Annotated in this window: 109 protein-coding genes and 1 pseudogene (2 of these 110 running past the window's edge); 40 read left to right on the top strand and 70 right to left on the bottom strand. The window is 60.5% G+C overall.

Going from position 1 to position 114,730, the window contains the following annotated elements:
* From ABH944_RS13295 to ABH944_RS13285, 3 genes are all read left to right on the top strand, one after another.
* A protein-coding gene (locus ABH944_RS13295; protein WP_404606433.1) for a DUF2957 domain-containing protein crosses the window boundary here: on the top strand, positions 1-501 show its final stretch. 951 nt of this gene lie to the left of the window's left edge; 501 of the gene's 1,452 nt are visible here — the last part of the coding sequence; its start codon lies beyond the left edge, outside the window; its stop codon occupies positions 499-501.
* 89 nt (positions 502-590) lie between these two features.
* Positions 591-1,838, top strand: coding sequence for a DUF2957 domain-containing protein (locus tag ABH944_RS13290; RefSeq protein WP_404606431.1), 1,248 nt, complete (start codon positions 591-593; stop codon positions 1,836-1,838).
* Positions 1,839-1,942: 104 nt separating this feature from the next.
* A complete protein-coding gene (locus tag ABH944_RS13285; protein WP_097259905.1) occupies positions 1,943-2,779 on the top strand; it encodes an OmpW/AlkL family protein in 837 nt (278 codons plus the stop codon).
* 167 nt (positions 2,780-2,946) lie between these two features.
* Here ABH944_RS13285 and ABH944_RS13280 read toward each other — a convergent pair whose 3' ends face one another.
* From ABH944_RS13280 to ABH944_RS13270, 3 genes are all read right to left on the bottom strand, one after another.
* Positions 2,947-3,312 carry a response regulator gene (locus tag ABH944_RS13280; protein ID WP_062088307.1) on the bottom strand — a complete coding sequence of 122 codons (366 nt, stop codon included), beginning with the start codon at positions 3,310-3,312 and terminating at the stop codon, positions 2,947-2,949.
* 10 nt (positions 3,313-3,322) lie between these two features.
* The gene (locus tag ABH944_RS13275; RefSeq protein WP_404606429.1) at positions 3,323-3,784 is read right to left on the bottom strand and encodes a hypothetical protein; all 462 of its coding nucleotides are present in this window, start codon (positions 3,782-3,784) and stop codon (positions 3,323-3,325) included.
* 334 nt (positions 3,785-4,118) lie between these two features.
* Positions 4,119-4,997, bottom strand: coding sequence for an NAD(P)-dependent oxidoreductase (locus ABH944_RS13270; protein ID WP_404606428.1), 879 nt, complete (start codon positions 4,995-4,997; stop codon positions 4,119-4,121).
* A 97-nt stretch (positions 4,998-5,094) separates the two neighbouring features.
* On the opposite strand from ABH944_RS13270, the gene ABH944_RS13265 reads away from it, so the two are divergent.
* Together ABH944_RS13265 and ABH944_RS13260 are read left to right on the top strand one after the other, a co-directional pair.
* Entirely contained in the window at positions 5,095-5,874 is a 780-nt protein-coding gene (locus ABH944_RS13265; RefSeq protein WP_404606426.1) for a Mut7-C RNAse domain-containing protein, read from the top strand.
* A 104-nt stretch (positions 5,875-5,978) separates the two neighbouring features.
* A complete protein-coding gene (locus tag ABH944_RS13260) occupies positions 5,979-6,263 on the top strand; it encodes a hypothetical protein (protein WP_062088315.1) in 285 nt (94 codons plus the stop codon).
* 169 nt (positions 6,264-6,432) lie between these two features.
* On the opposite strand, the gene ABH944_RS13255 is transcribed toward ABH944_RS13260, so the two are convergent.
* From ABH944_RS13255 to ABH944_RS13235, 5 genes are all read right to left on the bottom strand, one after another.
* Complete coding sequence (locus tag ABH944_RS13255) at positions 6,433-6,744, bottom strand: cupin domain-containing protein (protein ID WP_031360480.1); 312 nt, start codon at positions 6,742-6,744, stop codon at positions 6,433-6,435.
* A 26-nt stretch (positions 6,745-6,770) separates the two neighbouring features.
* Entirely contained in the window at positions 6,771-8,102 is a 1,332-nt protein-coding gene (locus ABH944_RS13250; RefSeq protein ID WP_404606424.1) for an MFS transporter, read from the bottom strand.
* Between the two features lie 209 nt (positions 8,103-8,311).
* Positions 8,312-8,626 carry a high-potential iron-sulfur protein gene (locus tag ABH944_RS13245; protein WP_062088319.1) on the bottom strand — a complete coding sequence of 105 codons (315 nt, stop codon included), beginning with the start codon at positions 8,624-8,626 and terminating at the stop codon, positions 8,312-8,314.
* Positions 8,627-8,795: 169 nt separating this feature from the next.
* Positions 8,796-9,896 (bottom strand): NAD(P)/FAD-dependent oxidoreductase, encoded by a 1,101-nt coding sequence (locus tag ABH944_RS13240; protein WP_404606422.1) that lies wholly within the window; start codon positions 9,894-9,896, stop codon positions 8,796-8,798.
* Positions 9,897-10,106: 210 nt separating this feature from the next.
* Entirely contained in the window at positions 10,107-11,084 is a 978-nt protein-coding gene (locus ABH944_RS13235; RefSeq protein ID WP_404606421.1) for an AAA family ATPase, read from the bottom strand.
* A 386-nt stretch (positions 11,085-11,470) separates the two neighbouring features.
* Here ABH944_RS13235 and ABH944_RS13230 point away from each other — a divergent pair, with 386 nt between their 5' ends.
* A complete protein-coding gene (locus ABH944_RS13230) occupies positions 11,471-11,974 on the top strand; it encodes a hypothetical protein (protein ID WP_121946602.1) in 504 nt (167 codons plus the stop codon).
* A gap of 90 nt (positions 11,975-12,064) precedes the next feature.
* Positions 12,065-12,871, top strand: a complete 807-nt coding sequence (locus ABH944_RS13225) for an endonuclease/exonuclease/phosphatase family protein (protein ID WP_404606419.1) — start codon at positions 12,065-12,067, stop codon at positions 12,869-12,871.
* A 21-nt stretch (positions 12,872-12,892) separates the two neighbouring features.
* Here the strand turns inward: ABH944_RS13225 and ABH944_RS13220 are convergent, their stop codons facing one another.
* The 3 genes from ABH944_RS13220 to ABH944_RS13210 all read right to left on the bottom strand — a co-directional run bounded on the left by ABH944_RS13220 (position 12,893) and on the right by ABH944_RS13210 (position 15,241).
* Positions 12,893-13,306, bottom strand: a complete 414-nt coding sequence (locus ABH944_RS13220; RefSeq protein ID WP_404606418.1) for a response regulator — start codon at positions 13,304-13,306, stop codon at positions 12,893-12,895.
* A gap of 70 nt (positions 13,307-13,376) precedes the next feature.
* Complete coding sequence (locus ABH944_RS13215) at positions 13,377-14,420, bottom strand: aldose 1-epimerase (RefSeq protein WP_404606416.1); 1,044 nt, start codon at positions 14,418-14,420, stop codon at positions 13,377-13,379.
* A gap of 20 nt (positions 14,421-14,440) precedes the next feature.
* Positions 14,441-15,241 carry a phytanoyl-CoA dioxygenase family protein gene (locus ABH944_RS13210; protein ID WP_404606414.1) on the bottom strand — a complete coding sequence of 267 codons (801 nt, stop codon included), beginning with the start codon at positions 15,239-15,241 and terminating at the stop codon, positions 14,441-14,443.
* A gap of 313 nt (positions 15,242-15,554) precedes the next feature.
* Here ABH944_RS13210 and ABH944_RS13205 point away from each other — a divergent pair, with 313 nt between their 5' ends.
* From ABH944_RS13205 to ABH944_RS13180, 6 genes are all read left to right on the top strand, one after another.
* Positions 15,555-16,613: a LacI family DNA-binding transcriptional regulator gene (locus ABH944_RS13205; RefSeq protein WP_404606487.1), complete on the top strand. Its 1,059-nt coding sequence runs from the start codon at positions 15,555-15,557 to the stop codon at positions 16,611-16,613.
* A gap of 124 nt (positions 16,614-16,737) precedes the next feature.
* Positions 16,738-17,751, top strand: coding sequence for an ABC transporter substrate-binding protein (locus tag ABH944_RS13200; RefSeq protein ID WP_062088335.1), 1,014 nt, complete (start codon positions 16,738-16,740; stop codon positions 17,749-17,751).
* 147 nt (positions 17,752-17,898) lie between these two features.
* A complete protein-coding gene (locus ABH944_RS13195; protein ID WP_404606413.1) occupies positions 17,899-19,473 on the top strand; it encodes a sugar ABC transporter ATP-binding protein in 1,575 nt (524 codons plus the stop codon).
* Entirely contained in the window at positions 19,470-20,456 is a 987-nt protein-coding gene (locus ABH944_RS13190) for an ABC transporter permease (RefSeq protein WP_404606411.1), read from the top strand. Before ABH944_RS13195 ends, ABH944_RS13190 begins: the two co-directional genes overlap by 4 nt.
* A 12-nt stretch (positions 20,457-20,468) precedes the next feature.
* Positions 20,469-21,425 (top strand): ABC transporter permease, encoded by a 957-nt coding sequence (locus ABH944_RS13185; protein WP_404606409.1) that lies wholly within the window; start codon positions 20,469-20,471, stop codon positions 21,423-21,425.
* 106 nt (positions 21,426-21,531) lie between these two features.
* Positions 21,532-22,137, top strand: coding sequence for an alpha-ketoglutarate-dependent dioxygenase AlkB family protein (locus ABH944_RS13180; protein WP_404606407.1), 606 nt, complete (start codon positions 21,532-21,534; stop codon positions 22,135-22,137).
* Positions 22,138-22,143: 6 nt separating this feature from the next.
* Here ABH944_RS13180 and ABH944_RS13175 read toward each other — a convergent pair whose 3' ends face one another.
* Entirely contained in the window at positions 22,144-22,536 is a 393-nt protein-coding gene (locus ABH944_RS13175) for a RidA family protein (protein ID WP_404606406.1), read from the bottom strand.
* Positions 22,537-22,721: 185 nt separating this feature from the next.
* Here ABH944_RS13175 and ABH944_RS13170 point away from each other — a divergent pair, with 185 nt between their 5' ends.
* Positions 22,722-23,954 (top strand): DUF2252 domain-containing protein, encoded by a 1,233-nt coding sequence (locus tag ABH944_RS13170; RefSeq protein ID WP_404606405.1) that lies wholly within the window; start codon positions 22,722-22,724, stop codon positions 23,952-23,954.
* A gap of 104 nt (positions 23,955-24,058) precedes the next feature.
* Here the strand turns inward: ABH944_RS13170 and ABH944_RS13165 are convergent, their stop codons facing one another.
* From ABH944_RS13165 to ABH944_RS13135, 7 genes are all read right to left on the bottom strand, one after another.
* Positions 24,059-24,349, bottom strand: a complete 291-nt coding sequence (locus ABH944_RS13165) for a hypothetical protein (RefSeq protein ID WP_404606404.1) — start codon at positions 24,347-24,349, stop codon at positions 24,059-24,061.
* Positions 24,350-24,465: 116 nt separating this feature from the next.
* The gene (gene ggt, locus ABH944_RS13160) at positions 24,466-26,103 is read right to left on the bottom strand and encodes a gamma-glutamyltransferase (RefSeq protein WP_404606402.1); all 1,638 of its coding nucleotides are present in this window, start codon (positions 26,101-26,103) and stop codon (positions 24,466-24,468) included.
* Positions 26,104-26,140: 37 nt separating this feature from the next.
* The gene (locus ABH944_RS13155; RefSeq protein WP_404606401.1) at positions 26,141-27,013 is read right to left on the bottom strand and encodes an ABC transporter permease; all 873 of its coding nucleotides are present in this window, start codon (positions 27,011-27,013) and stop codon (positions 26,141-26,143) included.
* Positions 27,013-27,957, bottom strand: coding sequence for an ABC transporter permease (locus tag ABH944_RS13150; RefSeq protein WP_404606400.1), 945 nt, complete (start codon positions 27,955-27,957; stop codon positions 27,013-27,015). The genes ABH944_RS13155 and ABH944_RS13150 overlap by 1 nt, the downstream gene beginning before the upstream one ends.
* A 7-nt stretch (positions 27,958-27,964) precedes the next feature.
* Complete coding sequence (locus ABH944_RS13145) at positions 27,965-29,473, bottom strand: ABC transporter substrate-binding protein (RefSeq protein WP_404606399.1); 1,509 nt, start codon at positions 29,471-29,473, stop codon at positions 27,965-27,967.
* 14 nt (positions 29,474-29,487) lie between these two features.
* On the bottom strand, positions 29,488-30,591 hold the full coding sequence (locus ABH944_RS13140) for an ABC transporter ATP-binding protein (RefSeq protein ID WP_404606397.1): 1,104 nt from the start codon (positions 30,589-30,591) through the stop codon (positions 29,488-29,490).
* A complete protein-coding gene (locus ABH944_RS13135) occupies positions 30,588-31,652 on the bottom strand; it encodes an ABC transporter ATP-binding protein (RefSeq protein WP_404606485.1) in 1,065 nt (354 codons plus the stop codon). The genes ABH944_RS13140 and ABH944_RS13135 overlap by 4 nt, the downstream gene beginning before the upstream one ends.
* 208 nt (positions 31,653-31,860) lie before the next feature.
* Here ABH944_RS13135 and ABH944_RS13130 point away from each other — a divergent pair, with 208 nt between their 5' ends.
* From ABH944_RS13130 to ABH944_RS13120, 3 genes are all read left to right on the top strand, one after another.
* Entirely contained in the window at positions 31,861-32,724 is an 864-nt protein-coding gene (locus ABH944_RS13130; RefSeq protein ID WP_404606395.1) for a LysR substrate-binding domain-containing protein, read from the top strand.
* A gap of 182 nt (positions 32,725-32,906) precedes the next feature.
* A complete protein-coding gene (locus ABH944_RS13125; protein WP_404606394.1) occupies positions 32,907-33,182 on the top strand; it encodes a hypothetical protein in 276 nt (91 codons plus the stop codon).
* 260 nt (positions 33,183-33,442) lie between these two features.
* The gene (locus ABH944_RS13120) at positions 33,443-34,417 is read left to right on the top strand and encodes a PDR/VanB family oxidoreductase (RefSeq protein WP_404606392.1); all 975 of its coding nucleotides are present in this window, start codon (positions 33,443-33,445) and stop codon (positions 34,415-34,417) included.
* A gap of 20 nt (positions 34,418-34,437) precedes the next feature.
* On the opposite strand, the gene ABH944_RS13115 is transcribed toward ABH944_RS13120, so the two are convergent.
* On the bottom strand, positions 34,438-35,373 hold the full coding sequence (locus ABH944_RS13115) for a LysR family transcriptional regulator (RefSeq protein ID WP_062088372.1): 936 nt from the start codon (positions 35,371-35,373) through the stop codon (positions 34,438-34,440).
* A 117-nt stretch (positions 35,374-35,490) separates the two neighbouring features.
* Here ABH944_RS13115 and ABH944_RS13110 point away from each other — a divergent pair, with 117 nt between their 5' ends.
* The 6 genes from ABH944_RS13110 to ABH944_RS13085 are packed head-to-tail and all read left to right on the top strand — an operon-like array spanning position 35,491 to position 40,101.
* Positions 35,491-36,783 (top strand): aromatic ring-hydroxylating oxygenase subunit alpha, encoded by a 1,293-nt coding sequence (locus ABH944_RS13110; RefSeq protein ID WP_404606390.1) that lies wholly within the window; start codon positions 35,491-35,493, stop codon positions 36,781-36,783.
* Position 36,784: 1 nt separating this feature from the next.
* Entirely contained in the window at positions 36,785-37,282 is a 498-nt protein-coding gene (locus ABH944_RS13105) for an aromatic-ring-hydroxylating dioxygenase subunit beta (RefSeq protein ID WP_404606389.1), read from the top strand.
* Positions 37,283-37,305: 23 nt separating this feature from the next.
* Complete coding sequence (locus tag ABH944_RS13100) at positions 37,306-37,671, top strand: hypothetical protein (RefSeq protein WP_404606388.1); 366 nt, start codon at positions 37,306-37,308, stop codon at positions 37,669-37,671.
* Positions 37,668-38,210 carry a nuclear transport factor 2 family protein gene (locus tag ABH944_RS13095; RefSeq protein WP_404606387.1) on the top strand — a complete coding sequence of 181 codons (543 nt, stop codon included), beginning with the start codon at positions 37,668-37,670 and terminating at the stop codon, positions 38,208-38,210. The genes ABH944_RS13100 and ABH944_RS13095 overlap by 4 nt, the downstream gene beginning before the upstream one ends.
* Complete coding sequence (locus ABH944_RS13090) at positions 38,207-39,361, top strand: amidase (RefSeq protein WP_404606386.1); 1,155 nt, start codon at positions 38,207-38,209, stop codon at positions 39,359-39,361. The genes ABH944_RS13095 and ABH944_RS13090 overlap by 4 nt, the downstream gene beginning before the upstream one ends.
* Complete coding sequence (locus ABH944_RS13085; protein WP_404606384.1) at positions 39,358-40,101, top strand: SDR family NAD(P)-dependent oxidoreductase; 744 nt, start codon at positions 39,358-39,360, stop codon at positions 40,099-40,101. Before ABH944_RS13090 ends, ABH944_RS13085 begins: the two co-directional genes overlap by 4 nt.
* An 80-nt stretch (positions 40,102-40,181) precedes the next feature.
* On the opposite strand, the gene ABH944_RS13080 is transcribed toward ABH944_RS13085, so the two are convergent.
* From ABH944_RS13080 to ABH944_RS13065, 4 genes are all read right to left on the bottom strand, one after another.
* Positions 40,182-41,420, bottom strand: coding sequence for a dienelactone hydrolase family protein (locus ABH944_RS13080; protein ID WP_404606383.1), 1,239 nt, complete (start codon positions 41,418-41,420; stop codon positions 40,182-40,184).
* A gap of 20 nt (positions 41,421-41,440) precedes the next feature.
* Positions 41,441-42,157 carry an SDR family oxidoreductase gene (locus tag ABH944_RS13075; protein WP_404606382.1) on the bottom strand — a complete coding sequence of 239 codons (717 nt, stop codon included), beginning with the start codon at positions 42,155-42,157 and terminating at the stop codon, positions 41,441-41,443.
* Between the two features lie 30 nt (positions 42,158-42,187).
* Positions 42,188-43,741 (bottom strand): ABC transporter substrate-binding protein, encoded by a 1,554-nt coding sequence (locus tag ABH944_RS13070; protein ID WP_404606380.1) that lies wholly within the window; start codon positions 43,739-43,741, stop codon positions 42,188-42,190.
* 95 nt (positions 43,742-43,836) lie between these two features.
* Complete coding sequence (locus tag ABH944_RS13065) at positions 43,837-44,958, bottom strand: porin (RefSeq protein WP_404606379.1); 1,122 nt, start codon at positions 44,956-44,958, stop codon at positions 43,837-43,839.
* A gap of 650 nt (positions 44,959-45,608) precedes the next feature.
* On the opposite strand from ABH944_RS13065, the gene ABH944_RS13060 reads away from it, so the two are divergent.
* Both ABH944_RS13060 and ABH944_RS13055 read left to right on the top strand, forming a co-directional pair.
* A complete protein-coding gene (locus ABH944_RS13060) occupies positions 45,609-46,715 on the top strand; it encodes an LLM class flavin-dependent oxidoreductase (protein ID WP_404606377.1) in 1,107 nt (368 codons plus the stop codon).
* Between the two features lie 115 nt (positions 46,716-46,830).
* Positions 46,831-48,450, top strand: coding sequence for an AMP-binding protein (locus tag ABH944_RS13055; RefSeq protein ID WP_404606376.1), 1,620 nt, complete (start codon positions 46,831-46,833; stop codon positions 48,448-48,450).
* On the opposite strand, the gene ABH944_RS13050 is transcribed toward ABH944_RS13055, so the two are convergent.
* From ABH944_RS13050 to ABH944_RS13005, 10 genes are all read right to left on the bottom strand, one after another.
* Positions 48,447-48,743 carry a Zn-ribbon domain-containing OB-fold protein gene (locus ABH944_RS13050; RefSeq protein ID WP_404606374.1) on the bottom strand — a complete coding sequence of 99 codons (297 nt, stop codon included), beginning with the start codon at positions 48,741-48,743 and terminating at the stop codon, positions 48,447-48,449. The two genes, ABH944_RS13055 and ABH944_RS13050, sit on opposite strands and share 4 nt — an antisense overlap.
* The gene (locus tag ABH944_RS13045) at positions 48,740-49,906 is read right to left on the bottom strand and encodes a thiolase family protein (protein WP_404606372.1); all 1,167 of its coding nucleotides are present in this window, start codon (positions 49,904-49,906) and stop codon (positions 48,740-48,742) included. Before ABH944_RS13045 ends, ABH944_RS13050 begins: the two co-directional genes overlap by 4 nt.
* A 12-nt stretch (positions 49,907-49,918) precedes the next feature.
* Positions 49,919-50,611: a GntR family transcriptional regulator gene (locus ABH944_RS13040; protein WP_404606371.1), complete on the bottom strand. Its 693-nt coding sequence runs from the start codon at positions 50,609-50,611 to the stop codon at positions 49,919-49,921.
* Positions 50,612-50,753: 142 nt separating this feature from the next.
* Positions 50,754-52,628 (bottom strand): ABC transporter ATP-binding protein, encoded by a 1,875-nt coding sequence (locus ABH944_RS13035; protein ID WP_404606369.1) that lies wholly within the window; start codon positions 52,626-52,628, stop codon positions 50,754-50,756.
* 2 nt (positions 52,629-52,630) lie between these two features.
* Positions 52,631-53,599, bottom strand: a complete 969-nt coding sequence (locus ABH944_RS13030; RefSeq protein ID WP_404606367.1) for an ABC transporter permease — start codon at positions 53,597-53,599, stop codon at positions 52,631-52,633.
* Between the two features lie 11 nt (positions 53,600-53,610).
* Positions 53,611-54,630, bottom strand: a complete 1,020-nt coding sequence (locus tag ABH944_RS13025; RefSeq protein ID WP_404606365.1) for an ABC transporter permease — start codon at positions 54,628-54,630, stop codon at positions 53,611-53,613.
* Complete coding sequence (locus tag ABH944_RS13020; RefSeq protein WP_404606363.1) at positions 54,630-56,066, bottom strand: FAD-binding oxidoreductase; 1,437 nt, start codon at positions 56,064-56,066, stop codon at positions 54,630-54,632. The genes ABH944_RS13025 and ABH944_RS13020 overlap by 1 nt, the downstream gene beginning before the upstream one ends.
* A 7-nt stretch (positions 56,067-56,073) precedes the next feature.
* Positions 56,074-56,796 (bottom strand): HpcH/HpaI aldolase family protein, encoded by a 723-nt coding sequence (locus tag ABH944_RS13015; protein WP_404606362.1) that lies wholly within the window; start codon positions 56,794-56,796, stop codon positions 56,074-56,076.
* Between the two features lie 183 nt (positions 56,797-56,979).
* Positions 56,980-57,918: an NADP-dependent oxidoreductase gene (locus ABH944_RS13010; protein ID WP_404606361.1), complete on the bottom strand. Its 939-nt coding sequence runs from the start codon at positions 57,916-57,918 to the stop codon at positions 56,980-56,982.
* Positions 57,915-58,367 carry a hypothetical protein gene (locus ABH944_RS13005; protein ID WP_404606360.1) on the bottom strand — a complete coding sequence of 151 codons (453 nt, stop codon included), beginning with the start codon at positions 58,365-58,367 and terminating at the stop codon, positions 57,915-57,917. Before ABH944_RS13005 ends, ABH944_RS13010 begins: the two co-directional genes overlap by 4 nt.
* 157 nt (positions 58,368-58,524) lie before the next feature.
* Between ABH944_RS13005 and ABH944_RS13000 the strand changes: the two genes are divergently transcribed.
* Positions 58,525-59,229: an EthD family reductase gene (locus tag ABH944_RS13000; protein WP_404606359.1), complete on the top strand. Its 705-nt coding sequence runs from the start codon at positions 58,525-58,527 to the stop codon at positions 59,227-59,229.
* Between the two features lie 21 nt (positions 59,230-59,250).
* Here the strand turns inward: ABH944_RS13000 and hpaC are convergent, their stop codons facing one another.
* Complete coding sequence (gene hpaC / locus ABH944_RS12995) at positions 59,251-59,760, bottom strand: 4-hydroxyphenylacetate 3-monooxygenase, reductase component (RefSeq protein ID WP_404606358.1); 510 nt, start codon at positions 59,758-59,760, stop codon at positions 59,251-59,253.
* 13 nt (positions 59,761-59,773) lie between these two features.
* Entirely contained in the window at positions 59,774-60,967 is a 1,194-nt protein-coding gene (locus ABH944_RS12990) for an acyl-CoA dehydrogenase family protein (RefSeq protein ID WP_404606356.1), read from the bottom strand.
* Positions 60,968-61,062: 95 nt separating this feature from the next.
* On the opposite strand from ABH944_RS12990, the gene ABH944_RS12985 reads away from it, so the two are divergent.
* Positions 61,063-61,980, top strand: a complete 918-nt coding sequence (locus ABH944_RS12985; protein WP_404606354.1) for a LysR family transcriptional regulator — start codon at positions 61,063-61,065, stop codon at positions 61,978-61,980.
* Positions 61,981-61,996: 16 nt separating this feature from the next.
* On the opposite strand, the gene ABH944_RS12980 is transcribed toward ABH944_RS12985, so the two are convergent.
* The 7 genes from ABH944_RS12980 to ABH944_RS12950 form a co-directional block, all read right to left on the bottom strand.
* Entirely contained in the window at positions 61,997-62,770 is a 774-nt protein-coding gene (locus tag ABH944_RS12980) for a class II aldolase/adducin family protein (RefSeq protein ID WP_404606353.1), read from the bottom strand.
* A gap of 413 nt (positions 62,771-63,183) precedes the next feature.
* Entirely contained in the window at positions 63,184-63,543 is a 360-nt protein-coding gene (locus ABH944_RS12975) for an L-rhamnose mutarotase (RefSeq protein ID WP_404606351.1), read from the bottom strand.
* A 3-nt stretch (positions 63,544-63,546) separates the two neighbouring features.
* On the bottom strand, positions 63,547-64,665 hold the full coding sequence (locus tag ABH944_RS12970; protein ID WP_404606349.1) for a mandelate racemase/muconate lactonizing enzyme family protein: 1,119 nt from the start codon (positions 64,663-64,665) through the stop codon (positions 63,547-63,549).
* Between the two features lie 24 nt (positions 64,666-64,689).
* On the bottom strand, positions 64,690-65,541 hold the full coding sequence (locus ABH944_RS12965) for a carbohydrate ABC transporter permease (RefSeq protein WP_404606484.1): 852 nt from the start codon (positions 65,539-65,541) through the stop codon (positions 64,690-64,692).
* A 13-nt stretch (positions 65,542-65,554) separates the two neighbouring features.
* Positions 65,555-66,409, bottom strand: coding sequence for a carbohydrate ABC transporter permease (locus tag ABH944_RS12960; RefSeq protein WP_404606483.1), 855 nt, complete (start codon positions 66,407-66,409; stop codon positions 65,555-65,557).
* A 99-nt stretch (positions 66,410-66,508) separates the two neighbouring features.
* On the bottom strand, positions 66,509-67,843 hold the full coding sequence (locus ABH944_RS12955) for an ABC transporter substrate-binding protein (protein WP_404606348.1): 1,335 nt from the start codon (positions 67,841-67,843) through the stop codon (positions 66,509-66,511).
* Positions 67,844-67,903: 60 nt separating this feature from the next.
* A complete protein-coding gene (locus tag ABH944_RS12950; protein ID WP_404606346.1) occupies positions 67,904-68,968 on the bottom strand; it encodes an ABC transporter ATP-binding protein in 1,065 nt (354 codons plus the stop codon).
* Between the two features lie 351 nt (positions 68,969-69,319).
* On the opposite strand from ABH944_RS12950, the gene ABH944_RS12945 reads away from it, so the two are divergent.
* Both ABH944_RS12945 and ABH944_RS12940 read left to right on the top strand, forming a co-directional pair.
* The gene (locus tag ABH944_RS12945; RefSeq protein ID WP_404606345.1) at positions 69,320-70,111 is read left to right on the top strand and encodes an IclR family transcriptional regulator; all 792 of its coding nucleotides are present in this window, start codon (positions 69,320-69,322) and stop codon (positions 70,109-70,111) included.
* Between the two features lie 61 nt (positions 70,112-70,172).
* Positions 70,173-70,556, top strand: coding sequence for a cupin domain-containing protein (locus tag ABH944_RS12940; protein WP_404606343.1), 384 nt, complete (start codon positions 70,173-70,175; stop codon positions 70,554-70,556).
* A gap of 452 nt (positions 70,557-71,008) precedes the next feature.
* Here the strand turns inward: ABH944_RS12940 and ABH944_RS12935 are convergent, their stop codons facing one another.
* The 3 genes from ABH944_RS12935 to ABH944_RS12925 form a co-directional block, all read right to left on the bottom strand.
* Positions 71,009-71,983: a VTT domain-containing protein gene (locus tag ABH944_RS12935; RefSeq protein WP_404606341.1), complete on the bottom strand. Its 975-nt coding sequence runs from the start codon at positions 71,981-71,983 to the stop codon at positions 71,009-71,011.
* 154 nt (positions 71,984-72,137) lie between these two features.
* A complete protein-coding gene (locus tag ABH944_RS12930) occupies positions 72,138-74,147 on the bottom strand; it encodes a bifunctional DedA family/phosphatase PAP2 family protein (RefSeq protein ID WP_404606340.1) in 2,010 nt (669 codons plus the stop codon).
* 334 nt (positions 74,148-74,481) lie between these two features.
* On the bottom strand, positions 74,482-75,075 hold the full coding sequence (locus tag ABH944_RS12925; RefSeq protein ID WP_404606339.1) for a J domain-containing protein: 594 nt from the start codon (positions 75,073-75,075) through the stop codon (positions 74,482-74,484).
* A gap of 84 nt (positions 75,076-75,159) precedes the next feature.
* Here ABH944_RS12925 and ABH944_RS12920 point away from each other — a divergent pair, with 84 nt between their 5' ends.
* The gene (locus tag ABH944_RS12920) at positions 75,160-75,726 is read left to right on the top strand and encodes a DUF2934 domain-containing protein (RefSeq protein WP_404606337.1); all 567 of its coding nucleotides are present in this window, start codon (positions 75,160-75,162) and stop codon (positions 75,724-75,726) included.
* Positions 75,727-76,575: 849 nt separating this feature from the next.
* The gene (locus tag ABH944_RS12915) at positions 76,576-77,226 is read left to right on the top strand and encodes an H-NS histone family protein (protein ID WP_404606335.1); all 651 of its coding nucleotides are present in this window, start codon (positions 76,576-76,578) and stop codon (positions 77,224-77,226) included.
* A 328-nt stretch (positions 77,227-77,554) separates the two neighbouring features.
* Here ABH944_RS12915 and ABH944_RS12910 read toward each other — a convergent pair whose 3' ends face one another.
* The 8 genes from ABH944_RS12910 to ABH944_RS12875 form a co-directional block, all read right to left on the bottom strand.
* Positions 77,555-77,902 carry a hypothetical protein gene (locus ABH944_RS12910; protein ID WP_404606334.1) on the bottom strand — a complete coding sequence of 116 codons (348 nt, stop codon included), beginning with the start codon at positions 77,900-77,902 and terminating at the stop codon, positions 77,555-77,557.
* A 230-nt stretch (positions 77,903-78,132) separates the two neighbouring features.
* On the bottom strand, positions 78,133-78,417 hold the full coding sequence (locus ABH944_RS12905; protein ID WP_404606332.1) for a hypothetical protein: 285 nt from the start codon (positions 78,415-78,417) through the stop codon (positions 78,133-78,135).
* A gap of 114 nt (positions 78,418-78,531) precedes the next feature.
* A complete protein-coding gene (locus tag ABH944_RS12900; RefSeq protein ID WP_404606330.1) occupies positions 78,532-79,593 on the bottom strand; it encodes a DMT family transporter in 1,062 nt (353 codons plus the stop codon).
* Positions 79,594-79,852: 259 nt separating this feature from the next.
* On the bottom strand, positions 79,853-80,185 hold the full coding sequence (locus tag ABH944_RS12895; RefSeq protein ID WP_404606481.1) for a copper-binding protein: 333 nt from the start codon (positions 80,183-80,185) through the stop codon (positions 79,853-79,855).
* Between the two features lie 26 nt (positions 80,186-80,211).
* Positions 80,212-83,418, bottom strand: a complete 3,207-nt coding sequence (locus ABH944_RS12890) for an efflux RND transporter permease subunit (RefSeq protein ID WP_404606329.1) — start codon at positions 83,416-83,418, stop codon at positions 80,212-80,214.
* Positions 83,415-84,902 carry an efflux RND transporter periplasmic adaptor subunit gene (locus tag ABH944_RS12885; RefSeq protein ID WP_404606327.1) on the bottom strand — a complete coding sequence of 496 codons (1,488 nt, stop codon included), beginning with the start codon at positions 84,900-84,902 and terminating at the stop codon, positions 83,415-83,417. Before ABH944_RS12885 ends, ABH944_RS12890 begins: the two co-directional genes overlap by 4 nt.
* Positions 84,903-84,915: 13 nt before the next feature.
* Entirely contained in the window at positions 84,916-86,211 is a 1,296-nt protein-coding gene (locus tag ABH944_RS12880; RefSeq protein WP_404606326.1) for a TolC family protein, read from the bottom strand.
* Positions 86,212-86,303: 92 nt separating this feature from the next.
* Positions 86,304-86,567 carry a hypothetical protein gene (locus ABH944_RS12875; protein ID WP_404606325.1) on the bottom strand — a complete coding sequence of 88 codons (264 nt, stop codon included), beginning with the start codon at positions 86,565-86,567 and terminating at the stop codon, positions 86,304-86,306.
* A gap of 559 nt (positions 86,568-87,126) precedes the next feature.
* Between ABH944_RS12875 and ABH944_RS12870 the strand changes: the two are divergent.
* Positions 87,127-88,179: pseudogene (locus tag ABH944_RS12870) on the top strand (DUF2252 domain-containing protein); the annotation flags it as partial.
* A gap of 504 nt (positions 88,180-88,683) precedes the next feature.
* Positions 88,684-89,424: an aquaporin Z gene (gene aqpZ, locus ABH944_RS12865; protein ID WP_404606323.1), complete on the top strand. Its 741-nt coding sequence runs from the start codon at positions 88,684-88,686 to the stop codon at positions 89,422-89,424.
* A 155-nt stretch (positions 89,425-89,579) separates the two neighbouring features.
* On the opposite strand, the gene ABH944_RS12860 is transcribed toward aqpZ, so the two are convergent.
* The 3 genes from ABH944_RS12860 to ABH944_RS12850 all read right to left on the bottom strand — a co-directional run bounded on the left by ABH944_RS12860 (position 89,580) and on the right by ABH944_RS12850 (position 92,203).
* The gene (locus ABH944_RS12860; protein WP_031362205.1) at positions 89,580-89,783 is read right to left on the bottom strand and encodes a cold-shock protein; all 204 of its coding nucleotides are present in this window, start codon (positions 89,781-89,783) and stop codon (positions 89,580-89,582) included.
* Positions 89,784-90,612: 829 nt separating this feature from the next.
* A complete protein-coding gene (locus ABH944_RS12855) occupies positions 90,613-90,864 on the bottom strand; it encodes a DUF6440 family protein (protein ID WP_404606320.1) in 252 nt (83 codons plus the stop codon).
* 220 nt (positions 90,865-91,084) lie between these two features.
* Positions 91,085-92,203: an aminotransferase class I/II-fold pyridoxal phosphate-dependent enzyme gene (locus ABH944_RS12850; RefSeq protein ID WP_404606319.1), complete on the bottom strand. Its 1,119-nt coding sequence runs from the start codon at positions 92,201-92,203 to the stop codon at positions 91,085-91,087.
* Between the two features lie 187 nt (positions 92,204-92,390).
* Between ABH944_RS12850 and ABH944_RS12845 the strand changes: the two genes are divergently transcribed.
* The 3 genes from ABH944_RS12845 (at position 92,391) to ABH944_RS12835 (ending at position 95,940) form a co-directional block, all read left to right on the top strand.
* Positions 92,391-93,284 carry a LysR family transcriptional regulator ArgP gene (locus tag ABH944_RS12845; protein ID WP_404606318.1) on the top strand — a complete coding sequence of 298 codons (894 nt, stop codon included), beginning with the start codon at positions 92,391-92,393 and terminating at the stop codon, positions 93,282-93,284.
* 124 nt (positions 93,285-93,408) lie between these two features.
* Entirely contained in the window at positions 93,409-95,124 is a 1,716-nt protein-coding gene (gene dhaK, locus ABH944_RS12840; RefSeq protein ID WP_404606317.1) for a dihydroxyacetone kinase subunit DhaK, read from the top strand.
* A 24-nt stretch (positions 95,125-95,148) separates the two neighbouring features.
* Entirely contained in the window at positions 95,149-95,940 is a 792-nt protein-coding gene (locus tag ABH944_RS12835) for an SDR family NAD(P)-dependent oxidoreductase (RefSeq protein ID WP_404606316.1), read from the top strand.
* 15 nt (positions 95,941-95,955) lie between these two features.
* Here ABH944_RS12835 and ABH944_RS12830 read toward each other — a convergent pair whose 3' ends face one another.
* Positions 95,956-96,855 (bottom strand): NAD(P)-dependent oxidoreductase, encoded by a 900-nt coding sequence (locus tag ABH944_RS12830; RefSeq protein WP_404606315.1) that lies wholly within the window; start codon positions 96,853-96,855, stop codon positions 95,956-95,958.
* 631 nt (positions 96,856-97,486) lie between these two features.
* Between ABH944_RS12830 and ABH944_RS12825 the strand changes: the two genes are divergently transcribed.
* Complete coding sequence (locus ABH944_RS12825) at positions 97,487-98,380, top strand: glutamate/aspartate ABC transporter substrate-binding protein (RefSeq protein WP_404606314.1); 894 nt, start codon at positions 97,487-97,489, stop codon at positions 98,378-98,380.
* Positions 98,381-98,443: 63 nt separating this feature from the next.
* On the opposite strand, the gene ABH944_RS12820 is transcribed toward ABH944_RS12825, so the two are convergent.
* The 3 genes from ABH944_RS12820 to ABH944_RS12810 all read right to left on the bottom strand — a co-directional run bounded on the left by ABH944_RS12820 (position 98,444) and on the right by ABH944_RS12810 (position 101,407).
* Positions 98,444-98,998 (bottom strand): carboxymuconolactone decarboxylase family protein, encoded by a 555-nt coding sequence (locus ABH944_RS12820; protein ID WP_404606313.1) that lies wholly within the window; start codon positions 98,996-98,998, stop codon positions 98,444-98,446.
* Between the two features lie 25 nt (positions 98,999-99,023).
* Positions 99,024-100,370, bottom strand: a complete 1,347-nt coding sequence (locus ABH944_RS12815; RefSeq protein ID WP_404606311.1) for an aspartate aminotransferase family protein — start codon at positions 100,368-100,370, stop codon at positions 99,024-99,026.
* Positions 100,371-100,546: 176 nt separating this feature from the next.
* Positions 100,547-101,407, bottom strand: a complete 861-nt coding sequence (locus tag ABH944_RS12810; RefSeq protein WP_404606310.1) for a MurR/RpiR family transcriptional regulator — start codon at positions 101,405-101,407, stop codon at positions 100,547-100,549.
* Positions 101,408-101,775: 368 nt separating this feature from the next.
* Here ABH944_RS12810 and ABH944_RS12805 point away from each other — a divergent pair, with 368 nt between their 5' ends.
* Complete coding sequence (locus ABH944_RS12805; RefSeq protein ID WP_404606309.1) at positions 101,776-102,075, top strand: hypothetical protein; 300 nt, start codon at positions 101,776-101,778, stop codon at positions 102,073-102,075.
* Positions 102,076-102,168: 93 nt separating this feature from the next.
* On the opposite strand, the gene ABH944_RS12800 is transcribed toward ABH944_RS12805, so the two are convergent.
* From ABH944_RS12800 to ABH944_RS12765, 8 genes are all read right to left on the bottom strand, one after another.
* On the bottom strand, positions 102,169-102,615 hold the full coding sequence (locus tag ABH944_RS12800) for a hypothetical protein (RefSeq protein ID WP_404606308.1): 447 nt from the start codon (positions 102,613-102,615) through the stop codon (positions 102,169-102,171).
* 410 nt (positions 102,616-103,025) lie between these two features.
* Positions 103,026-104,252, bottom strand: coding sequence for a Fic family protein (locus ABH944_RS12795; RefSeq protein WP_404606306.1), 1,227 nt, complete (start codon positions 104,250-104,252; stop codon positions 103,026-103,028).
* Positions 104,253-104,453: 201 nt separating this feature from the next.
* Positions 104,454-106,232, bottom strand: a complete 1,779-nt coding sequence (locus ABH944_RS12790) for a PQQ-binding-like beta-propeller repeat protein (protein ID WP_404606304.1) — start codon at positions 106,230-106,232, stop codon at positions 104,454-104,456.
* A gap of 968 nt (positions 106,233-107,200) precedes the next feature.
* A complete protein-coding gene (glmS, locus tag ABH944_RS12785; protein WP_404606303.1) occupies positions 107,201-109,018 on the bottom strand; it encodes a glutamine--fructose-6-phosphate transaminase (isomerizing) in 1,818 nt (605 codons plus the stop codon).
* Between the two features lie 93 nt (positions 109,019-109,111).
* Positions 109,112-110,473 (bottom strand): bifunctional UDP-N-acetylglucosamine diphosphorylase/glucosamine-1-phosphate N-acetyltransferase GlmU, encoded by a 1,362-nt coding sequence (gene glmU, locus ABH944_RS12780; RefSeq protein WP_404606302.1) that lies wholly within the window; start codon positions 110,471-110,473, stop codon positions 109,112-109,114.
* A gap of 131 nt (positions 110,474-110,604) precedes the next feature.
* The gene (gene ttcA / locus ABH944_RS12775) at positions 110,605-111,513 is read right to left on the bottom strand and encodes a tRNA 2-thiocytidine(32) synthetase TtcA (RefSeq protein WP_404606479.1); all 909 of its coding nucleotides are present in this window, start codon (positions 111,511-111,513) and stop codon (positions 110,605-110,607) included.
* Positions 111,514-111,569: 56 nt separating this feature from the next.
* Positions 111,570-111,971, bottom strand: a complete 402-nt coding sequence (locus ABH944_RS12770) for a dihydroneopterin aldolase (protein ID WP_062084835.1) — start codon at positions 111,969-111,971, stop codon at positions 111,570-111,572.
* A 44-nt stretch (positions 111,972-112,015) separates the two neighbouring features.
* Entirely contained in the window at positions 112,016-112,855 is an 840-nt protein-coding gene (locus ABH944_RS12765) for an SDR family oxidoreductase (RefSeq protein ID WP_404606301.1), read from the bottom strand.
* Positions 112,856-112,868: 13 nt separating this feature from the next.
* On the opposite strand from ABH944_RS12765, the gene ABH944_RS12760 reads away from it, so the two are divergent.
* Positions 112,869-114,083 carry a class I SAM-dependent methyltransferase gene (locus ABH944_RS12760; RefSeq protein WP_404606300.1) on the top strand — a complete coding sequence of 405 codons (1,215 nt, stop codon included), beginning with the start codon at positions 112,869-112,871 and terminating at the stop codon, positions 114,081-114,083.
* A 4-nt stretch (positions 114,084-114,087) separates the two neighbouring features.
* Positions 114,088-114,282 (top strand): DUF2905 domain-containing protein, encoded by a 195-nt coding sequence (locus ABH944_RS12755; RefSeq protein WP_404606299.1) that lies wholly within the window; start codon positions 114,088-114,090, stop codon positions 114,280-114,282.
* 7 nt (positions 114,283-114,289) lie between these two features.
* On the opposite strand, the gene ABH944_RS12750 is transcribed toward ABH944_RS12755, so the two are convergent.
* Positions 114,290-114,730, bottom strand: partial view of a multifunctional CCA addition/repair protein gene (locus ABH944_RS12750; RefSeq protein WP_404606298.1) — the 3' end only. 795 nt of this gene lie beyond the right edge of the window; only the last 441 of its 1,236 coding nucleotides appear in the window; its start codon lies off the right edge, out of view; its stop codon occupies positions 114,290-114,292.

The raw sequence follows: 114,730 nt of genomic DNA, 5'->3' as shown, positions 1-114,730 counted from the left end.
GCTGTTGCGAACGCGAACATGGTGATCGGCAAGATCAACGGCGCAATCGTGCCGATTGTCGCGCGTACCGGTCAGGTCTCCGTGCCGTCGCCGCTCACGCCATTGAACGCCACCGCGTCACAAGTCGACGATGAATCCGGCATCGCCATGCTCGCTCCGAATACGGCGCTCACGTCAGGCGCATTCGACGGTGGTTACGTTGGCGCGGATTCGAACTTCAAGTACACGGCGACGCTGCTGCAAGGCCCGGTCGGCTCGTTCATCAATCCATCGACGCAAGCTTCCGAGACCGGTTTCGGCATGAGTTACGCGCAGCAGTTGCCCGGCTTGATCGGTGTGCAGGACCAGAACGGCGGCCAGGGCGCGCTGATCTCGGCGGGTGGTCTCTACGGGATTTTCATTGCCGGCAGCACGGTGAACGGCGGGCTGACATCCACGTCCGCTAACGCCGATACGCCCGCGAGCCCGTACTTCGGCGTCGGCGCGCTACTCAGCAAATAAGCACTGCCGAACACTCTCAAGCCCAGGGCAACCGGCACGCGCCGGTTGCAACGAAAGACGAACGAACAAATGTGGATGGAGACAGCAGCATGAAATGGAGAACTTTTGCGTTGGGTGCGATGGGTGCGGCCGTCACCGGCGTCACGCCGCTTCTCGGCGGCTGCGGCGGCGGCAGCGATGCGCCTCAGGCGCCGGTCGTCCGGCTGTGCCCGGCATCGCTCGACTACACGACCACCTTCACAGGCGGTGGCGGTAGCGGTGAACTGATCAAGCTGCAACTCGACACGACAAAACTCACGTGGCAGGTGACCTATGTGGAATCTCCGATTCCCGCCGTCATCGGCACGGTCTCCCCCACTCGCGCCGGCACATCGCAGAACGGCACGTTGACGATGGAAACCGGCCTGCCCACGCAAAAGCTCAATCAGTGCGCGTACCAGTTGAACGGTGCAACGCTCGATCCGACGCGTCCCGCACGTATCTTCGTGGGCGAAGGGGTGGCAGGCGGCTCCATTCCGGGCAAGGAACTGCAATTCGGCGGGATTCTTGGCCAGGGCGTCGTACCTGACCGGACCTTCCCGTATTACCCGTTCATCGGTTTCTCGACGCTCGAGACGAATCTCGCCAATGTCGCGGGGACCTATAACCAACTGGGCTATCACGAGATTCCGTCGCAGAACTATGCACGACTCTCCGTCGATTCGAAGATCACGATCAATGCCGACGGCACCTGGCAGGAGTGCGACAACACCGGTGTGAGCGCCGGCAAGTGCCAGCAGGCGGGATCGAACTTCACGCAATCGCCGGATGGCAGCGGCGCGTTCGTCACCAACAACTTCCTCGGTCAAGGCAACCCGACGCTCGCAGCCGGTCCGCTGGGCAAGGGCTACATGATCGTGGGCAAGTTGCGTGGCCAGAACGTGCCAATCCTGGTGCGTACCGGCACTGCGAACGCCACGATCACCACGGGCATTCCGCCGTTCGCCGACGACGAATCCGGCATTTCGATGATGTCGCCGCAAATCGGCGTGGTGTCGGGGTCGGTGGATGGGGAATACGTCGGCGTGGATAACGCCTTCGACTACCGCACGACCGCGCTCAGCGGCACGCAGGCCACCTTGATCGATCCGTTCCAGCCGTCGCAGGTCGCTTTGTCGCGCGCGCTGAATCTGAGTTACACGGAAACCGTTCCGGGCGTGGTGACATCGACGGTCGTAGGGGCGTCAACCGGTACTACGCCAACCGGCAAGTTCATCTTCTCCGGCGGCGTGTTCGGCTATCTCGACCAGAGCGACCCGACGACGCCGTATTACACCATCGGCTCATTTGTGCAGTAACCCCGTGACCGTCTGGCAGCCCATCAAGAACGGCTGCATGCGAACAACGCGCGGGTGTCCACGTGCGGCGTTCGCATGACGGCCTGTAACCGAAGAGAGACGAAATGAAAAAGCTTTTGGCTGCGGGAAAACCGTTGGCGTTTGCGATAGCTGCGTGTGCATCGCTGTCGGCCCACGCTCAAAGTGCCGGCGACAACGTCGTGGGACTCGGTTGGTTCCACGTCATGCCGCAGGATTCGAGCGATGCGCTGACCACGCATGTAGCGCCCACGCCGATCAATACGCCGCTGCGTTTGCCGTCGCAATTCACGTCGGCAGGAACGAGTTTGTCGACGAAGAGCGCCGATACGTTCGGCCTCGTCTTCACGCACTTTTTCACCGATCACATTGCGACCACGTTCGTGGGCGGCGTGCCACCCGAGTTCGAACTCGATGGTCACGGCACGATCCAGCCGCCGGGGCCGGCGGGCACGCTTGGCAACCAGAATCTCGATCAGACCAATCCGATCGTGAAGAGCGTGCGGCAGTGGAGCCCGGCGCTGATTTTCCAGTATTACTTCAATGCACCGACTGCCGCGTTCCGGCCGTTTGCGGGCATTGGCGTGTCGTATAACTTCTTTACGAACATCAAACTCACTAACGGTTTCGTGACATCGACGCAGAATAATCTTGGCGCTGTGCTGGCGGCGGGCGCGGGCAAACCGGGGTTGACGTCGGTGGAGGCGAAGGCTTCATCGTCGTGGCAGCCGGTGTTCAATCTTGGTGCCACTTATAACTTCGACAAGCACTGGGGTTTGATTGCTTCGCTGACCTACATTCCGCTGAAGACGACGTCGTCGTTGATTATCAAGGCGGCCGACGGGACCGAGCTGGCGACGACGAAGTCAAAACTCAGTGCCAATCCGCTGATTACGTTCCTGGCGGTTTCGTACAGGTTCTGAGGGAGCGTAGGGACCCCAAGCGCGGATAAAAAAAAGCCCGCCTAAGATGGGCGGGCTGAATCCATATCAGTGGAGACATGGAGGAGACAACTCCACTGTACCAAAACCATTGGTGCAGCGCAACATCTTCCTGTCGATCCACGTGAATTCGTTGCACTCGTACAACATCAAGGCTGCGTCATCGAGAGAATAAAGCCCAACTGGTCGATGGAAACAGGCTTCACCAGATGGATATCGAAACCGGCTTCCTGCGTCATCGCGTGATGCTGGGGCTGTCCCCAGCCAGTAAGCGCCACCAGCAGCATGGCCGGACCCTCAGGCAAGGCACGCAAAGCACGCGCGGCGGAAAGACCGTCCATGGGGGACATGCCCAGATCGAGAATCACCACATCAGGCGCGAATTGCCGCGCCACGTCGAGCGCCTGAGCCCCGCACGCCGCCTGCGCCACCTGATGCCCCAGCCCCGTCAACAGGTTGGCGAGGCCGCTCAACGCGTCGTCGTCGTCATCGGCTATGAGTACACGCTTGGTCACGACTGCCCCCTCATTTGCCCGACACCGCGAGCGTCAACTTTCCAGCACCGTTGGTCATCGCGGTGATCTGCGTGCGCTGCCCGCGCGCGCCGATATAAAAATGCTGCCGCCCCGGCGAGTTCTGATCGTGGGTAGCGTCCGGCAAGCACGCGGCAATATCCGCTGCCACACCCTGCAAGGCGTCAGCCGCCGATCCCGCATTCGCGCCTTCATTCGTCCCGTTCGTCCATGTACAGCTATAAGCGCCGGCTTTCACCGCGCAGTGCGCATCGTGGCCATAAGGCCGTGCGACGGCGTTGCCATCGTCGGGTCGCAAGGAGGTGAAACCATCGGGCGCGGCCGCCACAATGCGCTTGAGTGCATCGCAGGAATTGGGGGTGTCGTCGGCGAGAGCGACCGCTGGCGTACTCAGGCAAGCCGCGAGGCTCGCCGATGCCGCCACGAACATGAGACCCCGAAGAGTGCTTTTCATAGTGGGCGCTGTCCTGTCTCCGCTTCGTCTTCTTATAAACCGGCTCGAAAGCTCACCTGGATGCTTACGCAAAAGCTGGCTGCCAGGTCATTGCCAAACCAGCTTCCAAGCCGGTTTCGTCACCGGCGAGACTTTATAAAAAGCCTGCGCCAGCGACGCGTGTCCGTATGTGCGCCACCGAATGCTGTCCGATTCGAAACAATCTCGAACCTGAGGCAAATGGCGCGACAAGTATAGGGAACGTTCCTATCCATTGCCGCTATTTATTGTCGATACAACGCCGTCGTGCGCTGGGCTTTACTTTTGTCGGCGTGCAAGAATCAGACCTCATTGATCACACTTTCTTCCCCGCACGCCGTGCCGCAACCTTGCCCAGCACGGCCAGATCCTTGTCGCCGTCGCCCTGGGCGAGGACGTCGATCAGGTTGTCGCGCACCAGGCTTGCCACGGGCAGCGCCACATTCACGGCGTCGCCGGCAGCAAGCGCTAGCCTTACGTCCTTCAGGCCAAGCCGCGCCTTGAACAACGCGGGTTCATAGCGGTTGTCGGCGATCATCCGGCCATAACCCTGGTAGACCGGCCCCGGAAACAGCGTGTTCGTGATCACGTCGAGGAATGCGTGTGGATCGATACCGTGCCCCGTCATCAGCGACGCTGCCTCTGCAGTTGTTTCGATCGCCGATGCCAGCATGAAGTTCGCTGCCAGCTTGAACACATTCGCATGCTGCGGCGCAGTACCGACGCGCCAGGTCTTCTGGCCGATGACGTCGAAGATGGGCTGAACGCGGGCGATGGCGTCATCGGCGCCTGCCGCCACAATATTCAGCTTGCCCGCCGCGGCCACGTCTGGCCGCCCGAGCACGGGAGCCGCGACGTACGCCACGCCGTGCCGCTCATGCAAGCTGACCAGTTCCTCGCAGAGCGCCACCGAGATCGTGGCCATGTTCACGTGCACCAGGCCTTTCGGTGCACGTTCGAGCAAGCCGCTATCGAGCAGGACGGCGCGTAACGCTGCGTCGTCGGCGAGCATGGAGAACACTGCGTCGCCCGCGAACGCTTCATCCGCCGATGCAACCACGCGCGCGCCCTGCCCGGCGAGCGCTTTCGCGGCGTCGGGCGAGCGGTTCCAGACGCGCACCGTGTGGCCTGCCTTCAATGCATTCAGCGCCATCGCGCCGCCCATGCTGCCGAGTCCGATAAATCCGATGTCCATGCTGTTCTCCATTTAGACGAATACAAGCAAGCCCGTGAAACGCCCGTCTCGACGCGACTCAAAGCAGTCGCGTCGAAGCGATGCGATACTCGAATCCATGACGACTGCCACGTTCCGTTTTCATCGGGAGTTGAATGAGTTCCTGGCGCGGCCGCAGCGCGAACAGGCGTTTGCGTGCGTGTGTCCGGTGGCGTCGACGACCAAGCATATGATCGAAGCACTCGGCGTGCCGCACACGGAGGTGGGGCTGATTCTACGCAACGGCCTGCCCGACGGCTTCGATACGCCCATCGAAGAGTCTGATTTTATCGATGTCTATCCGCCTGGCGTCATGCCTCGCGCGCTTGAAATCTCGCATCCGCTGCGCGCCCCGTTGCGGCTGGAGACGTTGCGTTTTATCGCCGATGCACATCTTGGCGCCCTGGCTCAACTGCTTCGGCTAGCCGGTTTCGATACCCGCTACGACAACCATTTCGCCGACGATGAAATCGAGCAGCTTGCGCTCGCCGAACATCGCGTGGTGCTCACGCGCGATCGCGAATTACTGAAGCGCCGGTCGCTGGTCCACGGCTGCTACGTGCGCACGCTGCAACCTGATGCCCAATGGCGCGAAGTCGCCACGCGGCTCGGGCTTGCGCAGCATGTCCGCCCGTTCCGTCTGTGCCTGATGTGCAACGCGCCGCTGCGTCGCGCGAGCGCGGACGAGGTGAGTGACCGCGTGCCGGAAGGCGTGCTGGAACGGCACGCGCGCTTTGTCACGTGCGATGTGTGCAGGCGGGTCTTTTGGGAAGGGTCGCACTGGAAGCGAATGCGTGCGCGAATCGAAGATTTGATGGACGGCGCGCCCGGTAATCCACCGGTTCCTGCGTCCGGCTGATGGCTCATCGATGGCTCAGTAGCGGGTCTCGATACTGGCTCAAGCGCGGAGGTGCGTACAATACGCGCCTCGGCCCTGTGCCTCTATAGCTTTTGGAGCTTCGCGTGAAAAAATTCGACCTGGAAAAAAACAAGGCGCTCAAGCTTACCAACGGCCTGAAGCAAAACAGCTCGTCGAGCTTCGGCCCGCAAACGGCGCAGCCGAAACTCGACAAGCGCGAACAGCGCCGTCTGGACCAGGAAAAGGGCCTCGTGCCGTTCGCCTGCAAGCTGGACAGCGATCTCGTCAGACAATTGCAGGAACTTGCCGCCAAGCATGAAGGCGGAATGTCGGAAGCGCTGGCGGACTTGCTGGTGAAAGCCGGCCTGGAACGCAAGGCTGCGGTTTAAGCCGGCCAACGTGGCGGGTGCTCGCGGTTAGCTCTGCACGCTTTCAGCACTAACGAGAGAATATTGTCTGCAGAATGGAAGGCCGTTCCGGCACGTTGCGGAACGGCTTTTTATCGCGCGTCTGAACCGCTCGTTTGCCGGATGCGAAGCCCGCACGACACCGGCTTTCTCAAACACTCCCTTCCTTCTCGATCACCAGGATTCGCGCGATACCCACCGGCTCGGCAACATGTTCATCGCCGGGTTGGGCGTGGAAGATATCGCCGGCGTCGAGCAATACTTCTTCCTCAACACCCTCCCGCCGCACGCGCATTCGCACCTGGCCTTGCATGACGGCGAAGACTTCTTCGCCGTCGTTCACGTGCCATTTATACGGCGCGTCAGTCCAGTGCAGGCGGCATGAGACGCCGTTCATCGTGGTGATATCGAGTGCGCCCCACGCGCGCTCCGCAGTAAATTCGCGGCTTTTAACAACTTTCATTAGTAATCCGGTAAGAAATCAGAACGTCAGGACAAGACCCGCGCTTCGTCGACATCGGCATGACGCGCAGAAGGAATGAAGGCCACGGCGATGATCGACAGCGCAATACCCGCCATCACGTAGAACGTCGGTGCGAGCGGCGAACCGGTCGTCTTGATCAGCCACGTCACCACGAACTGACCGAAGCCGCCGAACACCATGACCGCGAAGTTGTACGCAATCGATAACCCCGTCGAACGGACATGCGCAGGGAACAACTCTGCCAGCAGCGCGCCGAACGGCCCGTAATAACCCGCGAGCGTCACCGACAAACTACCCTGCACAATGATCAATCGCGTCACGCTGGGTTCGGCGGAGAGCCACGCGAACAGCGGATAAATGATCACGAGCGTGATGATCAGTGACCACAGCGACAACCCCTTCCGGCCAATCCTGTCGGACCATGCACCCGCCACCGGCGACAGCACCGTCAACAGCAAATTGCCCACGATCAACGCAGTGAACGACTGGCCAAACGGCAGTTTCAGTTGCTTGACGGCGAACGTCGGCAGATAACCGATCAGCACATAGACCGTCACTGTTAGCGCGATGACCGCGCCAAGTCCGTACATCACTTCGCGGCCATGTTCGCGCAATACCTCGCCAAGCGTTGCGCGCCGTGCCCGCTTTTGCGCGTGGATAAACGCCTCGGTTTCGAGCATGTTGCGCCGCAAATAGAAACCCACCGGTCCGATGATCAGCCCAAAGATAAATGGTGCACGCCAGCCCCACGACATCAGCGCGTCGTGCGACAGGTTGCGCGTAATGAGCGACCCGACAATAGCCCCCAGCAGCAGCGACGCCGCCTGGCTCGCCATCTGGAAGCTGCCGTAGAAACCGCGGCGGGAGAACGGCGCCGCTTCTATCAGCAATGCCGTCGCGCTGCCGAACTCGCCGCCGGCCGAGAAGCCTTGCAACAACCGCGCGAACACGATGATCAGCGGCGCGCCGAGTCCGATGGCCGCGTAAGGCGGCGCGGCCGCCAGCAGGAAAATGCCGAACGTCATCAACGCGATCACTAGCGACAACGCCGCTTTACGCCCGGCGCGATCGGCATAGAGCCCCAGCACGATGCCGCCTATCGGCCGCATCACAAATGCCACGCCGAAGGTCGCGGTGGTCAGGAGAATCGAGGAATAGTCACTGCTGGCGGGGAAGAATAGCGTCGAGATCACGACGGTCATGAAGCTGAAGACCACGAAGTCATACCACTCAAGCGCATTGCCGATCACGGCCGCCGCGACCGCGCGTACGTTCGGGGTCCTGCGGATAACACCAGAACGGCTGGAACCTTTGGAGCGTGATCTCACCGTTGCCATGTCGTCTCCGCCCGCGAAGGCGTTTCGGTTGCGCTGGGTTCTGTCGTGTGCGTCGGAGGTGCGACATTTCGACGCGCCGGCCCGGATGCCTTGGCGAGTGTAAAGAGCGCTGAGATCGTTTTCAAGCGGCAATGAAAAACGCGCCCGGCTTGCGTGGCGGGGCGCGTTTCGAGGATCACCGGCTACGTTGCCGATCTGTCCTGGGCGGTTCAGGCTTTCTTGTTATAAGCGTTGCACCAGCCCTTCGATGCAACCTGCTTGCCGGCGAACATCGGGCAGCCTGCGTACGCGTCCGTGGCTTTGCCTTGATAGAACGAGCAATTGCCGCAATCCTCGCCGGCGACATAGCGCGGGAATTTGGCTTTATCAACGGTTGTGGCGTCGAGCTTGTAGCCAAGGCTTTGTGCCATGGGGTCCGACTCCGCCAGTTTGACGGGATCGGCGGCGAATGCGGTGCGCGATACCGCCAGCGCCGATGCCACGCCAATGCTGGAAATGAGGAATGTGCGTCGTGAGGACTTCATGAGAATGTGCTCCGTTGTATTGGGGGTGTGCGCCGTTCTTATCGACGACGATCTCCAAAGCATATCAACGCGAAGCACGACAATCTAAGCCAAATCTTATAGATAACCGATGACGAAAGGTCGCAGCGGGTTTGCCCTGTCTTACGTCACTTCGCGTCACCTCATGCCCTCAACCCAGCATTTTCGCGACCTTCTCGGCAATCGCCAGCGAAGCCGTCAATCCGGGCGATTCAATCCCGAACAAATTCACCAGCCCCGCCCTGCCGTGCGCGGCACGACCCTGAATGACGAAGTCCGCCGCCGGCTGCCCCGGCCCGGAAAGTTTCGGCCGAATGCCTGCGTAAGCGGGTTGAAGCGCGTCGTCGGGAAGATTCGGCCAATACGCGCGAATGGCGGCATAAAAGCTGGCGGCGCGCTGCGGATCGACGGTGTAATCGATCTTCTGGATCCACTCCACGTCCGGACCAAACTTGGCCTGCCCGCCCATGTCGATGGTCAGGTGCACGCCAAGTCCCGCCTCATTCGGCATGGGGTAGATCAGGCGGTCGAACGGCGTACGCCCGCTCACGGTGAAGTAATTGCCCTTCGCGAAATACAACGGCGGTACATGACGTGCGTCGAGTCCGCGGATCGTGCGCGCGATCTGGTTCGCCCACAGCCCCGCGCTGTTGATTACGCAGCCGGCCTGGACGCGCATGGGCGACTCGCCCCCGGTTTCCACAATAAACGAGCCGTCGCGCGCATCAATATCCGTCACCGGCGTGTGAAACGCCACGGTCGCGCCGTCGCGTTCCGCATCGCCTTGCAACGCGAGCATGAATTGATGGCTATCGATAATGCCGGTCTGCGGCGACAACACCGCTTCCACGCACTGGAGTTGCGGCTCCATCTGCGCGGCTTCGGCACCGCTCACGCGCACCAGATCCGTGACACCGTTTTCAACCGCCTTTTGCTGGATTGCCGCCAGTTGCGGCAATTGATTGCGCGCCGTGGCAACGAGTAACTTGCCGCAGCGGCTGTACGGAACACCGTGGGCGTCGCAATACTCGTAGAGCATCGCCCGGCCGCGCACGCAGAGGTCGGCCTTCAGCGAGCCGCGCGGGTAATAGAGGCCCGCGTGGATCACCTCGCTATTGCGCGAACTCGTGCCCGTCCCGACCGCTTCGCCTGCCTCGAGCACGATCACCTCGCGGCCGCGCGCGGCCATCGCCCGCGCGACGGCGAGTCCGACCACACCAGCACCAATCACCACACATTCGATTCTGTCCATCTCACTATTCTAGGCCAGCCTGCATGACCGTCCCGCGCGCTTTATTGTGCTTTATTGCGCTTTTTGTGAGGTTGGCCATACCGACGCCTACAAGCCATCATTTTCCGAAATAATCCGGGCCAAATCCAGAAATATGGCCTTTTTGCCCGAAAAAAGTCAGTTTCGGGCCATATTTCGACAGGTTTTTGCAGATTTCTCTAAAACGCCCGATCAGAACCCAATCGGCTTCTTCCGGCTGTCACTGCCAAATTCGATGTCCCGGGCCTGCACCTCGTGCCGATTATCAATACGCGCATTGCCAAAAGCATTGAGCATGGCGCGCCGCATGGCTCGCGGGGAAGCCTTGGTCAAAGCGTCGAGCGGCGCGTCACCCAAGGTTTCCGGAAAGCGCGCGCCCCACGCATGTGCGCTGCGGATCTCGTCATAAATCGACTGCGCGATACGGCGCGCACCATCGCGATCCGGCGGCGCAATCTCGTACACGTTCATCCGGTTCAGCAACGGCTCGGGAATCGTGTTTGCCTGATTCGCCGTCGCAACCCAGACCACATTGCCCGCGTTGATCGGTATTTCAGCGAATTCATCGATGAAACTTTGCGCCGTATCGTGTTCCAGCAACGCGTAAAGCGCGCCGAGCGGGTCGTATTGGGCGTCGCCGGTGGCTTTGTCGATTTCGTCGACAGTCATCACCGGATTGGCGTAACTGCCGTTCACGAGCGCATCGAACACTTTCCCCGGCTTCGCGTTGCGCCATTGCGACGACGCGCCCGACAGGATCCAGCCCGCCGTCAGCGAACTCATGGCGAGGTAATGGCTCGACGTGCCGAGCAAGCGCGCAAGCTGTTTCGCGAAATGGGTCTTGCCGATGCCCGGATCGCCCAGCAGCAGCATCGGCATCAATTCGAGCCGGTCCTCGGTTTCAAGGCAAAGCGCGATCTGCTTGCGGATGTCGTTCAGCGGTTCCTGGAAATTGGGCAGGTCCGCCACCAGATCGTCTATGGAAGGCATGCGGTTCGGCTTGACGCAAAAACGCAGATTGCCCGCTTTGAGCATCTTTTCGTACGTCGCGCGCAGCGCTTCGCTGCCCCCTTCGCTCAGTTCGTTCAATGCGGTTTCGACCTCGTCGAGGTCGTAGACCTTGCTGAACGACGCCACGGCGAGTTCTTGTTTGACTACAGCGGTGCTCATGGCTTTCCCCGGTTGTCTTGATCGATAAATTCAGTTTATCGGCCACAAAATTGCGCGCAAGCGAGCAGTCCCGGGCGTCTGCTGCTAATCGCATAAAAATACGATGGCTTCGGCAGACGGGCCGAAGCGCTTGTATTATCGATAGGTTGCGCTGCGGAAAAAGCGGCTGCGAGCGGGTTCGAAAAGTGCGTTAAACGTGCATGAGCGGATTGGGCGGAACACAAGGGATTGCTGCCGTTTTTGCATTCGCACGGTAGCTTTTGGAAACACTTCGCGCCGAACGCCTGCACCGGATGAGTGTCAGTTCCAGTGTCACCAAGCGAGCTACCCCGATCGAACGGGCCATGCATGGCCCAGACGCAACAGGGATCAGGAGAAAAGCACACATGTTGAAACACCACACGGCGGCGTTGCTCTTTTGCGCCGCGATCGCCGCTCCTTTCAGCGCCCTTGCGCAGGGAACGCCGCCTCAGCCGGTCAAATGGGAACTGCAGGTTTTGCAGGACGGTCAGCAGATCGACAGCTTCACCGGCACGACCAGCGTCGGACAGGCCCGCACGGACACCCATCACCACGTGGTAAAAAACAACGTAGGCTGCGCGGACAAACCCGCCGGCGACATCGACCTGCAGCGCACCCTCACCATTTCCCCGATCCACGCCAACAGCGACGACATCACGTTGCAGATCGACGCGCAGGAAACCTTGCAGGGCAACACCGCGCCCGTGACCGCGGAGGGTTGCAAGCTGCCGCCCCAGCCGCGTCAGGTCAGCGCCACGCACCCCGGGCTGGTGCTGAAGCCGGGCGAATGGTCGACGTGGCAGATCGTCGATAAAAACCCGTCGCTCACCTACAAGGTTCGTGCGACGCTGGCAACGGCTGCGCAGTAGCACGCCGCGCGTCGATCACACTCGACGCCGCCGCGTCCCACACCGCGCCGTTCAACTTCGCGTTCAACTCGCGGGCAACTTATTCATCGCATGCGAAATCCAGAACATTTCACCTCCGGCATTCCCTCCGCTCACGACACCCCCGACTTCGTGGCCGTGAGCTGGAACCTGCACAAGGGGCGCTCACCGCTTGGACTCCAGGCGTGGAGTGCGATGCAGCGCTGGGTCCAGTCGACCAAGGCGGACGCTTATTTCCTGCAGGAAGCCATGGCGCGCCGGATGCCGCAGCCGGTGCTGGCCGCGAGCTTCGGCAATCCGCTCGACGCCCCGGTCGATGACATCTGGCATTGCCAGGCGACAGAGATCGCGACCTCGCTCGATTTGCAGATCGCGCTCGGGCAGAACGTGTTCAAACCATCGTGGCGGCATGGCAACGCGATTCTTTCACCGCATCCGCTCGACCTGGGAGGACGGTGGGACATCTCGGCGCATCGGTTTGAGCGGCGTGGCTTGCTGGTCGCACGCGCCACGTTTGCCGGGCGCTCGATCACGCTGCTGTGCGCGCATCTTGCGCTGACGCGGGCGGCGCGACTACGGCAGATGAACTGGATCGCGTTGTGGATTTCGAAGGAGGCGCCCGAAGGGCCGCTCGTTTTGGCGGGCGATTTCAACGATTGGCGCAATGATTCGGTGGGGGTCTTTGGCGAACTGGGCATGACCGAAGTGGCGACCATGCTTGGCGAGTCCGGTCGCACCTATCCGGCGTTTTCACCCGCGCTCGCGCTCGACAAGATGTTCGTGCGCGGGATGAAACCGGTTGAATGGATCACGCCGACACAGGACACCGCATGGCTGTCCGATCACCTGCCGTATATGGCGAAGCTGCGGGTGGAATAAGCGCGGTTTTTACTTCGCGTTTTACTTCGAACCGCCTGCAAATGACGCAGCGATCACGGTTTCTATCGCGGTGAAAGAGACGGGTTTGACCAGGTGATGGTCGAAGCCCGCGTCCCGTGCCTTCTGCTTGTCGCTTTCCGCGCCGTAACCCGTCAACGCAATCAGCAACGCCGTTTTAGTGACCGCGCGCGTGCGCATCTCCCGCGCAACCTCGAAGCCGTCCATGCCCGGCAAGCCGATATCCAGGATCACCACTTCCGGCGCGAAGTCATCGACCATGGCGAGCGCGCTCGGCCCGTCATGCATCACCCGAACTTCGTGACCCAGCGTTTCGAGCAGCATCGACATGGCTTCAGCTGCATCGACGCTGTCGTCGACGAGCAAGACCCGGCGCGGTTGTGTGGATTCGCCCGGCGCGCCGTCGATTGTGGTCATGATGCTTTCCTGGATTTTTGAGAATGCTGAAAGTGCTCGCCCGCTTGGGGAGTCAGGCGTACGGAGAATTTCAGGATGATACCGGGAAAGTGGATTCATTCAATCCGGCAGCAGATTGAGAGAGATCGCGCGGCATCCAGCCAAAACGCGCCTGAATGGTTTCCCCCGGCATCAACACCCCGCCGCCCACGTCCACTCGCGGCGCATCAAGGTTCAGGAAATCCACCGTGTTCGTTACAGGCTCCACGCAGAGCAGGTCCGGGTGCGCCGCGGGCGCGTATAGAACCATATGATCGAAAGGCGCATCGGCGTGCAGGATGACGCTGCGGCGCTCATCAGGCCAGTCGATGGTCGACGACCTCGACCAGCCCGCGAAGTTGTTGTCCAGATCGAAAGCATCGGCGGGCAAGCCTTCCGGCGACGCCAACGCATCAATGCATGGATGCGCGCCAAGCAAGGTCGGCAGAAGATCCTGCGTGGCGTGCCACATGGCGCGGACGTTGGTGTGAATGCGTGTAGCAGGCGTCCGGGGGTAATAAGGATGATGACCCATGCCGAAAGGCATAGGCTGATCAGCGAGATTGCGTATCGACATCGTGACGGACAAGCCTGAATCATCGAGCTCGAAACGCTGTGTCGCTTCATATCGATACGGCCAGTGGCGCGCCGGTTCGTTGCCAGGTTCATGGTTCAGATGCAATTCCACCATGGTCGGCGACACCGAACCCACGCGCCACGGACGCCGCCATGCGTGCCCATGCAGCGCGTGATCGAACGCGTTGCCATCGGCGGACAGATCGACTTCGCGGCCGTCGAAAACGAAACGCGCATCGCGCAGCCGGTTGCAGTACGGCAGCAACGGAAAGCTCGCCATGCCAAGCGGGTTGCACGCGGCAAGCGCCTCGGCCGATGCGGGACGCAGCCAATGCCGCGCGCCGCCACCGCCACCGTCATCCGGCAGATCGTAGAACGCCGCGATCGCGCCACCAACCTGCGGCGCCAGCAACACTCGCCGATCCTCGAAGCGCAGTTCGATCAGCGCAGCATCATTCAACGCGGCGCGGACCGCGTCGTCGGAAGCGGGCGTTGACTGAGCGGCGGCGCTTTGATTCACGCCTTCTTGTCGATCGGCGTTCAATATGCGAACCGCTGATAACTTTCGTCGAAGGTCCGCGGCGTCTTCTCGACTTGCGGGCTATAGCGCAGCAGCCGTTTAGCGCGCGCGGGCAGCGCGGCGAACAGATCGCGCGGCACTTGCACCCGCACTTCCGGCCTGAAATACCACGAACGGCTATAACCGATCACCACCATCGGACGCGGGGTATCGGTGAGATTGGGTGTTCCGCGATGCAAGCCCCGCACATCTCGGATCATCACGTCGCCTAGTTGCATGGGAACGCGCTCGGCCGGAAAACGGCCCGCAGCTAAACCAGCGAGCGCTTCCTCACGCGATATCCGATGCGTCCCACGCGTCGTTTCCAGCGACCCGTTCTCGTCATTTACATCGACAAGCGGAAAATTCACCGCTAACTGAAACGACGGAGTCTCCGGTACGCCGTCGAACAAAGGCGGCGTGTCGCGATGCCAGTCCTGAAAGTCGGAACCGCGCACGGGGGTATCGGTGGCGAGCTGGCACATCACGGGATCGGGGCCGACGATTCGCTCGACGATCCCGAGCACATCGTCATTGCAAAAAATGGCGGGGTCGGCGAACTCGCCTTCAAACGGCAACGTGACGTAATAGCGCCCCGGGCCGCGATTGCCGCTGCCGCCCTGTTCGCGCGCCGCAGTTTCATGCGGCTTGAAAAGCGGCGCGAAAGCCGCGCGCCAGGCGTCGAGCGCTGCGCGCTGGAAATGGCTGGGCAGCAGGACAAAACCGTCACGTTCGAAATCCTCCGCAAGCGCATCACGAGCGCGCTCGTCGTAGCGGGCCATCGTCTTCTCCTTGGGTTGCGCCGCCTGAGCCGGGCGCAGTCGGCACGCCTGGCTTTCATTGATCCGACAGCCCCGCATATGCCCGAGAATCGCATGATCGCCACAAAATAGTCAATATTATTAGTAATAACACTTAGGCTGCGAGTATTGCCGATAGAGGCAATACGGGCAATGGTTTGTGAGCGTTGTCGGTAGAAAATATTAGTGGTACCGTCGGCGGCATCCGCAGAACGTTTCAGCGCAACGCAACGACAACGCCGCCGCCTTTTCGCGGCCACAGACAATGAAAAAATCCACGCAACGCCGCCCGACGATGACCGACATCGCGAAGCTGACGGGCGTCTCGCAATCCACCGTGTCGCTGGTGCTGAACAACGCGACCAGCGCGAAATTCTCCGACGCTACGCGCAACAAGGTACTGAAGGCAGCACAGGATCTGGGCTACCGGATGACAGCCCGCGAGCCGCTGGACGCAGTGATCGCAGCGAATGAGAAGAACCTGATCGTGTATCTGGCGGATGAGATATCGACGAGTCCGCATCCGGTGGTGAACATCGACGGAGCACGCGATACCGCGTTTGCAAACGGCCGGATGCTGGCGGTTTACTCGACCCACGGCAATGCGGAAATCGAACAGCAAGTGCTCGACGCCACGCTGACGAACCCCAACGTGCTCGGCGTGATTTACGCGACGGTTTATACGCGCAAGGTTACTTTGCCCGCAGCGCTTTCCAAGGTCCCAACGGTCCTCCTGAACTGCTACACGGGCGATTCCGAGCTTTCATCGGTGGTGCCGGCTGAAGTCACGGGAGGCCATAGCGCGACGGAATATTTGCTGAACGCGGGGCATCGGAGAATTGGGTATGTGAACGGTGAACCCTGGCAGGACGCGTCGCGTGACCGGCTGAAAGGGTATCGGATGGCGCTCTCGACTGCTGACTTGCCGTTCGCCGCCGAGCTGGTGCGTGAAGGCGACTGGAGCTCCGGTTCGGGCTTCGAACAAACGCTTTCGTTGATGCGCCAACCCAACCCGCCAACCGCCATTTTCTGCGCGAACGACTTGATGGCACTAGGCGCGATCGAGGCGCTGAAGCAGCTCGGGCTACGCGTACCCGAAGACGTATCCGTACTTGGCTACGACGATCAGGAAATCGCCCGGCATACGCATCCGCCGCTGTCCACCGTCGTTCTACCCAACTATGAACTCGGCCGATGGGCCGTCGAAACGCTGCTGCAGGAGGAGCACAACCGCGCCGCCGGCGCACCGGTACGCCGGCGCACGGTGAAGCTCGACGGTCCGCTGGTGGAACGCTCGTCGGTAAGGGTAATTACCGTGGCAAAACAACCCGTAATTAATAATATTAGCGATTGACCAATAATAAAACACGGTGGAATAATCATCGCACCCCGACTTATTGAGATAGAGCGGAAAAGACGGAAAACCCAGTTGGACCGAAGCACTTAAAAAAGCAGGACCATCCATACCGGAGGAAGACATGCTGTCGCTTGAAAACTTCAACAAACGCAAATTCCCGTTGCGCGTGCTGGCAACCTCGGTGCTCGCGCTTTCGATGGCGGCGGGCGTAAGCATTGCCCACGCCGACGACTCCGGCCTGCCCAAGCTCGCGAACAAGAAACCCTTGCGCGTCGGCTTCGCCCAGACCGAAAGCAACAATCCGTGGCGTCTTGCCGAAACCAAGAGCTTCAAGGACGTGGCGGCCAAGTGCGGCTGGCAGATGGTGATGACGGACGCGAACAGCTCGGCATCAAAACAAGTCGCCGATATCCAGAGCATGATCGCGCAGCACGTCGACCTGATCGTGTTCCCGCCGCGTGAAGAAAAGCCGCTCGCGCCAATCGTGCTGCAAGCGAAGAAAGCGGGCATTCCGGTGATCCTGGTGGACCGTAACGTGGATCAATCAGTGGCGAAAGCGGGCCAGGACTACATCACGTTTATCGGCTCGGACTTCATCAACCAGGGGCAGCGTGCGGCCGACTGGCTGGTCAAGGCGACTGGCGGCAAGGCCAAGATCATCGAACTGGAAGGATCGACGGGCGCGTCCGCTGCGAACGATCGCAAGAAAGGTTTCGACGACGTGATCGCGAAGAATCCGGGCATGCAGATCGTTGCGTCGCAAAGCGGCGACTTTGCGCGTGACACGGGTCGCAAGGTCATGGAAACGCTGCTTCAGGCGCATCCAGACGTAACCGCCGTCTACGCGCACAACGACGAAATGGCGCTCGGCGCGATTGCCGCGATCAAGGCGGCTGGCAAGCAGCCGGGCAAGGACATCACCATTGTGACTATCGACGGAACGAAGGGCGGCCTGGACGCCATTGCCGCCGGTGAGCTCGGCGCGAGCGTGCAGTCGAGCCCATTCTTCGGACCGCTTGCGTGCGACGTGGCGCAAAAGTTCGCGAAGGGTGAAACGGTCCCGCCGTGGGTGAAAGTCTCCGACCGCTTCTACGACAAGAGCAACGTTAAAGAGAGCATGCAGTACGGCTATTGAACGGACGCGTTCAGCCTGACGCTTGAGTACTGAGCAACGAAGGTGTTCGAAGCGGCGCGCCCGGCCTTTTGCGGGCCGTCGCTTCTTTTGTATCCGGCGGACTGAAACGCTTGTAGCGTGAACCCGGCCGCCAGGGAGACGCACTAGATGAACACACCGAATTCCGGTTCCCCCCTGCTCGAGATGCAGGACATCGACATCAGCTTTGGCGGTGTGGCCGCATTGCGGCACGCGCGGCTGTCGGTGTCCGCGGGAGAAGTGCATGCGCTGATCGGGCAGAACGGCGCGGGTAAATCGACGCTGATCAAGATCCTGACGGGCGCTTACCGGCGCACCGCGGGCACGATTCGTTTCGATGGCCGCGAAGCCGATTTCCGTAGCCCGAAAGAAGCGCGCGAAGCCGGTATCAGCACCATCTACCAGGAGATCAATCTCGTCCCGTTCCGCTCGATTGCCGAGAACATTTTTCTCGGCCGCGAGCCGCGCCGGTTCGGCTTGATCGACTGGAAGACGATTCACCGGCGCGCGCAGGAACTGCTGGATTCCTTCGGCTTGCAGATCGATGTCAGCAAGCCCGTGCGTGAGTTTTCAACCGCTATCCAGCAGATGGTGGCGTTGGCGCGGGCGGTGTCGTCGGACGCGAAGATGGTCATCATGGACGAGTCCACCTCTTCACTCGATGAACGCGAAGTGGAGTTGCTGTTCAGCGTGGTGCGACGTTTAAGGGACGACGGCCGCGCGGTGATCTTCGTGTCGCATCGGCTGGATGAGTTGTATGCGCTATGCGATCGCGTAACGGTCATGCGCGACGGGCAAACCGTTGCGGAAAGCCCGATGGCCGCGCTCGACAAGCTGCAACTCGTCACCACCATGCTTGGCCGAACGCTGGCCGCCGTTGTGCACGAGGACAGCGCGGTCAAGGAAGCGAACCTCGCCAAACGCGGCGCGACGGCGATCAGCGCGACGAACATTGGCGCGGGCGCGAAGGTGTCGGACGTATCGCTCGATGTCCACGCGGGCGAGGCCGTGGGTCTGGCCGGCTTGCTCGGCTCGGGCCGCACGGAAACCATGCGGCTGATGTTCGGCGCGGATTCGACCGAGCACGGGTCGCTTTCCATCGATGGAAAACCGGTCACGCTCAAGTCGCCGCAAGATGCCATTGCCCGAGGGATTGCGTATCTCACCGAGGACCGCAAGGGTGAAGGGATCGTTCCGGAGCTATCGGTACGCGATAACCTCACGCTCGTCTGCCTGCGCGCGCTCACCAAACGCGGCGTAGTCGATGTCGCGAAGCAGCGCGAGATTGTGGATCGGTTTATCGAATCGCTGGGGATCAAACTGCGTTCGCCGGATCAGCCGATACGCGAGCTATCGGGCGGCAATCAGCAGAAAGTCTTACTCGCGCGCTGGCTTGCGACAAACCCCAGTTTGCTGCTGCTCGATGAACCCACGCGAGGAATCGATGTCGGTGCTAAAGCCGATGTTGCGAAGATCATCCGCGAACTGCGCGACTCGGGGCTGGCGGTGTTGCTGTCGGCATCGGAGCTGGAAGAGCTGACCGCCGTGGCCGATCGCGCTGTCGTTATCCGCGATGGCAAGACCGTCGCCGAACTCGACGGTGCGCGCATGAGCGAGGCGTCGATCATGGATGCGATCGCGTATGGATCGGGAGAAGAATCAGCGCTGGCAGAAGCGGTCGATGCCAAAGAAGGGCAACCATGAATCAGGAAACGCAACCGGCAACCGCCGCACCGCTCGTGCAGGCCACGCCGAAGAAAAAACATCGGATAACGGTTCAGCGCGAGATCGCCGTGCTGCTCGCGATGATCCTGTTCAACCTGCTCTTCACGCAGCACTTCTGGTCGCTGCAGACCTTCAACGTCAACCTCACGCAAGTGGTGACGATCGTGATCGTCGGCATCGGGATGACGCTGGTCGTGGCGACGGGCGGTATCGATTTATCGGTGGGCGCTTCAATGGCGATCGCCGGTTCGCTCGCGCCGATGATCTTCATGAACGTGGCCGGGCCGTTCGGCATTGCATTGGCGTTTGTCTTGCCCGTGCTGGCCGCCGCCCTCTGCGGCGTGTTCAACGGTTTCCTCGTCACAAGGCTCTCTGTGCAGCCCATTGTCGCGACGCTGGTGCTGTTCATCGCCGGGCGCGGCATTGCGCAGGTGTTCACCGACGGCAGCCTGCAAGCGTTCGATAACCCCGCGTTCCAGTGGATAGCGCTGGGCCGCGTAGCGGGCGTGCCGGCGCAAGTGTTCCTGATGCTTGCGCTCGTGGCATTGTTCGCGTGGATCGTGCGCAAGACCTTGTTCGGCCAGTACCTGCTGGTCACCGGCGGCAACGAACAGGCCGCGTACCTGAGCGGCATTCCAACGGCGCGCGTGAAGATGATCGCGTACACCTTGTGCGCGGCGTTGGCCGGGTTGGCGGGGTTGATATCGATATCGGTCAACTCCTCGTCGGACGCCAACGTGATCGGGCTGGGCTCCGAGCTCGATGCCATTGCCGCGGTGGCGGTGGGCGGCACGGCCTTGACGGGCGGTAGAGCGTACATAGTGGGCACGCTGATTGGTGCGCTGATCATCCAGTTGCTGCGATACACGCTGCTCGCCCACGGCATTCCCGACGCAGCCGCGCTTGTGGTGAAGGCGGGCATCATCATCGCCGCGGTGTATGTCCAGCGGCGTCAGCGATAGGGAGACATCGACATGAAAAAGAACCTTCCCATCCTGCTGGCGCTGGTGGCGTTGCTCGTACTCGGCGTGCTTCGATACGACCACTTTGCATCGGCCTACAACATCAACTCGTTCTGGCGATATAACTCGATGTTCGCGTTGATATCGGTGGGCATGGCGTTTGTGATCATCACGGGCGGCATAGACCTGTCCGTGGGGACGGTGGCGGCGCTGGCGAGCGTGGTCGCTGCGCTGATGAGCCCGCATGGTGGTCTGGTGGCGGTGCTCGCAGGCGCGGGTGCGGGGCTCGCGATCGGCGTGTTGAACGGCCTGGTCATCACGCATATGCGCATCCTGCCGTTTATCGTCACGTTGGCGACGAGCCTGGGGGCGCATGGTCTCGCGTTGCTGCTGGGACATAACGATGCTGTATCGATTGCACCCAGTTCCAGCTTCGGCAACTTTGGACAGGGGGATGTATGGGGTTTGCCGATTCCGGGAATCGTGGCGGCGGTGGCGGCTGTTTTGGGCTGGCTGGCGTTGAGAAGCACCCGCTTCGGACGACACGCGCTGGCCATAGGCGGCAGTGAGGAAGCGTCGCGTTTGATGGGCTTGAATGTAGACCGGACGCTGGTGATGGTCTATGCGTTGAGCGGCTTGCTGGCCGGCATAGCGGGCGCGATCCTGGCAGCACAATTCGGCGCAGGGCAACCGAATGAAGGCGTGGGCTGGGAGTTGTTCGCGATATCGGCAGTGGTGCTCGGCGGGACGCTGTTGACGGGCGGACAGGGATCCATTGCAATGACGATAGCCGGCGTCGCGCTGCTGGGTTTGGTGTTCAACCTCTTGAACTTCGAGAACGGGCTGGGCTTTATAAGTTTGTCGGCGTACTGGCAGTCGGTGATACGCGGCGTGTTCTTGTTGCTGGTGATCGTGCTGCAGGCGCGCGTGCTGAAGAAGCGGGTGACGGTGACGAAGCTGGCTCGTTGAGAGGGTGAGCCGCCACGCAACGTGGCGGCTCATAAAAACGTGTGAGCAAGTTTCAGGAAAGAGAATCTGCTAAGTTATTGACACCTACGCAGCAGAAAATCCCGCCATGTTCGACCTCTTCGACGACATCCCCAAGCCTGACATCGTATGGCTGCCTGACTGGCTCGACCCGCCGACGGCGTCGGACACGCTGGCGGCCTTGATCGATGAAATAACCTGGCAGCAGGACTCGATGACTACGCCCGCCGGCAAGATCCCGTTTCCGCGCCTGACCGCGTGGCAGGGAGACCCCGGCGCGGTGTACGTGTACTCAGGCATTCGCAACGTTCCCAAGCCATGGACGCCAACGGTTTTACTGTTGAAAACAAAAGCCGAAGACGCCGCTCGAACTTCGTTCAACAGCGTGCTGATCAACCGCTACCGCACGGGCATGGACAGCATGGGCTGGCACGCCGACAAGGAGCGTGAACTCGGGCCAGAACCGGTTATTGCCTCGGTGAGTCTCGGCACGACACGGACCTTTGACTTCCGGCATACGAAGACACGGCAGACGCATACGCTTCAACTCACCCACGGCAGCTTGCTCATCATGCAAGGACGCACTCAGCTCGACTGGGCGCACAGAGTGCCGAAGGAACCGGAAGCCCGCGGCGAACGGATCAACCTGACCTTCCGATACGTGGACTCATCGGCAGCGCCAAAACGCCCGTAGATCAATTCAACGCTTGGCGACGAAATCAATCTCGACCAGCGCATCGCGAGCCAAACCCGTCACGCCAATACACGTCCTCGCCGGCAACGGCTTGGGCAAAAAGTAGCTTTTATAAACCTCGTTCATCGAGGCGTAATCGCGTTTGAATTCGGTCAGGAAAATCCGCACGCTGACCACGTTATCCAGCGATAACCCTATCCCCTCCAACACAAGAATCAGGTTATCCATGACCCGGCGCGTTTGCGCTTGCACGCCTTCGGGCAAGGGCTTGGTGTCATCGGCGGGATCGGTCGGCATCTGGCCGGTGAGGAACACCCAGCCATCCGCTTCGGCCGCGTGAGAAAAAGGACCGACCGGCGTGGGCGCGGCATCGACCATGGAAAAGGTGGGCAACGTCATTGTGTCTCCTTGAAAAGATCAGGCCGATACCGTAACGGATCAAAAATCCGGCCGCCGGCCCAGACGATCACACTACGCGACAGCTTTGCCGCACTATCAAAACATCCGGCCGCAATAACCCTTCATTTTCATTACGTGACGGCGGCATGCGCTTTGCTTCAATCGAGCACCACAGGACGATCCCCATGCCCAAGAAAAAGAAATTCAAGCTCCCCAGTCGCAATGATCGTCAGGCACTTCTCTATGAGCGCCGCAACGTGAAGATGGCCGAATCCGCGCACGCCTACGTACGTGGCAGCACGACCAAATTCTATGAATGGCTCGATGGTATTGAAGGCCACACGCTGCCCGAAGGACCGGCGATCTGGATCTGCGGAGACTGCCACACAGGCAATCTCGGTCCCATTGCCAACGCAGACGGCCGCGTGCAAATCCAGATCCGCGACCTCGATCAGACCGTGATCGGCAATCCGGCGCACGACATCATCCGGTTGGGGTTATCGCTGGCAACGGCCGCGCGCGGCTCCGACCTGCCGGGTGTCACGACGGCACGCATGATGGAAGCCGTCGCGCAAGGTTACGAACATGCCTTCGACCGTTCCAGCCGTCGCTCCGTCAAGGACACGAAACCCGAAGAGGTACGGGTGATGATGAAGGAAGCGGTGCGCCGCACGTGGCAGCAACTGGCGATCGAACGCATTGAGGACATTGAACCGAGCATTCCTCTCGGCAAGCGTTTCTGGCCACTCGACAAGACAGAGCGCGCCGAGATAGAGGCGTTGTTCAAGCAGCGCGAGATTGCGAATATCGCAACCGCTTTGCGCAAGAACGCCGACGAAGAGAATGTCACTGTGATCGATGCCGCCTATTGGGTGAAGGGCTGCAGCTCGCTCGGCCGGCTGCGATATGCGGTGTTGCTGGACATCGACGGCGGCGCGATAGACGGAGATGATCTCTGCCTGATCGATATCAAGGAAGGTCTGAAGGCAGCAGCCCCGCGTTATACGACTCCGGACGTGACCAAACGCATGCCGCGCGATAACGCCGAACGGATTGTGGAAGGCGCTCGGCATCTGACGCCGTGGCTGGGTGAACGGATGCGCTCGGCGCGGATGAACGACCGGTCAGTGGTCATTCGCGAGTTGTTGCCGCAAGACATGAAGCTCACGGTAGAGCAATTGACGCAGGATGAAGCAGTGAAGGCAGCGCGTTACCTCGCGATGGTGGTTGGCAGAGCGCACGCACGGCAGATGGATGCGGCACAGCGGCGTGCGTGGTTATCCGAGTTGCGGCGGGCGAAGACGAAGTCGCTGGATGCGCCTTCGTGGTTATGGAAAAGTATCGTCGAATTGGTCAGTAGTCACGAAGCGGGCTATCTCGAACATTGCCGGCGGTATGCGTTGGCAGGGGCTTTATAACGCACACGTCCGTGCGCCAATGAAAAGGGCCGTTCACCAACACCGGTTGGATGAACGGCCCTTCTTCCTACAGACTGCTTTGACCCGTGGTTACCGGTCAACACTCAATCACGGTCACCGCGATGGTCGCCGTGCCAGCGATGATCCCGTCCTTCGTCATGGCGCCATTCACGGTGCCGCCATTCGCGTTCGCGCCAGCCCTCGTCGCGATAACCGCCATAACCGCCGTATCCATAACCCACGACAACAGGCGGAGGCGGTGCAACGTACACCGGCGCTGGCGCGTAGTAACCCGGTACGCCGATCCCCACGGCGACATCCACATGCGCGGACGCCGCCGCTGACACCAATAGAGCACTCAAGCCCAGTACCGCACCCAGGATCTTCTTGTTCATTGCGTCTCTCCGTGCACATGGTGTGCAAACGTGTTGTTTACGTGACCAAGTGTAGGGAGAGCGGTCGGATACAGGTGCTACCGGAATGCGATAAAGGTAACCAGGCGTATCTGTTTTTAAAACCCCGCCGCCAACCCATCCCGACGGCTATCGCTCGCCGCCACATACCCGCGCTCAGGATCATTACGATCCAGCTTCCAGATGTACTGCCCCGATCCAAAATCCATATAAGGATCGTCGACGGATTTGATCGTATGTCCCATCGCCTGCAACGCCTTCACCGTTTCGCGATCGAGCGTCGATTCCACATCGACGGTGAAATCGCGATTCACCTTCCAGCGCGGTGCATCGCACGCGGCTTGCGGTTGCTGTCCGTAATCAAGCATCCGCACGATGGATTGCAGATGGCCTTGCGGCTGCATGTCGCCGCCCATCACGCCAAAACTCATCACCGCTTCTTGCGTGCCATTCACGTCCTGCGTGAGGAACGCCGGGATGATGGTGTGGAACGGACGCTTGCCGCCCTCCACCACGTTCGCCGACTTCGGATCCATCGAAAAACCAAAACCGCGGTTCTGCATCGCGATACCCGAATCCGGCACGACCACGCCTGAGCCAAAGCCCATGTAGTTCGACTGGATGAAACTCACCATCATGCCGCGCTCGTCCGCCACCGACATATAGATGGTCCCGCCCGCCGGCGGCATGCCGAAGTCGAACTGTTTCGCCCTGCTAGGATCGATCAGCTTGGCGCGCTCGGTGAGATAAGCGTCGTCCAGCATCTGCTCGGGCGTGACGTCCATGGAACGCGGATCGGCGACGTACTGATAGACATCGGCGAAAGCGAGCTTCATGGCTTCGATCTGCAAATGCTGCGACTCGATCCTGTCGACGGTCAGCGACTTCACATCGAATTTATCAAGAATGCCGAGTGCAATCAACGCAGCAATGCCCTGCCCGTTCGGCGGAATCTCATGGACCGTATGTCCACGATAATCCTTCGAAATCGGCTCGACCCAGTCGGCCTTGTAGTTACGCAGATCGGCAGCAGTCATCGCGCCGCCGCCCTGCTTCGCGAACGCCGCGATCTTCTCGGCAATCTCGCCTTCGTAGTACGCGCGCGGTCCGTGTTCAGCAAGCGCGCGCAAGGTCTTTGCATGACCGGGATAACGCATCAACTCGCTGATCTCCGGCGCGCGGCCGCGCGGCATGAAGGTATCGGCGAAACCGGGCTGGTCTTTCAGCTCTGGAATGGCCGCCGCCCATTTGTACGCCACGATGCTCGCCACCGCATGACCACGCTCGGCAATTTCAATGGCCGGTTCCATCAGGTCGCCGAACGGCAGCGAGCCGAACTTCGCATGCAACGCTTCCCACCCCGCGATCACGCCGGGCACCGTGACCGCGTCCCAGCCGCGTTTCGGTTGGTTCGCCAAGCCGTTCTGCTCGCCGTATTTGTTCTTGAAGTAATCGACGTTCCACGCAGCCGGAGATACCCCCGATGCATTCAATCCATGCAGCTTGGCGCCGTCCCAGACGAGCGCGAACGCGTCGCCGCCAAGGCCGCACGACACGGGCTCGACCAGCGTGATGGCTGCTGCTGCCGCGATAGCCGCATCGACGGCGTTGCCGCCTTTCCATAACATCCGTAGGCCGGCTTGCGCGGCGAGCGGATGCGACGTCGAGACAATATTGCGCGCAAACACGGGCAAGCGCGGCGTGGGATAGGGGTTCTGCCAGTTGAAGCGGGTCATGGGAAACTCGTCTCTTGTGTGATGAAGGTTGTTGGGGTCAAAGCTCGCGCGGATCGAGCGCGTCGCGCAGTCCGTCCCCGAGCAGGTTGAAGCCGAGCACCGCCAGGAAGATGGCAATGCCCGGGAAGATCGACATCCACGGCGCCTGGCTCACGAAGTCCTTCGCGGTATTCAGCATCGATCCCCACGATGGCGCGGGCGGCAATTGCCCCAGGCCGAGGAACGACAGGCTGGCTTCCGCGATGATCGCCATGGCAACCGTGAGGCTGGCCTGCACGATGATGGGCGGCAGCACGTTCGGGAAAATATAGCGGACGATAATGCGAAAGTGCCCAAGGCCAATAGCGCGCGCACCTTCCACATAATCCTCGGCCTTGACGCTGATTGCCTGGCCGCGCGTGAGGCGCACGAAACGCGGCATGGCCGAGACGCCGATAGCAATCATCGCGTTGGTGAGGCTGGGCCCGAGGAACGCGGCCAGCGCAATGGCGAGGATCAGGAAGGGGATGGACAGCAAGGCGTCGGTGAAGCGTGAGATCACGCCATCGACGAGCTTGCCGAAGTAGCCTGCCAATAGCCCCAGCGGCACGCCAATCACCACGGCAATCCCCACCGACACCACGCCCGCCAGCAACGAAGCACGTGCGCCCCAAAGCAAACGCGTGAACACGTCGCGGCCGAGTTCATCGGTTCCAAACCAGTGACTGGCCGACGGCGCTTGCCGCACCGTCATGAAGCTCGCCTGAATGGGGTCGTAGGGCGAAAGCCACGGGGCAAAGATGGCCACGAGAATGACCAACAGCACGATCACAGCACCCGCCACAGCGGCACGATTGCGCATGAAGCGACCCAACGCGCGATTGCGTTTGCGCGGCAGAGCAGCTGTTTCCACTTCCACAATAGTCGCCATCAGCTTTTCCTCAGCCGCGGATTGAGCAGGACGTATAAGACATCGGCGAATAGATTCACCACGATAAACCCCACCGCCGTCACCAGCACGACGCCTTGAACAACGGCGTAATCGCGATTGAAAACGGCATCGACGACCAGCTTGCCGAAGCCCGGAATGGTGAACACCTGCTCCGTCAGCACCGCGCCCGCAAGCAGTTCGCCGAACAGCAGCGCGAGCACCGTGACGATAGGAATCAACGCATTGCGAAAGCCATGCTTGACCACCACCGTCCCGCGTAACAGCCCTTTGGCGCGCGCCGTCCGGATGTAGTCGCTGCGCAGGACGCTCAGCATCGCGCTGCGGGTATGCCGCATCAACTGCGCGCCGAGCGCTGCACCCAACACGAACGCAGGCATCAACATGGTCTTGATGCTCAACCAGAAGTCCTCGGTCGGCGACACATATCCGGACGAAGGCAACAACTGCCATTTCACCGATACTAAAAAGATCAGGATGATCCCGAGCCAGAAGTTCGGTATGGACATGCCGGTCAGCGCGAGAACATTAGCGCCGTAATCAAGCGCTTTTCCCTTGTTCGCAGCCGATAAAACCCCCAGCGGCATGCCAATGCCGATCGCGAAGATCATCGCCATCACAGCCAGTTGCAACGTTACCGGCAACTTCTGCGCGATGAGTTTGGTCACCGGCACATCGGTCCTCAGCGATGCACCCAGATCGCCATGAAGTATGTCCTTCACCCACAACGCGTACTGCACGGGCACGGGTTCGTCGAGGTGATACTTCAGCCGCAACGTGGCGATGACCTGAGGGTTCTGGTCTTCGCCGGCCATCGCCATGACCGGATCGCCGGGTAGCATTTTCTGCAGGCCGAAGATCATCATCGACACCAGGATCAGTGTCGGGATTGCGACAAGCGCGCGGTTGGCGATGATTCGCAGCATGGACGAATTACCCCTTGATGCTCACGCCGCGCAGACGGATCAACCCGTCAGGATAGGGCGTGAAACCCTGTACTTTCTTCGACAACGCATACGGCCACGGCTGCGCGTAGAGATAGATGATCGGGTCTTCGTCGGCGAGGATCTTTTGCGCGGCCTCGTAGACCGGCTTGCGCTCGGCGACCGTCGCTTTCACACGCGCGTCGTCGAGCAGCTTGTCGACATCCGCATTGCAATAGCGCCCGTAGTTGAGGTTGCCCTTGCAGGTCACGAACTGATGCAGGTTGCCGTCCGGGTCCGTGCGGCCCGACCAGCCGAGATACAGCAATTCGAAGTCGCCTTTCGTCGATGCATTCAGCGCAGCCGCGTAGTCGGTCGGACGCAGCTTCAGATTGATGCCGGCTTCTGAAAGCATGGCTTGCAGCATCTGCGCCATCTGGTTCGATACCGTGTTGTTACCGAAGGTCAGCTCCACATTGAGTTGCTCGAAGCCCGCCGCTTTCAGCAAGGCCTTCGCCTTCGGAATATCGCGTTTGGTCGTCTTGATCGATGCATCGAAGTACGGGCTGTTCGCCGGGATCGCCTGACCGATGGGCGAGAAAATCCCGCCGCCAATCACCTGGTTGATCGCGTCACGATCAATGGCAAGTTCGAACGCCTGCCGCACGCGTTTGTCCTTGAACGCCTTCGGCGCACGCGGTCCGTTCGAGACGTTGAAGGTCAGGTCGTAGAAGCCCAGTCCGCTCATCGAAATGAAGCTGAGGTTCTTGTCGCTTTTCACCGACGCCACGTCGGAAGGCGCAAGACGTTCCAGCATATCGAGCGAACCCGAGCGCAGGTTCGCGAGACGCACGGTGCTGTCGGGAATCGGCTGGAAGATGACTTTCTGGATCGGGTATTTATCGGCATCCCAGTAGCCCGCGAATTTCTCCAGCACCACGCGGTCGTTCTGCACACGCTCAACAAATTTGTATGGGCCCGAGCACACCGGATGCGTGGAAACGCCCGCGTCATCGGTGAGGGTTTTCGGCGCGAGCATCATGCCGGCACGGTCGGTGAGCGTGGCGAGCAGCGCGGCATCCGGCGCTTTCAACACGATCGCGACGGTGAATTCATCGACCACGTCCACATGATCGATGGACGCCAGTTCGCTCTTGCGATTGCTCGCGGGCATGGAGCGCGCGCGGTCCAGGTTCGCCTTGACGGCAGCCGCGTTGAACGGCTCGTCGTCGTGAAATTTCACACCGTGGCGCAGCTTGAACGTGAGCGTCTTGTTGTCGGCGCTCATGCTCCAGGAGGTCGCGAGCATGGGCACGATCTTCAGGTCCGGACCAATATCCACCAGCGAATTGCATAACGAACTGAACACGATCCGGTCGACCACCTGACTGCTGCGCGCCGGATCGAGCGTGCCGATATCGTCCTGCAAACCAATCCGGATAGTCGAGTTCGACTGAGCCATCACGGTGCTGCTACCGAGACTTGCGGCGAGCGCCGCGGCCAACATAATCTTTCGCATCTGGACTTCCCCGTTTACTGTGTGTTCGATTGTTCTTTGAGCGCACCGTCGACCAGCGCCTGACGTTGCCGGTACACCGCCAGCCGCTCGGTAAGCTTCGGGCTGACGATGGAAACAAGAGGCGCACCACCGCCCGCGTTCTGGATATCGCGCCAGAAATGACACGCGACCCGGTGGCCGTTTTCCAGCGTTTCGCTGACCGGTTGTTCGTCGGCGCAACGCACCTTTGCATGCGGGCATCGTGGATGAAAATGGCATCCTGAAGGCGGCGCGGTCGGACTCGGCAAGTCGCCGGTCAACGCGGGTTTGCTTCTGCGCTGACGCGGACTGCTTGCAGGAATCGCCTGCAATAAAGCTTGCGTATAAGGATGCAGCGGTTGATCGAAAAGATCATTCACGTCCGCCATTTCCACGATTTCGCCGAGATACATCACCGCCACGCGATCGCTCATATGGCGGATCACCGCAAGGTCATGCGCGATCATGATCAGCGTCAGCCCAAGCCCCTGCTTCAGCGACTCGAGCAGGTTGATCACCTGGGCCTGCACGGAGACATCGAGCGCGGACACGGGTTCATCGCCGACTATCAGCTTGGGCTCGCCCGCCAGCGCCCGCGCAATACCGATGCGCTGCCGCTGCCCGCCCGAAAACTCATGCGGATAACGTTCGGCGTAACCCGGCTGCAGCCCGACCGTACGGAGCAAGTCCGCCACACGGTCGTTAAGCGCCGCACCCTTCGCGAGGCCATGCAGCGAGATCGGTTCACCAATGATCTGGCCCACCGTCATACCCGGGTTCAGCGACGCGAACGGGTCCTGGAAGATGATCTGCATCTCACGGCGCAGACGGCGCATAGGCTCGGTGCCCAAGTGCGTGATGTCTTTGCCGTCGTAAATCACACGGCCTTCGGTGCTATCGATAAGACGCAGCAACAGGCGTCCAAGCGTCGACTTGCCGCAACCCGACTCTCCAACTATGGCAAACGTCTCGCCCTTCTGCACGGAGAACGAGACACCGTTCACCGCGTAGACCGTCGGCGTACGCGTGAACATGTTGCGTGTACCGCCAAAGTGCTTGGTCAGGTCCTTCGCTTCAATGATGGGAGCGTTGGGGTTCATACGGCCGCCCCGCCAAGAGCCGACGCGTTGAAATTCGCTTCAACCGGCGCGACCCAGCACGCCACCCGATGCGTTCCGCCCAGCCGTTTGTCTGGTGGCACCGCGTCGAGGCACCGCTGCTCCACGAACGGACAGCGCGGCGCAAACCTGCAGCCTTTGGGCATCTGTTCGGGTGACGGCACGGAACCGCGAATGGTCGCGAGCGCGCCTTCACGTTTTCCCACCGATGGAATCGCGCCCATCAAACCAATGGTGTACGGATGCTGCGGGTCATCGAAGATTTCATCCACCGAGCCATATTCCACGATCCGTCCCGCATACATCACCGCGACGTAATCGGCCACTTCGGCCACCACGCCCAGATCGTGCGTGATCAACACCATCGCCGTACCGGTTTCGGCTTGCAGGCTGCGCACCAGCAATAAAACCTGCGCCTGGATGGTGACATCGAGCGCGGTCGTGGGTTCGTCGGCAATCACCAACTGCGGGCGATTGGCCAGCGCCATCGCGATCATCACGCGCTGGCGCATGCCGCCCGACAACTCGTGCGGATATGCGTCGAGCCGGGTCTCCGGCGCCGGAATGCGCACGAGGCGCAGCATGTCCAGCGCTTCCTTGCGCGCAGCCGCGCCGCTCAAGCCGCGATGCCGCTGCACGCATTCCGCAATCTGATGCCCGACGGTGAACGCGGGATTGAGCGAGGTCATCGGCTCCTGGAAGATCATCGACATCCGGTTGCCGCGGATATCGGCGAGTTCGCGTTCGCTCAGCGTGAAGAGATCGCGACCGTCGAAGATCGCCTTCCCCGCGACAATATTGGCCGGCGGGCTGGGCAACAAACCCATCAACGCCAGCGACGTCACGCTTTTGCCGCACCCCGACTCCCCGACGATGCACAGCGTTTCGCCCGCGCTCACGGAAAACGAGACGTCCTCGACGAGATTTGGAACATGCGCGGCGCGCGAGAATTTCAGCGAGAAACCGCTGACTTCGAGTACGGGATGCCTGGCAGGCGGATTGACCTGATCGTGGCGATCAGGCTGGCGATCGGGCTGATTCAGGGGCAGCTTGCTTAACGTCGACAAATTCAATACTCCGCTGCGGGGGAATACAGGCGGCTAAGGGGCCTTTTAGTCTGTATCGGCGTGGGTATCAGCAACCCGGCGGCCGCCCGTCGCCAAAACTTTCAATGAAGTAATTATGTCGGCCTAAATCCATCAGGAAATATTAAACTTTCTTTTTGATACTTAATTTTTTCTTGAATAAGCCATGCCGACTATTCGAATGCTGAAGACGTTCCGGGCGGTTGCGCGGACGGGCTCGTTCGCGGCCGCGGCCGATAAGGTCGCGCTCACCCAGGCTGCGGTCAGCTTGCAGATGCGCGGGCTGGAGCAAGCGCTGGGGCGGCAGCTTTTTGACCGTAGCGCGCGGCAGATCACGCTGAGCCGGCAGGGGCACGAGATTCGGCCGAAGGTCGAGCAGATTCTGGATCTGCTCGATGAGCTGGAGGCTACGCCGGCCGGGTCTATGCAGGGGCCTGTGGCAATTGGCGCGGTGGTATCGGTGATTGGGGCGCTTTCGTTAGGCGTTGCGCAACTGAAGACGGCACATCCGGGGCTGGATGTGAGGTTGCTGTCGGCCCGTTCGGACGAGCTGACGGTCATGGTGGAGCAGGGAGAGGTGGATATTGCGGCGGTGGTTGCACGTCCCGACAAGGCCTTGCCTGAGACGCTCAAGTGGACGCCGCTGTACACGGAACCGTTGATGCTGATCGTGAGCCGCGAGATCACCGATACGGACCCGCGTCGGATTTTGGCATCGCATGGATTCTTGCGCTTCGACCGGCGTGTTCGAACCGGCGTGGTCGTCGATCAGGCGCTGACCACGCTCGGACTGGAAGTGACCGAGTATCTGGAGCTGAATTCCATCGAGACGATCGTGGCGCTGGTGCGGAAGAACGTGGGTGTGACGGTGCTGCCGCAACTGCATAGAGCGGGATGGCAGACGGACCCGTCGCTGCGGCTGATTTCGATTGCAACGCCTCCTATCCTTCGGACGGTCGGCGTGGTCGAGAGGGCTTCGTACGGACGCAGCGCCATCACGGCGGCGATTATCGAGACGCTTCACGATTAGCTTGCTCTGGTGCCCGGGGGCGTTTGGATCTCCATCTCATTATTGGCGAATTCCGAAAAGTCAATTGCATGCTATCGATACAATAAATCGATAGTAGGGGTATACACTGCATTTCATCGACGCAGCGAGCAGAAAAAACAAGCCACTGCGCCCCTTAAAACTCATGCAAATCGGAGCACATCATGAACAAGAATCTTATCGCCGCATTGTTGGTCGCCGCTTCCGCAGCTTTGGCTGCCCCCGCTTTCGCCAGCAGCGGCTACGGCCCGGCACCGTCGTATAACCCGACCGTTGGTGCACCGGCTTCGCAACGCGGTCAAAGCGTTCAAACCGTTGCAGCGGAAAACGCTCAAGCCAACGCGAATGCAACGTCGTACGGTGGTGTACAAGACACGCAATCGCAATCGGGCAGCCGCGTTAGCGTGAGCAACGAAAAGTCGCTCTACTCGCATAACTGATTTCAAGGCTGTACGAATCGGAGCGATCAGTCTGCGATTCGTCACAACGCCTAAGAGTGCAAAAAGCCGAAGCCCGGGAGAGCGCAAGTTCTCCCGGGCTTCGGTTTTTTGTACCTCCTCATAAACCCGGCTGATATCACTATCGATTTATTATCGATTTGGCCTATCTGGAATCTCGCTGTATTTTCCAGTACAGCGCGCTCCGGCCAAATCCTTTGATGCCTTTGCGCGCATCAATCGTAAAACAGCCCCCACACGCCATGAGTTCTTCCGTCATCACCGTCTGCGTCGATGCTGTGCGCGACGAAGCCCCCGGTATTCGCTCCTTCGCCATCTCGCGTGTCGACGGCGCGCTGCTCGACGCGTACGAGCCCGGCGCTCATATCGACGTAACCAGTCCGTCCGGCGTCACCCGGCAATATTCACTGTGCGGCGACCCGGATCGCAGAGAGCAGCATCTTTTCGCGGTCAAGCGCGAAGACGCTTCGCGAGGAGGATCGAGCTCGTTGCATGACCACGTGGAGCCGGGCGCGCATCTGCACATCGGGCCGCCGCGCAACTTGTTTCGCCTCGACCCGACAGCCAGCGAACATATCCTGATCGCAGCCGGGATCGGCATTACGCCGCTACTCAGCATGGCCTACCGCCTGGTTCGGAAGAATGCATCGTTCAAGCTGCACTATTTCGTTCGCGACCAAGCCAGCGCCGCCTTCCTCGCGTTGCTTTCGCAGCCCCCATTCGCCGACCACGTGGCGCTTCATTGCGGCATCGAACCGGATCGAGTCGATGCCGAAGTCGAAGGATGTCTCGTGGGCGTTGCTCCCGGCGCCCACGTCTACACATGCGGCCCGGGTGCGTTCATGGATCGTGTGGTCAGCGTGGCGGAACGGCACGTTTCCGCTGAATCAATCCATCTCGAACGGTTCGCCGCCGATCCCGCCACGACCGCCGCCACAGCGCCCATGCTCGATTCCTTCGAGGTGGAGATCGCCAGCACGGGGGCGAGAGTGCGAGTGAGCGAGGACATGTCGATAGTGGAAGCGCTCGCGTCCATTGACATCATCGTCGATACATCCTGTGGTGAAGGCGTCTGCGGCACCTGCATGGTCGATGTCGTCAGCGGCGAGCCTGAACACCGCGATCACTGCCTGAGCAAATCGGAACGCGCGAGCGGCGCGGTCATTTGCTGCTGCGTCTCGCGCTCGCGATCTCCCGTGCTGATTCTTGACCTCTAGTCGATCTCTAAAACCGACCTCTACGCGTCCGCCTGCGGAAACTGATCGAAGGTTTGCACCCTCTCGGTCAGCAGTTCACGCAGCCAGACGTTGCCTTCGTCGTTATCGAAGTTCTCGTGCCAATGCATCGTGACGGTCGCGCCGGGTAACTGCACCGGCAGTTCGTAGACCTTGAAGCGGCCATCGCGATTAAAGATCTGGGCCAGCCGGCGCGGCAGCGTCGCGTAGTAGTCCGTGACGCCGAGCACGCTGGGCAACGCAACGAAGTGCGGCAATTCCAGCAGCGTATTGCGCCCCACGCCCTGCGAGCGGAACGCGTCTTCCAGTGCATGATGACTGTGCTCAACCGAAAGAACCTGCACGTGCGGCGCTTCGGTGAACGCGGCCAGATCGATCTGCGCGCCGCGCGGCAAGCCGGGGCGCTTGCGCGTCATGCAGACATAAGTCTCATCGAATAAAAGCCGATGACGCGTTCGCGCCGTAAGCTCCGGCAAATTGCCGATCGCGAAATCGAGCCGGCTTACCCTCAACGCTTCTTCAATCTCCTCCACGGGCGTCGGCTCTATCCGCAGCTTCACGCGCGGCGCAAGCCGCTGCAACGCCGCGCAGATCGGCGGCAAATATGCCAGCTCCCCCGCATCCGATAACGACAGCCTGAAGGTCCGCGTACTGATGGCCGGGTCGAACCGTTCCGCATAACGCAGCGCTTCGCGCACCGTGTCCAGCGCCCGCGCCACGATTGCCGCCAGTTCGAGCGCAATGGGCGTCGGCTGCATGCCAACGCGCGTGCGAATAAAAAGCGGGTCGTCAAAAAGCGTGCGCAGGCGGCCGAGCGAATAGCTGACCGCCGGCTGCGACAACGCCAGCCGCTGCCCCGCTCGCGTAAGGCTGCGCTCTTCAATGATCGCGTTGAAGACGCGCAGCAGGTTCAGGTCAACGTGATCGATGGAGGTCATGATATTTGCCGCATTGATGAACCTACCGATTTTAGATGAATTTGACCTATGAGCACCGGCAGCCGACACTTCAATCCATAACTAGCGTCACGGCCCCCCACTTTACTCAGGTGATCGATGAGCGATTTCCAACCAACGGCCTGTCAGACCATCGACACGAGCGCGCTTTACAAACGCGCGCAAGCCGACCGCGTTTCCCCCTCGCTTTATAACGATCCGGCGATTTTCGAAGCGGAACTCGAACGCATCTTCTACAAGACGTGGATCTGGGTTGCGCATGAAAGCGAACTGCCGAACCCGGGCGACTTCCGCACCACGACAATCGGACGTCAGCCGGTGATCGTGGTGCGCGACAAGACCGGTGAGATCAATGTGCTCGAGAACCGTTGCCGCCATCGTGGCGCGACCGTGTGCGAGCAGCACAAAGGCAACGCGCGCGGCTTTACCTGCCCGTATCACAGCTGGACCTACGGGCTTGACGGCGCACTGCGCGCGCTACCGTATGGCGATGGCTACGAGGGGATTGTCGACAAGACGGAACTGCCGCTGAAGAGCCTGCGCGTCGGCGTTTATCACGGACTCATTTTCGCGAGCTTCGATCAGTCGATCGAACCGCTGGAGGATTTTCTCGGCGGAGCGAAACCGTGGATCGACCTGTTCATGAAACAGGGCGCGGGATTTCCGGTCAAGGCGAACGGCGAACACAAGTTCAAGTTCAAGGGCAACTGGAAGATCCAGCTCGAAAACACGACTGACCTGTATCACTTCCCCGTGGTCCACAAGTCGTGGATGAAGACGATCGACGACGAAACCGCCGCCGCCATCACCAGCTTCATGACAAGCGACAAAGCGTTTTGCCGCTCGCTTGGCAACGGCCATAGTCTTGCCGTCCTGGTCCCGGAGATAGTCGACCTGGACGAAGACAACGGTGCGCCAATTCCGACGCGCTACGAGGCCCTGGCGGAGTCTTTGGCGGCGGATTATCCGCCCGATCAGGTGAGGCGAATCGTTCGCTCGCTGATGGGCGTGGGCTTCAATTTGAACCTGTTCCCCAACCTCGCGCTGTCGATGGCATTTTTCCGCGTGCTGCGGCCCATTTCCGTCGAAGAGACCGAGATCCGTCATGTGGCGCTCGGCATGGACGGCGGTCCCGAGGAAGCCAACCGCGCACGCTTGCGCGTGCATGAACATTTCCAGGGCCCGTTCGGTTTTGGCAGCCCCGACGACGCCGAAGCGTGGGAGCGCGTGCAACGCGGCTCCCACGCGGGGCCCGACGTACCGATTCTCGTCAACCGCGGATTGAACCGCGAAACCACGGCGGCGAACGGCGAGAAGACAGCCCACGCCACCGACGAAACCGGCATGCGCGCCGCCTACGCGAAATGGCGCGAAATGATGGAGCAGCAATAACATGGACGCTACCAACGCCCTCCTCATGCAGCCCGTGTTTGCAGAAGCCGTGCAGTTCATCTGGCGTGAAGCCGAGATTCTGGATCGGAAGGACTATCGGGCGTGGCTTGAACTGTGGTCGCCCAAAGGGTTCTACGTGGTGCCTATCGACCCGCTTGCGACCGACTTCGCGGCCACACTGAACTACGCCTATGACGATCACGCCATGCGTGCGCTGCGCGTGCAGCGGCTGAGCTCTGGCTACTCGCCGTCGGTCACGGACGCCGCGCGAACGGTACGCACCGTATCGCGCTTCACCATGTCGAGTGATTCGGCGGACATAGTTGATGTACGCAGCGCGCAGGTCATCGTCGCGTACAAGCGCGGCGTCAGCACGCTGTTCGCGGCGGACGTGGAGCATCGCCTCGATCTGTCCGACGGTGAGCCGCGCATTGTGCAGAAGGTCGTGAGGCTGATCGATTCCACCGACGCGCTCAACGCGATCGGGTTCCTGCTCTAGCTCGCTCCCGGGAGAGATCCACCATGGTGGACAACGTATCGTTGCCTCTGCGCGTACTGTTTTGCTGCGGCGTGACGCAGAATTTCTTCGACCTTCCGCGCGAGCAGATCGGCACGGTCTGGCAGGCATACGGCGTCATGCTGAAGAGCATCGAAGCCATGGAGGGGGTCAAGGTCCTCGGCATCATGGACGACGACCGCGTGGTTGTAGGTCAGGCCGCCGGCGCACCGTGGACCTTCTACATCATGGCGGACGTCGACACCTTCGACACAGCAGCCGCCGTCTGCAACCTGTACCGGACCACTCCCGTGGGTGAATACAACCTGTGGCGCTACGGCAAGATCGAAGCCCGCATAGGCCGGGCGCTGACCGTGCCCAACCCGTCATGAACGAGATGACAGAGGCAGCGCTGGCCGACATCACAGCCCGGCTCGCCATGCTCGAAGCCGAGCGTGCGGTGCGCCAGACCATGATGCGATACATGGCGCTCTGCGACGTTCCATCGGGTGGCCAGCCTGCCGAGACGCTCGCAGAGTTGTTCAGCGTTGACGCTGTATGGCAAGGCATCGGCCCCGAGTACGCGGAGAAGTTCGGCGCATTGACCGGCCGGGAAGCGATCGTCGCCATGCTTGCGCGCTATCTGCCGCCCACGCCGCATTTCAGCGTGAACACGCACTTCATGGCGTCGGAGACTATCGATGTCGACGCCGCCGCGACGCACGCCACGGGGCGCTGGATCATGTTGCAGGCATCGGGCTATGTGACGGGCGGGGCCGAGCTGGTATCGGCGAGACTTGAAGTGGATTTCGTGCCGGCCGCCGGCAGCAAGCACTGGCTCATTAGGCATTTCCGCACCCAGCGCCTGTTCGATGCACCCTGGCAGGTCCATCCCTCTCCCACCGGCAGCTCCGGCGCCCTCAGGCAATGAACGAATTCATCAGCGAATTTACGCTTGGCGACGCCGACGGCCCGAGCATTGCGCTCAAGGACACCATCGATATCGCCGGCTATCCGACCACGGCGGCAAGCCGCGCGCTGCTGGGCGCGCCGCCGGCGCCACGTCACGCGGAAGTGGTGGACCGCCTGCTCGCGCAGGGCTGGCGTGTGGTCGGCAAGACCAACATGCACGAGCTGGCGTTCGGCATGACCGGCATCAACGACTACACCGGCACGCCTGAAAATCCGCAGGACGAGACGCGCATTCCGGGCGGTTCGTCGAGCGGGTCTGCGGCGGCGGTCGGGCTGCATCTGTCGAGCGCGGCGCTTGGCACCGACACCGGCGGCTCGGTACGCGGCCCTGCCGCGTGCTGCGGCGTAATCGGCATGAAACCTACGTTCGGACGCGTGTCGCGACGCGGCGTTGCGCCGGCACGGAGCACCCTCGATTGCGTCGGCCCGTTTGCCCGCGAGATGCTGACGCTGATCGATGTAATGGCCGCTATCACACCGGGCTTCGATGAACGCGTGGCGAACACGATGCCGTCATCGGTCAGGATTGGCGTAGTGTCCGCCGATGCAACCCGTGAGATCAGCGACGCTGTGACCAACGCGCCGTCGCTTGCGGGCTTCGCGTCGCAGGGCATCGAGTTGCTCAACCTGCGCGCCGCTTTCGATGCGGGACTGACCGTGATCAACGCCGAAACGTGGGCGGCATTCGGGCATCTGCTCGAGACGGGAAAGCTCGGTGCGGATCTGGTTGCACGCCTGCGCACGGCGTCGAAGACGACGGCGGCTGATCTTGCCGTCGCTGAGTCGGTGCGCACGCGCTTTACCGACGAGGTCGATCATGCGTTGCAGAGCGTGGATGCAATTGTGCTGCCGACCCTGCCCGCGTTGCCGATCACGCTGGAAGCGGCGCGCAACGGGACGTCGGTCATTGCCATGTCGTCATTGATCCGGCCATTTAATCTCAGCGGTCATCCGGCGCTCAGCCTGCCCCTGCCGATCGCCGGCTCGCCTCTGCGAGCAGGTTTGCAGATTGTCGGGCGCAAGGGCGTGGACGAACTCGTGTGCGCTATCGCCGCCTGTTTTGAAGCTTGTTTTGAAGACTCGTTTGCTCAATGGACGGAAACAGCATGACGGACAGGGTAGTCCTGGTGACGGGTGCCGCCCGAGGTCTCGGCGCGGTCATTGCGCGGCGCTTTCACGCGTCGGGTTATCGCGTGGCGATTGGCGACATAACGTTCAATGCCGCACAGGAACTGGCGAGCGAACTCAGCGCCGATCATTCGAGCGCATTTGCGTTGAATCTCGACGTGACATCGAAAGAAGATTTCAGCGCTGCGCGCGATGCGATCCTGGACAAGTGGCAACGCATTGATGTTCTGGTCAACAACGCGGGCGCGTCGAAGGTCGTGCCGGTGATGGACATCACAGCGGAGCAATTCGATCATGTCATCCAGGTGAATCTGCGCAGCGTGTTGTTCGGATGCCAGGTTTTCGGCCAGCATTTCGCCGATGCAGGCGCCGGGCGCATCGTCAACATCGCATCGCTCGCCGGGCAGAATGGCGGCTCGGCAACCGGTGCGCACTACGCGGCATCGAAGGGCGGCGTCATTACGCTCACCAAGGTTTTCGCGCGTGACTTAGCCTCGCGAGGCGTGACGGTCAACGCCATTTCACCCGGCCCGATGGACTTGCCCATCGTTCATGAAAGCGTGCCCGCCGACAAGTTGAGCGCGGTTGTCGCGAGCATTCCAGGCGGACGTCTTGGCTCGGCCGATTACGTCGCCGATGTGGCCGTCATGCTCGCCGCCGAGAATGCTTACTTCGCGAACGGAGCATGCTGGGATGTGAACGGCGGCTTGTTCATGCGATAAGGCGGGTGCTTTTCTTTTCAGGCGACGGAACCGCTTGGCGCCGTCGCCCTTTACGTCATCTTTACGTCGCGTTTTCCAGATTAAACCGGCTTGCCCTCACTCGATGCCCAGTTCGGCATCAACGTGTTGGTCGGCAGGGTTTCATCGACCATTTTCTTCGCGGTCTGAATGCCCGCGACCGGCAAGCCTGTCGGATCGAGCGCGCCGATCTGCACCAGCACCGACGCCTGGTCCCAATAGATATGCTCGTTGTACAGCTTGTCGCCGCGAAAACAGATGACTGCGAGCATGGGCACTTCAAAGTATTTTCCGGTCGGCTTGAGTCCCGGCAACAGCCAGTCGATTTCCCGATCGTGTGTCGCGCAGAACACGAACTCGTCGACCACCCGATCCGCGCCGATAGTGCGCGACACCGGAATCAAACGCGTGTCGGCCGGATTTGAATCGACGAAATGGTATTTGTAGAAACGCTTCAACTGGTCATGGCCCACACCGCCGGTCATCGTCGGAACGTGGTTGACGTAGGGCTGCGCCACCATGGTCGGCATGACGGCGTTGACGTCGCGCGTGCCGAATTCGTAGTAGCAATGCATCTCCCAAAGCTGGTTCAGGTCGTACACGGGACCGAGCACCTTACGCAGCAGCGCCATGGTCCGCGAGTACGCCATCATGGCCGCGGGCTTGTCAAAATGCTCGCGCTCGGGCGTCGCGAATGCATGATCGCAACCGGGATACACGTAGGTTTCAATCGACGGTTTTTGCTTCAGCGCCGCGATGATCTTTTCACGCGACTCAGTCGGCGTCATCGCGTCGTTCTCCGCGAAGTGGAAGATCATCGGACAGTGGATCGCCGGGATCTTGCTCGTGTATGCGTCAAGTCCCACGCCGTAGTAGCTCACGGCGCAATCCACGTCGGTGCGCGCGGCGGCGAGCATCGCAAGACGGCCGCCCAGGCAATAACCAATCGTGCCGACCTTGCCTGCCTGCTCAGGCAGAGCGCGAATCGCGGCAATGGTCGCGGCAATGTCGTTGACCGCGTTCTCTTCGTCGAGCTTTTCGTTGTAACCGAGCGCTTCCTTGAAATCCGCTTCGCCGTAGCCGAGTTCGACACCCGGTTTCATGCGCCAGAATAAATCCGGAACGAGCACCACGTAGCCTTCCTCGGCATAACGGTCGGCCATCGACTTCATATAGCCGTTGATGCCGAAAATCTCCTGAAGCAGCACGAGGCCGGGACCGGATCCTTGTGCCGGCTTCGCGAGATACGCCGCGAACTTGCCGCCGTCGTGCGCCGTCACCTGTATTGTCTGACCGCTCATCATCTCTCCTCCGTCGATGTTCAAAGATAACCCGCGAACTGCTTCTGGACCGCATCGCGATCGGCCGCGAGACCCGCACGGACGCCTTGCGCCATCGCGCCAACATACACCTCGTCGGGACCCTCCGCGAGCGCGGCGAACACGGCGTCGACCACTTCGGTTACCGACAGCTTCGGTGGTGGAAAGTCGCGGCTCATGTCGGTATCGATCGCGCCGGGCAGCACGCCGAGCACCCGCACATGATGTTCCGCGAGTTCGGCACGCAGGCATTCGGTCATGCGCAACGCCGCCGCCTTCGACGCGCACAAGGAGCCCATCATCGGCAAGCCGACACGCGCGAGAATGGACAGCATGTTCACGACCGCGCCGCGATTGGCGATCAGCGCGGGTGTGAACGCGCGGCACATGCCGAGCGTGCCGAAGTAGTTCACCTCCATTTCAACGCGGGCAGCGGCAGCGTCGCGGGGAAGAATGGCTCGCTCGAGCCGGTTGATGCCGGCGTTGTTGATCAGCAGCGTGATATCGCCGGCTGTTGCCGCAGCTTGCGCCACCTGTGCCGGGTCCGTGATGTCGAGCGTGATCGGGATAATTCGCGAGTCGCCTGTAGCAACGGCGCTGGAATCGCGGGCCGCGGCATACACCTTGCGCGCGCCGCCTTCGAGCAGGCTCGTGACAAAGCGTGCACCTACACCGCGATTGGCGCCGGACACGAAGGCGACGGAATCTTCAATCTGCATCGCATGCTCCTGGTTGAAAAGGACCGGACATCACTTGCGCTTATATTCGACAGGCAGGATATAGCCGCTGTCGAAGGTCTTCACATCAATATTCGATCGGTACGCAATCGTGGTCACGGCCTGCAGCAAAGGCACGACCCACGATTTCTCCGATGCCTCCTGACTCAGCGCGCGATACCCCGCCATACGCTTGTCTTCATCGACCTCGGTCATCAGGGCCTCGACACGCGGCGCCAGCGAGTCGTCTTTCCACGCGGAAAAACGCAGGCGCGGATCGAGAATGCGGCCCGTGTAGTTCTCGGGGTCGCCGGTCGAGTTGGCCCAGCTATAGAGCAGCACACCGCTCATCTTGGTCGCCTGGATCTCGCCGATCACCTTGGCCATGGTGGTCTGCGTAAGGTCCGCCTGAATGCCCACGCGCTGCCACATGCCGGCTATCGCCCGCGCCATGTCGTAGTCGCTCGGGAACGTGCCGTTGGTCGTCAGGAACGGCACCTTCACCGGTTTGTTCGGACCATACCCCGACTTCGCGAGCGCCGCGATCGCGCGTTGCGGGTCAAAGCCAATTTTGAAACCCGGCACGTCCGCGGGCGATCCGGGCGTGGCCGTGACGGACAAAGGCACGGCTTCGCCGCCGTAGAACGCCTTGGACAGCGCGGCGGTATCAATGGAGTAATGCATGGCTGCGCGCACGTTTTCGTCGTCGAACGGCTTGACGTAGTTCGGCATGCGCAGCATGTAGATCTCGCTGTACGGATAGATCTTCGTCGTGATGCCCGGCGTCTTCGCCAGGCGCTGCGCCTCGCGCAACGGAATCTGCACGGCCACGCCCGCCCGGCCGGATTCGACCGCGGCCACCCGCGCCGACGGTTCCGTCGTGATCTGGAACGTGACGTTCTTGATGGCCGGAACGCCGCCCCAGTATTTATCGAAGGCTTCAAGCACGATGCGCGAACCGCGTTGGTAGTCAACCAGCTTGTAGGGCCCGGCGCCAATTGGCTTCGCCAGGAAACCGTCGATACCGACCTTCTCCATGTACGCCTTCGGCACAATGTAGCCAGCCAGGAACGCGAGATAGATCGGCGCGGCCGGCGTTGGCTTCGCATACACCAGCACGGCGCGTGTGGGCGAAATGATCTCGACATCCTTCAGCGTCTGGAACATCCCGCCAACAGCCAGCTTCTTGTCGGCGGACGGACGATCGTGAAGACTGTATTTCAGATCGGCGGTCGTGAGCTTCGAGCCGTCGTGGAACAGGATGTCGTCGCGCAAGGTCACTTCAAGCCGCTGGTCGGTCTTGTCCTGCCACTTCCATGCCGTGATCTGGCGCGCTTCCAGCTTCAGCGTTGGCGAGTAGCGCAGCGGGGAATCGAAGACGGTCTCGTAGATGGATTGCGCCTGCGGCACCGTGATCGCCGTCGGGTCCCAGGTCGGCACGTCGGACATGTACGCAATGTTCAATACATCGTCGCTTGCCGAACCCTGTGCACGCGCGAAGTCCCACGGCAGTATCAGCCCAGCCCCTGCGGCCAGCGAGCCCAACAACCATTGCCTGCGCTTCGCGTCGATCTCGAAACTGTCCATCGATACTCCTGTGTCCCGGCATCGCGCCGGATGAAGATGCACGAAAGCGTGCCGCGACTTGACTCGTGGCACGCGCGAAGATGAATTATTGACGGTCAGAAACGATGGCGCAGCCCCAATCGCACTTCGATCTGGTTGGGCGTGCTCGAGCGCTGCAAGACGGGCGCGAGATCGGCGTACTGAGCGTCACCTGCTGCGTGCATGTAAGTGGCCTGCAAGTAGGTATCGGTGCGTTTCGACAGGAAGTAGTCCACGATCGCATCGAAGTTGTGATACTTCGGCTTCTGCGACGTCGCCGAGACCTGACCTTGCGTATAGCTGTACCCGGTGCCAAGTTGCACGGACGGTGTCACGAAGTAGCTCGCCACGACTTCAAAAATATTAAACGACACATGGCCGCTGATGTTGGCGCCGACCGTCGGGTCCAGTCCGAGGAACTTTGTGTTCGTATAGTCGGCGCTGATCTTTGCGGCGCCGAACGAGTACTGCCCGCTGATACCGAACGACTGGTACTTCGACGCGGCAAGGCCATAGTTGCCATCGACCGTGTTGGTCGCCGTCCACACGCCTTCGGGCACGGCTTCGGACGGGTGATCGATCGATGTGTACGCCGCGGCCAGTGCGACCGGACCGCCCGCGTATTTCACGCCGACCGACTTGACCGCATCGCGGTTGGTCGCGCCGGCCACGTTCCCGAATCCGTACAACGCCGACGCCTGGATGCCGGAGAAGACCGGCGAGGTGTATCGGACAGCATTGTTGATACGAAAGTCGATGCCGGTGTTGTCGAGATCGCCCGGATGCGGGAACAGGATGCCCCAGTTGCCGTTCGCGGTGTACAGGCCCACATAGTCGCCCATCATTTCGTTTTGACGACCGAGCGTGACCGTTCCCAACGTGGTGCTCGACAAACCCACGTAAGCGCCGCGGCCAAATTCGCGGCCTTGTTGCCCGAGCTTGCCCGAATTGATGTCGAAACCGTTCTCGAGCCGGAAGATCGCCGACAACCCGCCCCCCAGATCCTCAGCACCCTGAAGCCCCCAACGGCTGCCCTGCGAAATGCCGCTTTGCATCTGATAAGCCTTCGCGCCAAGCTGATTGTTCGAGAAGGTCAGGCCTTCGTCGATGATCCCGTACAGCGTCACGCTGCTTTGAGCGTACACGGAGCCGCTCGCGCACAACGCGGCGAGCGATGCAGCAATAAGAGGAGTTTTCACTTGGGTTCCGTTAAAGATCGTGGGTGGATGACGAGACTTCTTGATGTCGTGATTTCGTTTGTTCGTGACGTCGGACTTCGGACTTCCGGGTAGAACTCGCCGCGCCACGCAAGTCCCTGGGACGGCAGCGTCATTTCGTGAGAATGGTTTGTGTCTCCATCAACATTCTGAATTCAGATTATTTCAGTAAAAATTGGACGTCAAGAACTTGCCAAAATTGTTTTTGGGGCGAAGGGGCGCGACGGGGTGGGATGCTCAGCCGATGGAACGGGGTTGTTCACTCCTCGCAACGCGATTCGCATGAAACCGAACATGAGCAGCGCGGCAATCACTAGCCGCCGGAGCGGTGTGATCGCGGCACAAATTTCATGGAACTGCTGCCTTCAAGGCATTTTTGCACCTGCATCGCGCTTGTTGAGATCAAGCGGGCTTGTTACTCTGAATGGCACGACCGGTTTTGATGCATCGAAGTATGGCGGCAAACATCGCTGCACCGCGGCGAACTTTTCCTGCGGCACGCATGCCCCAACCCGGTCCGTTTTCGCACAAGCGCAACGCATTGCACGTGATCCTTGACATGCGATTTTTCTGAATTCAGTATTCTTCAATAATCATCATCGATGACTGCCGCCGATCTCAAGGAGCCTGTCTTGACCGAACTCACCGCGAATCCGATGCAACTCGCTCACGCGTTCAAGCTCGGCGTCTTTGCAGCCAATGCGGATCGCGGCCTCTCGTTCACGACGGTGCCCGAGCAATGGCGTGCAACATGGGACGACGTGCAGCGCGCCGCCGTCGCGGCCGACGCGGGCGGCATGGACTTTTTCCTGCCCATTGCGCGATGGCGCGGCTTCAGCGGCACCACGCATGTTCGGGAATGGTCTTTCGAGACCTTCACGTTCGCCGCGGCGCTGGCCGCGGTGACGCGGCGCATTGCATTGTTTTCGACGATTCACGTGCCGCTCGTGCATCCGCTGTATGCGGCGAAGGCGCTGGCGACCATCGATCACATCAGTCACGGGCGCGTGGGGTTGAACATCGTGTGTGGCTGGAACCCGGACGAGTTCGACATGTTCGGCGTGAAGCTGATCCCGGAGGCCTATAAACAGGCGGCTGAATGGTCCGAGATCCTGATGAGGCTCTACACGTCGGCCGAGCCCTTTGATTTCGAGGGTGAGTTCTATCATTTGAAAGGCGCCATTTCACGGCCGGTGCCCTTGCAGGCGCCTCGTCCGGTCACCATGAACGCCGCGTTTGGCGCACCGGGCCGCGACTTCGCCGCGAAGTATTGCGACTATCTGTTCACTACGTTTTCGGAACTCGACGCCGGCCGCGAACATGTCATCGATATCCGGGGCCGGGGACAAGCGGCGGGACGCGACATTGGCGTGTACACGGTGGCGCATGTGGTGTGTCGCGAGACCGGCCAGGAGGCGCAGGATTACTACCACCGCTATTCCGTGGAACACACCGACGAAGCCGCGCTCGACTATCACATGAAGCAGAAGAAGGGCTTTAGCAACAGCCACGACGACCGGGCGTTCACCGAGTATCGGCAGCGTTTTGCAGCCGGGACCGGGAGCTTTCCGCTGGTCGGCACCCCGGTTCATATAGTGGATCAACTCATCAAGATTCACGAAAGCGGGTTCGCAGGCGCCGCGCTGACCTTTGTGAATTACGCCGATGAACTGCCCTTTTTCTGCGAGAAAGTCATGCCCCTGATGCGCGAAGCGGGTTTGCGCAACGACACTGACTGACCCGGCTGATCCTTTCCTTATTCGCAGTTATTTGACTACAGCGCTTCTATCCGAACGGGCGTTACGCGCTCGTTCCGGAAACGCTCGTCCGAACGCGTTACATCACTCTTGCCTTATGACACTGACGACACTGACCTCGCCTTATCTCGCGTTCAAGCAAACCGCATTGCAGTATCCAGGCAACGACTTTCTGCATATTCCCGCCTCCGCTCGCAAGTATTACGCAACGCCCGAACCGCTGACGTTGAAATACGGCGAAACGCTGGAGCGGATCGATGAACAGGCCGAACGCTATCGCGATGCGGGTTATCGCGCGGGCATGCGCGTGGCGCTATTGCTCGAGAACCGGCCCGAGTTCTTCGTTCATTTCTTCGCGCTCAACGCACTTGGCATCAGCGTGGTTCCGCTCAACGCCGACTCGCGTCCGCATGAAATAGCGTATGTGGCTGAACACAGCGAGATCGTGCTGGCGGTCGGGATCGATACGACGAGGCCGCTCCTGCATGCCGCGCTCCAGGACAAAGTCCCCGTTGCCGATGCGAACACCTCCGCACTGCCCACGATTGAAAGCGCTGGCCGCACGGTCCCGACACCCTCCATGGACGATGAATGCGCGATTCTCTACACGTCCGGGACCACGGGAAAACCCAAAGGCTGCATTCTCGACAACCGCTATTTCCTGTCCATTGGCGAGATCTACATCACGGAAGGCGGCTTGTGCGAAGTCCGTCCGGACGTCGAACGCCTGATCACCCCGCTGCCGCTATTCCACATGAATGCGCTCGCCTGCTCCACCATGGCCATGGTGTTGTCCGCAGGCTGCGTGATCCAGCTCGACCGGTTTCATCCGCGAAGCTGGTGGGCGGATGTGGCGGACAGCGGTGCAACGATCGTCCATTATCTCGGCGTCATGCCCGCGATCTTGCTGGGCATGGAAGCCGATGCACCCGTCACGCATTCGGTGCGATTCGGCTATGGCGCGAACGTGGATCCGAAACATCAGCGGGTGTTCGAACAGCGCTTCGGCTTTCCGCTCATTGAAGGGTGGGCCATGACCGAGACCGGCGGCGCCGTGGTGATCGCATCGAGCCGCGAACCGCGTCACGCAGGCACGCGATGTTTCGGCCAGCCGCGCTCAGGCATGGAAGTAAAGCTCGTCGATGCCGAATACAACGAGGTCGCGAGCGGTATGCCGGGTCACATGCTGGTGCGCCGTGAGGGACCTCATCCGCGTCGCGGCTTTTTTCGCGGCTATCTGAAAGACGATGCCGCAACAGAAGCCGCATGGCAGCACGACTGGTTCCATACCGGCGATATCGTGCGTCGCGGGGACGACGGCAGTCTTCATTTCGTCGACAGGCAGAAAAATATCATCCGTCGATCGGGGGAAAATATTGCGGCACTGGAAGTCGAGGCGTGCCTGCTCGATCATCCCGATGTGCGTCAGACCGCAGTGATTGCCGCGCCCGATTCCCTTCGCGATGAGGAAGTGATGGCCTGCGTGATCGTGTCGCCGGGAACCGTGCGCGATGAAACAACCGCACGTGCGTTGCAGGCGTGGTGCCTGGAGCGGCTGGCCTATTACAAGGCACCGGGTTATGTTGCGTTCGTGGACGCGTTGCCGGTGACATCGACGAACAAGGTGCAGAAAACGCAGCTCGCCGCGTTCGGTTCAGACCCGTTGAACGCGCCGGAATGTCACGACTTGCGAGCGTTCAAGAAGCGTGTGAGTTAGTCGCTGAAACCAACAATGGCGCCGTCGCTTTCGAGACGCAGCGAAACGACGGCACCCGATGCGAGCAAGCGCTCAAGCCGCACAATGAGACGCGGTCCGGCGTGAGTCAGCACCGTCGCAAGGTACGCAATATCCCCGCCCGCCTTCCCCGCCCGATGATGCAAGATCGTGACTTCTTCAACGCTGCCGGTTGAAGCAGCCACCTCGGCGAAGTCATCGTGTCCGCAAGACGGGCACAACAAGCGCCGGGGAAAATCAACGTGACCGCACGCGACGCAAGCGAATACATTCATTGCGCGGCTCCCCGTTCGAGCACCACGGCATTCGCACACATGCCGTATCGATACTGCACCATGCCGTAACCGCTCACCGCCGCGAAGCGCGCGTTGTCCACCTGGCGCATACCGGCCTCGTGACGCAACTGGGTGATCGCTTCGACCAGTCCATGCATGCCCGCCGCCGCACCCGCCTGCCCCGCCGATAATTGGCCGCCCGACGTATTCACAGGCAAGCGGCGTGATGCAATGCGCTCGTGAATCAGCGCGTGCAAGTCGGGCTGCTCGCCGGCGAAACCGAGGTCGTTGAGTTGCGCGAGGATCATCGACGGATAATCGTCATAGACCGAGACAAGGTTCATATCGGCTGGCTGGAGGTTCGCGTCATGCCAGAGGGCGTCGCGAATGCTCGCAAGGCCCGTGACAAGTCCGTCGCCATGCTGATGGTCGACGTTATAAGCCGCACGCAGCGCGCGAATACGAACCGGTGAACGCTCAGCACAACGATGGGTCGACGAGCTCAGCACGATCGCATTGGCACCCGACACTACCGGCACGCAATCGTAGCGGCATAAGGGTTCGGCCACCGGCGCCGCAGCGAGATAGGTTTCGAGCGTCAACGGCTCACGGTAGACGGCCAGCGGATTCATCGACGCCCACTCGCGTTGCGCAATGCACAGCGCCGCATAATCCTCGCGCCTCAATTGCGAGGTGTGCATCTGCCGTTGCGTGAGCATGGCGAACAGAGGGTTCGGTCCGCCCGTGTTCAACGGCCGGAGATGCGTTCGCGTGGTTACGTTGTAATTCTCGACGAGCGACGTGAAATCCGCCGCCTCGAAATGGTCCCCGCTGACCAGGACGATCACGCTTGCATCGCCGGCCTGAATTGCACGCGCGGCATGCTGCAACAGATTGATTCCGCTCGCGCCGCCGTGACAGTCGTCCATGCACCAGCCCACGCGCAAACCGGCACGCCACGCAAAGTCAATCGCGTGATCGGGCGGCAAAGTGAACGATGCAACGCCAAGACCGTCGACTTCATTCGCCGATAATTCCGCCCGCAAAAGCGCGGCCTTCAGGGCCTGAGCGAGCAAACCCGCAGTACTCGTGCCGGCCGGCGCGTGACGCGTATACGGCACTTCGAGCGCGGCCACGATCGACACGCCTGTGAAGTCGTTCATTGCGTGGAAACGTCAGACCGCATCGTCGCTGCCGAGAAAATACTGCTGCTCGGCGTCATCGATAAAACCTTGCGTCGCCGAGCGCACCTTCATTGCGTCGCGATCCACGAAGCCTTTCAGCAGCACCTGCATGCCGTCGACAATCAGCTTCATCGTGCCAGGTTTCGTCATGGTTCCGTGACGCACCTGGCGCGTGTGATCGGCGAAACGCAGGATCGTGCCTTTCAGCCGCGTGTTCAGCACGCCTTCCAGCCAGATGGCGCGGAACTCGACATTGGCCTCGGTCATCAACCCGATGTCCTTGCGCTCGAATGCACGGCGGCATTTGCGATAAGCCGCGCCCATGCCGGCGAGTTGTTCATCGGTGAGCACGGCGGCGGCCGCTGCGGCCGCGCCCGGTTCGAGCATGCGGCGCACTTCGAAGATCTCGCGCACATCTTCGGCAGTCAGCACGGGCGTGATGAAACCGCGCGTGGTGCCGACCAGATAACCCTCGTTCACGAGGCGCAGCAGCGCCTGGCGAACCGGCATGCGCGTGCACTCGAATTCCTCCGCGATCTCGTAGTCGAGCACGCGGTCATCGGGGCCAATCTGCCCACGCTGAAGGCGGCCCAGCACTTCCTGATACACCGACTCCATCAGCGTGGCCGGGCGCAGCGCAGTTCGTCGTGGCTGCTTGATAACCGTCGGGTCGGCGGTTGCCATGGTGTTCTCCATTGTCTTGTCTCGCGATTTCGTCACGATTCGCACGATTTGCACGCCGCCGCGATGGCGGCAGTGTCACTGCAATCAATAATTGTACTGGTTGGTTTCCCGCCAGCCTCTCAAAGCGTGCCACGCATGATGCTCAAGCCGCTTCCTCCAACCCGGCGGGCGGCCACGGCGTTCCCGCATGGTCGCTCGGCACCGCGTCGATCAGCGCACGCGTGTACGGATGGCGCGGCGCGGCGAACACTTCCTCGGTCAGCCCCTGCTCCACCACTTCACCACGACGCATCACGAGCACGCGGCTGCACAAGTAGCGGACCACGGACAAATCGTGCGAAATGAGCAACAGCGCAATCTGCCGCTCGCGACGCAACTCCAGCAGCAGATTCAATATCTGCGCCTGGACGGACACATCGAGCCCCGACACGATTTCATCGGCGACAATCAATTGCGGCGATGCACACAGCGCCCGGCCAATATTCACGCGCTGCTTCTGACCGCCGGACAACTGCGAGGGAAAGCGCGTGAGGGTATCGGCGGGAAGACCCACATCGCGTTGCACCGACTGCGCGCGAGCAAGGCGCTGTTTCGCATCGAGCGACGCCACGCCGGCCGCTTCCAGCGCCTGCGTCAGGAGCCGCTCGACCGAGCGGCGCGGGTTCAGCGCCGACTGCGGGTCCTGGAAGATTATCTGAACCTGCTCGCGGGCACGCCGCACGCGCTCCGCGCTGCCGTGCGTCAGATCTTCGCCACCGATCATCACCCGGCCATCGGTCGGCTGTTCGATGCCCATCAACAGCCGCGCCACCGATGTCTTGCCACTACCGCTTTCTCCCACGATCCCCACGAATTCCCCGGGGAAAATCTGCAGCGACAGCGGCTTCACCGCATGGAAAGAGGTCTTGTGCTGCCCGAACACGCCGCTGCGGCTCGTGTATGTCAGCGCTGCCTCGCGCAGTTCCGCCACCGGTTGCGCGCCCATGACGGGCGCGGGCGGCAACAGCGGCGCCTGCGAATTGTCGATCAGCGGGGCATGCTCGCACGCCTCGCTGCAGGCGACCCGGTGCCCGTTGGGCGCCACGCGAGACTGCAGCACAGCGGCGCACGCGGCGCCGGCGCTGGGGCAACGCGGCGCGAAACGACACCCCGCGATTCCCGCCAGCACGGACAAGCCCGGCATTTGCTGAGCGAGCACCGGCAAGCGGCGCCGGGGACCGGTGAGATCGGGCGTCGCGTATTTCAGCGCACGCGTGTACGGGTGGCGCGGTTCATCGAGGACATCGCGGGCCGGACCGTACTCGACCAGATCGCCGGCATACATCACGGCGACGTCGTCGCAAACATGGGCCGCCAGCCGCAGGTCGTGCGTGATCAGCAGCACGGCGGTCGAATGCACGCGCTGCTGTTCCGCGAGCATGCGCATCACACGGGTTTGCGTGACGACATCGAGCGCGGTCGTGGGTTCGTCGGCAATCAGCAGCGCCGGGTTGCTCGCGAAGGCCATTGCGATCAGCACGCGCTGGCATTGCCCGCCTGAAAGCTGATGCGGATAGCGCTTGAGCATGTCGGCGGGCACCGGCAGTTGTACTGATTCCAGCGCCTTGCGTGCGGTTTCCCAGCGTTCGTTCGACGGTACGCCGACACGCGCGAGATGTTCATTGAAGGTATCGGCGATAGTCCACAGCGGGTTCAACGCGGTCAGCGGTTCCTGCGGAATGAACGCGATTTTCCGGCCGAGAAGGGCGCGGCGTTTGGCTGGCGGCATGGCAAGCATGTCCTGTCCGGCGAAGTGCATGCTGCCGCTCGTCACCGTGAATCCGCCTGGCAACAAACCTGAAATCAGCCGCGCCAGCATGCTCTTGCCCGCACCGGATTCACCGACCACACCCAGTACGCGGCCCCGCCCTATCGATAAGGTCAAATCCCGCAGCGCCGCGACCGGTGTGCCAGCCAGCTTCGCGGTCAGCGTCACGCCATCCAGCTGCAGCACTGCTTCCGTGGTTGGTGTTGCCATCGTCATTCTCCCTTGCTGCGCATGCGGGGATCGAGCGCGACACGCAGGCCGTCGCCAAGAAGGTTGCATCCAAGCACCGTGACCACGATCGCAAGCACCGGGAACAGGAGCCCGGACAACGACTCATGCATGGACACGCGTGCGTCCGCGATCATCACGCCCCATGCGGTCACATTGGCCGGCACGCTCAAGCCGATGAAACTCAGCAGCGCCTCGACCGTAATCGCAACGCCCATTTCGAGCGAGAACAGCGTGATCATCAACGGCAGCGCAGCAGGCAATATTTCGCGCAGCATGATCCGCAAATGCGTGAAATTGAGCAGCTGCGCCGCGAGCACATAGTCACGCTGACGCACGACCATCACCTCGGAGCGGACAACGCGGCAAAAGCGCGTCCAGTCCACCAGTACGATCGACAGGATCACGTTCTCTATACCCACGCCGAGACTCACCATCAGCACGAGCGACAACACGACCGGCGGAAACGACATCCACAGGTCCACCAGATAGCTGATGCTGCGATCGACCCACCCACCGAAATAGCCGGCAAGAATCGCCAGCACGCTACCCACAATACCCGCGCCGAACGCGGCGATCACAGCGACCGTCAGCGCAATGCGGCTGCCGTATAACAAGCGCGATAACACGTCACGGCCGAGGCTGTCCGTGCCGAGCGGAAACGCGGGGTCACCACCGGCCATCCACGCGGGCGGCGACAACATGTGCAGCAGATCCTGATCGAGCGGGTTATGCGGCGCGAGCCACGGCGCGAACACGGCGCAGAACAATACGCCCAGCACTATCGCGCCGCCGAGCCACAGGTTGACAGCGGGTTTGCGGCGCGCGCGAGCCGTTTTGCCGACGACCTGCACAAGCGGCGCAGCGGCTTCCGGCGATGGATCGACTGAAGTGGATTCGTGCAGCATGTCAGCCTTCATATCGTGCTTCGAACTCAACGGGGTCGTGGACATGTCGTGTGTGCTCAAGCTGTTTTGCGAAGGCGCGGATTCATGATCACGTACAGCGTGTCGACGATCGCGTTGATCACCAGCATCAGCGCGCAGAACACGATCGCGATGCCCTGGATCAGTACCAGGTCGTTGTTGCGCACCGCCTGCACCATCAGATTGCCCACGCCCGGAAACGAGAAGATCATCTCGACGAGCAACGCGCCGCCGAACAGGAAACCGAACTGCACGCCGATCATGGTCAGGGCGGGCAATGCCGCGTTCTTCAACATGTGACGCCACAGGATTCGGCTCTCCGACACCCCGCGCAGCCGCGCCACGCCCACATACGATTCATTGCGCTGATCGAGCAGGCTTGATCGCAGCACGCGGATCACGAGCGGCGCAAAACCAAAAGCAAGGGCCAGCGACGGCAACACCAGGTGACTCGCCGCGCTCAGCCAGTCGCTGAATTCGCCCTTCACCAGGAAGTCGATCAGCAGGAAACCGGTGAGATGCGGCATCGGAATGCCGTCGCCTACCCGGCCGGAAAACGGCAGCACCGGGAGGTACACACCAAGCAACGCGATCAGCAGCAAGGCCCACAGGAACGACGGCACGGACTGCATCAGCACGACGCCGAAGCTGACCGGCAACTCGCCGCGGCGCTCGGTGACGGCGTAAGCAAACACGCCGCCCGGCACGCTGATGATCAGCGAGATGACGAGCGCCGTGAGACAGAGTTCAAGGGTCGCGGGCAAGGTCGAGCCGATCAGCGTGGCGACCGGTTGCTGGAACGAAATCGATGCTCCCAGGTTGCCGTGCAGCGCATTCACGAGCCAGATCAGGAACTGGCTGGGAATGGGTTTATCGAGACCGAGCTGATGGCGCAACAGAGCGGCATCGGCGGGCGTGGCGTTGGGCGGCAGCATCATCGCGAGCGGGTCGGCCGGGATGAGGCGCAGCACGACGAACACGATCAGCGAGAGCATCAACAGCGTGGGGATCGCGGCAATGAGCCGGCGCGAGAGAACGGTAGAGATCAGCCGCAGCATCACAGCGCTCCTATGGGGCTCGACCTGCCGGCCGCAGCGTCAACGAACACCTTGCCGGGATTGAGCAGGTTTAAGGGATCGAGGGCGCGCTTGATCGCGCGCATTGCGCCGATCGCACCGGCGTCGCGGGTGTGGCCCAGATACGCGCGTTTCTTGCCGCCTATTCCATGTTCCGCGGACACCGCTCCATGCCATTCGCGCGTGAGTTCATAGACTGCGGCATCGACATGTTCGTGAAGATCGGGCGGCCCATTCTCCAGATGCGCGATGACATGCAGGTTGCCGTCGCCGAGATGGCCGTACACCAGCGTGCGCATAGTGGGCCAGCGCGCATGCAGCATGGCTTCGCATTGCCCGGCAACCTGGCCGATATCGGCAATCGCAAAGCTGATGTCGAAGCCGATAAGACCCGGCAGAAGAATCGGGAATTCAGCGGGAGCGTCGCGAACGGCCCAGAAGCGGGTGGCATCGGCGGCGGAGCTGGCAAGCGATGCATTCTCGATCACGCCGGCATCGAGCATCTCGGCAAGCATGGCCTCGAACTCTTCGGCTTGTCTTTCGGCGTTGGAACCCATGCTTTCCAGCAGCACGTAGAACGCATGCGTGGAGTCGAGCGGCGCACGTACGGTCTTCACGTTCGCGAGCACGTAGTCGTAATAACTCGGCCACATCACTTCGAATGCCGAGACCCCGCCTGACATCCGCGCGCGGGCATGCTGCAGCAAACGCGTGACGGCGGCGAAGTCAGGCAGCCCGCACCACGCCGTCGATACCTCCAATGGCTTTGGCGCAAGCCGCATGACCGCGCGCGTGATAACCCCCAGCGTGCCTTCGCTGCCGATCAGCAGGTTCTTCAGGTCATAACCGCTGTTGTTCTTGATCATCTTGTGGAGATCGCTGACCACGGTGCCGTCGGCGAGAACCGCTTCCAGACCCAGCACATGCTCACGCGCCATGCCGTACTTGATGACGCGATTTCCGCCGGCGTTGGTCGCGAGGTTGCCGCCGATCGTGCAACTGCCGCGCGCGCCGAGATCGAGGGGAAACATCATGCCGGCGGCATCCGCTGCTTCCTGCACGCGTTGCAGCACCGTGCCCGCCTGCACGGTAATCGTGCCCGACACGGTATCGACTTCTTCAATCGCGCTCATCCGCTCCAGGCTCAGCGCCACTTCGCCGCCGGACAGGTTGGCGCCGCCCGCGAGGCCGGTCAAACCGCCCTGCGTGACGACCGCTTGCTGGTTGGCATGGCAAAACGCGAGCGCCCGCGACACCTCCGGCGTTGAGCGCGGCCTGATCAACGCAATGGGTTCGGCGCCCGGCGTTCCGCTCCAGTCGCGCACCCGCCGGGTGCCCAGGCCGGAGCCAGGCGTCACCACGTCGGCGCCCAACTCGGCCACCAATCGTTCAACGAAGCTGCTCGAAGATGACGTCATGATCGACTCAGTCTTTAAGCGCGGAAACGGCTTGCTCGAAGCCGGCGCGCACCACTTCAATGTCGCTTGCGGCCACGACGAAGTCGAAGCCCTGCGCGCGAGCGGCAAGCGCGTCCTGCGACGACCCGGTGTAGATGCCGCACGGAAGCTTGTTCGCGTGCGCGGCCTTCAAAATGCGCGCGCAGTCCTGTTCGATCGTGCCCGGCGCCGCATCGCCTCGGGACAACGACAGGTCGCCAGTGCCTATGAACAGATAACCCAGCCCTTCCACGGCAGCAATGGCTTCGACCTGCTCCACGCCCGCAACCGTCTCGATCATCACGCCAATCGAGATCCGCTCGCCATCGTTTTTCATGGCTGCCATACCGGCAATCAGCGGCCTGATGCCACCCGCCGAGCGCTGTCCAAAGGGCGGATAGCGGCCGAAGGAGACGGCGCGGCGGGCTTCATCGGCGGATTCGATCAACGGCACCAGGGCCGACGCCGCGCCGGCGTCCAGCGCTTCGGCAATCGCCTGAGCCGAGTTCTCGCCCACCCTCACGATCACCGGAACCTGATGCCGCGCCTGCCCGATCACCGCTTCGAGGGCGGTGCGCTCCCATAACCCATGCTGCCGGTCAATCACGATCAAATCCGGCGCGGCCGTCAGGGCGATCTCCACGAGCGGCGTGCTGCCCATTGCGAACCAGACGCACGACAAAGCGCGTTTTTCCGCGAATGCTGCTTGCATCGATTGGGGCACCGGACGGGCATCGGAGACAGCGGGAATTTTTTGCATCGTATAGTGGCAAGAACTTCTTCTGGCAGCAGTTGGAACGCGCGGGTCGACACTCGATCAATCACCTGACCTGAAACGGCGTTTACGAAATTCTGAATTCAGATTATTGAGTTCAAAATTGGGCGTCAAGCGTTTTCAGCCTCCGTCCCCCATGTTCAGCACGATCCGGCCACGCGTAACCTGACCCGCTTCAAAGCGGCGGTGTGCATCGGCTGCTGCGGCGAGCGGGAGCGTGGCCATCACCCCGGGTGTGAGCACGCCTTCGGCGGCGAGTCGGGAGACGGCATGGAGCGCTTCCGGCGCGTCCGAGATCATCGCGCGCGTGACGGTGACGCCGTATTTTTCGGCCTGGTTTTCAAACGGCATGGCGGTCAGGTAGACGAGCTGACCGCCGGCTTTCAGTACCTGATATGACCGCGCATGCGTCTCACCGCCGATCAGGTCGAAGACGACATCGATATGACGCAGCAAGCCGAAATCCTCGCGATCGTAGGCCACTGCCCGATGCGCGCCGAGCCCCAGCACATAGTCGATATTCTGCGCGCGGCAAGTCGTTGTCACGTTGAGGCCGAGATGACGCGCGAGCTGGATCATCTGGCTGCCGACCGCGCCCGCGCCGCCATGAATCAGCACGCTCATGCCTGCCGATAGCGTCGCGGTCCGGTACATCGAAATCCATGCGCTGACGCCGGGCTGAAGCAACGCAGCCGCTTGCGAAATCGAGAGGTTGGCTGGCTTCTTCACCACGCGCGACGATGCACAGACGATCGCTTCGGCGTAGGTCCCGCTACCTGCCGGATCCGCCGCGACGCACACTTCATCGCCTATGGAAAACCCTGTTACCCCCTCGCCGATCTGATCGATGACACCCGCGCCGTCACGCCCCGGAATCTTCGGAAATGCCAGCGAGAAGTGCGCTTGCAAGGCGCCCGAACGCAGCTTCGCGTCGATCGGCGATACCCCTGCGGCCTTCAGGCGAACACGCACTTCATCGGGTCCCGCGAAGGGCTCGTCGAGCGTGACAAGCTCAAGGACATCGGGTGCGCCGTACCGCCAATACCGGATCGCTTTCATGCCGGTGCAGCGTCGCAATCACGACCCGATTCGAGCAGCGCGCGGATCAGGAACATCTCGGTTTCGTGCGTCGAGCAGATTTGCGCCCATGCGTCATCCGATTGCGTGGCGAGCCGCCACGTGAAAAGCGTGATGACGGACGTGCCTTCGGGATGCCCCAGCACCGGGCCATCGAATACGCGTGCGGCATTGCGAAATCGCAGGCCGCCTTCATTGCCGCCGACTTCGTAATCGATCGTCAATGCGACCGGATCGGCATGAATCCGCACCCAGGTTTCAGCGCCCGTGAACACCGATTCTCCAACGAACGTCTGCTTCCCGACCGTTCTGCGTTTCCAGCTTCCCAGCGCCCATCGGCCCTGACGCTCCCCGTCGGCCATCAGTAAAAAAGCTCGCCGGGCGTCGGCCTGAACGCGAATGCTGCTGCTATGACAATGTGCGTCGATCACCTTGAGTTTCCGGGTAGGTTTTCAAAAAGGGCGTGAGCGCAAAAAATCACGTCCAAAGCTTTTTGCAACATTCTGAATTCAGATTATTATCGGAAACATTGTTCGTCAAGCGACGTTTCCAGATCGTTTTCAGCCTGCCCAACCGGAAGCAAAACTCATGGATGTCTGCCTCTTTCTGATTGCGACCGAGCGCGCAACGACCGATGTGACCCAACCGCTTAATGCCCAAGGGATTCTCGATGCGGCGGCTGCCTTCCCCGGTATCAGGCGCGCGGTGGTCCACGTGCCTGTGAAAGGCGGCGCGAACGACCCGTACCTGCATGCCGAGGCGCCGCCGCGTTGCACGCTGCAGGCTTACTTCAGCAGTATCGATGCGCTGGAAAGCGTCTTGCGCGAAGGCGGCAACGCGCATGCGCTATTGAACCTGACAGGGTTGAAAGAGTGCGACCTGACGCAGCAGGTCATGGCCGTGCGGCGCTTTCCCGTGCCCGACCCGGGCACGCAACGGGCCGATGAGCCTCGCTGCACCTATCTGGTGAGCTACGAAGGTCCGGCGGAGGATTTGAACGCGTGGCTGGGTCATTACATCGACAGTCACCCGCCAATCATGGCTCGCTTTCCCGGGATCCGGGAGATCGAGATCTATACGCGGATGGATTATCGCGGTGCGCTACCGGTGGCGCGATCGAACGCCATGCAGCGCAACAAGGTGGTCTTCGATTCGCCGGACGCGCTGAACGCCGCGCTGGCGTCGCCGGTGCGTCACGAGATGCGTGCCGACTTCAAGAACTTCCCGCCGTTCAGCGGCGCAAACCTGCATTTCCCCGTGATCAGCAGTGCACGCGACTTTACGGCTGCCTGACGCCGATCGTGCCCTACGCTTTCAGCAAGCAACCGGCGCCCTCGCCACCCGATGAAAATCGCGATCGAAGTAAATCAGGCCGTCGCCGTCGTGGCGCACCACCATGTCCGCGACTTCCACGAACATTACCGAGTGCGACCCGACGGTCTTCCGCTCGACAATCCGCCCTTCCAGGCTCGCCAGTGCATCGGTCAGAACAGGCGTGCCGAGCAGCCCCGCAGTCCAGGTCTGCTGCTCGAAGCGGGCGTTCATCGGCAGCTTGGTCATGCCGGCGAAATGCCGCGCAAGCTCCTGCTGATTACCGGGCAGCACATTGATGCAGACCATGCCATTCCCCGCGAACACCGCATGCGCGGCGCTCGACTGGTTCACGCAGACGAGCATGGTGGGCGGGCTATCCGTGACCGAACAGACCGCGCTTGCCGTGATGCCGCAGCGGCCGTGCGGGCCATCGGTCGTAATGATGTTCACAGCCGCCGACAGATGCGCCATGGCTTCGCGGAACAACTTGCGGTTATCGACTTCATTCATGCGGCCTCCAGGCTTACGGATACGGCGTGATCGTGGGCGCGATGCCCGCGAAAATGGCGCCGGCGCCGTCGTAGGTCGCTTCCCCCAAAAAGGCGTGCTGCGTCACGACCATGGAATCGCGAACGAGGCGCTGCATCCGGTTGTTCCGGTAGATTGCCGCGACACCGGCCAGCCGGTAAGCCTGCTGGACCACATCCGCGCACACATGGGCCGCGTGCGTGGCGCTCAGGCGCAACAAGCTCGCTTGTTCGGGCGTAACCGGGCGGCCGGCCATGATCGAGTCCCAGGCATCTTCGGACGCTTGATAGAAGAACGCGCGGGCGCTGCGCCACTGCGCTTCGGCGCGACCCAATTCGATGCGGAAGTACGCACGATCGGCCAGACGTGGCGCGCCGGTCGTCGTTTTCGTGCCGCCCGACATCTCCGCAGCCAGGTCGAGCGCCGCGCGCGCCAGTCCGACGTTGACCGCCGCATGGACTTCGGCCTGGTACGAAACGGCGGGATATTTGTACAAGGGCTCATCGATCACCGCGCCGCTGCCGCGCATGAAGGTCCACGGATCGGCGACGAATTTGTCTTTCAGGCGCAGATCGTGGCTGCCCGTGCCCTGCATGCCGACCACGTTCCAGTTATCGACGATCTCGACTTCTTCCGCGCGAAACACCGCCGTCAACGGCTTGCCGGCGTTCGGACTGTCGCTGCCGGCGGGCGCCCCGCCAATGCCCACGCCGATCCAGTCCGCTCCCTTGCAGCCGCTCGCAAAGTGCCATTGACCGCTCACGGTCCAGCCACCCGCGGCGGCGGCGGCCGGTTGTACCGGGTAAAGGCCGCCGGCGAATACCTGATCCGGGCCGCTTGCGTAGATTTCACGCTGGGTTTCAACGGGCAAAGCCGCGAGATAGACATTGGCCGAGCCGAACGCGGCCACCCACGCCGTGGACCCGTCCGCCACCGCGATGCGTTCCAGCACGCGCAGGAAATCAGCCGGCGCAAGCGCGTCGCCGCCGAAACATCTGGGCGTGCTTGCGCGGAAAATGCGAGCGCGCTTCATGGTCGCGATCATGTCGCGGGGAACATGCGAGAGTTCATCGAATTCATCGCGGCGCGCGGCAATTTCCGCGATGACATCGTCCAGCGCGAGCGGATTGGCGATTGCGCTCGATGCGTGGGTAAGGGGCGCCAGCTTGGGGTCGTCTGCGAGATTCATCGGGGCTCCGGCGTGGATTTGTGTCGGTGGGATGGCTTGCCCTCAAGATAGAATTGGTCCACCCATGCGTCAAATTCGCACCAATAATGGATGCCATGAACCAGACGAATAGCGGTCTCGCCGACCTCAACCTGTTGCGTGTATTCCTCGCGATCTGGGACCTGCGCAGCCTCACCGCGGCGGGCGAGCGGCTGGGTCTGACACAACCCGCCGTGAGTCATTCGTTGCGGCGTCTGCGCACCCTGTTCGACGATCCGCTGTTCGTGCGCACGCCGCAAACCATGGTGCCTACCGAGGCCGCGATCCGCCTTCACGGTCCGCTCGATGAAGCGTTCAGCATCATTAGCCTCGCGATGCAGGCGCATGGTCACTTCGATCCCGCGACCGCATCACGCGTGTTCAAGATATCGATGTCGGATATGTCAGAGTTCTACTTCCTGCCGCCCTTGCTTGCCGCGTTGGAAAGCACGGCGCCGAAGGTTCGCTTCGAGATCGTGCAGCTTGCGTCCGAATCGGCGGGCGCGGCCATGCGCGCCGGCGAGATCGATCTCGCGCTCGGCTACATGCCGGGGCTTGCTGAAGACTGTATAGGCGACACGCTGTTTTCAGACGAACACGTGTGCCTGGTTCGCGCGGGACATCCGCTGAAGGGGAAGAAGGCGTCGAAGCAGGATCTGGCTGGTTTGCGATACGTCTATGCAAGCACGAACGCCACCGGGCACCGGATGATCGAGCAATGGCTCGCGGAACTCGGCATGGAGCGCGATATCGTGCTGCGGCTGCCGCATTTCATCGTGGCGCCGGAGATTGTCCGGACCACGGATCTCGCGGTGATCTTTCCACGCAGCATTGCCGAGCGCTTCAATCGCGGTCACGCGTTCCGGTTGCTCTCCTTACCGTTCGATTTGCCGGCTATCGAGGTGAAAATCCACACGCATGTGCGCTTCTCAAGCGATGCCGGTATTCAATGGCTGCGCGATGTCCTGATGGACATGTTCGCCGCGCAGCCTTGAGGCGCTACTGCCCGCGTTACTGCCTGTAGCTCGTGTCGGTGCGCTCAAGGCGGCGGATCAACGCGTCCAGGACCTGATCTCCGCCGCCAAAGCGCGGATCGTATTGAAGCGCGTCGCGAGTCGAGCGCTCGCTGATTTTTGGATCGACAAGCAGGGTCTTGCCTCGCATGGAATGCGTCGCGAGTTGAATTTCGCATGCGCGGTTCAGGGTCCAGATCAGCACGAACGCATGGCCGAGCGTGGCGCCATGCGCGAGCAAACCGTGATTGCGCAGGATCATCAGCCGCTTGTTATTCAACGACGCCACCATGCGCGACTTTTCTTCATCATGGACGGTCGTGCCTTCGAACGTGTGATACGCGACCATGTCGTGCAGTTGCGACGAATAGATGTTGTTGTCCTCCAGCCCCTCCTCCATGCACGCGACCGCGACGCTTGCCGTGGTGTGGATATGCATGACGCAATGGGCATCCGGAACGTTGGCGTGCACGGCGCTGTGGATGGTCAGCCCTGCCGGATTGACGGGGTACTGACTGTCGCTGAGGACTTTGCCGGTCAAGTCGATCTTCACCAGGTTCGATGCGGTGACTTCATCGTAAGCAAGTCCGAACGGGTTGATGAGGAGTTGATCGTCGGTACCCGGCACGCGCAACGTGATGTGGTTGAAGATCAGTTCATGCCAGCCCAGCATGAAAAACACGCGATAGGTCGCGGCCAGTTTGAGGCGCGCAGCCCATTCGGCATCGGTGCAAATAATCGGACGGGCTGCAGCGGTTTCCACAACGGTCATATTCAGCTCCAAGTCAGCTTCATTGAGTTTCAAGCAGATAAGGAATTCTGAATTCACTTTATCAGAACGAAATTTTCGAGTCTATTATTCGTTGTGGTGGCTGGGTGAGCGGTGAATATGCTGCCCGGACAAGCTGGGGTCAGTTCACTTGCAGGGATAAGCGTGATGCGCAGGGACCAAGCGCGGCTTAATGTTCTCTTAAGTCTTGCGTTTTACGATGCGTCTCATTGATCCCCCTGTAGTACCCCCTCTTCAGGCCGCTTTTGCGGCCTTCTTTTTTTAGGTACGACCGATGAAGACCCTTTGGCGTTTGTGCGCAGTAGCCGTATGCCTGGTCGGTGGCGTCGGTATTGCGGTATGGCTGTTTTCCGTGATCGTCCGTATTGTCTGATCAAGCAGGCTTGGGTCCGCTGTCACGCTCGCTTCGTCTGCGCCTGCATATTGAACGCGAGTTTCATCGGCTGCCATTCAGCGCTCGTTGCACCCGGCAGCGGACGCTGAAAACTCGCCATCAATGCGTTCCACTCAGTCACGCGCGGGTGAACGTCAGGGCCCGCCACGAGCTGGTCGAAGCTGAAGTCGGGCGTAGTCTCAATCAACATCACCAGCCGCGTATCGCGCCGCCAGATCGTCATGTCGAGAATGCCTGACGCCCGCAGCGCATCAAGCACCTCGGGCCAGACCGCCTCGTGATAGTGATCGTATTGCGCGATGACCTCAGGGTCATCGCGTAGATCGAGCGACAGGCAATGGCGCATCACATTCTTGTTCATGGCTTACGCCGCCGCACGGGCATCGACGCAAACATGCGTGCGCTGCGTCGCGTTAATCGCGTCCCAATCCCAGTCAATGCCAATCCCCGGCTCCATCGGCGCGACGGCATAACCCTGCTCGATCTGAACCTGCTTGCCGGTCAACGCGTCGAGTTGCGGAATATATTCAAGCCACGTTGCGTTCGGCACGGCCGCGCACAAACTCACATGCAGCTCCATCAGGAAGTGCGGGCAGATGGACACGTTCATGGTCTCCGCCAGATGCGCCACTTTCAGCCACGGAGTGATCCCGCCCACGCGCGCGACATCGGCCTGAACGATCGAGCATGCATCGGCCTTCAGATACTCGGCGAATTGCGCCGGGTGATACATCGATTCCCCTACCGCAATGGGCACGGGACTCGCGGCGCAAAGCCGCTGGTGCGCGGCGATATTTTCAGCGGGCATGGGCTCTTCGAACCATGCAAGCCGCAACGGTTCGAACGCATGCGCGCGGCGGATGGCTTCAGACAACGTGAAGCCCTGGTTTGCGTCGACCATGATCTCGAAGTCATCGCCCATGGCGTTGCGTACAGCCGTGAGACGCCGCGTGTCTTCAGCCAGATGCGGGCGGCCAACCTTGATCTTCGCGCCATGAAAACCGGCATCGCGCGCCTGCAGGGTTTGATCGACGAGTTCCGCCTCGGACAAATGCAACCACCCGCCTTCGGTGGAATACGTGCGCGTGCGCGGCTTCGATCCGCCGGCCGCGACCCACAACGGCAGGTTCACCACGCGCGTGTTGCGGTCCCATAGAGCGGTATCGATTGCTGCCAGCGCCAGGCTCGTGATCGCACCGACCGCCGTTGCGTGCGTATGGAAAAAGAGGTCGCGCCAGATGGCTTCATACTCGGCCGGGTCGCGCCCGACCAGCAACGGCGCCAGGTGATCATGCAGCAACGCGACGATAGACGAACCGCCCGTGCCGATGGTGTAGGTGTATCCGGTGCCCACGCTGCCGTCGCTGCAATGGAGGGTCACCAGCACGGTCTCCTGGACCACGAACGACTGGATCGCGTCCGTACGTTTGACCTTGGGTTGAAGGTCGACCTGGCGGATGTCGACGGTATCGATAGTTGTCATTTTTGGGTTTCCTTTAAAGCGCGTTCAACCTTTCACGCCGCCGAGCGTCAAGCCCGCGATCAGGTGTTTTTGCACGATGAACGTCAGCACGATCGCCGGAATGATGATGATCACGGCCATCGCGCACATGCCGGCCCAGTCGACCGAAAACTGCGCGGTGAAGTCCATCAGCCCGACGGGCAGCGTCTTTGTATCGGGGCTCCGGCACAACTGCGTGGCGAGGGCGAATTCGTTCCAGCTAGTGAGAAACGCAAAGATCCCCGCCGATGCAATCCCGCTTTTTGCCAGCGGCAACTCGATGCGCCAGAACGCTTGCCAGCGGTTGCATCCATCGATCTGCGCCGCTTGCGACAACTCGATCGGCACCTCGCGAAAGAAGCCGTCGATAAGCCATACGGTGAACGGTACATTCATCGCAAGATAAACAAGGATCACGCCAATGCGCGTATCGAGCAGGCCGGTCCATGCCCACAGCATGAAGATAGGCAGCGACAACGCAATGCCCGGAATGGCGCGCGTGAGCATCAGCGCCACGAACATGACTTGCTTGTGCCTGAACTCGAAGCGCGCGAATGCATACCCGCCAAGTACGCCGACTGCGAGCGCGGCGACCGTGCTCACACAAGAGATGATCAGTGAATTCACGAAGTACTGGCTGATAGGCAGCGACGCCATTTGCCCGTAGCCGAACATGCTCCTGAAGTTATCGAGCGTGTAGCTCGAACCGACCAGCGGGGATTGATTCGACAAGATCGCCACGTTCGAACGGAACGCGTTGAGCACGACCCACAGCCCCGGCAAGCAGATGATCGCCATCACGATAAACACGCCGAACCACAACGCCGACTTGCGCAGGAACGCGCCCTTGATTGCCATGTCGCTCATGATGTCAGGCAGGCCCCATGTGTTTGCGCGCGCCGCTCAACTTGCGGAAGAAGTACAGCGTGAAGAGGATGGACACCAGCACCGAGACGTACGCAATCGCGTTGGCGTAACCCATGTGCGAATCGTCATACGCAATCCGGCCGACCATGGTCCAGAGCAGTTCCGTGCGTCCGCCCGGACCGCCATTCGTCATGATGCGCACGATGTCGTAAGCACGGCCTACGTCGAGCGAACGGATCGTCATGGAGATATAGATAAACGGCATCAGGTACGGCAGCGTGACGTAGCGGAAGGTCTGCCATGACGTGCAGCCATCGACCTTCGAGGCTTCTATCGGATCTTTCGGCAACGCCATCAAACCCGCCAGCAGGATCACCGCGAAGATGGGTGTCGAGTTCCATACCTCGGCTGCAATAAGCGATGCAAGCGCGGAGTTGGCGTTAACAAGAAACGGGAACGCAGACTTCGCGCCGAACAGCGTCTGCATCAGGTTGTTCACAATGCCCGTGCTGTCGTTGAGCATGAACTTGAACTGGAAGCCGACAAGCACGGGCGAGAACATCATGGGGAACATCATGACCGTGCGTAACGCGCGCTGGCCTTTCGTCACCTGATTGAGCAGCAGCGCCACGCCAAGACCCAGCAACAGCTCAAGATTCAGCGCAATGGTCAAAAACAGGATCGTGCGGCCGAACGCCGCCCAGAAGTCTCCATTCGCAAACGCGCGTTCGTAGTTGCGCCAGCCGATCCAGTGCGAAAGCGTATCGGGGTCGGTCAGGCGATACGCCGTGAAGCTCGTATAAAACGAGAACAACAGCGGCAGGATCACCACGATCCCGACCGCCAGGAACGCGGGCATGAGCAGCTTGATCGGCAGCGGTATGCGCCGGCGCGGTGTAGCCAGGGCAGGCTTGCCGCCGATCGAGTAAGGCGTGTTGGATTGCATGTTGATCGTCGGTTACTGGTTGTCCGCCGCGTCCTGCATGATGTCCGCGACCTTCTTCGCCGCATTGTCCAAAGCTTGCTGCGAGGTTTCGTCGCCGATGATCGCCTTCTGCAATTCCGGCCACAGCGCATTGGATATCTCGTTCCATTGCGCAACGCGCGGCGGGGTGAACGAGTCCTCTTTCGCGGCTTGACTGAAGGTCGCGACCGCGTCCGCCATGAAGTGGTCGTCCTTCGTCTTGAACTCCTGCACGATGGCCTGCTGCGCATCAATACGCGAAGGAATCGAACCGAGGCGCGCTTCGACCATTTGTGAATCCTTGCTCGTCAGGAACTGGATGAAACTGGCCGCCACTTCCGGCCGCGCACAGACTTTCGTGATCGAGAAGCTATGTGAACCCGACCAGCCCGGCCGCTTGTTGGCCGCACCGAGCGGCGCACGAACCACGCCCACGTTGCCGGCGAGCTTCGACGTCTTCGGGTCGTTATAGAACGATGCGAAACCCGGCCAGTCGAGATCGAGCGCGACCTTGCCTGACGCGAAGTTGTTGCCAAGATCGTCCCAGACGTAGCTCGGCACGCCCTTCGGCACTACGCCCGCTTTGTACAGATTCACGAACCAGTCGAGCGTCTTCACGCCCACCGGCGAATTGAACCTGGGTTGCATCTTGGCATCGAGCAACTGGCCCCCGTTCGCCACCAGCAGCGAATAAAAAGTGCCCGTCAGCGCTTCGTCCTTGCCCGGGAATTGCGTGCCGTAGAAGTTCGGCGCCTTGGTGAAGAACGTCGCCTGCTGTGTGTATTCGGCGAAGGTCTTCGGAGGCGCGAGATCCACGCCGAATTGCTTCTTGTACGCATCGCGATTCGCCGGATCGGCATAAGCGGTCTTGTTGTAATAGAGCGCTTCTATATCCGTTGACCTGGGGATCTGGACAAGCTGCCCCTTCACCTCGGACTGCTTCAACAAAGCAGGCGCGAACGCAGCAAGATAGCTCGCGGGGAACAAACCCTTGAGGTCGCGGAAGATGGGATATTGCGCGGAGAAATTCGTATGATTCGACGACACGCAATAGTCGATATGTTGCGAAGCAATGTCCTGCTTCAACTCACGATCCAGTTCGAAGTGACTCTTGCGCGAGACAATCTCGACCTTCGCGCCGGTCTCTTTTTCCCATAGCGGAATGCGCGTGTAGAGCGCTTCATATTGCACTCCGCCGATCAGCTTGACGCGCAGCGTATAGCCTTTGTATTCGTTGTCGGCGCGGGCGGCGGTGGTTGCGACCAGACCCGCTAAAGCCAGTACCGACACAGTGATCTTGAGGCCGGTTTTTATCGAATCCCTAACCATGATTCATCTCCTTTGTTATGTGCCGTGACGTCGAGCGGCACGGCTTGCGTGTGGTCGTTTCTAGCGCAACCGGCGGCTGGTGGCGGTGTCGAACACGAGCGTGTTCTCAAGCTCCGCGTCAAGGCGGATGCCCTGCTCCGGGCTCAGCAACAAACGTCCGTTCACGATCACGCAGCAGCGCTGCCCCGCGACCGTCCCGAACAACTCAGTGGAGGCACCCGTCGGTTCGACTACATCGACGTTGAATGGAATGCCGCCCGCCTGCGCCACCGCAAGGTGCTCGGGCCGCACGCCGACCGTCACCTCCTGGCCGTCCTTGGCGTTGACCACCGGCACTCGTATCGAGAAATCGCTGATACGAACCCGCGCGCCATCGTCTTGCAACTCATAGCGGCCGTTAAAAAGGTTCATGGAAGGCGAGCCGATAAAACTCGCGACAAACAGGTTGTCGGGGTCATCGTAGAGTTCCAGCGGCGCACCAATCTGCTCGATCACGCCGCCGTTCAGCACGACAATGCGGTCGGCCATCGTCATTGCTTCAATCTGATCGTGCGTGACGTAGACCGTTGTTGCGCGCAAGCGCTGATGCAGCGCCTTGATCTCTGCCCGCATTTGCACACGCAGCTTTGCGTCGAGGTTCGACAACGGTTCGTCGAACAGGAACACCTTCGGGTCACGCACGATCGCGCGCCCCATCGCCACGCGTTGACGCTGACCACCTGACAGGTGGCGCGGATATCGGCCGAGCAGATCCTGAAGTCCCAGGATGGCCGCGGCCTGATTTGCACGCGCCGCGATTTCATCGGGCTTCAGGTCGCGCAATTTCAGCGCGAACGTAAGGTTCTCCAACACGCTCATGTGCGGATACAGCGCGTAGTTCTGGAACACCATCGCGATGTCCCGGTCCTTCGGCGGCAGGTCATTGACCACCCGGCCGTCTATCAGGATCCGTCCATGCGTCACGCCTTCCAGCCCCGCCAGCGCGCGCAGCAAGGTCGACTTGCCGCAACCGCTTGGTCCCACGAGCACGAGGAACTCGCCGTCCTTTACCGTCAGGTCGATCTGCTTCAACACCTGTACGGCGCCGAACGACTTCTGCACCTGTTTGAATGCCACTTCAGCCATTAGCGTCGCCTTCTCTGTCGACCGGAGTTGGGGCTTTAGCGCCTTACATCCGGTCCCATGCCGATGTTGGTACGCGAATCACTCCGCGCCGCGGACTTGTGTCCCGCTCGTCTTGCGGACCACTTTTCCATCGATGCAAATCATTTTAAAGATAAAACGCTCTTTCATATATGAATTTATGTCGGTGTTTTCCCGATGCCCGCCTGCCCCCTGTTTCCGTCGACGATGGCGTCAAATGCAAGGGTTTCACGAACTACAATCACGCCATGCGTTGCCGGATCCCGCCGTGTCGGGATCGGTTACCGGTTATCGGTTGAAGGCGGACATCTGGCTTGAGAGCAAGGAGAGATTTTGGACAACACGCGATATTCGGCGCCGGCGCTCGAAAAGGGGCTGGACATCATCGAACTGCTGGCGAGTCATCCTGAGGGGTTGTCACTGGCTGACCTGGGGAAGACACTCGGGCGCACGACTGCGGAAATCTTCCGCATGGTCGTCACGCTGGAAGCGCGTGGATATCTGTTGGCAATAGGCGACCGGTACGTGTTGTCGTTGCTGCTGTTCCAGCTTGCTCACCGGCATCAGCCGGTAAGGTCGCTGGTGACCACCGCGCTGCCGTTGATGACGCAACTGGCCAACGACGTCAGGCAGTCGTTCCACCTCTGCGTGTATCAGGACGGGCGCGTGCTGATTGTCGCTGGTGTGGAGAGTCCGGAACGCTGGGGCTTCTCACTGAAAGTGGGAACACTGATCGGCATGACCGATACCGCCTCGGGACAAGTGCTCATGGCATTCCAGGAGGAACTGGAACGCAAGAGGATGCTCAAGCTGCACGTCCCCGTTGACGGCGAACTCCCGGTCGATGCAAAACAGCTTGCCGCCGATCTGGCGCGGATCAAGGAACGCGGACATGCACGCATGCCCAGCCGCCAGGTCAAGGGCGTCAAGAATCTCGCTTATCCCGTGTTCGGACGAAACGGACACGCAATTGCTTCGCTGACCACGCCGTACATAGAACGCATCGATCAAGCGCCAGTACCCACCATGAACGAGGTGGGGGAAAGGATGAAAACGGCGGCGCAAACGCTGACCGGGTTAATGGGGTTAAATGTGTACTGGGAACCGGGTGTGGCCGCGGATTGACGCACTCGCCCCCTGCTTCGCGGCAATGTGGCTGCGAGACCAATTAAGTGGAGAGATGACTATGAATCTGGCCTTTTCAGCGGGTGCTGTCGACCTGAAGACGGCGTTCGACGCGGTGACCGAATACTGGTCACCCAAGGTCGTAGCGCAAGTAAATGATCAATATGTGAAAGTCGCCAAGGTCAGGGGCGAGCTCGTCTGGCATAACCACGCTGGCGAAGACGAACTGTTCTACGTCGTGCGCGGGAATCTGCGGATTGAGTATGAAGGAGGGCAAGCGGTCCAGTTGCCGGAGGGATCCATGCACGTCGTGCCGCGCGGCGTCATGCATAACCCGGTGGCCGAAGAAGAATGCTGGATTGTGCTGATCGAGCCGGTGACGACCAAACACACCGGCGATGTGGACAGCCCGCTGACGAAATCGCTTGCGCAGCAATTGGCCTGATCAAGCGGATCAGGCGAACCAATGGCGGCATGGTTCCGCCGTCTTTGCTAAAGAAAAAAGTGTAGCGCGTCCGACGACCAGGCGTCTCGCCACGCCCAGCCGCCGGCACGCCACCTCTCCCCTCGTTAACTATTTAATTCGCTTCGTTTCACTTGCCGGTTACGCGCCGCCCTTGTTCTACCCCGTCGTATCATCACCGGCATCCCCGTGCTGAACTTCAGCGTCAGCTTATCCCCGTCTACTCCCTCGGAATTGTGAGCGCGGCAGCGCGAAAATTCGCGCGCGGCCCGGTCTTTTTTATTCGCTTCGAGTGGCCTGGGACTTGTCCTCTCGAATCGTTAGACGCATTTAGCCACGAGATTTCGTGACGCACATCCCCACTAAAGCAGGCATACGAATGTGTGTGCTCGCTCAGGAAAGCCGTACACGAACGGGTCCAAGGGAGCGGCGGACTAAGAACGCGCCATCGATGCGGCGAACAGGTTGAATTCCGGCGGCAGCGGCTCGACCGCATAACCGCGACGCGCCCACTCGTCCAGGCCGCCGTACAAGATGCGAACGTTCACGACCTTTTTCCGCAGCAACTGCTTGCGAACCTTCCTGGCCGTCGCGTCGTTCGGATACATGCCGTACACAACAATATCGCTTGCCGAAAGATTCGCATCCATGGTCTCCAGCGACTCGACGTCAAGCAGCCATGCCCCCGGGATTCGATACAGCTCGTCACGGCGGACCGACGCCGGACGCGCATCCAGAATCAGGGGCGGCGTGCCTGAACGCATCATCCGGTAGAGCCGCTCGGGCGAGACGACCCTGCGGCTCAGCCACTTCCGGAAACGCCAGCGCAGCAGGTATCGATACGTCAGGTAAAGAACGGCGGCGATAAACAGCACATCGAGTATGGATCCGCCGTGGGGTCTTAGCCAGGTCAGCAACAACCCGAGTTGCCGCTCGAACAACGCGCCGCCAAGCAGCCAGAACGAAGCCCAGGCCACCGTGCCCAACGTGTCCCAGGCAACGAACACAACCGGCGCGATCAGCGTGGTGCCCATCAGCGGCGGCGTAATGAGCGCAAGGCCCGGAACAAACTTCGCCACCGCCACGATCACCACGCCAAAGCGTTCAAATAACGCACGCGTGGTGCGCATGCTGGCATCGAGCGATAACGACATACGCCCGAGAATATCGGTCAGGCGGCGGCCGTAAATGCGCCCTGCGGAAAACCACACCCCGTCGCCAAGCAACGCTGCGACTACCGCCGCACACAGCACGTGGGAGAAAACCAGATTCCCGCTGGCGATTGCCGAACCGGCGAAGACAAGCACGGGAATAGCCGGCAGCGGCACGCCCAGCCGCGTGGCCAGCACATTGGCGAAGACCGCTGCGCTTCCCCAGTTCTCGATTGCCGACGGTGGAATCTGTATCAAGTACTCGTCTCCTGAAGCATTCGGCGTCGCGCGGCCGCCGCTTGTGTTCCATGCTGCGTTTAAAGCTCGTTGCTTCACAAGTGCAGGATTGACATCATTTCACGGCTTCGTGACTTCTTTCCTACTACTCATTACCGACTGCTCACTACTTCACTCATTGCCGCTCTGACGCCACCAGCGTCACAGGAATGCCCCCGCAGCCGGCACTTCTCGCCACCTCCAGGCCACTCCACGGCGATGCCTCCCCATGCTCGGCAATCATCTGCTCGATCCGCTTGTCCGGGCGCAGCACATTAAACGGCCACGACGGGCGCAGCAGCCGCTCGTGGATAAGGGAGCCAAGCCATATAGGTGTTGGCGGCTGTCCACCCCGATGCGCCACTGCATACTGCGTCGGCCAGAATCGCAAGACATCGCGTTCGTCCACGCTCGTGTGAGCACGCGTAAAAACCAGCACCGATGGTTCGCCATTATTCAACCTCGGCAACACGGGAAGCGCGGTGGCCACCACATTGGGAGACACGAGAGACAAGACGCTACGCGCCGATAAACGCGTTCCTTCTGTCCATCCCCGGCTCTCCAGTTGTGTGCGAATCTCCCCGGCGGTTGCGGCCCATTGAATGGTGATGGGTTCCAGCCGGTCGCCGTCCATGCTTGAGCGATAGCAAGAAAAGGTCCGCCATACGGTATCGGTCCATTGCATAGGCGTCACCACGATAGCCGGCGGCGCGGCTTCGACCGCCATCGCGTCAAGGCTCGTCCTGAGCTGCAGCGCGACGCTCGCGCATACGACCACCAGGACGGCGACGGGCATCATCGCGCGTGGCGCCGGTTTCGCGGGGTATCGCCACACGGCGGTGAGTGCGACGAGAAAGACCCAGGTGGCGGCAAGTGCGGCGCCGCCGATGGCATCGGAGAAGGTGAAGCGGCCAAAATAAAGCCCCGAGAAGGCAATCGAGGCCAGCACGGCGATGGTTGCCATCGCGACGAATACTCGCGCCACCGCCCCCACCCGGCGGGCCAGCAAAAACGAGAGGAAGCCGTAGATCACGACACTGGCAGCGACGTGGTTGCTCGGGAACGCGCGCAGGCTGGAGGCGACCGCACCCGGAAGGGGACGCTGGATCGTGATCTGGATCGCCAGGATCAATAGCTGGGAAAAGGCGACTGCAGTCAGCCAGTACGCAACCGTGCGCCAGCGACGCTCGAACGCCATCCATATGACAACCAGGACCGTCAGCGCGGTCAGTGTCGTCACGCTGCCCAGCGTGGCGAGCACCGCCAGGACCGCATCGCCCCAGGACGACCGGAACGATTGCAGGAAGCGATAAACCGACACATCGACCTGAACTAGCGGGTCGCCGTGCGAGACCCCGTGCAACGTGGAAAAGAACACGGTGGCCGAAGCAAGCAGCAGCACGGAGATGACCGCGATAAGCGCCGCGGCCTGGTGCTTCGGGTCCAGGATACCGAGGGCGATCCGGCCGGTCCTGCCGGGGTGACGACGCGCCCAAAGCAGCAGGCTGCGGCGTGAGGAATCCGTCCAGGCCCGAGCGTGTGACACGAGAAGGCTAGTCAGCTTGAACGTCAGCCAGGTGACGGCAACCAGGATCGCCAGCACCGCGACGAGCCGGAAGGACACGGCGCCCGCCAGTTGGATCGATGCCCCGAACACAACGCCCGGAAGAATGTGCACGGGCGCCCAGACGAGCGCCGAGATGATGTTGATGACCAGGAACCGGAGCGGCCGCATTCCCATCATGCCCGCGACCACGGGAACGACCGCACGCAGCGGTGCAATGAAGCGCGCGAAGATCACGCTTTTTGCGCCGTGCGCCTCGAAGTAGCGTTTCCCCGCCGTCAACATGCCGGGGTGCGTGCGGAACGGCCACAATCTGGCGATGGTTTCCTTATGGCTGCAACCGAACCAGTAACTGGCGGCGTCGCCTGCCACGGCCCCTGCGAGGGCGCACGCGAAGACCCAGCCGAGGTTGAGCGAACCGGTGCCGACCAGCGCCCCCGCGACGAACATGGCGGTGCTGCCCGGAACAAACGTGCCTATAAATGCAATGGATTCAAAGAACGCGGCAAGCAATACAACCGTGAGAGCCCATGCAGGATGCCCCGACAGCAGATGCAGCAATTTGAAGTAGGCATGCTCCATCAGCATCTCCAGACCGTTCTTCCCTTTCAGCAGATTTTAAGACCAGATTTCAGGACTGTCCCGCCAAGGCTGGGCGCGCCGTTGGCTCTCGCTGCATCGCCAGCGTCGTGCTGGTTCTAATGGTCAGTATGTTCCTGCGACGCGGTTATTGGGTCCGCGCGCTTCGGCAACCCCCTCTCGCGTGAGCGCGCGGCAAGTGCCGCGCGCTGAGTCGTGACGAGCCAGCGGACGCATGCAAATGCATTAGCTAATAAAATGTGAAGAGATGTAGAGCATCCCTGGCGGTGCTTATTCAGAGAATGTAGCAAGACTGCGACCTGCCAGGGGCAGGCGGTCAGGATCGCAGCACGTTCCAGAACGGCATCCAGATATCGGAGAACGAGCGCACACGGTCGGTGGGTACCGGGTCCCCTTCTTGCTGCGTACCGTGGGTCTCAGGAGCGATCTCCCCGGGCTGCGCAGATGCAACCTCGGACTGCCTGGATGAGTGCAGAGCAAGGGCGCTGTCGGCAATACGACATGCAAGGTCGTCGCTGCAGTCGTGGGCGAGCAGCACGCCGCGGACGACGTCGCGGTTATAGCCTTGTGTGGCGAAGCGCATCGCCAGGGCGACGCGGCTGGCATATTCCGCCTCCTCCGCCGCGCGCACTGCGGCCTCGCGTTCAGCCTGCTCCTGTTCCTCGCGTCGGCGCTGTTCCTCCTGACGCTTCATTTCTTCAGCAAAAACGGAGTCGTAGACCAGCCTTTGCGCGGGATCGGACAAAATTGCGTAAGCATGCCGAACGTCGAGGAACGCGGCTCGCGCGACATGCTCCTGACCCACATTGCGGTCCGGATGCCAACGCATGACGGCCTTCCGGTAAGCCTGTTTTATCTCTTCGGCCGTCGCATTTTCCGAGACCGATAAGGTCTCATACAAGGTTGTCATTGCCATCCCTCAAACTTATCCGCGAGACATCCTAGCACGGGAAAAAAGACATTTTTATAGCGTGGCAAGATCTAACCGCGCGCCATGCCCAGATCAATCCTGAGCGCAACCGGCGCTCCGAATGCAGCCTCCGCCCTTGAAAACGCGCAGAGACGCTCCTGTAACATAAACGCTCGAATACGCGAAACGGTCAATGGAATGCAAAACCAATCTTTGGAAGAAAAGCTTCGTTTGCACGCCTACCATCTATGGGAAGCGGACGGTCGTCCCGAAGGGCGCTCCATGGAGTATTGGGAAAAAGCACGCGCTCTGCTTGAGCAAGAGCTTGCCGCTGCTTCGCCGCCCGATGAAGCAAACGAAGTGGATACGGGTGCCGCGCAACCCGTAAAGAAGCCGGTCAAGGCAAAGTCAAAAGCGACACCGGCTGGCAAGGACAGCGTCAAGACACCGAAGGCCAAGCCCAAAGCCGACGCCAAGGTTGCACGCAAGACTGCAACCAAGACCGCAACCAAGAAGGCCGCCAAACCAAAGGCCGCCGCGACCGGCACAGCACCGAAAAAGCCGAAGACCGCCGCCGAGGCCGATGAGAAACCCACCAAGAAACCAGCGGTCAAAGCTGCGGCGAAGGTTTCGAAGAGCTCGAAGAAGTAGCCTCAAGGGTGCCGCGTTTACGTTTTGAACGCCTGTTCCAGCTGAAAACGCGGACTCATTTTTTATCGCCGGATAGTGCATCGGCTAGTAGACGTTCTGTCCGTATTTTTGTGGAGTATCTATGCGAAGATTTCTCGCGGTCGTCTTGTTGACCGCTGCGGCAAGCACCGCCATTCCATCGGTGGCTGACGCACGGCCCCGGCAAGAATGCCGGCGCGTCTGGGTCCATGGTCATTATGTGCGGCGTTGCCGACCATTGCCGCCCAGACACCATCATCATCGCCCGCCGCCGCGGCACCGGCCGCCTCCTTACCGGTATTAAAGCGTCGTGGACGCGCTAACGGCCGCTGCGGCGGACTGGCAAGCAGGCAGGCATCCTCATGCATTAGCGGCTTGCCGGTCAGACGGATCCGGGCCGCTAATCAACACCTCTTCGACCAAAGCATTTCGCCCGGCTCTTTGCTTTCGGCTTGCCCTTCCCGGCGACAATGGCGGCTCTTCTCTCTCGCTACCCGTGCGTTCGGACAGTCAATGTCCTCGGCATTTCGCAAAATTGCATCGATATCCTCTGCATTGAAGATGCGGACCTGACCGATGCCAGGATCATCTAGCTGAATAGCACAGTGGAGAGTCGCGAGACCTCCACGTCTGCCAATTTGACCATGCTTCAGCCGCAGCAGAACACTAGCCACGCATTCAACATGCAAGCCGTAAAGCCGCGACTTTTTGTCAGTGATTGAAACAAACTGTATTAATAGATGCAGGTCGTTAATACCAAGGCCTATTGGCCGCTTCCGAAATCAGAGAACGCATGGCATAGTGCGGGCAATCACTCTTAAGGAAACCAAAATGCCTACTCTGGAACAGATCCAAGCCAAGCTGAAAAAACTGCAGGCGCAAGCCGAAGCGTTGATCGCAAAACGAGCGCAATCCGTGCTCGACGAGATCCGCAAGCTAATGGAAAACCATGGACTGACCACCGCTGATATTGAAGCGCATTCATCCACGAAGAAGCGCCGCGGCCGGCCTGCCGGCTCAACGTCCAAAGCCAAGGCAAAAGGTGCAACAAAGCCGAAGCTGCCTGCCAAGTATCACAATCCGAAGACCGGTGAAACATGGAGTGGCTGGGCCCGACCGCCGCTCTGGATCAAGGACGTTAAAGACCGCACGAAATTCTTGATCGATAACCACAGTGCCACCAATGCGGTAGTAGCAAGCACGACGAAACCTGCAAGCAAGAAGGCAGCAAAGAAAGTTGGAGCCAAGAAAGCATCGGCGAAAACACCAAGCGCAAAGGCGCCTGCCAAGAAGGTGTCGGCCAAGAGTGCAAGGGTGGCGAGCAGCCCCGCGAAAAAAGCAGCTGCAAAGAAAGGACCCGCGAAACGCGCGTTGGCCAAGAAAGCACCTGCCGCGAAGAAATCTGCAACCGGCGCGGGCAAAACGGCTCCTGCGGCTAGTCAGGATTCAGCATCGGCGGTAGCGGCTACGCCTGCAATTTAACGAAAAGCCAAAGAGCCCCGCTTTAATAAATGAGGGGCTCGCCAAGCCTAAGCGTGAGTGAATTGTTTGGCGCGTGGTTTCTCTCAGTCGCCGCCAAGCCGGGAAAATTTGACCGGACTGGCGGGATCGGAGGAGAAGCTTTACCGGAATCTGCGGCTTGTCGCTCTGCGTGTTCTGCTAGCTTTGTTCGTCGCAGTTCGGCGAATGCGCTTGAGGCAGCCAAGCGCATTCGCAGGATGCTTGATTACCAAGAGACCGTCCGGCGAGCGCTACGCCCAAGCAGCCCTCTGGTCAGGCTTATTCAATACGTTGGTGCCTGACTGCGGTACTACCCGCGGCCTCCGCCGTGGCCGCCGCCATGGCCGCCACCGCCCTGCCACTGTCCCCCGCCACCGCCGTGCCCGTAGCCGCCACCGTGGCCCCAGCCGCCGCCGTGAAAGCCACCTCCGTACCCGTGGTTCCAGCCATGCCAGTGGTTATAGTAGTGGCCACCGTACCCGCCACCCCCACCCACGTAGATACCACCACCGTAGACAGCCGGATAACCGTAGTAATACGGTCCATAACCCGTTGCGTAAGCGTCTCCGTATCCGTCGTAGCCGTAGCCGTAACCCGGCGCGACGGCACAACCGCCCAGACACGCAACAAGTGCGAATAATGCAATTGGCTTAAGCATGTGATGGTCTCCCGCATTTCTTAAATAGGAGCGGAGGAACCTTGCTTAGTTCAAGCGTAATTGTGTCTCTGGATTACAGAGCGAAACTCGTGGCGGAAGAAAATTTTCGGCTTGAAGGTTTCGCGGCGCTGCACCAAGTCGATGCTAACCATAGACCTCCAGCCGTCCGCCCAAACGCGACGACGTTACGCCAAGGACCGGCGTCCAGCGCTCGCTTGCATGAGTTCCTCTTACTGCACGTTCCTTGCAACACCCGTGGCGCCATTCGACGGCATCGCGCCCATGTCGGCGCTATTGTCCATTGCCGGACTTTGCATATTGCGGGGCATGGAACTTCGCGGCATGGTGACCGGATCGCCCCAATGCGTCATTCCAGCGGTTGCAGCGCTGTGCGCATTGCCGCCGCCCGAGCCACCGTTCCCGTTACCGCCACCCTGCGCAAACGCTGCTGCAGAGCCGCACAAGAATGCGACCGACACACCCGCCAACACCGCTTTCCGCAATACCTTGCTCATGGTTTTCTCCATTGGCGCGACTGCAGGATTGCGTCGCGTCAAGGCTATATAGGGAGTCGGCAGGGCGCTGGATGCATGGCAGACCGAATTGAAGATGAAGAAATCCGCTGCCGCTCAATGAACGTGCCGATGGTGAATATCCGGGAAATGTCCATGCGTATGCGTGATCGGCAAATGTTGATGCGGATGGGTATGCGGTTCGTCGCCATCCCATTTGAAGTCGTGTGTGTGCTGGTGATGCTCATCATGCCGATGCCGGTGGTTGTGCTCCATCAACACATGCGTATGCGCGTGCTCGTGACGCTCGCGAATATGCAGCCACACGCCGAGCGCCATCAATGCGGCCGCCACCCAAAACAACGGACCCGGTATATCCGGCCACAAGATCAATGACAGGGTCACGCCGAACAGCGGTGCGACTGAAAAGTACGCGCCGGTGCGCGCGGTGCCCAGGTTGCGCAACGCGACCACAAACAGAACCAGGCTGACACCGTATCCGGCCAGACCGGTGAGCATGGCCGCTCCCGTCCTGACCAAACCGGGGAGATGCGCGCCAAGCAAAAGGGCGATACAAAGATTCACCGATCCGGCGATCAGTCCCTTCAGACAGGCAATGACCATGGCGTCGTTCGTCGACACCTTTCGCGTCAGGTTGTTATCGATCGCCCAGCAAACGCAGGCGGCAGCGACCAGTAGTGCGCCAATGGATATGCCGGACGTGCCCGGTTGCCATGACAGCGCCACGCCGCCGGCGACTATTGCCACCATGCCGAGAAAAATCTGCGCGTCCACGTTCTCACGAAATACAACCCACGCGATGACCGCCGTAAACACGCCTTCAAGATTCAGCAGGAGGGAGCTCGTCGCGGCTGGCGAGGTGCTCAAGCCGAACATCAGCAGCACCGGGCCCGCGATGCCACCGGCGACAATTGCGCCAAGCAACCAAGGCACTTCAGCCATCTGAATCCGGCTTTCGTTAGCACGCTCCTTGTCGGAACGCCTGACGCGCTGGAAGGCGATAGCAACGGCCAAGCCAACTCCGCTGCCTAGATAGAACAAGCCGGCGACCATGAACGGCGACAGGGTGCCAAGCAGCGTCTTGGCTAGCGGGGTGGTCGCGCCAAAGAGGGCCGCAGCGAGAAGCGCCGTGAACGCAGCGTTGTAGCGTACAGACATGGATGTTCCTGACTCCGGAATTACCTTCGATTCTAAAGAAGGTCATGGGGCTTTGCCCGCGGGATTCTCGCGCGTCAATCCCGAACTCGAAAACCTTGTGCAATTAATTGGCGCGACTGGCAGCAAGTGTAAATACATCAGATTATTGTGTCATTTTGCCCTTGTGACCGACAGGCTGCGTGTGACCTGCGCAGCCTGTCAGACACCCTCACGGCACGGCTAAAATCATGCGTGCGTGACAACCCGGCCCGCCATGAAGCTAGCGCTTTTGCATTGTCACAATGGTCATGGTGCCGCCCACGTTCTCAACGCGGACTTTCACCTTATCGCCTTCGTGAGCCTGCTTTAGCATCGCGGCGTCCTTCGCTTTGAACGCCATCGTCATGGCAGGCATACCCACGTTTTCCAGCGCGCCGTGTTTAAGCGTAACCATGCCGGTCGCCGGATCGACCTTCCTGATTTCCGCGTCACTCAACGCAGATTTCGATGACGCCGCCGCCGGGCTCATTGCGCCGGCGCTCATCTTCATTCCGGACATATCGTCGGCAAATGCCGACTGCTGAACGGTGAATGCGCCGAACGCCGTACCCATTACCAACGCGATAGAAGTCAGTTTATTCATTTCATTTCTCCAGAGTGAGTAGACGGCACATGCGTGCCGGGAGGACCATCGAATTCGCTACGTGCTTGCGCTGCGCGCCGCACTTGGCGGCGCTTGAGCAACAACCACGCGGCGGGAATAACGAACATGGACAGCAGCGGTGCGGTGACCATGCCGCCGACCATCGGAGCCGCGATGCGCTGCATCACTTCCGAGCCGGCGCCGTGGCCCAGCATGATCGGGATGAGACCCGCGAGCACCACGGCGACAGTCATCGCTTTCGGCCGAACGCGCAGCACGGCGCCTTCGCGGATCGCGTCGAAAAGAAGTGCCTCGGTCAGCACGGTGCCGGCGTCGAGCCGATGTTCAAGCGCACGTTTCAAATACAGCAGCATCACCACGCCGAACTCTGCCGCCACGCCGGCTAGCGCGATAAAACCGACCGCGGTCGCCACCGATACAGCGTGACCCAACGCCCATATCAGCCAGAACCCGCCGACCAGTGCGAACGGAACCGTCGACATCAGCAGCAATGCATCGGCGGCTGAATTGAAGGTCAGGAACAGCAAGACGAAGATGATGACGAGCGTGACGGGGATCACGGTATGGAGCTTCGCCGATGCGCGTTCCAGGTACTCGAACTGACCCGACCATGCGATGGAATAACCCGGCGGCAGAACCACTTTCTCCGCGACGGCCCGCTGCATTGCCATTACTGCCGACTGCAGGTCCGTGTCGCGGATATCGACATATACGTAGCCCGCAAGCCGTGCGTTCTCGCTGCGGATCATCGGAGGTCCATCGGCAATACTCAGGGCGGCGACATCGTCGAGCATGATCTGTGCGCCCCGCTCCGTAACAACAGGCAGGCGCCTTAGGTTCTCGAGGGAGTCGCGAACGTCGCGCGGGTATCGGACATTGATGGGAAAGCGCTGACGCCCATCGATGACCTCGCCCACGTTCTCTCCGCCCACCGCCGATGAAACAACCGACTGGATATCCGCAACGGCGAGTCCGTACCTCGCGGCCTTCAGTCGGTCGATATCGACATCGATATAACGACCGCCATTCAGGCGCTCGGCAAGCGCGGAGGAGACGCCGGGCACCGTCTTGACCACGGCTTCCACTTGCGTTGCCATGGAGTCGATCACGCTCAGGTCCGCGCCCGATATCTTCACGCCAACCGGTGTCTTGATCCCTGTCGACAACATGTCCAGCCGGTTGCGTATCGGCGGTACCCATACGTTCGACAAGCCAGGCACTTTCACGGTCCGGTCCAGCTCGTCGACCAGTTTTTCCGGCGTCATGCCGGGCCGCCACTGACTGCGCGGCTTGAACTGGATAGTGGTCTCGAACATCTCCAGCGGCGCGGGGTCGGTCGCGGTATCCGCTCTCCCGGATTTGCCGAATACAGTCGCGACTTCAGGTACCGTCTTGATGAGCCGGTCGGTCTGCTGCAATAACTCGGACGCCTTTTCCGCCGAGATACCCGGCAGCGCAGTGGGCATGTAGAGAAGATCGCCTTCGTCGAGCGGCGGCAGGAATTCGCCGCCCAGCCGCGACAACGGAACCAGCGTAAGCACGAGCGCAATGATTGCCATGCCGATCGCCGCCCACGGCCGGCGCAACGTCGCCTCAAGCAATGGCCGGTAGAGCCTGATCAGCACGCGGTTGATCGGGTTCGCGTTCTCGTGCGGAATACGGCCCCTGATGAAATAGCCCATCAGCACCGGCACCAACGTGACCGACAGCAATGCGGCGGCCGCGATCGTGTAGGTCTTGGTGAACGCCAGCGGCGAGAACAATTTCCCCTCTTGTCCCTCGAGCGAGAACACGGGGATGAACGACATCGTGATGATAAGCAGCGAGAAGAACAGCGCCGGCCCGACCTCTGCCGCCGATGTCGCTATGAGCTGCCATCGCTGGGATGCCGTGATGGGTTGATCCGGATGCGCGTGGTCAAAAGCCTCCAGATGCTTATGCGCGTTTTCGATCATCACGATAGCGGCATCGATCATCGCGCCGATCGCGATCGCAATGCCGCCAAGCGACATCAGGTTCGCGTTCACGCCCTGATAGCGCATCACGATAAATGCTGCCAGCACGCCCAGCGGCAATGACAGGATCGCGACAAAAGCGCTTCGCAGATGGAACAAAAACAGCGCGCAGACCAGGCCGACGATGACAAACTCCTCGATCAGCTTGTCGCGCAGATTGTCGACGGCGCGTTCGATCAGCTTCGATCTGTCGTAGGTCGTGACGATCTCAACGCCGGGCGGCAACGACTTCTTCAGCGCATCGAGTTTCGCTTTCACGGCTTCGATGGTGGTGAGCGCATTCTTGCCGGAGCGCATCACGATCACGCCGCCGGCGACCTCACCTTCGCCGTTCAGCTCGGCAATACCACGCCGCATCTCGGGTCCGATCTGGATATGTGCAACGTCGCCCAGCAACACGGGCGTTCCTGCGTCGTTCGTGCGCAAGACAACGCTGCGAAAGTCGTCGAGTGAATGCAGATAACCCGACGAGCGCACCATGTAGTCGGACTCCGCCAGCTCGACAACAGAACCGCCCGATTCCTGGTTCGCCTTCTTGAGCGCATCCGTCACCGTGGCTTGCGTGATGCCGTAGGCGCGCAGCTTGTCCGGGTCAAGCACGACCTGATACTGCCGCACCATTCCGCCGATAGACGCGACCTCCGACACATCGGGAACGGCCTTCAGCTCGAACTTAAGAAACCAGTCGTTCAACGCACGAAGCTGACCAAGGTCGTGCTTGCCGGTGCGATCGACCAGCGCATATTCGTAGACCCAGCCAACGCCGGTTGCATCGGGGCCGAGCGAGACGCTCGCGCCCTGAGGGAGCCTGCTCTGCACCTGGTTCAGGTATTCGAGTACGCGTGAACGTGCCCAGTATTGATCGGTCTTGTCATCGAAGAGGACGTAGACAAATGCATCGCCGAACGACGAATAGGCCCGGATGGTCTTCGCGCCCGGCACCCCGAGAAGCGTCGTAGTCAGCGGATACGTCACCTGATCTTCAACGACCTGCGGTGCTTTACCCGGATACGATGCCTTGATGATGACCTGCGTATCCGACAGATCGGGAAGCGCATCGAGCGGTGTCTGAGTCAGCGAATAAGCACCCCAGCCTGTGATCAGGACAGTTGCAAGCAGGACCAGGAAACGGTTCTGGATGGACCAGCGAATGAGTCGCGCGATCATTTGACCGCTCCCATTGGCTCGACCTTCGTCAGTTCATAACCATCGTCGGATTGCTTGAACGCGAAGTGCACCGTCTCGCCGGTCTTTACCCCGGGGAACGCGGTGGCGGAAGGCTTGCCGAACGCCATTGTCATCGCGCCCCAGCCCAACGCCGCCACAGGCTGATGCGAAAGGGTGATGTCGTGACTTGTGACGGCTTCCACCTTTCCCGTGGTCTCGTAGGTTGGAGGTGCGACAGTGGCAACCGCATCGCTGGCCGCTCCTGCCTGAAGTCGTGGAAGCACAGACTTGAGGCTCGCTTCAGAGTCGATCAGGAACTGACCCGATGCGACCACCTGCTCCCCTTCGCTCAAACCGCTCAGCACTTCGGTATTGCTGCCCGAGTCGTTGCCGGTCGTCACGGTGACGGGTTGAAGCCGGCCATCGGCTTGCTTCACGATCACGATCGAGCGTTTGCCGGTCGTGATCACCGCCTCGGACGGTACGACCAGCCGCGACACCGTGGTCGCCCCGCCAATGCGCGCACGCATGAGCATGCCCGGCGTGAGCAACAGATCCTTGTTGTCGATGACAAGCCGCGCTTGCAAGGTGCGGCTGCCGGAACTGATCCCCGGCAGGACTTCACGAATGCGTCCGGTGAAGTGCTGCGTGGCATCTCCCGCAAACACGGCATCCACGCTCATGCCTGTCTTCACTTGCAACGCCAGCGCTTCAGGCACGTCGATGACAAGCCATAACGTGCTAAGGCCCGCGATCTTGGCGAGCGTCTGGCCGGGCGCAACCATCGCGCCATCGCGGACATTCAGCTCGGTGACCACGCCGCTCGCCGGCGCCAATAACGTGACATGCGTCTGCGCGCGGCCGGTGCGATCGAGGTTGGCCACGACCGCATCCGGTATCGACAACGCCCGCATGCGTTCGCGCGAGGCAGCGAGCATGGTGTTGTCCATGCTGCTGCGTTTGAGCGCCAGGTATTCCTCTTGAGGCGCCAGCCAGTCCGGCACAAACAACGACGCGATCGGCACGCCTTTGGACACCCGCTGCATCGGCGCATTCGCATACAAGCGGTCGATATAACCCGTCACGCGCGACTGGACCACGTCGGCTAGCGACTCATCGAACTGCGTTGTACCGATGGCCTCGAAGCTGGCCGCAACATCAACGCGGCGGGCTGTCGCGTATCGGATGCCGAGGTTTTGCTGAAGACCCGGATCGATCTTCACGCCACCAGACGCGCCTTCGTCCGCGAATACGGGCACCAGTTGCATGTCCATGAAGGGCGACTTGCCGGGTTTATCGAAGTGCTGATTCGGCATCATGGGATCGTGCCAATAGAGCACTTTGCGGCCGGGTCCTTTTTCACCGCCTGACGAGGCGGTCGTCGCGGTTGTGGTTGGTTTGGCATGCCAGGTTCCGGCCACATATCCCAAGGCGAGCAACGCCACCGCCGCAATGACAGCGAGCGTCATAGGTTTCCTGTTCATCGTGTTCTCACTGTCAGTAGGTCATGGAAGGCGGTACGACCTGGTACTCGAGCTGAGCCCAGGTGAGCGACACGTCGCGTTGGAGATCGAGCACTTGCAAGCGCGCGTCGAGCACGGCGCGCCGGGCGGCGAAGGTATCGGCCAGAGATCCGGTGCCGGCTTTATAAGCCGCTGTCGATAGCTGCAAGCGCTGGTCTGCCGCGGGCAGCAGGGACGCGTTCAGGTTGGCGATGCGTTCGCGTCCGCTGGCCAGCGTGGCGGAGAGGTTGCGGATATCGGCATCGACTTGACGCTGCGCGTCTTCGTACATCAAGCGCGCTTTCGTACCCAGCTCGGCTTTCCCGGCGGTATCGTGGTCTTGCCGGTCCCTTCTGTTCAACGGGATGGGAATGCTGACGCCGACCGACACCATGTTCGAGTACTGACCACCCCGTTGCTGGTAAGCGAGCTCCCAAGTCCAGTTCGGGCTGCGGTTGCTTTGCGCGACCGCGGTGTCGGCGTCGGCAACCGCTATCTCCGCCGACGCATTGATCAGCGCAGGCTCGACATGCCTCAGCTCTTCGGGCGGCAGCGCGGCAACCACCGACTGCGGTGCAGGCGGCTCGCCGGAGATATCGGCAACAGGTGCTGCCGTCCATCGCGACAAGCCGATGAGCGCCGTCTGAAGCGTTTGCTGCGCCTTGAGCAACTGATCCCGCGTCTGCGCGAGCATGAGCTGCGCCTGGGTCACATCGGCGGCACTTGCTTTAGCGCCGCGATAAGACGCCTGCGTCGCCGACAACTCGTGCGCCATATGGTCGGCCAGCTCCTGCTGCAGCGAGAGCGCTTTCTTGGCGTACGCAGCGGTGAGCCACGCAGTTGCGGTCTGCTCGCGCACGTTGACCAGCTGAGCGAGATAACCTGCGCGTTCGCGATCGACTTCCTGATTAGCCAGCTCAGTGCGCAGACGCCGCTTTTGCGGCGACACCCATTCCTGTTCGATGCCGATGCGCCGCATCGTCATGAAATCCTGGCCAATGGTGAACCCCTGCGAACCATTGATGGGCAGGTTGTCCACGCCCGCCTTGAGCGTTGGATCGGGTAACTGCCCAGCTCGAACGACGCCCTGTGAACTTGCCCGAACGGATGATTGCGCCGCCTGCATGGAGGCGGATTGATCGGTCGCGGATTGCAGCGCGGCGTCTAGCGTCAAGGCGCTTTCCTGCGCTTTAACCGCTGCGCCGCCGCCAAACAGGAATAGAAATAAGGCTAGCGCGGGCGCACGCGCGCAGCCACGCCGGAATACCGGCGCGGTAATGGATGAATGCATTTCTCAACCCCAAACGGTCGAATCCCATAGGGAATCACGTCCTGGATGCAGGACGACCTCGCCGCTAAAGCGGCGAACTGGTGACGAAGGGTTTAGAGCGCGCGAGGAGGTTTCCACAAGCCGTCGGGCTCGCGGACAAACAGCGACTGGGTATAGTGAAAGAACATCGGCCGATAAGCGCCGGCACTCCTGGCAATGGCGGGAGCCGACACCGGAATGCTCATGCAGCCGATCTGGCACTGCACGGTCATCTTGCAGGGCGAGTCTTTTGACTTGCTGTTCTGACCCGCAGCCATTGCCATTGACTCGCAATCCGGCATGGCCGCGGAGATCGTGCTACCCGAGTCATGGCTCACGGATTGCCTCGGACATTGCCCGGCCGAGCCGCTAGCTGCCAGCCCGGTTAAGGGCAGCACCGCGCACAGCCACAGGACGAACAAGGTACGCAGGATTTTCACGACCGGAAGTATAGCTCAGCGCTTAATTTCAGATAAAGCCTAAGTTAATGGATGATTCTTACCGTTAGGGCGCCGAGCGGGCTAAGCCTTTAATAGCGATTGAGCGGAGGCAGCGGCGACTGCGCATTGCGTTGTTTACGGGCACGCTTAGCCGCCTTGCCCAACGACGCGTGGCAGCCGGATGTCCGCCAGGTCATGCGTGACGATGAGAATAGTCCGTACTATTGGTGGTTTCCGGGTGCGGGCGGTTAGCCTTGCCCCAAAAGACGCCCACCTTGATCGCGCGATTTCGCGTGAGTCCAATGTCTCTGTTTCGAGGGACTGGATAACAATCGCGTGCGAGTGGCCACCGGGCTGGCGTACGAGAGCCTGCCCGACGGGAAGACATCCTCTCATGCGCACTCCCGGTCGCGCTCCTGATGACGCGCACGAAGTGCATGCAAATGGACTTTCGCACCCTTGGGAATGGGACATCAAGCGGCTGGCCGCGAGCTTCATGGTGGCCGCGCGGCACATGCGCTTGAGCCGGCTGACGGGCGAGAGCCTGATTGAATCCCTAGTGACGCAATACCGGACCTGAATGCAGGAATACGCGCGATACAGTGCGCTGGAGCTCTGGTATGAGCGCATTACGTTCGACCGGATGCTCGAGACCGCCGTGACGCCGGAGCGCCGGCGCACGTTGCGCAAGGGAATGGAAAAGGCCGCTAGCCGCACGCACGACAGCATGCTTGAGAAGGTGGCCGAATTTAGTGGCGAGACCGGGAGCTGGACCCTGCGAGACATGCCGCCGGGCATGTTTCACGTGCACGGTGCCAACGCGCTGTTCGAACCCGGCGATGAATGAATCAAGCTCGGAAACTGGCAAGCGTTGATCAAGGGCATGTTTCCGCAGTATGTGAAAACGCTTAGCCACGACCGGCGCGCACTGCTCAAGCATTTCACGGCACAGGATCTGGCCTTCAAGGTGGTGGGCGTGGGCAGCGTCGGGACTCGCTGCCTGGTTCTGTTGATGACCGACGAACTGGGGAAACCCATGTTCCTTCAGATCAAGGAGGCACGGCCATCGGTGATCGAGCAGTACTTCGATGCCGAACGGCTGGACCATGCGGGCGAACGCGTCGTACGCGGCCAGCGGGTGATGCAGGCAGCCAGCGACATCTTTCTTGGCTGGGCGATCGGACCATCGGGACGCCATTTCTATTTCCGGCAACTGCGGGACATGAAGCTGTCGGCGAACATTGAGTTATTCGATATCGACGTGCTGGAGGGTTATGCCCGGCTGTGCGGCTGGATACTGGCGCGCGCCCATGCAAAAGCCAGCGGCAAGGCCATTGAGATCAGCGCGTATCTGGGTCAGGGCACTCAGTTCGCCGAAGCGCCGGTCGCCTATTCGAAGGACTACGCGGATCAGGTTGAACGCGATTTCGACCTATTTACGCAGGCCGTCGGGACCGGCCGGATAGTTGCCCGGACAGACGAAGATATGGCTGCGGACTTTCATGTTTGATTGCCTGGAACCGGCGACTTCAGCCTGTACCTTAAGGAAGCCTTATGCAGGTTCGACCCTGCCGTGACAGATATTCTGACGAAAATTTCCCAAACACATACTGCTGATACGGACGCTTATTCGGCAACTTGAGTCGCGGATTTGAATTGCCTGGTCACTAACTTGTTGCATGCGGATGACATCGATTTTTAAAATGTTTGACCTACACTGGATTCGTGTCCGAATCACTTACTCCAGACGCGTTTTTGTCATGCAACAAAGCGATGCTATAGATGCGCTGCACCATGGATTTTCAAGGACAAGCCGTCCACGTCCACCGTAGCGTATGCAGGTTAAGCGAGTAGGCGAGCCTTGTCGCCCAAGGCTGGTCAGACACACGACCCCAACGTTGAAACTCAAACAGGATCGGCTATAAAAAAGTGAAGCACTTCATTTAGCGCAATGTCGGTTAGCGCCGTCTGGCCACTTCGTATTGAACCCGTTACCAATCTTGGATGGCACATCATGCGATTACAACAACGTCTTGCTGCGGAAATGTTTGGCACGTTTTGGCTAGTTCTTGGCGGTTGTGGCAGCGCAGTTCTCGCAGCTAAATTTCCCGGTACCGGCATTGGATTTGCAGGCGTGGCATTCGCGTTCGGATTAACCGTCCTGACCATGGCTTACGCGCTCGGGCATATATCGGGTTGCCACTTGAATCCGGCGGTCAGCGTGGGCCTCACCGTTGCGGGCCGCTTTCCTGTCCGGGACCTGGGACCCTATATTGTTGCGCAAGTAATAGGCGCGATCATTGGCGCTTTCGTGCTGTACCTGATCGCGTCCGGCGTACCCGGATTCGACGCGGCCGCGAGTGGATTTGCATCGAATGGATACGGTGCCCGTTCACCTGGCGGTTATTCGTTAAGCGCCGCGCTGATCTGCGAAATCGTGATGACGTTCTTCTTCCTGATGGTCATTCTCGGTTCGACCGACGGACGCGCGATCTCTGGTTTCGCGCCGCTCGCCATCGGGCTTTGCCTGACGCTGATTCACCTGATATCCATCCCGGTGACGAATACGTCGGTCAATCCCGCACGCTCCACCGGACCGGCGCTGTTCGCCGGCGGCGCTGCGTTGGGACAACTCTGGCTTTTCTGGGTCGCGCCGATCATTGGCGCCTGTATTGCCGGCGCGTTATATCCGCGGCTCTTTCCCGAGAAGGTCGCGGCGGTCGCGCCGGCGCCCATGGCTATCGATGCACCTTGACGCGCCGGCTGAAGAGACAGGTTGACGCGAGGCCTGCAGCGAAGCTGCTGTGTGGCCGGCTCGCGCCGGCGCTTGGCTCTGCCGCCCCCCAAAAAAACGAATGGCCCGCCTAAGCGGGCCATTCGGTTCACGCAATCAAGCCGTGCTGTAACGAATTACAGCGGCTGGATGTTCGACGCTTGCAGGCCCTTCGGGCCTTGCTTCGCTTCGTAGCTCACTTTCTGATTTTCCTGCAGTGTCTTGAAGCCTTCCGAGCGGATCTCAGAGAAATGCGCGAAGAGGTCATCGCCACCGCCGTCCGGCGTGATGAAGCCAAAACCCTTCGCATCATTAAACCACTTCACAATACCTGTTGCCATTTGCTGATTTTCCTAGAAGAGACGTAATTCCGTTTGGTAGCGCCACCAGCCGTCTATCGGCCAAGCGTTGCTGCCTCCTTTTACCACGCGAAAATGACAGTCGGCAATTGGATTCTGCCCGATGTTTCAAAAACAAAGCTCCAAAAACCATCGCATGCGGAGTGCTGAGACGCCTGACGCTCACCATCCGGAAGATCAGATAATAAATAAAACATTTGATAAGACAAAGGAAAAAGTCTATTTTTCGCGATCATTGAGGCTTCCGGACGCATCAATCAATGAAAAAATGGGCGGATATCGGCGTTTACAGCCTGCTGCCTGTTTTGGGGGCACCGTCGCGAACGGGCCAATTTCGGACACGGAACGACTTTGCTGGCAAAAAGCATGCGTGTGTTGCGGTTTGCACAAACAGCCGGCGGTAGAACCCCTTCATGGTGGGGCGTGGCAGGCAAATGCAGTGTGGGTATCGGTGTATCGGTTCGTTCGCGGCTCATCGTCATGCCGTTGCCGTGAGATCGCGGTGATATATCGCATTTCAACGTGCGTATCGGGGCTGGCGCGCTCGGGCTGACTAGGACCGTGCGCTGTGGCCGGTTTTTCGCCATGGAATGAAGCACTGCAAGCAAATTCGGCATCGATCCCTCTGTAACGGCATGAAATGGCGCTGTGCGCCGCTATCGGGCGACCGCCTGACGGCCAGGGCATCGAGATGGATAGCGGGCGCTCAGGGGAGCGGGAACGCCGTTGTGATCGTATGCATGCCGGCTTTCCGCCCATGCTCGGAGGCGGTGATGGGCACGACCCTTATCGCAAGGCCGCGCAGCCGCGATTACTGCCCGCGCTTTGGCGCATTGCAGTCGGGCGTGCCGTTGCTCTTCAGCAGCGGCGTGATGCCCCGGTTTTCGGCTATCAGGTACCGGCAGCCCGTTTCGTGATCCGTTTCCACCTGAATGTTGATGTCCTCGGTCGTCTCGCGAGTGAATCGCGACGAGTAGGCATTGGAGGCCTGCTTTGATTCCGCGCTCGCGGCATATGCGTTACATCCAACCGATGTTGCCAACAAAACAAGTAACCACTTCATCTTTTTGCACTCCGTGAGTCTCAGCAATATTGCACCTTAGTGTACGGGTGTATCGCGAAGCGTACCGTGCCGGGACGAACCGGCACGAGCATCCCTGCTCAACTCGGCCGCAAATCGTCCCCGCTCTCAACACGGGAAAGAGCCAGAAATCCAACCCGACCAGCGTGACGAAAACACCGCCGATCGCTCTTTGAACCCCGCACTTATCCTTTCGGTTGCCCTACTTCGAGCCGTGCTCGCGCAAATAGTTGTCGAATATCTGCAGGACCTCGGGCATGTTTCGGCGGCCAAAACCGATCCGGAAATGCTCATTGCCGTACTCGAGCAACGTGCTGGGCAGCAGAAGCACGCCGGTGTGCTCGAGGACTTCGGCGCAGAACCGCTCTGCATCTCCGCGCTTCAGCCGAGGGAAAGCGACTGTCCCCGCCGACGGCCGGCGCCACTCCAGAATCTCGCGATGACGTGCAAAGAAGGTATCGAGGATGGCGAGGTTATTCCTGACGATCGACGTATTCCGTTCAATCAACGCGCCGGTGTGGCGCAGCGCAACGCTCGCGAGATACTCGCTGGGCGCGCTGTTGCAGATGGTCAGGTAGTCCTTGAACGTGCTCATGGCCGCGATCACATTGCGATCCCGGGCTGCGACCCAGCCAACCCGCAGGCCCGCCAAACCATGCGACTTCGATAAAGCCCCAAGCGATATCGCTTTCTCATAGACATCGCACGCAGCGGGCAAACGCGCGGCGGGATCATGCTCCAGCCCTCGATAAACCTCGTCGCTGAATAGCCATAGACCGTGTCGCCGGGCGAATTCGACAATAGCGTCAAACCGCTCGCGCTCTGGCAGATAACCGGTCGGATTGTGCGGCGCGCAGATCAGCAACGCTTTCGTTTCCGCCCGGACGAGTGTCTCCAGCTCGTCGGGATCCAGGGCCCAATCCTCTGACTCGCGTGCAAGCCACGGCGACACCGAAACACCCGCCGCTTCAGCGATCGAATAGTGCGACTGATAACCCGGCATGTGGACGATCATGTGATCGCCTGGCTTGAGCATCGAGTGCACGAAAGAGAAGATCGCTTCCTGAGCGCCCGTATGGACGATCAGGTTTTCCATATCAATTGATTTGTACAACGTTGCAATTTCTTGCCGAAGTTCAGGCGCACCGGGATATTCGGTGTAGCCCAGGCGCAGGCGGCCAAGACCTTCCATAGAACCGGGCTCGAATGCAAGCAGGTCCGTAATCGACATGGACTCCGGGTCGGAGCTGCACAGCAGATAGCGTGCGGTGAATTCGTGAACAGCGAAATAACGCTCGAGTTGAAACGGCGATGGGGTCATGGCTTTTCCAGGAGAGGTGGCTGTCTTTGCAGCGGGTAGCGAGGCGCGCACGTGCGGCAGCCGAAGCCCGAGTCCAGGTCAGGTGCGGCAAAAGAGGCCGGTGGACGGGCGCTACCAACAGGCGTAGTCTGCCTTTCGTCAATGCTTAAAAGAAGCTAACTTTCCTAATGCGAGTTAAATTTTACTAATGTTGGACTATGCCTTGCTCGACGCACTTGGAGCGGTGGTACGCCTCGGCTCGTTCGATCGCGCCGCCCGGGAACTGAACGTCACGCCATCGGCCGTGTCCCAGCGGGTGAAGCTGCTGGAGGAGAGGGTCGGAAGCGTGCTGGTCAAGCGTGGTCAGCCGTGTATTGCCACGCCTCCGGGCGCGCTGCTTTGCAGTCATTTAGAACGCGTACAGCGCCTCGAAACAGAATTGGGCGGGCAGATGCCGACCTTGCCGGGCATGCTCGCCGGAAAGTGGCCGACGTTTCGCATGGCGGTCAATGACGACAGCGTAGGCACCTGGTTCATCGACGCCATTTCAAGCTTCTGCGCCGAACGGGAAATGCTGCTCGACCTGGTTATCGAAGATCAGGAATATACGGCGCAACAACTCCGCGACGGCAGCGTGCAAGGGGCGGTCACCACGCAGGCCGAGCCGGTGCAGGGATGCCGCTCGACCAAGCTGGGGCGCATGCGCTACCTGCCCGTTTGCTCACCGGCGTACTTTGACCGGCACTTCAATGCAGGGGTCACGCGTGACGCGCTGCGTCATGCGCCGCGCGTCGACTTCAGTCCGAAAGACCAGATGCAGAAGCGCTTCATGCGGCGGATCACGCGTGCGGATCTCGATCCGCCAAGGCACCTGATTCCGCATGTGGCGGGTTATCTGCGCGCGTGCCTGTCCGGCATGGCGTGGGGCATGTGTCCCACGCAGATGATCGGGCCGGCGCTCGCATCCGGCGAACTGGTTGAACTCGTGCCGGGTACACATATAGACGTCGATCTGTATTGGCAAAGCTGGCGGTTGTCCATCGGCTGGCTCGACGACTTCAGGGCCATGCTTCAGCAGCGCGCGAGCGGGTTCCTCGACTGACTGCGCGACCAACAAGCGCGATTGAACAACGCAAAAGCGCGATGCAGTTAGTCCATCTATCATGTCTCCCAACCGCGAAGGGCTCGCGCCGAAGAGCCGGCGGTTTCCAAGGAGGATGGCTGACATGAAAAAGCTCATCAACGACGTCTCCGGGGTTGTGCCCGACATGCTCGACGGACTCGCCGCACTCAACCCAGGTTTGTCGTTGCTGCAGGGCAGCACGATCATCGTGCGCGCCGATGCCGAAGCGGCAGCAGCGCGCGGCGAAGTGGCCCTGATCTCGGGCGGCGGCTCGGGGCACGAGCCCGCTCACGGTGGCTACGTCGGTCCCGGCATGCTCAGCGCGGCGGTAGCCGGCGAGGTCTTTACGTCGCCTTCGACCGATGCCGTCCTCGATGCCATTCGCGCCGTGGCCGGTCCCGCGGGCGTGCTCCTGATCGTCAAGAACTACACGGGCGACCGCTTCAATTTCGGCCTTGCCGCGGAGATCGCGCGGGCTGAGGGCATTGCGGTGGAAATGATCATCGTCGCCGACGATGTCGCCCTGTCGGCACACGGCGAACACGCCGGCCGGCGCGGCCTTGCAGGAACCGTGTTCGTGCACAAGATAGCGGGCGCGGCTGCCGCCGAAGGACGGTCGCTCCGCGAAGTGGCGCAGATTGCACGCGATACGGCGGCATCGCTTGGCACCATGGGCGTGGCCCTTACGCCGTGCACGGTGCCGGCGGCAGGCAAGCCGGGTTTCGAGCTCGCCGACAATGAAATCGAATGGGGTCTCGGCATTCACGGCGAGCCAGGCGTGGAACGCGGGGCGCTCGAACCGGCGGGACAGATTACCGGACGCCTGCTCGCGAAGATCATCGACGATCTTGCGTTGAAGCCCGATGACCGCGTCGCGCTTCTTGTAAACAATCTGGGCGGCACACCGTCGAGCGAGCTGAGCATTGTCGCGGGATCGGCGCTGCGCTACCTTCGCGAACATAAGATTCATGTAGAGCGTGCGTGGTCCGGCACATTCCTGAGCGCACTCGAGATGGCAGGCATTTCCCTCACGTTATTACGCGTGGACGATCAACGGCTCGCGTGGCTCGACGCGGCCGCGCAGACCACGGCATGGCCCGCGTTGAGCGGCCGCGTTGCGCAGGCATCGGTCAAGCCGGCACCTGTCGCACCGGTCACGGCTAGCGGCGCGCGGCTCTCGCGTGACTCGTCGTTGCGACGGGTTATCGAAGCGGTATGCGCATGTCTTCTCGAAGCAGAACCGGTGCTGACCGAGATGGATCAGCGCGTGGGCGACGGCGATCTCGGCATCAGCATGTCGCGCGCGGCGCGCAGCATCCTTGGCGAAATCGATACCTATCCCTCGGAGAAGACGCCGGGAGCCGTGTTGCGGACCATGTCCGCCACCATAAGAAGAGTGGTTGGGGGCACATCAGGACCGCTCTACGCAGTCATGCTGTTACGTGCGGCCGTGGTGATTGAACAGTCTGGCGAGTCTGGCACGAAGGATTGGTCGGCGGCATTCACTGCGGCAGTTGATGGCGTGACGGCACTGGGTGGCGCGCATCCCGGAGACCGGACCATGGTCGATGCGCTGCATCCGGCTGCCGCCGCACTGCAAACCGCGCTCGTGAAATCAGGCGGTATCGATACGGACGAGGCGCTAAAAGCAGCCGTCGATGCAGCGACATCAGGCGCCACGCAAACGGCGTCGATGACCCCACGGCTCGGACGTTCCAGTTACGTGGGTGATCGTGCATTAGGCTTTGCCGATCCCGGCGCGCATGCGGTCCGATTATGGCTCGCCGCGATTCGCAGCGCGCTGGACACTCAAGCTTGAGCAACTAAAAAGGAGACGATAAAAATGGATCTGAATCTGCGCGGCAAGGTGGTTGTATTGACGGGAGCGAGCGTGGGCATCGGGCTCGCGGTAGCGGAGGCGTTCGCGGCAGAAGGCGCGAACCTGCTGCTCGCGGCGCGACAAGAAGAGCGGCTCACGGAAGCTGCTGCGCGTATCGCGCGGGAGTTCGGCGTGTCGGCGGTGCCGGTTGCCTGCGACGTTGCTACCGCCGCGGGCGTCAACAAGATCGTCGCCGCTGCCAGCACGAATTTCGGTGGCGCCGACATCCTCTTCAACAACGCCGGCACCGGCAGCAACGAAACCATCATGGACGCGCCCGACGAGAAGTGGCAGTCCTATTGGGACCTTCATGTCATGGCCGCCGTGCGCCTCGCGCGCGGTCTCGTCCCATTGATGAAAACGCGCGGCGGTGGCGCGATCTTGAATAACGCGTCGATCTGCGCGACGCAGCCGCTCGGCTACGAGCCCATCTATAACGTAACGAAAGCCGCGTTGATGATGCTGTCGAAGAATCTGGCGAACGAGCTGATCAAGGACAACATCCGCGTCAACACGATCAATCCGGGGCTTGTGCTGACACCCGACTGGATCAAGACGGCCAAGGAACTGACACGCGATTCGGGCGGCGACTGGGAAGCGCATCTGCAACATGTCGCCGACCAACACGCGCCCATCCGCCGCTTCGCCACGCCCGCCGAGCTGGCAAGCTTTATCGTCTTCCTGTGCTCGGAGCGTGCGAGCTATAGCGTGGGATCGACCTATTTCGTCGATGGCGGGATGCTAAAGACAGTGTGACGCGTGCTCCTGCGCTCAATTGTCTTTACGGCTTGGCGGCAAGTTGTTTTCCCGCCGGATCTCGCGAATGAGCGCGCTATGGTCGAGATCGCCGTCGCCGTGGTCGACCATGGAAGCAAACAGCGCGTCCACACCATGCGACACCGGCAACTCCAACCCGAGGGACCGCGCCCGCGCCAAAGCGGTACGCGTGTCCTTCAACTGATACTTCGCGGCACCACCGGGTGCGAACATTTCATCGATCATGCGTTGGCCGTGCTTACGCAAAATCGGCGAATCAGCAAAGCCACCGGCAAGCGCTTCAATGACCTTCGCCGGGTCCGCGCCGCCACGCTCCGCAAACAATAACGCTTCGGCCACGGCAGCAATCGTGTTTGCCACGATCAACTGATTCGCCAGCTTGGCCTGCTGTCCTGTTCCAGCAGGACCCACGCGCACCGGACGGCCCATTGCACTCAGCAGCTCGCGCGCTGCCTCGAAGGTGTCCGGCTCGCCGCCCGCCATGATCGCAAGCGTGGCATCAATCGCGCCTTGCTGGCCTCCCGACACCGGCGCATCGAGATAACGAAAACGACGCCCGGCGCTTATTCGCGATTGTTCGACGGCTGTCTCAACGGGGATCGAACTCATCACGATCACCGTCGCGCCGGGAGCAAGCGCGGCCAGGACTGCCTTGTCATGGAATACAACGGCGTCGCAGGTCGGACCATCGCTCAACATGCAGATCAACACAATCGCACCTTGTGCCGCGTCTGCAGGTGTGTCACAGACCACCGCTCCTTTTTCGGCGAGCGCGGAAGCCTTCTGCTTCGAGCGATTCCAGGCTCGCACGCCATACCCGGCCGCCAGCAGGTTACGCGCCATCGGCTCGCCCATCAGGCCGGTCCCCAGAAATGCAATCACCTCGTCCTTCATGCGTCACCTCGTTGTTCGGTAGTCACTATCGGCATGGTGGCCGATCCGGGACGGCGCGGCAACAGCATCGCGCGCACCCCGCCTGCAGCGACCAGCGCGGCAATCGGCAGGAAGCCCGGTGTATAGCTGCCCGTCGCCGTCTTTGCTCGTGCAGCTTTATGAATGAGCGCATGTTTGCACGCAAAGCTCTGGATAACTCCTGCATAACCCAGTGAAGTCCTGTGGGCGAAACCTTGATAACTCGGGTGCTGTGCGTAAAGCCCTAGAAGTTATCCTTCGGCCAACCGCCGGTTCCCCACTTGGTACGCAAGTTACCTGTTCGCTAGAGCGTTGATCCGAAGCAGGATTGACCGCTTATCCACAGAAACGGCCGATGCTTGTTAACTATTACTATGTATACATATCAATCCATTAAGAACCATAAGGCATGGATGCGCACGGCCGGTTGATGCTGCCTTCTTTATAAGCGCCGGGTCCGAATGCGATGACCGCAAGCCGGCCCGCGTCATCTCCTGACAACACGCTGAACCTCGGTAGTTAACATATGTTGTAATTTATTTTGTTATGGCAACATATGATTATCGGTGCTGCGAAGCGCTATCGATAACCAATGCAAAGACTGAGGAATGTCATGAACCGGACCACATTGCTCGCCGCCGCCGTGATGGCCGCTGTGTCCACGGGCGTCTTCGCGCAGGATGCTCAAACGACTCTGGCCAAGATCCAGGTATCCAATACGATTGCAATCGGGCATCGGGAGACGTCGGTCCCCTTTTCCTATATCGATGCAAACAATGAGGTCATCGGTTTCTCGCAGGATATCTGCAACAAGGTCATTGACGCGGTGAAGGCGAAGATCAAGAAGCCTGATCTCAAAGTGCGGTTTATCCCGGTCACGTCGCAGAACCGGATTGCGTTGGTGCAAAACGGCACGGTCGATCTGGAATGCGGCGTCACGACGAACCTGAAAGCGCGTCAGGCTCAGGTCACGTTTTCCGACACCTTCTTTGTGGCCACGACTCGCCTGCTGACCCGCAAGGATTCGGGCATCAAGGACTTCCCCGATCTTGCGGGCAAGACCGTTGTCACGAACCAGGGAACCACGTCCGAGCGAATTCTCCGCAAGATGAACGAGGAGAAAAAGATGAACATGCAGATCATCAGCGCGAAGGACTATGGCGAAGGCCGTCTGACGCTGGAAACGGGCCGCGCAGTTGCATACATGATGGACGACGTGCTTCTGGCTGGAACGCGCTCGCTGACCGCCAATCCCTCCGACTATGTGCTGGTCGGCACGCCGCAGTCTTCAGAAGCCTATGGCTTCATGCTGAGAAAAGACGATCCGGAGTTCAAGAAGCTGGTGGATGACACCATGAGCGAAATCATGAAGGGACCGGAGATCAAGACCATGTACGCGAAATGGTTCATGAAGCCGGTGCCGCCGAAGAACATCAGCTTTGATTTCCCGATGAGCGAATCCCTTCAAAAGCTGTATGCCAATCCAAACGACACCGCTTTCGAGTGAATACTCGCACCGCGTTAAAAAGCCACCTTCTTTCAGCAAGGTGGCTTTTTTATTTGCCGCGCGTTATTCCGGGAACGGCAGTGTGGTCTGCCCTTCGGCGCGCATGCCGAACGTGTTCAGGGTCATGGCGACCAACGCGTAGTAACCGAGCAATCCGACCAGATTGATGACAACCACGTGCCCGAAGCCTTTGACCGCTGCGTCGAACGTCTTGTCGGAGACTCGCCTGGTTTCGTATAGCTCGGTGGCGAATTCATAGATAAGCGCGTCGTCGGCGCTGTCGAATGTGGGACGCTCGCCTCGTTGAACGGCGTCGGCAACCGCCTTCGGAACGCCTGCATCCAACGCGATGGGATAGTGGATGAACCACTCCCCTTGGGATTGCCAACGCGAGGCCGTGACGAGAATAGCCAGTTCCGACAAGCGCAGTGACAAACCCGTCTTGTATCGACAAAACGCGCCCAGCCGTTGAGCATGATCAGCCAATTCCGGGCTATGAATCCATCCCAGGAACGGACCGTTCAAGTTGCCGCGCGGGCCGCTCAGGATATTTTGAAGAACGGCCTTTTGCTCGTCGGTAGCGTTGGCAGTATCGAAATCTGGAAGGCGATGGGTCATGGGTTGTCCACGGTTTGATTGTTGCTTAGCGAGCGCCCAGTGCGCCGATTGCGGTCAATGCCCCGTCTATGGCGTCGGTCAGGCGTGCGCCGATTGTGTCGATCTGTCCGGCCGTGGCAATGAACGGCGGCGCCAGCAGCACATGGTCACCTACGGCGCCGTCTACCGTACCGCCCATCGGATAGACCATCAGGCCGCGCTTCATTGCTTCGCTCTTGATCACCGCGTGTAACTTCTTGCTGGCGTCGAATGGTTTCTTCGACACCCGGTCCTGCACCAGTTCGACACCGATAAACAAGCCTCGGCCACGCACGTCGCCGATAAACGGATGACTCGCATAATGCGCGCGAAGCAATCCATGGAGCTGCTCGCCCCTTGCCTGCACGTTGTTCAGCAGCTTCTCGTCCGCGATAACCCGCTGGACTTCCAGGGCTGCCGCACAAGCGGTCGCGTGGCCGATATAGGTGTGCCCGTGCTGGAAGAAACCCGAGCCGTTGACAATGGTGTTGTAGATCTCGTCACTGACGAGCGTCGCACCAATTGCCTGGTAACCGGCTCCCAGGCCCTTCGCGATAGTCAGGAGGTCTGGAACCACGCCGTCCTCTGCGCAGGCGTACAGGTGGCCGGTACGCCCCATCCCGGACATGATTTCGTCCAGGATCAGCAATACGCCGTACTTGTTGCACACCGCGCGAATTTTCTTGAAGTATTCGCGCACCGGCGGCACCGCGCCTGCAGTTGCCCCTACGACCGTTTCGGCGACGAAAGCTGCGACCGTGTCACCGCCGAGCTCCAGGATTTTCGACTCGAGTTCGTCGGCCAGGCGCTGCGCGAAAGCTTCCTCGGTTTCATCGGCGCGCTGTTCGCGATACGCATAGCACGGACTCACATGATGGGCTTCGATGAGGATGGGAAGAAACGGCTCACGGCGCCACGCGTTTCCGCCAATAGCAAGCGCGCCGAGTGTGTTGCCGTGATAACTCTGGCGGCGAGCGATGAAATGACGCCGCTGCCCCTGACCCTTTTCGACGAAGTACTGCCGGGCGAGTTTGAGGGCGGCTTCGATGGCTTCGGAGCCGCCGGAGGTGAAGTACACATGGCCCAGACCCGCGGGAGCATCGGCGACCAGGCGGTCGGACAACTCCTCCGCAACGGCCGTTGTGAAAAACGATGTGTGAGCGTAGGGAAGCTGCTGGGCCTGCCGCTTGATGGCATCGATAACGCGTTGATTGCTGTGGCCCAGGCACGAAACCGCGGCACCGCCCGATGCGTCGATATAGCGCTTACCTTCCGAGTCGATGATTTCGATTCCATCGCCGGCAACTGCAACAGGAAGTTTGGCTCGCGGGGCGCGATGAAAAACGGTTGTCATTCTGACCTCGATGTTGCTGACGATGCGCGGGCGCTCGTCACTTGGAGAATAAAGATTCTGAGCCGGCGTTCGCCTTGATTGACGGCAACTCAAGCGCTCAGTAACATGCGATGCGTTATTCTCCATCTCTACAACATATGTTGTCAACGCCGATATTGCCGGCGTTGGAACAAGGCTTACGACGAGTAAGCGCCCTTCGCATGGAGCGCGGATTCGGCTTGTTCCAGCAGTTCGACGGCCGATTTCCCTTCGAGTGCAAGCAGATGGGCAACCAGCGACTCTGCTATTGCAGACGCGGCGACGAGCGACGGAAAAAACGACGGGCTTTCGTGCGAAAAGATCAGAACATGGTCGGCGTTGAGGGCGAGGGGTGACACGGCGCTGTCGGTGATGGCGACGAGCTTGCAGCCCTGCTCCTTCGCTGCCTGCGCGACACGCACGGCTTCGGCTGAATACGGGGCGAAGCTTGTTACGACGGTAGCGTGTCCCTTGGCCATGCCGCGTAGCTGCATTTCGAGCGTGCCGGCCTCGCCGTTGACCAGGCTCACGGACGACCGGAATAGCCTATACCCGTAGACCAGGGCGAACGCGACCGGATAGCACGAGCGGAATCCTGCCACGTGAACATGCGGTACTTTGCGCAGCATCTTCGCGACCTCGACAATCTTCGTGCCGTTCTGTGCGAACGTGACCTCGAGGTTGTGGCTTTGCGCGATAGCGAGTTCCTGGACCAACGATTCGCCTGAGCCGCCTTTGACTAGCGCGCGGGCCTTGGACGTTAGCGCTTCCGGCCGGGTACGGACGCGCGCGACGAATATCTCCCGCAGCTCGTTCCAGCCGGGGAAGCCCAATTGCTGCGATAGCCGGACGAGGGCTGCGGGTTGAACGTTAGCTCGCTCAGCGACTTTCCGCATTGAAAGAACCGCGACCTCGTCGGGGAAATTCAGCAGGAAACCCGCGCCCGCCTGGAATTGCGGGCTGAGTTCGGGAAACTTCGCACGTATCGATGAAACCAGGTCTTCGAAATTGGACGACACGAAACAAGCCTCATCAGGTTGACAACATTTGTAGTTTAACGAGGTTGTTGCGTCGACGGACTGTTGTCGGTGGCAGAAGGCAACTAAATACCGATGACCTTGGTTTTCCCGGGGATGCCCCTTCATGATCAGAAAATTCGAACACTCCTTCCTAAATCTGAGGGCATGTTCTGTGCGCCTCCAAACGTTCCCCATGAAATAATCATGGCAAATTGCGACAGACGGTCAAGCCGGTTCGGGAAAAATTGAAACAATAGTAGAAACGATCTGCTTCCGTCTGGTTTATAGGACACCTGCCTGTATGTGAGACCGGCCGATGCTTCCTGGGTTTGTTCCAAGAAATATAAAAAATAAAGAGCTGAGAGAATATGAATATCAAGAGCAAATGGGGCAATGACGTTCACGCAGGAAAAATCGTTTCCATCGTGGATGGCAAGAGGGTTTTCATTCATCTACGGTCGGCGTTCGAGACGCACTCTTCGAGCGATATTGCAGGCCGCCGAGGCCAACGATTGCATACTGTTTCGATCGATAACGTTCAAAAAGTAGCCGATCACATGAGTGAGCCATTTACCCACGTGAAACAAAACGATGTTGTCGTTCTGCTTTGTGCAAGCGACGAGGTTCGTACGGCGGCCCTGGCCGTGCTCGGTTTGGGTGGGGACTGAGGAGAGTTCCATCGTCCGGTTGCGCGGTAACTACGATGTCCACCGGCCATCGTGGTTACCGCGCAACCGGATATCGTGCGCGATCGACTGTCTTTATTTGAGCAGTGATGGGAAATCCGGAGCGTGTACCAACTTCGCGATCAAGTCCTGCACTGCGGGCATCAATGCTTGAGCAGTTTGATTGCAAGCTGTTTCGCCAAAGTAACTGGACGAGTAAGCGTAGTTTTCTGACACGCTGAGACTTCTGCCGTTGGATGAAGAAACGCTCAGGCCCAGATTCCACGCACCCGACATGGACGAGAAATCGATTTTATCTAGCCGTCCCGTAAGTTGAACCGGTGCGTCCGGTGCATAGGCCCCGGCAATCTTGAGTTCCGACACGAGCGACGTTCTGACGAAATCAGCGAAAGGTTCGCCATCAGGCGTCTTGATCGGTCCCACGCCGCGGCACATTATCGAATTTGGGTTCTGATTGGGAATCGGTGCTTGCGTGAAGGCCCCGACGGCGATACCGCTTGCCGCCGCAGACTTTAAGGCCATTACGTTGTCCGCCGAAATTGAATATCGTGGCACCGCGTAAGTGGAGCATCCTGCAAGCATCGCAACTGCGACAACGCTTAAAGCTAATCTCATCTGCCTTCTTCCTTTTATATTTTGGTGTTAGTGATGCTGCGTAGAAGTTGCCTACGGATTATCGGCAGATGTCGAGCCAACCTTAGGAGAATATTATTAAAGTGTTTCGCGATCGTATGGCTACTCCCGAGCAAGCCAGTCTCCATACGCTAATCCTGACGAATATCCATTTCCAGCCAAACGACGTCAGTTCGCGAAGATGCTTGCCGTGATGCACGGCAAGCCGGGCCAAGCGTTGCCGCGGTTAGATAAGCGCGCTGCCACCTCGCGGATCACCGATATGCGTTTAATATCCGACGGGGTCTCCCGATCGTTTTTCACGCAGTATCGGCTTCTGCTTCCGGCCATAGACGCGGGAACAGATATCGGAACGACTTGATTGACAACGCCAGTTCGATGGGACCTTTCGGTGTTTTCGAACGAACGATGCCCAGTTTGAAAAGATCAGCCAGCACACGATCAGCCGTTCGGCTTGCGAGCTCCATCATGGCCTTGAACCGGGCTCTGTCTATTGACTTGATTGTTGCCAGATAGGCGAGCGGTTGCGCCGCTTCAGTTCTCAGGAAGCGGGTGTCGCTCCTGGTCGCTTCGGCCGCCAGCATTTGGGCCAACCTCGCCTCGAATGCCCGTATTTGGAGCATACCTTCCATAAAGCCGATCTGATCGAGACAGAGGTTCATGCAGAAGGCGATAAATTCCACCAAGCCGCTTTCGCTCAAGACACCTCGCCCGTCGTAATTGCCTTTGCGGCGTCGATCGGCAGTGATCAAATGCTCACAGTAAGCGTCCCGGTCCCGAGCGAAGCCGCGCATTGGCGACCATAGTCCTTGCGTCAGCCCTAACGTAGAAAGTCCGGCATGCGTATGCAGTCGGGCGGTGCGCCCATTGCCATCGAGAAACGGGCGAATCCACGCGAGCCGGCGGTGGGCTGCCATCAACGCGATAACCGCGGTTTCACCAGCCCGTGCATATCGATATCCGCGATGCCACGCCTCCATAAAATCCGATAACGTCGCCGGGTCGGGGAATATGGGCGCCGACCTTGCCACCTCTATCTCGCCATAGGCCCGGAGTGATTCTCTCCTCTTTGCCGTCATCGTCAATCTGAAGAAGATCTTCCGGCGACAACTGGTCGTGTAAATGCCGATGTATGGCTTGAGGTACAGACGCTTCGAAAACACATTGGAGTCGAACGTGGGGAAGGTCTCTTCGCCCCAACGCTCGGTGACAATATGGGCAATCGCGATGCGTTGCTTGCGCGCTTCCGCGGGCTTCCTGGAAAAATCCTCTTGTAACGCACGCTCGATCAGCAGCGATTCCGTGTGTTGACCCTCTATCTTGTTCGTATAGTAGGAGTTCATTGGCCGCAGCGCCTCGCGAAGCAGATCACGCAGATGCGGCATGCCGTGAGCCGCCAGATCCTTGGCCCGCCCAATCACATCGGCGGCCAGCGGACGCAGGCTGTCCAGCTTTGGCTCTGAAGGCAGCAGCGGGTGCATCTGGTGAACCGCGTGATACGGATATTTGAACTTGCCGGTGGTCATGGCGGCTATTGTGGCGGATCTTCGTTACGCGAATAACCTCATAAAATCCCTTATTTTGCATATAGATATGAAAGTCATGGCGAGTCTTTTGGCGAATCATCTGGCGTGTATATCTGAGTGATGGGTGGCGGAAGCATCGTCACCTGGCACGGCGGGTGGCAAGCATAGGTTTCGCCCGCATCCGCCCGTCGTCTCCATGCATCAATGCAGCAAGCCGAACACCGCAACGCCGTTCGTCGCGCCAACGTAGACCTTCCCCTCGGCGATCATCGGCGTGATGAATTTGTTGCCCGCGCCGAACTGGTCTCGCGTGCCAGCCTGATTGCTGTTGTACAACTCGTGCGCGAGATTGGTGGCGTCGTAGGCGTGAAGCGCGCCGATCGTGCCATTTTCCGCCGCCCACACAATGCCGTTACTCGTGCCGTTCGCCGAGATGGCCGGCGTCGCGCCGGGGTAAGGAAATACCAGCGCGCTCTGCGAAGACGGTGCGGCGGCAAGCATTGCATTGGTGATAGGCAGCGCCTTGAGCGTATCGGTCTGGCCTCCGTAATAAACGACCTGGTTGAAGTACGCCGGCGAGCCCCAGATACCGCCGGCCAGCACACCGGTCAACTCCTGCCAGATGTTATTGGTTGTCGGACTGAACTTGCCCATGTTGTCGCGATCGACGACGTATATGTTGGTGTCCTTGCCCGCGGCAAGAGCCAGGTGCTTGACCGTGCCGTTAGCCGTGCTCTGATCGGGCAACAACATCGCACCGCCTGAACCGAAATCGCCATCCACATCGGATTCGGCCACGGTGTTGTACATGGCGAAGTAGTCGGTTACGACCGGCGTCGGGATGGCGGAAAGCTTGACGAACGTGTCGCCGAAATCGCCGGCAGCGGGAAATCCCTGTGGGTTGAGCGTCGTGTCGAAGGTGCCGTTGCCGTCGACGAAATAGATCGATGTCCCGTCCGACGCCATGCCCGAACCCGCCATCCAGATCGATCCCTTGCTGCCGTTCGGAGTAACGGGAAGCGCGCCGGTTTGCTTCAATGTATCCGCGCTATAAGACATCATCCAACCGATGTAGTTGCCCGACATGCAGTGGGCGGTCCAGCCCATGTAGATGGTGCCGTTGACCAGCGTCAGCGCGGAGCGGACGGTGTGCAGGGCAGGCGTGAAGGTAAGGACGCCATTCGCACCTTCCGCTCCGCTGCCCGGATAGGTCGCGGCGATTTCAGTCGGGCCGCCGAACAATTCGGCTCCTGTCGCAAGATCGATCGCGTGCAGGCGATGATGAACGTTTCCGTTGGCGTCCGAGGTCATGGCCACGGCATAGAGCGTGCCATTCGGGCCGCGCGAGCGGTCGATCACCGGCGTCGATGTGATACCGATTTCGGGCGTGATGTCCGTGCAACCGGGGTCCGGACTCGGGGTTTCGCCGGTAGGCGCCAGCGATATTCGCCACAACGCGGCACCGCTGCCGGCGTCGTAGGCGTAGATGCTGTCGTGCTCCGTCACAACATAGACAACGTTATGTACGGCTCCACCCATTGTGAGATTCGTCACGAATAGCGGCTGCCCGTCGACCTTGCCATCGGTCGGCAGAAGGCGCAATAGCCCGAACGTCGACGAGTTGACATTGGCCGGCGTAAGAGTCGTTTCCGCCAGCATCTGGCCGGTTCGCGCGAGGTCGTTGTGGTGCATCAGCACGTCTGTTGCGTAGCTCGGCACAGCGGTTGGCGTGGAGCCGCCAGTCGTTGCGGCGGGCGTAGTCGTGCTCGGCGTGGGGGCCGTGGACGATGCCGGCGTGGTGGGCGTCGTAGTTGTCGCAGGGGAGGTGGGGGCTGGCGTGGGCGTTGTGCTGGGCGGCGTGGTCGTGGACGGGGCGGACGATGCGGTCGGGCTTGCGGTCGTACCACTGGCGCCACCCACGCTGGCGGTGGTGGTCGGGCTGTTGCTTGAACCGCCGCAAGACCCGAGACATGCAACCATCAGTAATCCTGTACAAGTTTTGAACAGATTACGCGAAGAGGCCGGGCAAAAAGCTAATCTGAGTTGCAGAGATTTCATGGCGGTTCTCCAGCGGCCGACGAGCGGCCCACCACAGGTCTACCCAAGACGTGCAAGCGCGAATCGCTCGCTGCAGCCGGGCGTAGCAATCCGGCTTACAGCGTCCTGCATCAGCAAAAAAAGCGCCTGAGGAAGAGAACGTTTTCCTCAGGCGCTCACATCAAGAAGTTTTGGACTGAGTTGCTGACGCAGTGGTGATCACGGGGCGTGATGTCAGATGAATACCGCACAGGAATCTGAACTTGCGAGGTTAAATATATGAACAATGTGGTCGAGCTGGAGCATAGGCCATCAGGGATCGAGCGTCACTCGATGTTGAGACTTGAAGACACGCAACTCGCAGACTTGCTCCGGCACCCTGCCGACAGACACAGTGATTGACGTCGGCGGGTGGCAAGAGCCCAGCGGGTTTCTGACGCGCGTTTTGTCCGACAGCACCGTGCGCGCGATCGAGCGATTTGCGCGCAGATTGTTCCGGGAAACAACAAGGGAAAGCGAGACGGGTGCATCCCCAACTGGAAACGAGGCAGAACGACACATGGGAACAATAGTCGTCGCCGCGCGTGGGGCGCCGGAACTGCCGGCAAGTGGGCGGCCGGTGAGGTATCGGGCCGAGACGGTCGAGTGGCTGTGGTTCAGATGTCAGCCTCGGAGCAGGCACCCATATCAAGCGGGCCTACTTCCCGGGCATCCCAAAATCACAGCAATCGGAGAGCCTTTTGCAAACGGAGGGCCGCTTTCCCAGCCGGTAGGCGCGGTTATCAAAAGCTTCCTATCAATCCCACCGGTCGGACATTTGCGGCTGAATCACAAACGCATAACGGAAACTGACGCGGCAATTTATCGGTAACTTTTGAATATTGTCACTTCCGCGCGCTCAACTCGCCCTCTCACTCCACCGTCACGCTCTTCGCCAAATTCCTGGGCTTATCCACATCCGTCCCTCTGGCACAAGCCGTGTGATAAGCCAGCAACTGCAGCGGCACGACGTGAAGAATGGGCGATAGCAATCCATAATGCTCAGGCATCCGAATCACATGAATACCGTCCTCGCTGACAATCCGGGTATCGGAATCAGCGAAGACATAAAGCTCGCCCCCTCGCGCTCTGACCTCTTGCATATTCGACTTCAGCTTCTCCAGCAGCGCGTCATTAGGTGCCACCGTCACCACCGGCATCGCCTCAGTTACCAACGCCAGCGGCCCATGCTTCAACTCTCCTGCCGGATAAGCTTCCGCATGAATATACGAAATCTCTTTAAGCTTCAACGCGCCTTCAAGCGCGATCGGATAGTGCAGTCCGCGCCCGAGAAACAGCGCATTCTCCTTACGCGAAAACTCTTCCGACCAGGCGATGATCTGCGGCTCAAGCGCCAGCACGCTATTCAGCGCCGCAGGCAAATGCCGCAACTGCGTCAGATAATCAGTTTCCTGCTTTTCACTAACATGCCCGCGCAGAGTCCCAAGCGTGACGGCCAGCACAAACATCCCGACCAGCTGCGTCGTAAATGCCTTGGTCGAAGCCACGCCAATCTCGGTCCCCGCATGCGTCAGAAACGCGAGCTTTGTCAGCCGGACCATCGCGCTGGAAGCCACATTGCAAACCGCCAGCGTCTGTTTATGTCCCAGCGCCTGCGCATGCTTCAACGCGGCCAACGTATCCGCGGTCTCACCTGATTGCGAAATCACCACAACCAAAGCCCGTGGATTCGGCACCGATTCGCGATACCTATACTCACTCGCAATCTCAACTTGCGTAGGAATCTTCGCAACCGATTCAAGCCAGTACTTCGCCGTCATACCCGCATACGAACTCGTACCGCACGCCAGGATAAGCACGCTGTCGATATTGGCGAAAACTTCTGTCGCGTCCGCCCCGAACAACTCGGCAGAGAAGCGATCGGCTTGAGGAATGGTGTCCGTAATGGCGCGCGGCTGCTCGAAGATTTCCTTCTGCATGAAATGCCGATACGGCCCAAGCTCAACCGCCCCGCCATACGCCGCAACCACGCGAACTTCACGCTCCGCGGGCACGCCATCGCGATCGACAATCTTCACGCCGTCCAGCGTGATCTCGACCACATCGCCTTCATCGAGGAACGCAAAACGATCGGTGCTGCCGGCAAGCGCGAGCGCATCGGAGGCGAGGAAGTTCTCGCCATCACCCACGCCCACCACCAGCGGCGACCCCTGCCGCGCGCCGACCACCGTATGCGGCTGATCCTTGTGGATCACGGCTATGGCATACGCGCCATGCAATTCCTTCACGGCCTCGCGAACGGTCTGGAACAGATCGCCGCGATACTTGCTGTGGATCAAATGCGCGATGACTTCGGTATCGGTCTGCGAGACAAACTCGTAGCCCTTCCCCTTCAGCATGGTCCGCAGGGTCTCGTAGTTCTCGATGATCCCGTTGTGCACCAGTGCCAGTTCGTTACGCGAGAAGATGGGATGCGCGTTGTCGGTGACGGGCGCGCCGTGGGTCGCCCAGCGAGTGTGCGCAATGCCAGTTGCGCCTTCCAGATGCGTATCGCGAACCTGATCGGCGAGATCGGTCACGCGCGCCACGCTGCGCGCGCGCTTCGGTTCGCCATCGGCAATCACGGCTACGCCGCAGGAGTCATAGCCGCGATACTCCAGCCGTCGCAGACCCTCGACCAGCACGGATACGATGTTACGTTGCGCAACCGCGCCGACAATTCCGCACATGGCGTTGTCCTCTACAGATTATTGTGAAGCGCTCGAATCAGGCCACGCCCGCCGCCAGGGCGCACGCTCAACCGCACGAGCCGTCGTTATTGTTCAAGCTTTCTTTTTCGTTGGCCGTACGTAACCGCTCTTACTGACCTGAATTTTTTCGTTCAGCACGAGCTGGTTTTCCGCGACATCCTTCCAAACCGTCGTCCCGGCCGCGATGGACGCACCACGCCCCACGCGCACCGGCGCAACCAGTTGCGTGTCCGAGCCCACGAACACGTCGTCCTCGATCACCGTGCGGAATTTGTTCGCACCATCGTAGTTACACGTAATCGTGCCCGCGCCGATATTCACTCGCGCCCCAATATCCGAGTCGCCGATATAGCTCAAATGGTTCGCCTTCGACGCGCGCCCGAACACCGCGTTTTTCACTTCGACGAAATTGCCCACGTGTGCTTCGTCACCGAGCACAGCACCCGGACGCAAGCGCGCATAAGGTCCCAGCACGACATTCGAGCCGGTCGTGCCGCCGTCAATGTGCGTGAACGCATCAATCCGGGTGCCCGCACCAATAGTGGCATTGCGAATCACGCAATTCGGGCCGACGGTCACGTTATCGGCCAGCGTGACATCACCTTCGAACACACAATTCACGTCGATAGACACGTCGCGTCCACACGCCAGCGAGCCGCGCACGTCAATGCGCGCGGGGTCAAGCAGCGTGACCCCGGCGACCAGCAACGCCTCGGCGATATTGCCCTGATAAATCCGCTCGAGTTCGGCGAGTTGCTGCTTGCTGTTCACGCCGAGCGTTTCACACTCTTCGTCCGGCGGCGACGTGACGACCTTGATGCCGGCTTCGAGCGCACATTCGACGACATCGGTGAGATAAAACTCGCCCTGAACGTTGTCATTTTTAAGCGATGCGAGCCATTCGCCAAGCTGCGCGGTCGGTGTAATGACAATGCCGGTATTGATCTCGGCGATCTTGAGTTGATCAGCATTGGCGTCCTTTTGTTCGACAATGCGCTGCACCGCACCGGTCGGATCACGCACGATGCGGCCATACCCGGTCGGATCGTCCAGGGTGACCGTCAGGACCCCGTAGCGGCCGCCGGATGCTGCATCGGCCAGACGTTGCAGCGTGCTGACGCGAGTAAGTGGCACATCGCCGTAGAGAATGAGCGTAGGCACGGAAAGGTCGAGCAACGACAGCGCTTGCTGAACCGCATGGCCGGTGCCCAGTTGCTGCTCCTGCACGGCAAACTGGACATCGGGAGCGCCGACTGCTTTCTGAACCAGCTCCGCTCCATGTCCGACCACGACAACGAGCCGTGTGGGCTTGAGCGCCCGCGCAACGTCGAGCACATGGGAGAGGAGCGGCCGGCCAGCCAGGGGATGAAGGACTTTCGGCAAGGCGGAACGCATGCGCTTGCCCATGCCTGCCGCCAAAATAACAATGTTCATGGCGTCAGCTTCGTTGAAGTGTGAGGAGCTGCCAATATAGCATGCGTGGATGGCCGGAAAAGCCGGGTGCGGCCTTGCTGAGCAACGGTCCTGCGGGGATTTTGCCCGCCGTCAAAGATTGTCGCGAAATGTCAAATATCGTCGAACTGAACAATCGAAATAGTCTGCGACGGCGCTTCGGTCGAGCACGGGTCTTCATCGAACGCAATGTCCCCGGCTGGGTCCGCCACGCCCGTCGCGCGCAATCCGGCAAACGGAAACAGCCCGTGATCCATTAAATGCGACGGCACCACGTGCCCCAGCGCATTGAACATGTTCTCCACGCGGCCAGGGAAACGCTTTTCCCAATCGCGAATCAGCGCCTTCATTTCCGCGCGCTTCAGGTTCGGCTGGCTGCCGCACAGGTTGCACGGAATGATCGGAAACTCGCGCAACTCCGCGAATTTCTCCAGATCCCTTTCCTTCACATACGCCAACGGCCGGATCACGATGTTCTTGCCATCGTCAGATTGCAGTTTCGGGGGCATGCCCTTCAGCTTGCCGCCGTAGAACATATTCAGCAGCAACGTCTGCAGGATGTCGTCGCGATGATGCCCAAGCGCAATTTTCGTCGCGCCGAGCTCACCGGCCACGCGATACAAAATCCCGCGCCGCAATCTCGAACACAGCGAACACGTGGTCTTGCCTTCCGGCACCAGCCGCTTGACGATGCTGTACGTATCCTGGTTTTCGATATGAAACGGGATATCCAGCTTGCTCAAATACTCGGGCAGCACATGCTCCGGAAACCCCGGCTGTTTCTGGTCGAGATTCACCGCCACGATGTCGAAATTGATCGGCGCGCGTTCGCGCAGCCGCATCAGCAGTTCGAGCATGGCGTACGAATCCTTGCCGCCGGACAGGCAGACCATGACCTTGTCGCCGTCTTCGATCATGTTGTAGTCCGTGACGGCCTCGCCCACCTGACGCGCCAGCCGCTTGAACAATTTGTTGTTCTCGTAGGCCTGCTTCTGCTCGCGGCGCGTCAGCGGTTCGCGCATTGCCGGGACGGATATCGTCTCCTGAACCACCGGCGCTTCCGTTTCCGTTAGCGAACTCATGCTGTCACCTCTTTGATGCGAAAGACTTCGACGCCCACGGCATCGCAGTCGGGATAAACGTCCGGCTTTTCCGTCGATACCGCCACCGCGCGCACATTCGGATGTTCCAGCAGCGCGGCAGCGACGTCGTCGCAGAGGGTTTCCTGCAGGTGGATATGCCCTCTACCCACGCGCTTGGCGATAGTCGAGCGCATGAAATCGTAGTCGACGACTTCGCGCAGCTTGTCTTCAGTCGGCGTCGATAACGCAAGCGGAACGAACAATTCCACGTTGATCACCACGCGCTGCTCGCCCTGCTTTTCGAAATCGTGCACGCCAATGTTGATGCGCACTTCGTAATTGCGCAGAAAAAGCCGCCGGCAATCGGCGAGCCGGGGATGCGAAAGTGCGGCGAGCATGGTGGTGTCCTGATGATTCAGATTAACTTACTAAAATCGACTTACTAAACGCCACCGCCTGGAGCGCGGCCCGTGGTCAAAAACATGATGTCGCGCGGCGACGGCACGAGATGCTGCCCGCCATCGACTACCAGCGTCGTACCCGTCACGCCCGCCGCGCCGGCCAGATAACAAGCGGCGGCAACCACATCGTCCACCCGCGAAGCGCGGCCCAACGGCGTTACCTTGTGCGCTGCCTCGAATTCGCTGGCCGTCTGCCCCGCGGATTGCAGCGTGAGCCCCGGCGCCAGCCCGACCACGCGCAACTTCGGCGCAAGCGCCTGTGCCAGCGCGACGGTGGCGTTTTCCAGCGCCGCCTTGGTCAGCGTGTACGACAGATAATCCGGATTCATGTTGTATAGCTTCTGGTCCAGCACGTTGATGACGCAACCGCGCTGGGTTTCGTCGTCGGCGGCGGCATCGGGCGTGGCCTCGTACAGCGCACGCGCCAATGCCAGCGGCGCGCCGACGTTGATCGCCATCATCTCGAGCAGGCGCGGATAGCTGAAGTCGCGCGCCGTGTCCTCGACAAAACTCGACGCGTTGTTCACCACGCAATGCAGACCACCCAACGCGTCGAAACACGCCGGCACCAGCCGCGCCACGTCGCTCTCCACGCCGAGATCCGCGCGCAGCGCCACAGCGCGGCGGCCGAGCGCGCGTATCGATTGGACGACTTCCTGCGCTTGCCCCTCGGAACCGCCGAAATGCACGGCGACATCCCAGCCGCGCGCGGCAAAACCAAGCGCCAGCCCGCGGCCGATGCGTTTCGCCGCGCCGGTAATCAGCACCACGCGGGCTTTCGGCGTGGAAGAATCTGGAGAAGTGGACGAAGAAACGCTCATTTACAATGCCGGAATGAATCCAAAAGCTCACGAATCCGACAGTTTACCTGCTCCCGGCCCCGACGCGCTCGCGCAGTCCGAGTTGCTGACAGAACGCATTCGCGCGGAAATCGCGTCGGCGGGCGGCTGGCTGCCGTTCAGCCGGTATATGGAACTCGCGCTTTACGCGCCCGGCCTCGGCTATTACAGCGGCGGCGCGATGAAATTCGGCAAACGCGGCGACGACGGCAGCGACTTTGTCACCGCCCCGGAAATGTCGCCATTGTTCTCGGCCACGCTCGCGCGGCCGGTCGCTCAGGCGTTGCGCGACAGCGGCACGCGCAATCTGATGGAGTTCGGCGCAGGCACAGGCAAGCTCGCCGCCGGCTTGCTGAACGCGCTTCAGGCGCTGGATGTCCCCTTCGACAGCTACGCGATCGTGGATTTGTCGGGGGAATTGCAGGAACGCCAACGGGCGACGATTGAAGCCGACGCGCCCGAGCTGGCATCGAAGGTGAAATGGCTTAGCGCTTTGCCGGAGCATTTCGAAGGCGTGGTGATCGGCAACGAAGTGCTGGATGCCATGCCCGTGCGCCTGGTCGTACGCAAACTGGGCGTGTGGCATGAACGTGGCGTGTCGTGGACGGACAACCGTTTCACCTTCGACGACAAACCCTTGCTGGCCGCGCTGGACGACCCGCTGCTGGCCGAAATCGATGCCACCATCGATGAAGTCAACGACGAGCCCTTCGTCGAATACCTGAGCGAAACGCACGAAGCGGCGCTGGCTTTCACGCGCACCATTTGCACGATGCTCACGCGCGGCGCGGCGTTTTTCATCGATTACGGCTTTCCGCGGCGTGAGTTTTATCACGCCCAGCGCGCGCAAGGCACGCTCATGTGCCATTACCGGCACCGGGCGCACGGCGATCCGTTCTTGTATCCCGGGCTGCAGGACATCACGGCGCACGTGGAGTTTTCGGGGATTGCGGAAGCGGGCACGGAGGCGGGCGCCGACCTGCTCGGCTTTACGTCGCAGGCGCGTTTCCTGATGAACGCCGGCATTACCGATGCGCTTTCCGATCTCGATCCGAGCGATGTCCGGCGCTTTCTGCCCGCGGCGAATGCGGTTCAGAAGCTGTTGTCGGAGGCGGAAATGGGCGAGTTGTTCAAGGTGATCGCGTTTTCGCGGGGTATCGACGACACGCTGGCCGCGTTCTCGTCCGGCGACCGCTCACATACCTTATGAAATCATGATCCGCTGGGTACTCACCACGTTTATTGCCTTGTCGATTCTCTCGGCATGTTTGCCGTGGATGAAAAAACTCGGCATTGGCAAGTTACCCGGCGATTTCACGCTACGCCTGTTCGGACGGGAATATCCGTTCCCGTTCATGTCGACCATCTTGCTGTCGGTCGTGCTGTCGTTGCTGGCGCGAGTGCTTTAAATCTGAATCAAAGCTGAAGCACCCCCTCCACCGCCGCTACGCGCGCCGCATGAACCGCGTCCTTGATCTTCCCCGGCTCGTTCGCGTACTGCTGCGCGACGGCGCCGGCATCGACTGAACGCGCCGCCACCAGCGCATCACGCAAGCGCTCGGCCTGCGGATACGGTTGCTGGCTCAAACCGAGCCGGCCGCGTGCATCGGAGACACAGGCTTGCAGCGCTTCCGCAAAACGCGCGGGCTTGCGCAGCGCGTCGCAACGCTCGAACAAACGCACCAGCGCCGCCGCCCCAAACTCCATCACCCGATGAATATTGCCGTGCTCACGCGCCACCAGCAGCGCGAGATCACGACATTCGTTCGGCACGCGCAAGCGCTCGCACAACGGCTTTAGCAGATCGACGCTGCGCATTTCATGGCCGATGTGACGCGGCAGGATATCGCCGGGCGT

Source organism: Caballeronia udeis (genome assembly GCF_044909315.1).
Taxonomy (GTDB): Bacteria; Pseudomonadota; Gammaproteobacteria; order Burkholderiales; family Burkholderiaceae; genus Caballeronia; species Caballeronia udeis_A.
The sequence above is the reverse complement of the archived record's forward strand: the minus strand, read 5'-3'. Positions and strand labels throughout refer to the sequence as shown.

Bases quoted from the DNA above. Each gene is read 5' to 3' on its own strand.
- ABH944_RS13290 (WP_404606431.1), top strand. From the start codon at position 591: ATGAAATGGAGAACTTTTGCGTTGGGTGCGATGGGTGCGGCCGTCACC.
- ABH944_RS13285 (WP_097259905.1), top strand. From the start codon at position 1,943: ATGAAAAAGCTTTTGGCTGCGGGAAAACCGTTGGCGTTTGCGATAGCT.
- ABH944_RS13275 (WP_404606429.1), bottom strand. From the start codon at position 3,784: ATGAAAAGCACTCTTCGGGGTCTCATGTTCGTGGCGGCATCGGCGAGC.
- ABH944_RS13270 (WP_404606428.1), bottom strand. From the start codon at position 4,997: ATGGACATCGGATTTATCGGACTCGGCAGCATGGGCGGCGCGATGGCG.
- ABH944_RS13265 (WP_404606426.1), top strand. From the start codon at position 5,095: ATGACGACTGCCACGTTCCGTTTTCATCGGGAGTTGAATGAGTTCCTG.
- ABH944_RS13255 (WP_031360480.1), bottom strand. From the start codon at position 6,744: ATGAAAGTTGTTAAAAGCCGCGAATTTACTGCGGAGCGCGCGTGGGGC.
- ABH944_RS13250 (WP_404606424.1), bottom strand. From the start codon at position 8,102: ATGGCAACGGTGAGATCACGCTCCAAAGGTTCCAGCCGTTCTGGTGTT.
- ABH944_RS13245 (WP_062088319.1), bottom strand. From the start codon at position 8,626: ATGAAGTCCTCACGACGCACATTCCTCATTTCCAGCATTGGCGTGGCA.
- ABH944_RS13240 (WP_404606422.1), bottom strand. From the start codon at position 9,896: ATGGACAGAATCGAATGTGTGGTGATTGGTGCTGGTGTGGTCGGACTC.
- ABH944_RS13235 (WP_404606421.1), bottom strand. From the start codon at position 11,084: ATGAGCACCGCTGTAGTCAAACAAGAACTCGCCGTGGCGTCGTTCAGC.
- ABH944_RS13230 (WP_121946602.1), top strand. From the start codon at position 11,471: ATGTTGAAACACCACACGGCGGCGTTGCTCTTTTGCGCCGCGATCGCC.
- ABH944_RS13225 (WP_404606419.1), top strand. From the start codon at position 12,065: ATGCGAAATCCAGAACATTTCACCTCCGGCATTCCCTCCGCTCACGAC.
- ABH944_RS13220 (WP_404606418.1), bottom strand. From the start codon at position 13,306: ATGACCACAATCGACGGCGCGCCGGGCGAATCCACACAACCGCGCCGG.
- ABH944_RS13210 (WP_404606414.1), bottom strand. From the start codon at position 15,241: ATGGCCCGCTACGACGAGCGCGCTCGTGATGCGCTTGCGGAGGATTTC.
- ABH944_RS13205 (WP_404606487.1), top strand. From the start codon at position 15,555: ATGACCGACATCGCGAAGCTGACGGGCGTCTCGCAATCCACCGTGTCG.
- ABH944_RS13200 (WP_062088335.1), top strand. From the start codon at position 16,738: ATGCTGTCGCTTGAAAACTTCAACAAACGCAAATTCCCGTTGCGCGTG.
- ABH944_RS13195 (WP_404606413.1), top strand. From the start codon at position 17,899: ATGAACACACCGAATTCCGGTTCCCCCCTGCTCGAGATGCAGGACATC.
- ABH944_RS13190 (WP_404606411.1), top strand. From the start codon at position 19,470: ATGAATCAGGAAACGCAACCGGCAACCGCCGCACCGCTCGTGCAGGCC.
- ABH944_RS13185 (WP_404606409.1), top strand. From the start codon at position 20,469: ATGAAAAAGAACCTTCCCATCCTGCTGGCGCTGGTGGCGTTGCTCGTA.
- ABH944_RS13180 (WP_404606407.1), top strand. From the start codon at position 21,532: ATGTTCGACCTCTTCGACGACATCCCCAAGCCTGACATCGTATGGCTG.
- ABH944_RS13175 (WP_404606406.1), bottom strand. From the start codon at position 22,536: ATGACGTTGCCCACCTTTTCCATGGTCGATGCCGCGCCCACGCCGGTC.
- ABH944_RS13170 (WP_404606405.1), top strand. From the start codon at position 22,722: ATGCCCAAGAAAAAGAAATTCAAGCTCCCCAGTCGCAATGATCGTCAG.
- ABH944_RS13165 (WP_404606404.1), bottom strand. From the start codon at position 24,349: ATGAACAAGAAGATCCTGGGTGCGGTACTGGGCTTGAGTGCTCTATTG.
- ggt (WP_404606402.1), bottom strand. From the start codon at position 26,103: ATGACCCGCTTCAACTGGCAGAACCCCTATCCCACGCCGCGCTTGCCC.
- ABH944_RS13155 (WP_404606401.1), bottom strand. From the start codon at position 27,013: ATGGCGACTATTGTGGAAGTGGAAACAGCTGCTCTGCCGCGCAAACGC.
- ABH944_RS13150 (WP_404606400.1), bottom strand. From the start codon at position 27,957: ATGCTGCGAATCATCGCCAACCGCGCGCTTGTCGCAATCCCGACACTG.
- ABH944_RS13145 (WP_404606399.1), bottom strand. From the start codon at position 29,473: ATGCGAAAGATTATGTTGGCCGCGGCGCTCGCCGCAAGTCTCGGTAGC.
- ABH944_RS13140 (WP_404606397.1), bottom strand. From the start codon at position 30,591: ATGAACCCCAACGCTCCCATCATTGAAGCGAAGGACCTGACCAAGCAC.
- ABH944_RS13130 (WP_404606395.1), top strand. From the start codon at position 31,861: ATGCCGACTATTCGAATGCTGAAGACGTTCCGGGCGGTTGCGCGGACG.
- ABH944_RS13125 (WP_404606394.1), top strand. From the start codon at position 32,907: ATGAACAAGAATCTTATCGCCGCATTGTTGGTCGCCGCTTCCGCAGCT.
- ABH944_RS13120 (WP_404606392.1), top strand. From the start codon at position 33,443: ATGAGTTCTTCCGTCATCACCGTCTGCGTCGATGCTGTGCGCGACGAA.
- ABH944_RS13115 (WP_062088372.1), bottom strand. From the start codon at position 35,373: ATGACCTCCATCGATCACGTTGACCTGAACCTGCTGCGCGTCTTCAAC.
- ABH944_RS13110 (WP_404606390.1), top strand. From the start codon at position 35,491: ATGAGCGATTTCCAACCAACGGCCTGTCAGACCATCGACACGAGCGCG.
- ABH944_RS13105 (WP_404606389.1), top strand. From the start codon at position 36,785: ATGGACGCTACCAACGCCCTCCTCATGCAGCCCGTGTTTGCAGAAGCC.
- ABH944_RS13100 (WP_404606388.1), top strand. From the start codon at position 37,306: ATGGTGGACAACGTATCGTTGCCTCTGCGCGTACTGTTTTGCTGCGGC.
- ABH944_RS13095 (WP_404606387.1), top strand. From the start codon at position 37,668: ATGAACGAGATGACAGAGGCAGCGCTGGCCGACATCACAGCCCGGCTC.
- ABH944_RS13090 (WP_404606386.1), top strand. From the start codon at position 38,207: ATGAACGAATTCATCAGCGAATTTACGCTTGGCGACGCCGACGGCCCG.
- ABH944_RS13085 (WP_404606384.1), top strand. From the start codon at position 39,358: ATGACGGACAGGGTAGTCCTGGTGACGGGTGCCGCCCGAGGTCTCGGC.
- ABH944_RS13080 (WP_404606383.1), bottom strand. From the start codon at position 41,420: ATGAGCGGTCAGACAATACAGGTGACGGCGCACGACGGCGGCAAGTTC.
- ABH944_RS13075 (WP_404606382.1), bottom strand. From the start codon at position 42,157: ATGCAGATTGAAGATTCCGTCGCCTTCGTGTCCGGCGCCAATCGCGGT.
- ABH944_RS13070 (WP_404606380.1), bottom strand. From the start codon at position 43,741: ATGGACAGTTTCGAGATCGACGCGAAGCGCAGGCAATGGTTGTTGGGC.
- ABH944_RS13055 (WP_404606376.1), top strand. From the start codon at position 46,831: ATGACACTGACGACACTGACCTCGCCTTATCTCGCGTTCAAGCAAACC.
- ABH944_RS13050 (WP_404606374.1), bottom strand. From the start codon at position 48,743: ATGAATGTATTCGCTTGCGTCGCGTGCGGTCACGTTGATTTTCCCCGG.
- ABH944_RS13045 (WP_404606372.1), bottom strand. From the start codon at position 49,906: ATGAACGACTTCACAGGCGTGTCGATCGTGGCCGCGCTCGAAGTGCCG.
- ABH944_RS13040 (WP_404606371.1), bottom strand. From the start codon at position 50,611: ATGGCAACCGCCGACCCGACGGTTATCAAGCAGCCACGACGAACTGCG.
- ABH944_RS13035 (WP_404606369.1), bottom strand. From the start codon at position 52,628: ATGGCAACACCAACCACGGAAGCAGTGCTGCAGCTGGATGGCGTGACG.
- ABH944_RS13030 (WP_404606367.1), bottom strand. From the start codon at position 53,599: ATGTCCACGACCCCGTTGAGTTCGAAGCACGATATGAAGGCTGACATG.
- ABH944_RS13025 (WP_404606365.1), bottom strand. From the start codon at position 54,630: ATGCTGCGGCTGATCTCTACCGTTCTCTCGCGCCGGCTCATTGCCGCG.
- ABH944_RS13020 (WP_404606363.1), bottom strand. From the start codon at position 56,066: ATGACGTCATCTTCGAGCAGCTTCGTTGAACGATTGGTGGCCGAGTTG.
- ABH944_RS13015 (WP_404606362.1), bottom strand. From the start codon at position 56,796: ATGCAAGCAGCATTCGCGGAAAAACGCGCTTTGTCGTGCGTCTGGTTC.
- ABH944_RS13010 (WP_404606361.1), bottom strand. From the start codon at position 57,918: ATGAAAGCGATCCGGTATTGGCGGTACGGCGCACCCGATGTCCTTGAG.
- ABH944_RS13000 (WP_404606359.1), top strand. From the start codon at position 58,525: ATGGATGTCTGCCTCTTTCTGATTGCGACCGAGCGCGCAACGACCGAT.
- hpaC (WP_404606358.1), bottom strand. From the start codon at position 59,760: ATGAATGAAGTCGATAACCGCAAGTTGTTCCGCGAAGCCATGGCGCAT.
- ABH944_RS12990 (WP_404606356.1), bottom strand. From the start codon at position 60,967: ATGAATCTCGCAGACGACCCCAAGCTGGCGCCCCTTACCCACGCATCG.
- ABH944_RS12985 (WP_404606354.1), top strand. From the start codon at position 61,063: ATGAACCAGACGAATAGCGGTCTCGCCGACCTCAACCTGTTGCGTGTA.
- ABH944_RS12980 (WP_404606353.1), bottom strand. From the start codon at position 62,770: ATGACCGTTGTGGAAACCGCTGCAGCCCGTCCGATTATTTGCACCGAT.
- ABH944_RS12975 (WP_404606351.1), bottom strand. From the start codon at position 63,543: ATGAACAAGAATGTGATGCGCCATTGCCTGTCGCTCGATCTACGCGAT.
- ABH944_RS12970 (WP_404606349.1), bottom strand. From the start codon at position 64,665: ATGACAACTATCGATACCGTCGACATCCGCCAGGTCGACCTTCAACCC.
- ABH944_RS12965 (WP_404606484.1), bottom strand. From the start codon at position 65,541: ATGGCAATCAAGGGCGCGTTCCTGCGCAAGTCGGCGTTGTGGTTCGGC.
- ABH944_RS12960 (WP_404606483.1), bottom strand. From the start codon at position 66,409: ATGCCCGCGTTCCTGGCGGTCGGGATCGTGGTGATCCTGCCGCTGTTG.
- ABH944_RS12955 (WP_404606348.1), bottom strand. From the start codon at position 67,843: ATGGTTAGGGATTCGATAAAAACCGGCCTCAAGATCACTGTGTCGGTA.
- ABH944_RS12950 (WP_404606346.1), bottom strand. From the start codon at position 68,968: ATGGCTGAAGTGGCATTCAAACAGGTGCAGAAGTCGTTCGGCGCCGTA.
- ABH944_RS12940 (WP_404606343.1), top strand. From the start codon at position 70,173: ATGAATCTGGCCTTTTCAGCGGGTGCTGTCGACCTGAAGACGGCGTTC.
- ABH944_RS12930 (WP_404606340.1), bottom strand. From the start codon at position 74,147: ATGGAGCATGCCTACTTCAAATTGCTGCATCTGCTGTCGGGGCATCCT.
- ABH944_RS12925 (WP_404606339.1), bottom strand. From the start codon at position 75,075: ATGACAACCTTGTATGAGACCTTATCGGTCTCGGAAAATGCGACGGCC.
- ABH944_RS12920 (WP_404606337.1), top strand. From the start codon at position 75,160: ATGCCCAGATCAATCCTGAGCGCAACCGGCGCTCCGAATGCAGCCTCC.
- ABH944_RS12915 (WP_404606335.1), top strand. From the start codon at position 76,576: ATGCCTACTCTGGAACAGATCCAAGCCAAGCTGAAAAAACTGCAGGCG.
- ABH944_RS12910 (WP_404606334.1), bottom strand. From the start codon at position 77,902: ATGCTTAAGCCAATTGCATTATTCGCACTTGTTGCGTGTCTGGGCGGT.
- ABH944_RS12905 (WP_404606332.1), bottom strand. From the start codon at position 78,417: ATGAGCAAGGTATTGCGGAAAGCGGTGTTGGCGGGTGTGTCGGTCGCA.
- ABH944_RS12900 (WP_404606330.1), bottom strand. From the start codon at position 79,593: ATGTCTGTACGCTACAACGCTGCGTTCACGGCGCTTCTCGCTGCGGCC.
- ABH944_RS12895 (WP_404606481.1), bottom strand. From the start codon at position 80,185: ATGGGTACGGCGTTCGGCGCATTCACCGTTCAGCAGTCGGCATTTGCC.
- ABH944_RS12890 (WP_404606329.1), bottom strand. From the start codon at position 83,418: ATGATCGCGCGACTCATTCGCTGGTCCATCCAGAACCGTTTCCTGGTC.
- ABH944_RS12885 (WP_404606327.1), bottom strand. From the start codon at position 84,902: ATGAACAGGAAACCTATGACGCTCGCTGTCATTGCGGCGGTGGCGTTG.
- ABH944_RS12880 (WP_404606326.1), bottom strand. From the start codon at position 86,211: ATGCATTCATCCATTACCGCGCCGGTATTCCGGCGTGGCTGCGCGCGT.
- aqpZ (WP_404606323.1), top strand. From the start codon at position 88,684: ATGCGATTACAACAACGTCTTGCTGCGGAAATGTTTGGCACGTTTTGG.
- ABH944_RS12860 (WP_031362205.1), bottom strand. From the start codon at position 89,783: ATGGCAACAGGTATTGTGAAGTGGTTTAATGATGCGAAGGGTTTTGGC.
- ABH944_RS12855 (WP_404606320.1), bottom strand. From the start codon at position 90,864: ATGAAGTGGTTACTTGTTTTGTTGGCAACATCGGTTGGATGTAACGCA.
- ABH944_RS12850 (WP_404606319.1), bottom strand. From the start codon at position 92,203: ATGACCCCATCGCCGTTTCAACTCGAGCGTTATTTCGCTGTTCACGAA.
- ABH944_RS12845 (WP_404606318.1), top strand. From the start codon at position 92,391: ATGTTGGACTATGCCTTGCTCGACGCACTTGGAGCGGTGGTACGCCTC.
- dhaK (WP_404606317.1), top strand. From the start codon at position 93,409: ATGAAAAAGCTCATCAACGACGTCTCCGGGGTTGTGCCCGACATGCTC.
- ABH944_RS12835 (WP_404606316.1), top strand. From the start codon at position 95,149: ATGGATCTGAATCTGCGCGGCAAGGTGGTTGTATTGACGGGAGCGAGC.
- ABH944_RS12830 (WP_404606315.1), bottom strand. From the start codon at position 96,855: ATGAAGGACGAGGTGATTGCATTTCTGGGGACCGGCCTGATGGGCGAG.
- ABH944_RS12825 (WP_404606314.1), top strand. From the start codon at position 97,487: ATGAACCGGACCACATTGCTCGCCGCCGCCGTGATGGCCGCTGTGTCC.
- ABH944_RS12820 (WP_404606313.1), bottom strand. From the start codon at position 98,998: ATGACCCATCGCCTTCCAGATTTCGATACTGCCAACGCTACCGACGAG.
- ABH944_RS12815 (WP_404606311.1), bottom strand. From the start codon at position 100,370: ATGACAACCGTTTTTCATCGCGCCCCGCGAGCCAAACTTCCTGTTGCA.
- ABH944_RS12805 (WP_404606309.1), top strand. From the start codon at position 101,776: ATGAATATCAAGAGCAAATGGGGCAATGACGTTCACGCAGGAAAAATC.
- ABH944_RS12800 (WP_404606308.1), bottom strand. From the start codon at position 102,615: ATGGCCTTAAAGTCTGCGGCGGCAAGCGGTATCGCCGTCGGGGCCTTC.
- ABH944_RS12795 (WP_404606306.1), bottom strand. From the start codon at position 104,252: ATGACCACCGGCAAGTTCAAATATCCGTATCACGCGGTTCACCAGATG.
- ABH944_RS12790 (WP_404606304.1), bottom strand. From the start codon at position 106,232: ATGGTTGCATGTCTCGGGTCTTGCGGCGGTTCAAGCAACAGCCCGACC.
- glmS (WP_404606303.1), bottom strand. From the start codon at position 109,018: ATGTGCGGAATTGTCGGCGCGGTTGCGCAACGTAACATCGTATCCGTG.
- glmU (WP_404606302.1), bottom strand. From the start codon at position 110,473: ATGAACATTGTTATTTTGGCGGCAGGCATGGGCAAGCGCATGCGTTCC.
- ttcA (WP_404606479.1), bottom strand. From the start codon at position 111,513: ATGCGCGAACCGCTGACGCGCCGCGAGCAGAAGCAGGCCTACGAGAAC.
- ABH944_RS12770 (WP_062084835.1), bottom strand. From the start codon at position 111,971: ATGCTCGCCGCACTTTCGCATCCCCGGCTCGCCGATTGCCGGCGGCTT.
- ABH944_RS12765 (WP_404606301.1), bottom strand. From the start codon at position 112,855: ATGAGCGTTTCTTCGTCCACTTCTCCAGATTCTTCCACGCCGAAAGCC.
- ABH944_RS12760 (WP_404606300.1), top strand. From the start codon at position 112,869: ATGAATCCAAAAGCTCACGAATCCGACAGTTTACCTGCTCCCGGCCCC.
- ABH944_RS12755 (WP_404606299.1), top strand. From the start codon at position 114,088: ATGATCCGCTGGGTACTCACCACGTTTATTGCCTTGTCGATTCTCTCG.